Here is a 112233-nt window from a genome sequence, read left to right as displayed (position 1 = left end):
GAAAAAAATGAAAGACAAGAGAAGACAACAAATAAAAGAGCAAAAGAAAATAGAAAAACTCAAGGAAAAAAATAAGCCTGTCACGTTTAAATGTTTAGACTGTGGAATAGAAGAAGATATTCCAAAAGATGTAGTAGATATTTATGATATTTTTGATGAAGGAGATATAACAGTGCCTCCAAGATTCAGCTGTGAAGTCTGTGGAGGCACTATGGAACCAATTGAATATACTAGTGAGCAAGGAATAACCTATCGGTTAGAAAATTAAGCCTAGCGGCTTAGGTTTTAAAACGCGTCCTTAAGGACGCCTTTTTTATTTTTAAAATACTTTGTGATGTATATAGGTATGCTTCTAATAATTTTTCAAATAATATAGGTGGTATACATAATTTTTTTGTTCCATTACTAATGTTTTATACTCTCTTATTAAATACACTTGCACAGTGAATTTAATTGGATAATATCCTCATTATATCTGTATGAATAGGAATCCTTTGTTATAAATAACAAAAATGGTTGATTTAATCAACAAAATAATATATACTAAATATTAGTATCAGGTACTAATTTTAAGTACTAAAACGAGGTGATTTTATGCCCAGGGGCAAAATATCAAAAGGGGAAAGGCAAACTCAGCTGCTGAGCAAGCTTGAGGAGGACCCTTTTGTAACCGATGAGGAACTATGTGAACACTTTCATGTAAGTATCCAAACTATACGATTAGATAGGCTTGAGTTGGGAATACCTGAATTAAGAGAGCGGGTCAAAAAAGTAGCTGAGAAAAACTATCTAAAGGTTAAAAGCCTTGGAGAAGCAGAAATAATTGGTGAATTAATAGATCTCCACTTGAATCAGAGTGCAATTTCTATTTTAGAGACAACCAAGGACTTGGCTTTTCGCAAGACAAAGGTAGTTCGAGGCCATCACATTTTTGCTATGGCGGAATCCCTAGCCATGGCAGTAATCGATGCTGACGTAGCAGTTACTGGAGTGGCAAACATGAAATATAAAACGCCTGTATTTGCAGGAGAAAAATTGATTGCTAAAGCGGAGGTTGCCCGCATAAGAGGAAATAAATATTTCGTGCATGTTATGATAAGCATAAGACAAGAGCAGGTTTTTAGGGGAAAATTTATCCTGGTATCTATTGAAGAGAAATAGAGAGGTGGATATGATGAGAATTGCCGTGGATGCAATGGGAGGAGATCATGCTCCTTATGAGATCGTCAAAGGAGCTGTTGAAGCACAAAAGGAACTAGGTGTAGAAATCATTTTGGTAGGAGATCAAGGACAAATAGAAAGCGAGCTAAAAAAGCACGATGTGCATATAGAAAAAATTCGCATTCATCATACAACAGAGACCATTACTAACGATGATAAACCTGTATATGCAGTAAGACACAAAAAAGACTCCTCTATGGTTGTAGGATTGAATTTGGTTAAAGAAGGAAATGCAGATGCTTTTGTTTCCGCTGGAAATACCGGTGCATTATTGGCTGGAAGTTTGTTTCGGTTGGGAAGAATTAAAGGTATAGATCGCCCGGCTATCGGGGCACCTTATCCTACACAAAAGGGAATATCCTTATTGGTGGATGCGGGAGCCAATGCGGAATGTAAGCCTAGAAATCTTCTGGAATTTGGAATCATGGGGCAAATCTATGCAGAAAAGGTCTTACAGATTGAAAAACCTGGTATTGGGCTAGTGAATATTGGTGCAGAAGAAGGAAAAGGAACAGAGGTCATTAAGCAAGCTTATGAGCTTTATAAAAAAAACAGCCTAAATTTCGTAGGCAACGTAGAAGCTAGAGAGTTATCCAGAGGTGCAGCTGATGTGATTGTATGTGATGGATTTGTAGGAAATGTAGTTTTAAAGCTGACTGAAGGTGTAGCCATGGTAATCATGGATATGCTGAAGCAGCAGCTAAAGAAGAATTTTATCACAAAAATAGGAGCAGCAATTTTGATGCCTGCCCTGAAAAGCTTTAAAAAAGAATTAGATTACACAGAATATGGCGGCGCTTTGATGTTGGGAGTTAATGGAGCAGTGGTTAAGGCCCATGGAAGTTCCAATGCCAAGGCAGTAAAAAACGCAATACGCCAAGCTAAAAGCTTTGTAGAGCATGGGGTAATTCAGTCGATTGTCCAAGAGCTTGAAAGAATAGGAGATGACAAAAATGCTGATTAGTCTAAAGTCCGTTGGCATATTAGGCATAGGCAGTTGCTTGCCGGAAAAAGAAGTTACGAATTTCGATTTAGAGAAAATGGTAGATACTACAAATGAATGGATTATTGAGAGAACAGGAATTAAAGCCAGACGTGTTGCTGATGAGAATATAGCAACCTCTGATTTAGCTACTGAAGCAGCTATTAGGGCCTTAAAAGATGCTAATGTAAGTGCAGAAGAAATTGACTTAATTATTGTAGCTACAATCACTCCGGATATGGCTTTTCCTTCAACTGCATGTATGGTTCAGAAAAACATCGGTGCCATTAAGGCTGCTTCCTTTGATTTAGAGGCAGCATGCTCAGGATTCCTGTATGGAGTTGCCATAGGAAAACAATTTATTGCTACGGGTACTTATCATAAGGTCTTGGTAATAGGGGCAGAAACTATGTCTAGGATTGTAGATTGGAGCGACAGAAATACGAGCATTTTGTTTGGAGACGGAGCAGGAGCAGTAGTTCTGGGTGAAACGGAGGAAGGAAAAGGAGTACTATCAACTTATATGGGCTCCGACGGAGAAGGGGGCAAATTTTTATCTCTGCCGGCAGGAGGATCCAGAATGCCTTCGACTTTTGAAACTATCCGGGAAGGGTTAAATTATGTAAAAATGGATGGCAGTGAAGTCTTCAAATTTGCAGTGAGAATCATGGGTAAAGCTGCTGAAGAAGCCATAAAGCTAAGTGGCCATCAGCTGCAGGATATTGATTATGTAGTACCTCATCAGGCAAATATCCGAATTATTGAGGCTGCAGCAAAAAGGCTTAAAATGCCCTTAGATAAAGTTCATGTGAATCTAGAAAAATATGGAAATATGTCAGCGGCGTCCGTTCCAGTTGCATTAGATGAGGCAATTAAGGAAGGGAAAATTAAGAAGGATGATATGGTTGTTTTAGTAGGCTTCGGAGCCGGTCTTACTTGGGGGTCTTGTGTAATCAAGTGGAATAAGTAATCGATTTGAGAGGTGAAGCTATGATATCTTCTAGGATTAGTGATTTATTAAATATTCGTTATCCGATTTTGCAAGGTGGTATGGCATGGATTGCCACTGCGGAGCTAGCTGCTGCAGTTTCCAATGCCGGAGGTTTAGGAATTATTGCTGCTGGTAATGCACCGGTAGAATTTGTAGAGAAAGAAATCAGCAAAATTAAGAAACTTACAGATCAGCCCTATGGAGTTAACGTAATGCTGCTGTCTCCCTTTGCAGATGAAATTATGAAGCTAATAATAAAGGAGGGTGTTCCTGTAATAACCACAGGAGCAGGAAATCCTGGAAAATATATGCCACGTCTCAAAGAGCGGCAAATAAAAGTAATCCCTGTAGTGCCCTCGGTAGCGCTGGCCCAGCGGGTTGAAAAGATTGGTGCCGATGCAGTTATAGTTGAAGGTACAGAGGCTGGTGGACACATTGGTGAATTAACTACTATGGCTCTGGTACCCCAGGTAGTAGATGCTGTGGATATTCCGGTTATTGCTGCCGGCGGAATTGCTGATGGAAGAGGATTGCTGGCTGCATTGGCCTTAGGGGCAGAGGGCGTACAAGTGGGAACAAGGTTTGTGTGTGCAACAGAATGTACTGCCCATGACCGTTATAAAGAAGCCATATTGAAGGCTAAGGATCGGGATACGGTAGCAACTGGCAGAAGTACGGGACATCCCGTTAGAATCTTAAAAAATAAATTAGCTAAAGAATTTGACAGATTGGAGAAAAGTGGTGCATCCAGTGAGGAATTAGAGAATCTTGGAGTGGGCAGATTGAGAATGTCGGTAGTAGATGGCGATGTGGACAATGGATCTGTTATGGCAGGTCAAATTGCAGGGATGATTAAGGATATTAAATCCTGTAAGGAAATCATTGAAGAAATGATTGCAGAGGCAGTGAAATCTAGTGAACGAATTCAACATCTATTGAAATAAGGAGTGTATAGGATGCGGAGGATAGCGTTTATTTTTCCCGGACAGGGAGCCCAGTATGTGGGCATGGGAAAAGATATTGTAGAGAAATACGAAATTGCAGCAGATATTTTCACAAAAGCCAGTAATGCTGTAGGCTATGATATGAAGAAGCTATGTTTTGAGGGACCTGAAGAAGAGCTGATTAAGACGGAAAACACACAGCCGGCTATTCTTACTACCTGTATCGCTATAGCCAAAGTCTTGGAAGATAAGGGGATTAAGGCGGATGTTAGTGCAGGGTTGAGTCTGGGTGAGTACGCTGCCCTGGTAGTATCCGGTGCACTTTCCTTTGAAGATGCAGTCGCCTTGGTCAAGAAAAGAGGAAGATATATGCAGGAAGCAGTGCCTATTGGGAAGGGCGCAATGGCAGCTATTCTGGGAATGGAAAGAAATACGCTGCTTCAGGTTTTAAAGCAGGTTCAGTCTGAAGGCATCGTAGAGGCTGCCAACTTTAACAGTCCCGGACAGATTGTTATATCAGGTGAGGTTAAGGCAGTAGAAAAAGCCTGTGAAGCCGCAAAGGAAGCGGGAGCTCTAAAAGCAGTACTATTGCCTGTAAGTGCACCATTTCACTGTTCCATGCTGATCCCCGCAGGTGAAAAACTGGCAGGAGACTTGGATAGAATAACTATCAATGAATTACATATTCCTGTGATTGCTAATGTGAATGCAGATTATTATCAGAATAAATGTCAAGTAAATGAATTGTTGATAAAACAGGTAAGTCATTCAGTATTATGGGAGGATACCATGCTGCGTATGTTAGAAGATGGCGTCAATACCTTTATAGAAATGGGGCCTGGAAAGTCACTGAACCAATTCTTAAAGAAAATACTTAAGAAATCTAAGCACAACGCAGAGGTTTACAGCATAGAGGATGGAGAATCCTTAGAAACAGTTTTAAACAGCTTGTAGAAAGAGGAGGTAGAAAAATGGATTTTGCAGGAAAAACGGCTATTGTCACTGGAGGCTCTAGGGGAATTGGCAAAGCTATTGCATTAAAACTGGCTCAATTAGGTGCAAATATTGCGGTGAATTATACAAGTAAACCTGAGGAAGCTGAAAAAGTTGTGACAGCGATCAAGGAAATGGGAAGAGATGCCATTGCAATTAAGGCTGATGTTTCTAACGGGGAAGATGTGCAGCAGCTTATCGATGAAGTAGAACGTCACTTCCCAACCATAGATATATTGGTCAATAATGCGGGAATTACTAGAGATACGCTGTTAATGCGTATGAAAGAAGAGGATTGGGATCAAGTAATTGCCATCAATTTAAAGGGAACTTATAACTGTACAAAAGCAGTTACGCGAAAAATGATGAAGCAGAAGAGCGGAAAGATTGTGAATATCGCCTCAATCGTTGGTGTGATGGGTAATATCGGGCAATCCAACTATGCTGCTTCTAAGGCTGGCATTATTGGATTTACGAAATCTGTAGCAAAGGAATTGGCTACAAGAGGTATTAACGTTAACGCAGTTGCTCCAGGGTTTATTCAGACGGATATGACGGAAGTTTTATCAGAGGAAGTTAAAGAATCCTTAATGACCCATATTCCCATGAAACAGCTAGGGACCCCTGATGATGTGGCAAATGTAGTGGCTTTTCTATGTTCTGAGAATGCAAGATATATAACCGGGCAGGTGCTTAATGTAGACGGCGGAATGGTTATGTAATAGAACTATTTGAGGGGAGGTGAAATAAATGGTATTTGATAAGGTAGTAGAAATTATTGCTGAGCAGCTTGGCTTAGACAGCACAGAGGATATTACACCACAAACTTCTTTAATGAAGGACCTAGAAGCAGATTCTTTAGATGCTGTAGAAATCATCATGGCCCTTGAGGATGAATTCGGCGTTGAAATTCCTGATGAAGAAGCTGAAAAATTTAAGAATATCGGCGATATTGCAAGTTATATTGAGGAAAACAAATAATAAAAGTCCCGACTATAAAAGTCGGGACAAATAATATCATTCAATAAAATGGAATTATTCATTTAATATAGATCATCAATTGAAAATGTAGGAGGGTTATACTGTGAAAAAACGTGTAGTCGTAACAGGAATAGGTGCAATTACGCCTATTGGTATTGGAAAAGATGATTTTTTTAATGCATTAGAGAATGGTGTAAGTGGTTTAGGCCCTATAACAAAATTTGATGCTTCAGATTATGATACCAGAATTGCTGCAGAAGTAAAGGGCTTTGAGCCAACGGCATATATAGACAAAAAAGAAGCAAAGAGAATGGATCGTTTTACCCAATTTGCTGTGGCTGCTTCAAAGCTGGCCATAGAGGACGCGAAGCTGGACACAGACGGAATTGATCAAAACCGGTTTGGCGTTGTGCTGGGATCCGGAATAGGTGGGATTGAAACTTTAGAAAAAGAATATGAGAAATTGGCAACTAAGGGACCTGGTCGGGTAAGTCCGTTCTTTATTCCAATGATGATCTCCAATATTGGGGCTGGGCAGGTTTCTATGACATTTGGAGCTAAAGGACCCAATACAACCGTAGTAACTGCCTGTGCATCCTCTACAAATTCTGTTGGGGAAGCCTTCCGAATTATCCAAAACGGTGAAGCAGATGTGATGATTACCGGCGGAGCAGAAGCCTCTATTACACCCTTGGCTATAGCAGGGTTTTGTGCTATGAAAGCCATGTCTACCAGAAATGAAAATCCACAGAAGGCATGCAGCCCTTTTGATATCAACCGGGATGGATTTGTTATGGGTGAAGGGGCGGGAATACTGATCTTAGAAGAATTAGAGCATGCGGTCAAACGTGGTGCACCAATCTACGCAGAAATGGTTGGTTATGGAATGAGTGCCGATGCTTATCATATTACTGCACCGGCACCGGGTGGAGAAGGAGCCGCAAGATCAATGATGAATGCCCTTAAGGATGCAGGATTATCTCCTAATGATGTTGATTATATCAATGCCCATGGAACATCAACACCTTATAATGACAAATTTGAAACCTTGGCAATTAAATCCGTATTTGGGCAGCATGCTTATGAATTGGCTGTAAGTTCTACAAAATCTATGACAGGACATTTGTTAGGGGCAGCCGGCGGTATAGAGGCCATTGCATGTATTATGGCTATTACGAAGAGTATTGTACCACCAACGATCAATTTAGAAAATCCGGACCCTGAATGTGATTTGGACTATGTGGCCAATAAAGCAAAACAAAAAGAGGTAAGTGTAGCCCTATCAAATTCTCTGGGTTTTGGTGGGCACAATGCCACAATCGTTTTGAAAAAATATGTAAGATAAAAGAGAATCTGTTGGATTCTCTTTTCTGTCTTAGAGGACGCAGGTTGAAATGATGCTTTTAAAATGAGGGGAAAAAGTGTAAAATATATAGAGAATATGAATAATTTGTATAACACAGGTCGGGAGGCTTTACATGCTTAGCAAAAGTTGTACTACCAATGAAACCATGCGGGAACTTGAAGAAAAGATTGAGTATTATTTTCGGGATATTCATTTGCTGTCAGAATCCCTCACCCATAGCTCTTATGCTAATGAAAACAAGAAAAAAAATATAGCATATAACGAGAGGCTTGAATTCTTAGGAGATGCTGTTTTGAGTATTGTAATTAGTGAGTACCTGTATAATAAGCTCAATACATTTCAGGAAGGAGAGCTTACTAAAATTAGGGCAAGTATCGTATGTGAACCGTCCCTTGCCAATTGCTCAAAGAAGCTAAATATTGGAAAATATATTCGGCTAGGAAAAGGCGAAGAAGTAACAGGAGGAAGAGAAAGGGTGTCTATCTTGGCTGATGCCTTTGAAGCGGTCATCGGAGCTATTTATTTAGATGGTGGCCTTGGACAAGCTCAAAAATTTATTCTAAAAAGTTTAAAGGATACAATTGAGGATGCAATTAGCGGGAGAGTCTATCAAGACTATAAAACCCATCTTCAGGAATATATTCAAAGCGAGAATTCAGAGAAAATCGTATACGAAGTGATTTATGAAGAAGGACCTGATCATAATAAAACTTTCCATGTTCGCGTGAAGGTAGGCGACAAAATCCTGGGAACGGGAGTAGGGAGAAGCAAAAAAGAAGCAGAGCAAAGCGCTGCAAAAGAAGCCTTGAAAGAGGTACTATAAATGGGAAAAGGACATTATATTATACCTATTTTCGTACCTCATCACGGATGTCCCCATGACTGTGTATTTTGTAATCAGAAAAGAATAACAGGACACACAGAAGAAATAACTGGCGAAATGGTTGAGGATCAAATCCGGCAATTTTTGAAGACCATAGAGCCAAATCCTGAGAAAACTGTAGAGGTTGCCTTTTATGGCGGCAGCTTCACCGGGATTGATGCCCATCACCAAGAGCAGCTGCTAGCTGCTGCATTTCAGTGGAAGCAAAAAGGGATGATACAGGAAATCCGACTGTCTACCAGACCTGACTACATCGATGAATCGGTTTTACGCAGACTCACCTCCTTCGGAGTTAATATTGTTGAGTTAGGTGTACAATCCATGGTACCAGATGTCTTAAAGGCAAGCTGTCGAGGACATACCCCTAAAGATGTTATTAATGCCGTTAAGATGATAAAAGCTTGGGGGATCCGTATTGGACTGCAGATGATGATTGGACTGCCTGGAGATAGTTTTGATCAATGCATGTATACGGCAGATCAAATCATTGAGCTGTCTCCAGACTTTGTGAGGATTTATCCCACATTGGTGATAAAAGATACCGATTTGGAGGTATTATACCGAAAAGGATTTTATGAACCTTTGACCCTGGAGCAAGCCCTTCAGTATGCTGAAACGCTTGTGTTGAAATTTCTAAAATTTGATATTCCAATCATTCGGTTAGGACTTCAGCCTACGGAGGATGTAACCCTGGGCAAGGCTGTTATTGCGGGACCTATACATCCTGCTTTTAGACAATTGGTTGAGAGCCGAATCTACAGACATATGCTGGAGATAATCTTCCAAACCCGTGGCCAGATCATTCATCGGGCTCTCCTAGAGATACAGGGGAATGATCGAGATATTTCTCCATTAGTCGGCCACAAAAGGAGTAATCTCGTTGAGCTTCAGAAAACCTTTGAAATAAAAGGGATTAAGATCACAAGAAACAATGAATTATCTAAAGGGACCATTCGTATTATTGTCAATGAAAAAGAGCGTATCTTATACAGTATGAAAGATTATGCTTTCAATACAGTTTAAAGCCTATCCTTTGGATGGATAGGTTTTAAACTGTATTGTATTCCTATTTGAGCGTCATGGATAAATGAAAGAAGCGGGGGGCTTGGCTTGTATCTTAAAAAAGTAGAAATTCATGGATTTAAATCCTTTGCTGATAGAATAGAAGTAGAATTTGAGAAAGGGGTCACAGGTATAGTAGGACCCAATGGAAGCGGAAAGAGCAATATTTCAGACGCAGTACGCTGGGTATTGGGAGAACAGAGCGCAAAAACCCTTCGAGGCAGCAAGATGGAGGACATCATTTTTGCAGGCACCACTCAAAGAAAACCATTGGGAATGGCAGAGGTATCCTTGACACTGGATAACTCAGAGAATACCCTGCCCATTGACTATGCTGAGGTTACGGTAACCCGAAGAGTATATCGGTCAGGAGAAAGCGAGTATCTGATTAATAGGACTCCCTGCAGGTTAAAGGATATTCGGGAAATGCTGATGGATACGGGAATAGGGATAGATGGCTATTCTATTATTGGTCAAGGGCGAATCGATGAAATCCTCAGCAACAAATCAGAGGATCGCAGGCTTATTTTTGAAGAAGCAGCAGGTATCGTCAAGTATAAAACCAGAAAAGAAGAAGCGGAAAAGAAGCTGGAAAATACCAATCAGAACCTGACAAGAGTCGATGATATCATACAAGAGTTGGAAAATCGGATTGAGCCTTTACGCGTCCAAAGTGAAAAGGCTAAAAATTATATTGAGCTTAAGGAAGCATTAAAGAATATTGAGATAGGCTTATATGTTTATGAACTGGAAGATCTAAAAAATAAGATTGATACCCTGAAGGAACAGGAAACGGTTATCCTTGGACAATTGGAGAACTACATTCAGGATAAAAAACAAATTGACGAGCAGCATAAAGTGTTAAAAATAGAATTAGAGTCTTTAGAAAACAGAATACAGCAGCTGCAAAGCAATATATTTGAGACAGCCAATCACCTGGAAAAAAAAGACGGTGAAATTAGTCTATATAAAGAGAAAATTTCTAATGTTACTGAGTATGTCTCAAGACTGAATATTGAGATTAGTCAAATCGACAATGAAAAAAAATCAATTGAAGAACAGTTAAGTATAAAGTTGCAGGAATTAGAAGCCTATCGAAATCAACTAAGTCTTGGGAAACGGGAAGTCTATGAAAAGGAAAGAGAATTAGATCAGTTCACCCAACTATTAGTAAAGCATCAACAAGATATCGATCATTCTACAGGAAATATGATCGAACTGCTGAATCTCAGTGCAAATAAAAAAAGTGAAATGAATAGTCTCCTTTCACTGCAGGGGAATTTAGCCAAGCGATGCCAGCAACTTTATGCAGAAATAGAAGATATCAAAAAAAATCAACAAAATGTCGCAGTAAATATTGAAAAGGCCCTCGATTGTTTGGAAATGAAAGGCAAACAATTTGAAGCTCAGAAGAAAGGGTTAGGTGAAATAAAGGAAAAATTAAGCCAATTAAGACTTCAAACCATAGAAATAAAGAAAAAGTGGGATTTTTCCAAGCATAAAATGCAGGAAAAGCAAACGAAGCAAAGACTATTGACAGAGATGCAAAAAGATTATGAGGGTTTTCATAAGAGCGTAAAAACCACCCTTCAGGAAACCCGGAAAGATAAAACCTTGGGTGAAAATATCTATGGGGTTGTGGCGGAACTCATAGAAGTTCCAAAGGAGTTTGAGGTGGCTATTGAGGTAGCATTAGGAAGCTCTCTGCAAAATATCGTATGTCAAAGAGCTGAAGATGCAAATAGGGTGATTCGTCATTTGAAGAAAAATAATCTGGGACGGGTAACTTTTTTACCTATAGAGAGTATAAGGGCAAATAGCTTTCCAAGTACCATTGCAAGAGAAGATATAAAAAAAATGAAGGGTTTTATGAGGTATGCCAGTGAAGCCATTGGTTATGATTCCTATTATAAAGATATTTTTCAATACCTTCTGGGAAAAGTAATATTGGTTGATCATATCGAAAATGGTATCCTTATTGCTAAGGCTACAGGGCATAAATTTAAGATTGTATCGCTGGAAGGGGATATTATTAATCCTGGCGGGGCAATTACCGGGGGAAGCTATCACTCGAAAACTGTAAACTTTCTCAGCCGAAAAAGGGAAATTGATGAATTGGAACAGGAAATATCCCAGGAACGAATAAATTTTGAGAATTATGAACATCAGTATGTTCATAATGAGTCCCTCATTCGAAGCCTGGAGGACAAAATTCAAATAGAGGAACAGTTATTAAAAGATGTAGAGATACAAGTGATCCATGAAAAAAATACATTTGAACAATTAAGAAAAGAAGAAAAGATGTATGTTGATCAGATAGAGAAGAGTGAAAAAGAGATACAACAGCTTATGGGCGAACAGGAAAATATCACAAAGGCTCTGGCGCAAAAAGAATTGGAAATCGAGGAATTGCAACTAAATCAAGACAGGCTTCAACAATCGGTTTCTGCAGATAAGGACCAATTTGATATTAAAAAGAACAAGCGGGAAGAGATGTCTCAGCAGTTGACTGAGATAAAAATAAGAATGGCGTCACTAGAACAACAAACACAAAATTTGGAGCATCAAATTTTAGAGATTAAAAAACGAAGTACAGAAGCCATTGATATAAAGTCAAAAAAGAAGGTCGAAATTGAAGCTTTGCAGCAGAATAAGCTGTCTTATGAAAAAGAATTGGAAAAGTTGGATATCGAAAGCAAAGATCTCGATGTTTTGAAGCAACAGTATGAATTTAATCTTGCACAGCTAAGGGCAGAAAAAGCAGAAATAGGTAAAAAATTTGATATCGTCGCTGAACAATTAGAAAAAATCAGTGAAATCACCAGCGAGCTGCAAGACAGCCGCTATAAGATTGAAGTAAAGCGGACAAGGCTGGAGATTCAGCAGGAATCTTACTGCAATAAGCTTTGGGAAGATTATGAGATTACTTACCTTGAAGCTATGGAATATAAAAATACGGATATTCATCTAGGCGAAGCCACAAAGAAGATCAAAATTCTCAAAGAAAAGATTAAAGAGCTAGGCAGTATCAATATTGATGCCATCCAGGAATATCAAGAGGTAATGGAGCGGTATGGATTTTTGACGAATCAGCGATTTGATTTGATTCATGCAAAAGAATCACTTCATGGTGTTATTAAAGAAATGGAAACCACAATGAAAGAGCAGTTTACTGCCTATTTTGAGATGATTAGGGAGAACTTTGATTTCGTTTTCAAGAAGCTATTTGGCGGCGGAAAAGCTGAGCTGAAACTTGTGGATGAGAATGAAGTTTTAACCACGGGCATCGAAATTAATGCCCAGCCACCGGGGAAGAAGCTTCAGCATTTGTCTTTATTGTCAGGAGGGGAAAGGGCACTGACGGCGATTTCGCTGCTGTTTGCCATATTAAAGGTAAAACCTACGCCTTTTTGTATATTGGATGAAATTGAAGCAGCACTTGATGATGCCAATGTTTACCGTTATGCCGATTTCTTGAAAGAGTTTTCAAAGGACACACAATTTATTGTAGTTACTCACCGAAAAGGTACAATGGAGTGTGTAGATGCTTTGTATGGTGTTACAATGCAGGAATATGGTGTTTCAAAATTAGTATCTGTAAAGCTAACGGATAAAGCCAGCTAAATAGGAGGATAAAAAATGTTCAAGAAAATAATATCGCGGTTCAAAAAAGATGAAGATAAAAATCAAGAGGTGCGAATGGAAGAAAATCTACTGCAAGAAGAGGAAATCCAAGAGGGGGACTATGTGGAAGAAGATTTTGCTGAAGAGGACCTTATCGGGGAGGAATGGCAGGTGGAAGAGGCAGGGGAAGAACCCATTGAAGCTCAGCCGAAAGAAGAGAAGGTGCCGGAAAAATTAGGATTTTTTGCCCGTTTAAAAGAGGGATTAACCAAAACGAGACAGGGTATTGCCGATAAAGTAGATCAAGTATTAAAAACCTATAAAAAAGTAGATGATGAACTATTTGAGGAAATAGAGGAGATACTCATAACCTCCGATGTAGGTGTGAATACAACTATGAAAATCATCGAAAAGCTAAGGACTGAAGCAAAGGAGAGAAAAGTTACAGAGGCTTCTGACTTAAAAGGATTACTGAAGGAAATATTGGTAGAAATACTGGATTATGGTGATGCACATCAGTTGGGAATTCATCCTGCACCGGCAATATTACTTATAGTGGGAGTGAATGGAGTAGGAAAGACTACTTCTATTGGAAAAATAGCACACCGAATAAAAAGCCAGGGAAAAAAGGTATTGCTGGCAGCTGGAGATACTTTTAGAGCTGCAGCGATTGACCAGTTGGAGATTTGGGGTAACCGGGTAGGGGTAGATGTGATCAAGCACCAAGAGGGGGCCGATCCGGCTGCAGTTTTATTTGATGCCATACAGTCAGCAAAGGCTAGAAAAATTGATGTGCTGATTTGTGATACTGCAGGCAGGCTGCACAATAAGAAAAATCTTATGAATGAGCTGGGAAAGGTGAGCAAAGTTTTAGAGCGTGAATATGGCAATGCGACAAAGGATGTTTTGCTGGTTTTAGATGCTACTACTGGACAAAATGCGATACAGCAGGCCAAGACCTTTAAAGAGGTAGTAGATATCAATGGCATTATTCTGACAAAGCTGGATGGAACCGCTAAGGGAGGGGTAGTACTAGCTATTAGCTCCGAATTGAATGTACCTGTAAAATTGATCGGTGTAGGTGAAGGCGTGAACGACCTTCAGGTTTTTGAACCAAAGAGCTTTGTGAATGCTCTGTTTGGCGATGATATTTAAAAAACCGTTGACAAGAAAGTCAATGTAAGGTAGAATTACATGTGTAAAGTAGAAAGCCTTTACACTGGATGAACAAGGGAGTGTTCAGATGTTTGATAAAATGCTCCAAATTAGTCTTTTATACGATTTCTATGGACAATTGTTAACTGAAAAACAACAGGAAGTTGTACAGTTATATTACAACAATGATTATTCCTTGGGAGAAATATCGGAGCAGTTAAATGTAAGCCGTCAAGCTGTATACGATACGATAAAAAGAACTGAAAAAGTGCTGTTCGAATACGAAGAAAAGTTAGGTCTTGTCGAGAAATTTATCAATACACAAAAAGACATAGAGAGAATTCTTGAGATTGTAGAAAAAATAGAGCATCAAATTGGATCGGCAAAAGCTGATCTGAGTGATTTTCGGGAAGAAATAAAAAGAATTAGAACTATTTCTATGGATATATTGGAAAATAGCCCCTAGGGAGGTAAAAAAATGGTTTTTGAAGGGTTGGCGGATAAACTCCAAGGAGCATTGCAAAAGCTGAAGAGCAAGGGCAAACTTTCGGAAAAAGACGTTAAGGAGGCTATGCGCGAAGTTAAGCTGGCTCTTCTGGAAGCAGATGTAAACTTCAAGGTAGTAAAGGATTTTATAGATAAGGTTAAAGATAGAGCTGTGGGGAATGAAGTACTGGAAAGTCTGACTCCGGGGCAGCAGGTAATAAAAATCGTTAACGAAGAATTAACTGCATTGATGGGAACTACTCAAAGCAAAATCACCTTCTCATCAAAGCCTCCTACGGTTATTATGCTGGTAGGGTTGCAGGGTGCAGGAAAAACTACAACCGGTGGAAAACTAGGGGGCTACCTGAAAAAGTCAGGCAAAAGACCTTTGCTGGTAGCTGGAGATATCTATCGGCCTGCGGCTATAAAACAGCTTCAGGTTGTGGGAGGACAGCTGGATTTGCCGGTCTTCACTTTAGGAGATAAAGTAAGTCCTGTCCATATCGCTAAAGCTGGTGTTGAGCATGCAGTTAAACATGGAAATGATTTAGTAATCATAGATACAGCCGGAAGACTTCATATAGATGATCATCTAATGGAAGAGCTTCAAAACATTAAACAAGAGGTAAAGCCTCATGAAATCCTGCTGGTGTTAGATGCTATGACCGGTCAGGATGCAGTAAATGTGGCTGAGATTTTTAATGAAAAGCTGGGAATTGACGGTGTAATCCTTACCAAACTGGATGGGGATACCCGAGGTGGGGCTGCCCTATCCGTGAGGGCGGTTACCAATAAACCAATCAAGTTTATTGGTATGGGAGAAAAATTAAATGAACTAGAGCCTTTCTTCCCAGACCGGATGGCTTCAAGAATCTTAGGCATGGGAGATATCCTAAGTCTAATTGAAAAAGCGCAGGCAAACTTTGATGAGAAAAAGGCAAGAGAACTGGAAAAGAAAATTAAGACCCAGGAATTTACCTTTGATGACTTCTTGGATCAGCTTCAGCAGATGAAGAACATGGGTCCATTGAGCCAGCTTTTGGAAATGATCCCTGGAGCGAATTCGAAACAGTTAAAGAATTTAGAGGTGGATGAGAAAGAGCTTGTTCATATCGAAGCGATCATAAAGTCTATGACAAAGGCTGAAAGAAAGAATCCATCCATCATCAATGGCAGCAGAAGAAAAAGAATTGCCCTAGGCAGCGGTACTACTGTTCAGAAGGTGAATAATCTGCTGAAACAATTTGAACAGACAAAAAAGATGATGAAGCAGTTTACAGATATGGAAAAAGGTATGAAAAAGGGTGGAAAAATGAAATTTCCATTCCTTGGAAGATAAATGACTACCAACTATTTAAAGGAGGTGAAGAATGTGGCGGTAAAAATCAGATTAAAAAGAATGGGAGCTAAGAAGAAGCCTTTCTATAGACTTGTTGTTGCAGATTCTCGTTCACCTAGAGATGGAAGATTCATCGAAGAGCTAGGATATTACAATCCAGTTGCCCAGCCAGCTGAAGTAAGAATCGATGATGAAAAAGCAATTAAGTGGTTAAAGACAGGTGCGCAACCTACAGATACTGTAAAAGACTTGTTCAAAAAATACGGTGTTATCGAAAAGTTTGAGCAGTCTAAGAAAGCATAATCGCTTTCAGGGGGTGTAAAAATGGGTGAATTAGTAAAAGTAATTGCTAAAGCATTAGTAGACAACCCAGACGAAGTTTTTGTAAATGAAATTGAAGGTAAGCAGTCCCTAATTGTGGAATTAAAAGTTGCTGCTGAAGACATGGGAAAGGTAATCGGCAAGCAGGGCAGGATTGCAAAAGCAATCAGAACTGTTGTAAAGGCCGCCGCTACCAAGGATAACAAAAGAGTGGTTGTTGAGATCATTCAATAAAAACATAAAAGGATTAGGACCACCTAATCCTTTTATGCTATTATATCTATGAATACAAAAACAAAACCGTGGAAATACTGATAAAAGTAGATCCGCTCAGGATGTAACAAGAGGCAGGTGAGCTTATGAATAAGCTTCTTAGGATAGGGCAGATCGTGAATACACAAGGAATTCGCGGAGAATTAAGAGTATATCCTTTAACTGACTACAAGGAAAGATTTGAGGAAATCGATTGGGTTTACTTAGACGAGGATAGAAGCAAAAGATACACTATCGAGAAAGTAAGGTATAAGAATGAATTAGTGATTCTAAAACTAAAAGAAATCAACGATATAAATGAAGCTGAAAAATATAAAACCAAATATCTTACCATACCAAAAGGGTCCTCGAGAACATTACCTGAGGACACCTATTATATTGTAGATTTAATTGGGCTAGAGGTGTATACCCATGAAAATGAGTATATTGGAGTCCTTAAGGATGTAATTCAGGCAGCAGGCAATGATATCTATGAAATAACCTATCATAAAAATCCCAAAAAAACCGTTCTAATACCGGCTGTAGGGGAGTTTATCAAGGAAGTAAACATCAAAGAAAAAAGAATTACCGTTCAATTGATAGAGGGTTTTTTAGAATGAAAATCGATATTTTAACGCTGTTTCCCCATATGTTTGCCGCACCACTGGGTGAAAGCATCATTGGTAAAGCAAGAGAAAAGGAAATTTTAGATATTCAGGTACATAATATTCGAGATTATTCAGCGGATAAGCATAAACGAGTGGATGACTATCCCTATGGCGGAGGAGCTGGGATGGTGATGCAGCCACAGCCTATTTTTTGTGCCCTCGAATCCATTGGTTCTGAAAACGCGCGGGTGATTCACATGTCACCAAAAGGAAAAACCTTTCATCAGGATATGGCTATTACACTGTCAAAAGAAGAGCATCTAATCTTTCTTTGCGGTCATTACGAGGGAATTGATCAGAGAGTATTGGACTACTGGGTAACCGATGAGATTTCTATAGGAGATTATGTGTTAACTGGTGGCGAGCTTCCGGCTATGGTGGTAATAGATGCAGTAGCCAGAATGATTCCTGGTGTTTTAAGCCAGAGCGACTCCTTTATGGATGAATCTTTTTACTCGGGATTGCTGGAGTATCCGCATTATACGAGGCCTAGCGAATATCGGGGCCTGAAGGTGCCGGAAATCTTGTTGTCCGGTAACCATAAAAACATCGAAGTATGGCGTAAAATAGAAGCAATTAAACTTACGATTAAAAACCGTCCCGATCTATTGGAGAAATATTTACAGCGACCAGAACTATCAAAAAAGGAGAAGGCAATGATTCAAAAAATACTGGAAGAAATATTATAAAATTAGGCATTGTCTTCTTTTTAGCATTGTGATATAATGACTTGTGGCATTACGGACGGTCCTCTGCTAGTAGGGTGTAGTAAGAACGTCTAGGAAGGAAGGAGGGGCAATTATGGATATTATTCGTGCGATTGAGCAAGAAAATATGAAGACAAATATTCCTGATTTTGCAATTGGTGATACAGTAAAAGTTCACTTAAAAGTAAAAGAAGGCAATAGAGAGAGAATTCAGGTTTTCGAAGGTGTTATCTTAAAGAGACAAAACGGCGGAGCCAGTGAAACCTTTACAGTAAGAAGAATTTCTTATGGTGTAGGCGTTGAAAGAACATTACCTTTACATTCACCAAAGATTGAAAAAATCGAAATCGTGAAGAGAGGTAAAGTACGTAGAGCGAAGTTAAATTACCTTCGTGAAAGAACTGGTAAGGCAGCTAAAATTAAAGAGAAAAAGTTTTTCTAAAGGGACTGATTTTCAGTCCCTTTCTTAATATGGATATAGGTAGAATGAGGTGAAAATGCCCATGGATAAGTCCAAAAATGAAATGAGAGAATGGCTAGAAACCATCGCCATAGCGGTTGTTCTAGCGATTATCATTAAGACCTTCTTGTTTGATTTGATACTAGTGGACGGAAACTCCATGATGCCCACCTTAGCAGATGGTGAAAGATTGATTGTCTATAAGGCAGGGTATTTAATACATAAACCGCAGCCAGGGGACCTTGTTGTATTCCGGTATCCCCATGAACCAAAATATAATTTTATTAAAAGAGTGATTGCAGTTGAAGGAGACACTATTGAGATTAACAATGGTGAAGTTCTTGTCAATGAGCATCCTTTAGAAGAACCCTATATTATGGAAATCACTCTTGGTGATTTTCATAAAAGACTGGTTCCTGAAAATACAATTTTTGTTTTAGGGGATAATAGAAATAACAGTAAGGATAGCAGATCTGAAGATGTTGGCTTTGTTCCCGTCTCCCAGGTAAAGGGAGAGGCGCTATTGAAAATATGGCCTTTATCGAAAATAGAATAAATTTGAAAATTGTGTGGTGATTGTTATGCATATCAATTGGTATCCAGGGCACATGAAAAAAACAAAGGAGCTTATCCAGGAAAATCTTAAGTTAGTGGATGTAGTTATTGAACTGTTGGATGCAAGAATTCCTATGAGTAGTAGAAATCCTCAAATAGACGAATTAGTTGAGAGAAAACCCAGAGTGGTTGCTCTCAACAAAAGCGATCTGGCAGATCCTCAAATTACTAGAAAATGGGTAAACTATTTTGCGGCACAAGGTATCAATGCTGTCCCTGTGAATTCAATGACTGGAGAAGGCTTAGATAAAATGATTGCCTTAGTAGAAGAGGCGGCTAAAGAAAAAATGGATGCCCTAATCAATAAGGGTATGAGAAAAAGAGCGGTAAGATCAATGATTGTTGGTATTCCTAATGTTGGAAAGTCTTCGATTATTAACAGGCTAACCGGTAAGAAAAGTGCAAAAACCGGAGATAAACCAGGGGTTACTAAAGGAAAACAGTGGGTTCGATTAAGGGGCAATATTGAGCTTCTAGATACTCCCGGCATCTTATGGCCTAAATTTGAGAATCAGCAGGTAGGGTTAAAACTAGCCTTCACTGGAGCGATTAAAGATGAGATATTGGATATTGAGACCATTGCATTGCACCTTGTAGCTTATCTTGTCAGAGAATATACGAATCAGATTAAGGAGCGATATAAGCTGTCAGAAATATTTTTGGACAATTTGGAGAATCTGGAGAGAATTGCCAAAAATAGAGGCTGCATTTTTTCTGGAGGAAGAATCGATTATTCCAGAGCAGCAAACCTGATACTGGATGAATTTAGAAGTGGAAAAATAGGAAAAATTACACTGGAAAAACCGGAAGATTATATAAGCACTATTAAAGCATAGTGCTTTTTCATTGCCTAATGCAGCGTTATGGTATAATAATTAAAAGAAGATTGTAGGGAGGACAGCAGAGGTATGAATTTTAGAGCAATGACAGGAAAGCAAATAGAAGATTTCATTAAAACACAAGGGATGGAAAGCTACGGTCTATTTGTACCTCAGTTAATAGAGGATGAAAGAGCTGCAGTTCAAAAGTTGGGACAAAAACTTCAGAAAAAATTAGTCAAATATGAGGATGAAAGGAAACGGGTAGCAGGATTGTGGACCTATGAAATGGAACTGGCCAAAGAAGGTTATAGGATGATCGCTGGATTGGATGAAGCCGGCAGGGGACCACTTGCAGGCCCTGTAGTTGCTGCAGCGGTGATATTACCCTCTGATCTGTTCATAGAAGGAATCAATGATTCGAAAAAAATATCGGAAAAAAAGAGAGATGAGCTATTTGATATCATCTATGAACATGCTTTAGCGGTAGGCGTGGGCATTGTAAACCATGATGTCATTGATGAAATCAATATCTTACGGGCTACTGAAAGGGCTATGGTTGAGGCAGTTCAAAACTTAAAAATAAAACCGGATTCTCTACTTATTGATGCAGTAAAAGTAGCCGATATAAATATAAGACAGCAATCTATTATTAAGGGAGATCAAAAAAGTATCTCTATTGCTGCTGCATCTGTTATTGCAAAGGTGACAAGGGATCGAATCATGAACCAGTACCACGAAGCTTATCCACAATATGGATTTGCCTCCCATAAGGGCTATGGTACGAAGGAGCATTATGAGAGCATTCATAGGTATGGTATAATACCGATTCACAGAAGGTCTTTTTTATCAAATTTATAGGAGTCTTAATTATGAAAATTCATAACGAGGGGATGCAATTTAATATTTCATTTCATCAAAACAGGGAAGAATCCAGTGAACTGCTTTACGAGGGTCAGATTCTTCGCGGAAAGATTAGTAAGATTTTAGGGAATCTTATCTTTTTGGATTTGGGAAAGGGAGAAACTTTAGAGGCAAAATTAACTGCCCCATTGCCTTTGCAGCCCGGACAGCTTTGCGATTTTTTAGTAAAGGAAGTCAAAGATCATCAAGTACTTATGAAGCCTATTACTGAAGACACGGAACAGGCAAATGCTGCTGAAAAAAAGATTGTTTCCTTACTAGAGAAAATGGGACTAGCACCTGATAAAGAGAAAATAGAAATCGTCAAGGAAATGATTCGATTTCAACTGCCAATCCAGGGAAGCACCATCAAAGAAGCGGCTAGTGCAAAAACCGCTTATGAAAAAGTAGCTGAAGGCATACACCAATTACCTTTAGAGGATAAGCACGGGCTAATAGAGAAGCCCATCCAAGAAGTTTTTAAAAGAGTATTAAACACAGATAAAGAGCTGCAGCTTACTGTGAAAGATGGAGGCTGGGGACAAGAGGCAGCAGCAGAAATGAATCGATTTAGGGAAAAAATAATAGATGTTCCTCCGTCGCCTATAGAAGAAAAAACCTCCCATAATGCTTTAAAGAAGCATGAAAACATCATTGAGGTGTCACCGGAGAAATCATATAAGCAGGAAGCCGCAGTTGGGGAAAAAATCAACGCCGCAGCCAAAGAAGGGATATCGGCGAACCTCTTTAATCTTCAAAACATGAATTATGAAAAAATTCTATTTCTGCTTAAAAATAATTTTCAAATGAATATACAAAATGCAACCCAAGTCAATCAAATCTTGTTCCACGCAGCACCTGTAGGTAAGCAGCTGGAGGAAATCGTTGCAGCGCTTAAGGAGCATAAAGAGATGGAAGACTTCGTCAAGAATTTAGGGGATATAGGAAGTCGAATAAAGCCTTCTCTTTTACAAAACAAAGAGAGCGTCAAGGAGGTTGTGCGAGAACTTTATAACAATATTCAAAGCATTAAAGAGTTGATAGAAAATGGGACGGTAAAGGTAGGAAAAGAAGTAGTACAACAATTGGATTCATTAAAAAACGGAATAGATTTTATGAATAAAATTAATCATTATCAGGGGTTCTTGCAGTTACCCATTCAAATAGGAGGAGAACAGCGGAATCTGGAAATCGTATTGTGCAATAAGAGAAAAACACAGGCTGCATTAAATCCGTCAGATCTAAAAATATTTATTTCTTTGGATACCAAGTCTATGGATACAGTGCAGGCTTTTATTGAGATTAAGGAGAAAAATTTAACTGTAAATTTTCGGCTGATGAATGAACAAATTAAAAATTATATGCTCCAACACGAAAATAAATTGCAAAGTGGGCTAATGGACTTAGGATTCACAAAAATCGATATTCGTTATGGGACTTTTAAAGATAGGCTGAATCTCATTACAGTATTGGAACAGGAAGCATTGTTAAGTCAGAGAAAACATAATTTTGTTGACATGTGGGTGTAGCTATGAAAGAAAAGAAAGAGGTCGCAGCAGCGATACAATATAATGAAGACAAGGATTATGCGCCAAGGGTAGTAGCTAAAGGCAAAGGTGAGGTTGCACAAAAGATAAAAGAACTGGCTAAGGACAATGATATTCCTACCTATCAGGATGAAAAACTGGCAAGACAGCTCTATAACCTGTCCATAGGAGATGAAATTCCTCCAGAGCTGTATCACGTCGTTGCGGAGATCTTAGCCTTTATTATAACGCTTGATACAAAGGAGCAATAAGCTATGACGACAGATCGGAAAATACTAGGGGCGCTGGGTGAAAGATTAGCTGTTACCCATCTCAAGAAAATGGGATATAAAATACTAGAGGTCAATTACCGCTGTAAGTTAGGGGAAGTAGATATTATTGCCTATGGAGATAATACCTATATATTTATAGAAGTAAAAACCAGAACAGGTATCTTGTTTGGAAGGCCGATAGAGGCGATAAACCATAAAAAACAGGATCACATGGTACGAGTTGCCCTAAGCTATATAAAGGCTAAGGGATTGGCTCAATGCAATTATCGTTTTGACGCAGTAGAGGTTCTTTTTGAGGGGAGAAAACTGTCGGAAATTCAGCATATCAAAAATATTATTTAAAGGAATAGGCTGCTTTTTAGAAAGAAAAGAGACAGATGCCTGAGTTTGCTCTTTCCATCAGATAATACGAAGCACATACATATTAAATTAATCTCCAGGATTCGGGGATTTTTTCTTTTTTGAAAAAATTTGTACAATTAGAAGGGGAATATAGAAATTTATGGAAATATATATAAGATAATGCAGAATTGCTTTGGCAGGAGGCGTATATATGCTATCAAAAATCTATAGCTGTGTTTTAAGTGGATTGGATGGAAATATCATAGAGGTGGAAGTGGATATATCTAACGGACTCCCCGCTTTGACGACGGTAGGTTTGCCCGATACTACTGTAAAGGAATCTAGAGAGAGAATTCGTTCAGCAATAAAGAACTCTGGGTATGAGTTTCCTATAAAGAGAATAACAATTAATTTAGCCCCTGCAGATACTAAGAAAGAGGGAAGTCATCTGGATTTACCAATGGCTATTGGGATTCTTGAAGCTGCCGGACAGATTAGATGTGAGAATATCAGAGAATACGCCTTTATTGGAGAAATGTCCCTCAATGGAAAGCTAAACCGTATAAATGGAGCTCTGCCCCTGGTAATTGCTTTGAGAGATTGGGGTTTAAAGAAGATTATACTTCCTAAGTCCAACGCTGAGGAAGTGTCCATTATACCGGGCATAGATATACTGCCTTTTGAAAATTTGGCGGAAATCATTGACCATTTACAGGGAGTTAAAATACAGATGCCCCTTGATTGTAAACCCGATCTGGAAAAAAGATGCTTTAACTGCTATGAAGAAGATTTTGGCGACGTCGTAGGGCAGGAAATGGTAAAGCGTGCATTTCAGGTCGCTGCAGCCGGTGGTCATAACATGCTTATGATTGGCCCTCCAGGTTCCGGCAAAACGATGCTGGCCAGAAGATTTCCGACTATTTTGCCCGATATGACCTATGAGGAGGCCTTGGAGGTAACAAAAATATATAGTATTGCGGGTCTATTGAATGATACCACATCTCTGATTTATAATAGACCTTTCCGGGCACCTCATCATACCATATCTTCAGCTTCTCTAGTGGGCGGTGGTAGAATACCAAAACCGGGAGAGGTTTCTTTGGCTCACTACGGCGTTTTATTCTTGGATGAACTGCCGGAGTTTCATAGGAGTGTACTTGAGGTATTAAGACAGCCGATAGAGGATGAGGTTGTTACGATTTCTAGGGTGAATGCTTCTTTGACTTATCCTTCGAAATTCATGCTTATTGCCAGCATGAACCCTTGTCCCTGCGGATATTATGGTGATGAAAATCATAACTGCAACTGTACACCGCAGCAAATTAAAAGATACCTCTCGAAGATTTCTGGGCCTCTATTAGACCGAATTGATATGCATGTGGAAGTTTTTCCCGTTCAATATAAAGAACTGGAAAATGACAGTATAACGAAGAACTCTCTAGAAATAAAGAAGGCAGTAAATCTGGCAAAAGAAATACAAACAGAGAGATATAAAAATGAAAATATAGTTTTTAATTCGCAGCTGAAACCGGGACAGATCAGAAAGTACTGCAGACTCAGAGAGAATGAGAAAAAGTTAATGGAAGAGGCATTTCACAAACTGGGTCTCAGTGCAAGGGCCCATAACCGTATCATAAAGCTGAGCAGAACCATTGCAGATTTAGCTGGGAGTGAATATATCGAAACAGAGCATCTGGCAGAAGCCATCCAATATAGGAATTTAGATAGAAAGTTTTGGAATATGTGATGAGGAGTTAACGGAAGATGAATATCAGGGATGACAAAGTATATGTGCATTGGATCCACAGCATTCAGGGAGTCGGTCAGAAAAATATTGTGAAACTGATGGAGACATTTAATTTCGGGAAAAATATATTTGATGCTTCAGAAAGCCAACTTAAAAAGGTAGAAGGAATAAATGAAAAGATCGTTCATAACATATTAGAAAATAGATCACAGGAACAATTGCACCGCATAGCAGAAAAAATCGCTCGTTTAAAAATATCAACCCTATGTGTTAAAGCGGATAATTATCCTGAGAATTTAAGGAATATTTACGATCCTCCATTTTTATTGCATATGCGAGGATGCATACTTGAGCAGGATCAAAAAGCAGTTGCTATTGTTGGCGCAAGAAAAGCGACAGCCTATGGCAAGTGGGCTGCCTACAAGCTTGCAGGGGAGTTAGCTAGAAGAGGAATTACAATAGTCAGCGGCATGGCCTATGGTGTAGATACAGCTGCCCATAAGGGGGCACTGGATGCAGGGGGAAGAACGATTGCGGTACTAGGCTGCGGTGTAGATATTTGCTATCCGAAAACCAATGGGCAGCTAATGGAAGAGATTGCTGCAAAGGGTGCAGTCATTTCTGAGTATGCCCTCGGAACGGAACCAAATGCGGGACACTTTCCAGCTAGAAACCGGATTATTAGCGGACTGTCGAAAGGGGTCGTGGTGGTAGAAGCAGGATTAAAGAGCGGATCCTTGATTACTGCTGCGATGGCGTTGGAACAGGGACGTGAAGTATTTGCTGTTCCTGGTAATATTAATAATATGATGAGTGCAGGGTGTAATAAGTTGATTCAAGAGGGTGCGAAATTGGTAACAAATGTGGAGGACATACTTTGTGAATTAGATATTGTACCAGAGTCTGTCAATAAAAAGGTAAATATTGAACTAAGTGAGACCGAAACCAGGATTTATGAAAAAATAGTAGAAAAACAGCCTATCCACCTTGAGGCTTTGAGTAATGCTTTACAGATAGATATCCATAAAGTTAGCAGCCTCATTACAATTTTACAGATTAAGGGATTGATTGAACAATTACCGGGAAAAATACTCATTACAAAATAATTTTACATTAATATTTTGAAATTTACGATACATTCTGATATAATAACTATTGCTTTTAATAAATGGGGGTGAAATTGTGGCAAAATCTCTCGTTATTGTGGAATCTCCCGCAAAGGCCAAAACAATCGGTAAATTTTTAGGAAAAAATTATAAGGTGGTAGCCTCCGTTGGACATGTAAGAGATTTACCTAAGAGTAAAATGGGTATAGACATAGAAAATAGATTTGAACCACATTATATTACAATCCGAGGAAAAGGGTCTATCATACAGGAGTTAAAAAAAGAAGGTAAAAAAGCAAAGAAGATACTATTAGCAACGGACCCTGATCGAGAGGGCGAAGCAATCTCATGGCATTTAGCACATATTCTTTCAGTAGATGAATCAGAAAAGTGCAGAATTGAATTTCATGAGATTACGGAAACGGCCATTAAAAATGCGGTAAAAAAACCCAGAACCATCGATAAAAACCTGGTTGATGCCCAGCAAGCAAGGCGGGTGTTGGATCGGCTGGTAGGATACAGTATCAGTCCGCTCTTGTGGAGGAAAATACGAAAGGGATTAAGTGCTGGTAGAGTGCAGTCTGTTGCGACAAAACTGATCTGTGACCGCGAGAAAGAAATAGAAAGCTTTATACCTCAGGAGTATTGGAGCATTTTGGTCACATTATCAGATCAGGAGAATCCAGAGGCTTTCGACGCAAAATTTTATGGCAATGATGAAGGAAAACTAGAGCTGAATAATAAGGCTGAGGTAGATAAGGTTTTAGAGCAAATAAGTAATCAGCCCTATATTGTCAGCGATGTTAAGCAAAGGGAAAAGAAAAGAAATCCTTATCCGCCCTTTATCACAAGCAGCTTACAGCAAGAGGCTTCTAACCGTCTTGGCTTTTCAACCAAAAAAACTATGATGATTGCACAACAGCTTTATGAGGGGATCGATTTAGAAGAGGAAGGATCTGTTGGCTTAGTTACATATATAAGAACTGATTCTACCCGTATTTCTGAAGAGGCTAAAAAAGCTGCTCAAGGTTATATTCTAAAGCATTTTTCAGAAGAATATTTATCTAAAGAGGAGAAGGAATACAAATCAGCCAAAGATGCTCAGGATGCCCATGAGGCCATACGTCCGACTGCTATAGAACGGGAACCGGATAAAATCAAGAATTCTCTCAGCAATGAGCAGTATCAGCTGTACAAATTGATATGGGAACGCTATTTGGCTAGTCAAATGGCTCCAGCAGTATATGATACATACTCTGTAGAAATCAAAAATAGTGATTATATTTTTAAAGCAAATGGATCAAAGCTGATATTTGAAGGTTTTTTAAAAGTGTACACCTATGCTTCGGTTTCCGACAATAAGATTCCTGCAGTTGTAATTAATCAAGTGCTGCAGTTGCAAGAAATTGAGCCAAAGCAGCATTTTACCCAACCGCCTCCGCGATTTACCGAGGCAACACTGGTAAAAGAACTTGAAGATAAGGGTATTGGAAGACCGAGTACCTATGCTCCTATTATATCTACAATTTTGAGCAGAGGATATGTGGAAAAAGAAAGCAAGGCCTTTAAGCCCACAGAGTTGGGTGTAATTGTAAATGATCTATTAGAAGAGTATTTCCATGACATCGTAGATGAGTATTTTACCGCAGAGTTGGAAAAACAGCTGGATCAAATTGAAGAATCAAAGCTGAATTGGATTAAGGTAATCGATGATTTCTATCGCTCATTTGCACCTTCCTTACAGCATGCAGAGGAGGAAATTGAAAAAATCGAGCTGGTAGAAGAAGCAACCAACGAGATTTGTGAAGAATGCGGAAAAAATATGGTGATCAAGTATGGAAAGTTTGGAAAATTTCTAGCCTGCTCAGGTTATCCTGAATGTCAGCACACAAGACCTCTGGTGCATAAAATAGGGGTTGCTTGTCCTAAATGTGGTGGAGACTTATTGGAAAGACGTTCTAAGAAAGGAAGGCTTTTTTATGGTTGCGGCAGTTTTCCAAAGTGCAATTTTATGATATGGAATAAGCCCATTGATGAGAAATGCCCAGAATGTTCTTCTTTACTGGCAGAAAAAAATACAAAAAAAGGTAACTTTATTCAGTGTACAAATAAAGAATGCAAGTATAAAAGAGAAGTTGAAAAAGATGAGTAAAAATACCTATTATCATAATATTCAAAATGATTTCTTGAATAGTGATGTAAAATGTGATAATATTTTCTTGTTTGCCCGATTGAAAAGAAAGAGGTGAAGCCAATGTTCCACGGAACCACTATTGTGGCTGTGCGAAGAAGCCCTCAGGATATCGCCATAGGCGGTGATGGTCAAGTGACCTTCGGAGAAAAAACGATCATGAAGCATAGCGCAAAGAAAGTTAGAAAGCTACATAATGATCGTGTACTGGTAGGATTTGCAGGATCAGTAGCAGATGCTTTTACTTTAACAGAAAAATTTGAAGCAAAACTTGAACAGTACAGCGGGAATCTAAAACGTGCTGCAGTAGAGCTTGCTCAAGAATGGCGTCAGGATAAGATTCTAAGAAAGCTTGAAGCTCTGATGTTGGCAACAGATCATGAAACACTCCTGCTCATTTCCGGAAATGGGGAAATTATTGAGCCAGATGATGATTTTATTGCAATTGGTTCAGGTGGTGTCTATGCACTAGCTGCAGCAAAGGCATTATATCAACATACAAATCTTACTGCAAAAGAGATAGTTAAAGAATCCTTAGGCATAGCTGCTTCCATTTGCGTATATACCAACGACAATATAACGGTTGAAACCCTTTAGGAGTGTGATTGAGCGATGAAGGATTTAACACCTCAAGAGATTGTTGCAGAGTTGGATAAATATATTATTGGTCAACAGGATGCAAAGAAGTCAGTAGCTGTAGCATTAAGAAACCGATATCGAAGAAGCCTATTGCCGGATTATTTCAAGGAAGAAATAAAACCTAAAAATATTCTCATGATGGGTCCAACGGGAGTTGGAAAAACAGAGATTGCCAGGCGGTTGGCCAAATTGGTGGATGCCCCTTTTGTAAAAGTAGAGGCTACAAAGTTTACCGAGGTCGGTTATGTTGGCAGAGATGTAGAATCTATGATTCGTGACCTGATTGAGACTTCTATCAGAATGGTAAAGAACCATAGAATTGAGGAGAAATATGAAATCGCCAAGAAATTCATCGATGATAAAATCGTCGACATCCTATGCCCTATGCCGAAAAAAAATACAGCCTTCAGAAATCCGCTAGAAGCACTTTTTGGAGGAGGACAATCAGAAGAAGATGAAGGGATCTCCTATCAACAGGAAATAGCTACAGCAAAACTGCAGAGGGAACAGGTTCGCAAGCAGCTGGAAGATGGACTGCTGGAGAAGGAAATGATGGAAATAGAGGTTGAGGATACAGGAAGGTCAACGATAGAACTATTTTCAGGTGCAGGAAATGAAGAAATGAATATTAACGTAAACGATCTATTGGGTGGAATTCTTCCCAAAAAAACGAAAAAAAGAAAAGTGACTGTGAAGGAAGCCCGGAAAATATTATTGGATCAAGAAGCGCAAAAATTGATTGACATGGATGAAGTAATAACGGAAGCCATTGAAAATGCAGAACAGAATGGTATTATATTCTTGGATGAGATTGATAAGATTGCCAGCAGCAGCTATAAGGGTGGTCCTGATGTTTCTAGGGAAGGGGTACAGAGAGATATACTCCCTATTGTAGAGGGAAGTACTGTAATGACAAAGTACGGTCCAATAAAAACAGACCATATTCTCTTTATTGGTGCCGGTGCCTTTCATATTTCAAAAATAACGGATTTGATTCCAGAGTTGCAGGGAAGGTTTCCGATCCGTGTGAAGTTGGAAAACCTTTCGAGAGAAAACTTTCGAGAGATTCTGACGGCCCCTGAAAATGCGCTTGTCAAACAGTATAAATTGTTGTTAGAAACGGAAGGCATAAAAATTCATTTTGAAGACGAAGCTATAAATGAAATCGCAAATATTGCATACCTGATCAATGAACAAACTGAGAATATAGGTGCTAGACGATTACATACGGTATTAGAAAAGCTACTTGAGGATATTTCTTTTGAAATTACAGAAATAAAACAAGAAAGGCTTACCATTGATAAGGCTTATGTAGTAGAAAAGTTATCCAACAACGTTACCGGTCAAGACCTAAACAAATATATTATATAGTCTATAAACAAACGAAAAAAGTTATTAAGGAGGATTAGCAATGTATAATACATTACTAGAGAAAACAAGAAGGGTTAATAAAATATTGCAGCAGTCTGGAAATGGACCTGTTTCTTTTTCAGAGTTATGTAAAACATTGAGTGAAATTTTAGATGCCAATGTTTATGTAGCCAGTAAAAAGGGGAAAGTTTTAGGCGTCAGTCTTGCGGATGCATCGGATTGCCCGATTATTATTGATCCGGATACTGGAGATAATAAATTTCCGGAGGAATATAACGACGAATTATTAAAAATTGTTGAAACAAAGTATAATGTTACCGGGGATCAATTGTTAGAGATTTTCAAATATGACGTTGAAAGCTATAACAAGCTTGTTACTATTGTTCCAATCAACGGCAGCGGACAGAGATTGGGAACGATGATTCTGGCAAGACATGAAAATAAGTTTATTGATGAAGATCTTGTATTAGTTGAATATAGTGCAACTGTAGTAGGGATGGAAATATTGAGAGCAAAGACTGAGGAGATTGAGGAAGACGCTCGCAAAAAAGCTGTAGTTCAAATGGCAATTGGTACACTATCCTATTCTGAGCTAGAGGCTGTAGAGCATATCTTCGAAGAGTTGGAAGGTACCGAAGGATTGTTAGTAGCCAGCAAAATTGCAGATCGGGTAGGAATCACCAGATCCGTTATTGTAAATGCCTTGAGAAAATTTGAGAGTGCAGGGGTTATTGAATCCAGATCTTTAGGTATGAAGGGTACACATATAAAAATTCTGAATGACAAGCTGTTAGATGAACTAAAAAAATTAAAACGTTAATTGTTAAGAATATAGAGCAAATGTAATTTATCGGTTAAAAGCAATCAAATTCGATTGCTTTTTTTCTTTTTTGTCGATAAAGTAAGAAATATGACGATGTATTATCCCTTATACTATTTTTTAAGGAAAATTTAAAGCTTTCGCCACAGTAGATGGTAGTATATAATTAAATTATGTAAACATTTGAGGACTGTAGGACTATATATGTAAAAACGACAAAAAAAGACAACAAAATCCCTATAAATGTTATATGATTATAAAGGAAAATAGGAGGAAAATGAAATGTTTTGTTGAATAATAAGGGGATAAATAAATATACATAAAAATTTGATGTAAATATATGTCGAACAGATTAACAATAGAAATCGGGAGGGAAATAGAATATGCTGGACAAATCCTTCGGAAAAATGAGGTCTCTAGAAAAGTCAATGGACGCTCTTTGGCTTAGAAATGGTGCAATTTCAAATAATATCGCTAATGTGAATACCCCCGGATATAAACGCGATATCGTAGAGTTTGAATCACTGCTTAAGGAAAGCCTGTCGGGATATTCCATCAAAGGGAAAATGAGTCATGAACGCCATATACCTGTAGGTGCTATGACCATTGATAATATTGAACCAACCATAAAGAAAGACGTGAACAGCAAGGTTCGAAAAGATGGCAATAACGTAAATATCGATGCAGAGATGGCGAATTTAGCTAAAAATAACATCGCCTACAACATGGCTGCTCAGAGAATCAGTGGGAAAATGAATAAACTAAAGCTTGTCATAAAAGATGGGAGGTAACTAAATGAGCATGTTTAAAGCAATAGACATTAGTGCAACCGGGTTAACTGCAGAGAGATTAAGGATGGATATTATTTCTAAAAATATTGCAAATGCAAATACCACCAGAACAAGCAGTGGTACACCCTATCGCAGACAAGTGCCTGTATTTAAGGAAGCTTCATCACACTTAAGTTTTTCAGAGCAATTGGAAGTGGCAAAAGGAAAAAGACAAGGCGGAAATGGAGTAGAGGTTACTGCAATTAAGGAAGACAAAACACCCTTTAAAAAAATTTATGAACCGGGACATCCCGATGCAGATGAAAATGGCTATGTTCAAATGCCAAATGTAGACATTGTGTCAGAGATGATCAATATGATTTCCGCTACAAGAGCTTATGAAGCAAATGTAACCAGCTTAAATGCAAGTAAAAGTATGGCCATGAAGGCACTGGAAATCGGAAGATAAACATGGGAGGCGTAATTATTCATGAAAATTAATAGCATCATACAGCCATCAGTTACCCCATTTTCTATAGATAATACGAAATCAAAATCTGATTTCGGTACTTTCTTAAAAGAATCTATACATAAATTGAATGATTTAGAAGCTGCATCTCAAAATATGGACGAGCTGCTGGCAACGGGAGAGATTGAAAATATCCATGAGGTTATGATTGCCGCCCAGAAAGCTGAAATTGCCGTACAATTCACAGTAGAAGTAAAAAACAAAGTCTTAGATGCCTACAGAGAAATTATGAGGCTCCAGCTATAATATTCTGATACATGAAATGAGGTGGCTAAATGGGCAATGCCTTTGAAAATATGAAACAACAGCTCAATGAATTTTATCAATCCCTAAATACTTCTCAGAAAATAAAAATTGGGGTAAGTGGATTGTTGATTATAACAAGTATGGCATTATTAATCTTTTTTACAGCCCAACCTGAATATGTAACCCTTTACCGGGATCTACCCCTAAAAGACGCGGGCGAGATGACAAAAAATTTAGATGAAATGGGAATCCCGTGGAAAAATGGAGACAGCGAATCAACAATTTTAGTACCCAAAGAATATCTAAACAAGGCTAAGATGAATTTAGCTATCGCAGGCTTTCCCAAACAAAATTTTTCATATGAAGATATGCTGAATAACAGCAGTCTTACCATGACTAATGATGAAAGAAAGAAACGTTATTTGATTGCTCAAATGAATGCATTGGGAAGTACCATAGAAGAGATCGAAGGAGTAAATAAAGCAAGAGTAAACCTTACGGTAGCTGATGAAACAGGTTTTCTAATCAATGAGCAAAAGTCAAAGGCATCTGTCTTTGTAGAACTTAAGCCAGGTGTGAACCTTTTGGATGAACAGGTAAATGGAATTGTAATGATCGTATCCAATGCTGTTAAGGATTTAGATCCAGAGAATATTTCAGTAGTAGATAATAAAGGCAGAGTATTAAACAAGAAGAAAGAAGGAGATGCCTTTAGTGCATCCAATCAGTTAAATTTGCAGCATCAGGTACAAAATGACCTAAAAAACAGTATTGAGCAGTTTTTGGCTACTGTATATGGACCGGGAAATGTGGCGGCCCTGGTGAATGTGAAGCTTGACTTTGATAGTGAGGTTACGGAAAGTAAAGAATTTGCTCCGCCGATTCCCGGCGAAACTCAGGGTCTTGTTATCAGTATGAGTGAACTAAAGGAACAAGTAATAAACAGTCCTCAGGGCGGGGTGCCTGGAACAGATTCTAATTCTGAGGATATTACTCAGTATGTCGAAAATAGCGGTGATAATTCCCGGTATGATAAAGCGAATCAGACGATTAACTATGAATTGAATGAGATTCGAAAGCAAATCGTTAAGGCTCAAGGACAGGTAAAAGATATTACTGTTGCTGTTGTAGTAAATAAAAAGGCACTAGTAGATCAAGAAATGTCCGATGAACACAAGCAGGAAATCATTAATCTAGTCTCTGCAGCTGCGGGATTGGATACACGAGTTGTAGAAGTAATGGCGAGAGATTTTGACACTACATTGACAGACCAGCTGGCAAATATGCCAGGGGCAACAGAAAAAGGTATTTTTGATGTGGTTCCGCTGTGGGCAATGGCAATTCTGGCGGTAATGCTGTTAGGAGGATCTGGTTTTGCTATCTATCGAGTCAGACAGCGCAAGAAAGAAATGGATAGCCTGCTACAAACACCAATCATGCCAATTGCAAATGATATCAATGAAATTGAACTAGATGTCAATGAAAAGTCTAACTATAAGAAGCAAATCAATAATTTTGTCGACAAAAAGCCAGAGGCTGTAGCACAGTTATTAAAGACCTGGCTAAATGAAGATTAGGAGTGTAGATGCATGGCTCGAAAAGGTGGAATGAGTGGAAAAGAAAAGGCAGCAGTGTTATTAATCGCTTTAGGGCCTGACAAATCGGCAAAGATATTTAAACACCTTCAGGAGGAAGAAATTGAAGAGTTGACCTTAGAAATCGCAAATATGCGGAAAATACCTGCAGAAGAAAAAGAAAAGGTGCTAGAGGAGTTCTATCAAATTTGTCTGGCACAAGAGTATATTTCAGAGGGCGGCATCAATTATGCGAAGGAGATTCTAGAGAAAGCCCTCGGGTCTCAGAAGGCCTTTGATATCGTAAATAAATTAACTGCATCATTGCAGGTAAGACCCTTTGATTTTGTAAGAAAGGCGGATGCCAGTCAGTTGTTAAACTTTATACAGAACGAGCATCCCCAGACCATTGCGCTTATTCTAGCGTACTTAAATCCTTTGCAAGCGGGTCAAATATTATCAGCATTACCTCAAGCGAAACAGTCGGAAGTAGCCCAAAGGATCGCCACCATGGATCGCACATCTCCAGAGATCATTAAAGAGGTAGAGGCTGTTTTAGAAAGGAAACTTTCTTCAATGGTAACACAAGATTATACATCTGCGGGTGGAATCCAGTCTATTGTAGATATATTAAATGCAGTAGATCGAGGAACAGAGAAATTTATTCTTGAGACCCTTGAAGTACAGGATATTGAGCTGGCTGAAGAAATCAAAAAGCGCATGTTCGTATTCGAGGATATTGTTACTCTTGACAGTACGTCCATACAAAGATTTATTCGCGAAGTGGATAATAATGAACTGGCAATTGCCCTTAAAGGAGCTACAGAAGAAGTACAGGAAGTTATTTACAACAATATGTCTAAGCGTATGGCTGAGATGATCAAAGAAGATATGGAATTTATGGGTCCTGTGCGATTGAGGGATGTAGAAGAAGCACAGCAAAAGATTGTAAATATTATTCGAAAGCTAGAGGAAGCCGGAGAGATTATTATTTCCCGCGGAGGAGGGGACGAAATCGTTGTCTAGAATTTTCAAATCTCCTTATATCAGAGTTGGGGAAAAAAAAGAAATTGAAGCCAATATTCCTTTAGAGCCTGTTTTAGAATACGAAGAAAGTCATAAGGACGTGGAACAAAAACCATCCTTCGATGAAATTATGCAGGATAAACTGCAAGCTCTTGAGGACGAGATTCAGGATAGATTACGAAATGCAGCCACAGAAGCAGAAAAGATTATCCAAGAAGCCTATGAAAATGCAAAACAAATCTATCAGAATGCCAAGATAGAAGGCTATGAGGAAGGAAAAAAGGAAGGCTATGAAGATGGCAAATCTGAAGCTGATTATCTGATACAGGAAGCACTACAAATAAAAGAAGCATTGCAGCGTTCAAAACGGGAAGCTGCCAAGGATTTTGAAAAGGAACTGGTGGATTTAGTGATTGAAACTGTAGAAAAAATCCTTTATGAACGGGTAGAGGATTCCTACGAAACCATTATTGGACTAATTAAGCTAGGATTAGAAAAGTGCACCTATACAGATTCCCTGGTGATACGGGTTAGTCCGGAGGATTATGCATATGCCATATCTGCAAGACCGAAGATCCTATCCTTAGCAGAAAATATTGATGATATACAAATCAAGCAGGACGCCGCCTTTAAAAAAGGCAGTTGTGTTATCGATACTATTTCAGGGAGTATTGATTCAAGTATAGAAACCCAGTTAAACCAGATAAAGGAACTATTCAAAGAACTTTTGGAGAGCGAGTAGCCAATGAATACGATTAACTTAAAAAAATACCGTTTGGCAATGGATCATGTAAATCTAATTAAGTACAGCGGAAAAGTATCACAGGTGATTGGACTTACCATTGAGGCAATGGGCCCTGCGGTCAAATTAGGTGAATTATGCCACATCTATCCTTTAAAGGGAACTAAACCTATTAAAGCAGAGGTAGTGGGATTTAAAGATAAAAAGGTTCTATTAATGCCTCTTGGAGAAATGGACGGCATCGGCCCCGGAAGTAAAGTTGTAGCGACCGATGAAGCATTAACTGTAAATGTGGGAAATGAGTTGCTGGGACGTGTTCTAGACGGCCTGGGGAACCCTATCGATGGAAAAGGAAGTATTTTTTTAAACAAAAAGTATCCGGTAAACAATACTCCGCCAGATCCTCTGCGGCGGAATAAAATTGAAAGCGTATTATCTTTAGGGATAAAGGCCATTGACGGTCTTCTGACCTGTGGAAATGGCCAAAGAATTGGCATATTTGCAGGAAGTGGTGTAGGGAAAAGTACCTTGTTAGGCATGATCGCAAGAAACACGCAGGCTGATGTGAATGTCATTGCACTCATTGGGGAGCGGGGAAGAGAGGTACGGGAATTCCTTGAGAATGACTTGCAAGAAGAGGGCCTGCAGCGGTCGGTTCTAGTCGTGGCAACTTCAGATCAACCGGCTCTGGTAAGAATGAAAGGTGCAATGCTGGCTACTTCTATTGCAGAATATTTTAGGGATCAGGGACTAAATGTAATGTTGATGATGGATTCCCTCACCAGATTTAGTATGGCTCAGCGGGAGGTTGGGTTAGCCGTTGGGGAGCCACCGGTTACAAAAGGATATACACCTTCGGTATTTGCTGCCCTGCCTAAATTATTAGAACGGTCAGGAAATTCAGATAAAGGCTCCATTACCGGACTGTATACTGTACTTGTAGACGGAGATGACTTAAATGAACCGATAACCGACACAGTGAGAGGGATTTTGGATGGACATATTGTACTATCTAGAACTCTAGCCAATAAAAATCATTATCCTGCCATCGATATTCTTAGCAGTGTTAGCCGTCTTATGCCGCACTTGGTGGATGAAAGCCATCTGCAGCTGGCCAATTCATTCAAAAACCTGTTGGCGGTATATAAGGAAGCAGAAGACCTAATTAGTATAGGAGCATACGTAAAAGGAAGCAACAAACAGATTGATTATTCAATCTCCATGATAGATCAGCTAAATAGCTACCTGAAGCAAGGTATCTACGAATCTTATGACTATGAGAATTCAGTTGAAGAAATTAGAAAACTTTTCCAATAGAGGTGTTGTAAATGAACAAATTCCACTTTAAGTACGATAACCTATTAAATATCAAGGAAAAGCACGAGGAGATAGCTAAAGGAAAATTACATAAGGCTGTTGAGCGGCTAGACTTGGAAAAGGATAAGCTGAATGGCCTTAATAAGGATAAGTTTAATTGTCGGCAGCAGCTAAGGTGTCAAATGGAACAGGGCGTTCACGCTTCACAATTAAAAGTTTATGAGACCTATATGCATAATTTAAATCAAAAAATCCATCATCAGAAGGAATCCATAGAACAATGTAGCAATAGCGTAAGCTATTTGCGTACTGCATTAATCAAAGCTTCTACTGAGCGGCGCACCTTTGAAAAGCTAAAAGAAAAAGAAAAGGAGCTCTTCAACTATCAGGAAAAAAAGGAAGAAGAAAAGTTTATCGATCAACTGGTAACCTTTAATAATTACAAGAGCAATTAGGGGGCAAAAATGGCTACTTCAAATACAGTTGAAAAAGAAACCTCATCTTTGAATATTGGGAAAATTATCATCATTGTATTGGCTGTATTTACAATGATACCTGCCACCATTCTTGGAATCGTGTATTATACGAATGAAAATTTCAGATACATTGCAAATAATCATCTTAGTCAGTCGCCGGGATTTATTGGTACATATTTTCAGAGCTTTCCTACCCGTGAAGAAAAGGAGGCTCGTAAAAAGCAGGTCGCAGATTTTCTTCTTAATACCGAAGTCTCCAGAGCTGCTGATAAGCTGACGATTATAAGACAGGAAGATGAAGCCCTTTATCATGATATTATTCGAATCATGGGACAGGGGAATTCGAAACAAACTGAGAAGGTGTTAGAACTGCTTAGAGACAATTCTTTAAAAAAGGACATTTTAACCCTTACTTTAGAGCAGATTGAGGCAGACCAAAAAAACACTTTAGTGGATAAGGCTAAGTTTTATGAAACCTTATCTATGGTAAACTTAATCAATGAAATCGATCAGAGCCTAATGCGTGAATTTGTGTCCTTTCGGGAAATGGGTTTGATTATGGAACAAATGAAGGATGCCACAACCATTAGAGTTCTAAAGCATCTGGATGGAGATGTAGCCGCCAGAATCCTTTCAAATTTTGAATCTCAGGAAAAGCAGAGAAAAATCCAGCAGAGCCTACAGCAATTAAAGGATAAGGAGCTTTCATTAGTCAATGCAGCACAGATTTATAACGCGGACCGGCCAGAAATTCTGGCAAAGGAACTGGGGAATGAAAAAAAGTATAAGTTAGAGGACTTAACGATAATTTTTAGAAATATGGATTTGATCCAAACTGCTAAGACCTTCAACAAGATGGAAGATTTACAATTCCAGTTGAAGTTATTAAGCAAGATGAAGGAAGCGGAAGCATTAGAACCGGGTGGCGGATTGACAACCGATGATGTATTGCAAGCTATGAGACTCTATAGACAGCACGATGAAAGAGTAAATGATCTGATAAAGGTTTATGGCAAAATGACACCGCAGCAAATTGCAGATCTAATCGGAAAGCTGTATAAAGGCAGTGGAAATGTTATTAGAGAAACCTTCTCCAATAACGAAACAATTACAATAACCGATAAGGATTTGGCTTTAGGCGTATTGAGAAATCTTAAGGAAAAAACTCAGGCAGAAGTCATTGCAGCTTTAGAAGGAAATCTAGGGCCAGAAATCTCTAAAAGATTGGCTATGCCTGACTAGATAATAAAACATTGAAAGGAGGTGAAAAGAATGAAAAACTACTTTGCACAAGTGAATATGCAGCCTGTTGTTAAGGCCAGTGGGGGGGTAATAGGAAGTACTATAAGGAATCAAAAAAACAGTTTTAACCAGCTCCTTAGAGATAACTTGGAGAGCAAACAGATTTCTGACAGACAAGAGATGAATCAAAACAAATATTCCGTATTGCTACAGAACAAGAAGGACATATCCATTAGCAGCAATCAGAAGCAGACGGCAAGCAGGAATTCTGACATGGAAGTTGTCGTGCAGGAGAAAGACGGGTCAAATGCTGCAAAGGAGAGAGTAAGTGAATTATTGGCAATGCTATTAAACCTTAAAGAGGCCCTTGTAACAGTCCCTGAAGAGAATATAGAACTGCCTGTTGCCTTATCATCTCTAGAAATCCTGAAAACTTCGCTGGAACAGCTTCAGAAACCTGCATCAGAGGCTGGAGTGTCTTTAGAGGACATTATAAAAGATATGGAGCAGGTTTTAAACAGTCTGTCCAAGGAGACGACCTCAAGCATTGGACAAAATGATATGAACATAACGCAAGAGGAAGAAATCAACATCGACGCAAATGCAAAAAAGCTTTTAAAGGAGCTGCAGCATATCATTAATAGGCTCTCTGAGCGGCTTCAAGATCAGCCCGAAGAAGTTAAGACGGTTGATATGGCTCCCCTAGAGAAAAAAGAAATGATAAAAGCGTCAGTTAAAAAACTGGAGATAAAAAATGTAGAATTGGATCAGGAAACTATAGAACCTGTTAAAGACAAGGTTCTGGTAAATCAAAGGGAAGTGGTGGAAACCAAGAAAGAGGACAAGGGTAGAAATGAGCATCAGCGTCCAACACAATTAGAGGATGTCCACATTACAAAGATCAATCCACAGCATAAAGACTTGAATGTGATGATTGGCTCTTCCGTTGAAAAGCTTGCAGAAGTTTCTCAGGAACCGACAAATGCAATGCCGTCTGCTCTTCCAAAACCAAGTTTCCCTAACATTATGGAGCAAATCTTGCCAAAAGCTGAAGTGTTTATCGATGATGAACGTTCAGAAATGCTTATCCAGTTAAAACCAGATCATCTAGGAAAATTGGTAATGAAATTAGAAGTAGAGAAAGGAATAGTGGTTGCAAAATTCTTAGCTGAGAGTCATATAGTTAAGGAGATATTGGAATCAAACATGAATACCTTAAAGGACTCGCTGCAGCAAAAAGGGCTAAACGTTCAGGAACTGAGCGTATTCGTAGGAAATGACGGAAATTTCCAGAAACAGCAGCACTTTATGGCTTTTCAGAAACGCCAGAACAACTCTAAGATCAAGGGACTAGGCTCGTTTCATGGCGCTGCTGCAGTTCAGGCTGAGGCACAAACCGTAAAATCATTACATAGTGAAAATATTGATTTTCTCGCATAGGAGGTGTAAATATGTCATCAGCTTCAGTGAATCATGTAAGTAATACTGGCGGCGTAAACAATAGGAATAACAATGATCCCAACCAAAAACTGGATAAAGATGCTTTTTTAAAGCTGCTGGTAACCCAGTTGAGACATCAGGATCCGCTTAATCCGGTGGAGGATAAAGAATTTATAGCACAGATGGCACAGTTTAGCACTTTAGAGCAGGTGCAAAACCTTAACAAGACCATGACAGAAACCCAGGAATTGATTGAGGAATTAGGAGTTTCGCTGTCCTATCAAATGCATGTAAATAATTCAGATTTATTAAGCACCAATAAAGAGATTCTAAAGGAGCTAGTAAATCTGAACAAGGCAATTAAGGAATATGGATTGCCTGCTAGCACACAGATTCCTACCGCCAATCAGGATGTTGATAGTCAAGATGATGCAAATGTGGAAGCTTAGAGGGTAAGACCATGAATAAAGTAATCATTCAATCGGGAAAACCGATACAACTGCAAAATAATAAAACAATAGGGAATCCATCTAGCGGCAGTAAGCCTTTTGCTCAGCTTTTGGAGCAAATTGTACAAAATCAAGAGGTGAAATTCTCAAAGCATGCACTGCAGAGGCTGGAGGCTAGAAATATTCATTTGGATGTGACGGCAATCGATAAAATAAACGAGGCACTAAACAAAGCAAAGCAAAAAGGGATTAAGGAAACCTTGATTCTTATGGATAACAAGGCCTTTGTTGCCAGCGTTAAGAATAAAACCATTATCACTGCTGCTACGGATGATCAGCTAAAAGAAAGCGTATTTACAAATATAGATGGAGCCGTAATCATATAGCTGGACCTTACAGGAAGCTATCTGCCTTGGAGTGAAGGAAGAGGCAAAAACGGCAAAAAAGAGGAGGTCAAAAGAAAATGATGCGATCAATGTACTCCGGAGTTTCAGGACTTCGAGTTCACCAGACGAAAATGGATGTAATCGGTAACAACATTGCCAATGTTAATACCGTTGGATTTAAAGGAAGCAAGGTTACCTTCCAAGAAGTTTTCAGTCAGACAATCCGAGGAGCAGGATCTCCGCAAGGGGGACGAGGCGGTACCAATCCACAGCAAATAGGACTTGGCGTAAATGTAGCGAGCATTAATGTTATACATACTAAGGGTGCTACAATGACTACAAATGTACCTACGGATGTCATGATCGATGGCAGCGGTTTCTTTGTGGTAACCAATGATGTAAACTTCCAAAATAAGTTTTATACCAGAGCCGGCAGTTTCGTTGAGGATAAATTAGGATTTATCGTAGACCCAAATGGTTTCAAGGTATTAGGCTATAATGAAAATAACGAAGTTCGGCCGGTACAGATCAACAGATCAGCAACGGTAGTAGGAACGGCAACCGGTGATAGAGAGATAAATGCAGATACTCCGCCAAATCCAGCATTAAATAAATCTGGAATTCAGATTAAAGGCAATATCAATTTTGGTGATGATACTTATGATGCTACAAAAGATAATTATAGTACAACAGTTGACGTCTTCGACAGTCTTGGCAGAGTACATACCATTAGAGTGGACTTTAAAGATCGTATAGACGGGGCAGGAGTATCCTATAGAAAACTTACATTTAACGGAGCAGATGCAGACCCGGCTGACGTCTATGTAAAATTTGATGCCAGCGGAAATTATATTGGACTTTTTGAAGGTTCTGTGGCAGCTGATGGAACTTTTTCAGAAACGGGATCAGTGGTAGGTAAATTAACTATTGCAAATATTCCTGGGGCTAATGATATTTCTTTTACGATTAACGATAGTGTATTTATGGACGACAACGGTAAACCATTATTAACACATTTCTCTGGAGCTTCTGATGCTAAAGGAGTATCCTTAACTGGAAACAGTGCAGGGGTATTGGACAACTGGAGCATCTCTTCAAAAGGTGAGGTAATCGGTAACTTTACCAATGGTGAACGAAAAATACTGGCCACACTGATGTTGGCAGACTTTGATAACCCCTCTGGGATGCAGAAAATCGGAAACAATCTGTTTATTGAAACACCAAACTCGGGAACTGCCAAATATGGGACACCGGCATCTGGAAGTTTAGGAGCATTAAATCCTGGCGCTTTGGAAATGTCGAATGTAGACTTATCTCAAGAATTTACGGACATGATTACAACCCAAAGAGGTTTCCAGGCCAATTCCAGGATTATTACAACGACCGATGAGATGCTGCAGGAACTGGTTAATTTAAAACGATAATAATTTGAATTTGTTCTATTCCGGGCGATAAGCCCGGAATAGATTAAAGGGTGGATGATATGATCCGGGTTACAAGATTAGGTGGAGAGCAATATGTGATCAACAGTGAACTGATAGAAACATTGGAGGCCACTCCAGATACAGTAATTCGATTGACAACAGGTAAAAACGTAGTTGTTAAAGAGAGTATTGACGAAATTATCGACAAAATCATACAATATAAGCAAAAAGTTTTTTCACAATCAATTATTTTAAACAAGGATTCTGGAAATGGGGTGTAGCGATTGGATTTAGCAACAATCATAGGTATCGTAGTTGGTTTGGGATTTATAATTGGTGGAATTATGCTAAATGGAAGTATATCTTCTTTTTGGGACACTCCTTCTATTGTTATTGTTTTAGGAGGAACGATTGCTGCTACTTTGGTAGCTTTCCCGCTAAAAAAAGTTACTCAAGCTTTCACTGTAGCCCGAAAGGCATTTTCATCAAAGGAAATGGCACCTGGTGATACCATAAGCAAAATTATTGAGCTTGCAAATACTGCTAGACGAGAAGGCTTACTGGCACTTGAAGAAGCTTGTGAAAATATTGATGACGAATTTCTTCAGAAGGGCTCTATGTTGATTGTGGATGGTACGGACCCAGAGCTGGTTAGAAACATCCTGGAAACTGAATTGGCATTTCTTGAGGAAAGACATTCGGAAGGAAAAAATATATTTGAAACCATGGGTTCTTTATCGCCTGCTTTTGGTATGATCGGAACACTAATCGGACTGGTGAACATGCTTCAAAAACTAGATGATCCTAAATCGATCGGACCTAGTATGGCTGTTGCGCTGATTACAACTTTTTACGGATCCGTTTTAGCTAACCTCATATTTATCCCAATGGCTGCGAAGTTAAAAACTAGAAGCAAAGAAGAAATACTAATTAAAGAAATTATGGTAGAAGGCCTTTTATCGATTCAAGCTGGTGAAAATCCAAGGATAATCGAAGAAAAACTAAAAGCTTTCTTGCCGCCAAAGGTTAGAAAAGGGCTTCAAAATGGAAAAGGAGAGGGTGTTGAAGCATAGATGAAAAGAAAAAGAGCAGGAGATGAAGCAAAGTCAGGTGCACCGGAGTGGATGACCACATACGGCGACTTAGTAACCTTATTGCTGTGTTTCTTTGTTTTACTTTTTGCCTTCTCCTCCATCGATGCACAGAAATTTAGTGCCATTATGCAGTCTTTTCAAGGTTCTTTAGGGGTCTTACAGGGTGGAAAAAACATTGAAGTAGATCCTTTGCCAGAACAAGAAACGTCTATAAATCAACTGGAGGAACAGGAAGATTTTAGAAAGCTTAAGGAAATGTTAGAAGCATATTTAGAAGCAAATAACATGGCCAATGAAATCATGGTGGATTTGGAAGCTAGAGGATTACTCCTTCGATTTAAAGATAATGTACTTTTTGACTCGGGAAAAGCGGATATTAAACCGGATGCAAAGACAACACTGAGGTTTCTTGCCGATTTACTGAAGCAAGAGGAGTTCAATCAGAAATATATTCGGGTTGAGGGTCATACAGATTCAGATCCTATCGTACATATTCAGAGATATCCTACCAACTGGGAGCTATCTGTATCAAGAGCATCTAATGTTGTTAGGGTTCTAATTGAAGAAGCTGGTTTAAAACCTGACAGGCTTTCTGCATCGGGATATAGTCAATATCATCCCGTTGCACCGAACGACACTGCTGAAAATAAATCTAAGAATAGAAGAGTGGATATCGTAATTCTCCGTTCGGAGTTTGTTCAATCTGAACCATATCACTAGAATTTTTAAAGGGGCGAAAAAGAATGACTGTGAAAAAAGTTATTTTGTTTAGCATCATCGGTTTTGTCGTCACCGCAGCTGTATTTGGGAGTGTCTTTTATCTAACAACCAAGAAGAATCCTGAGCAAGCGGCTAAGGAAGTAAAAACCTATAATTATTCTGTTGGAGAGCTTTACGCGAATATAAAGGATAGCAGAAGGATACTGAAGGCCAATATTAATTTTGAAATTACAGATGAAAAGTTAACAGAAAAACTGGAAGCTAAAAAGCCTAAAATACGAAATGATATTTTAGAACTCATAAGAAGTACGGAAGAGAATCAATTAACCGGTGATAAGGGACAACAAATGCTGAGAACTGAGATTCTAAAGTCTGTAAAACAAATGATGGCTACGGAGAAAATTACAAATGTATATTTTGTTGAATTTATTATCCAATAGGAGGAGGTGACGTAATTGTCCGATGTATTATCGCAAAATGAAATAGACGCCCTACTGCAGGCACTCAGTACTGGAGAAGTAGACGTACGGGAAATTGAAGAAGAAAACAAGGAAAAGAAAATAAAAAAATATGATTTTCGCCGGCCCGATAAATTCGCAAAGGATCAATTACGAACCCTTCAGGTAATCCATGAGAATTTTTCCAGATTGCTAAATACGTATCTTTCAGGATACCTGCGAAGCTTAGTGCAAATCGATGTTTTTACGGTGGAACAATTGACATATTATGAGTTTAGCAATTCCATTTCAAACCCGGCAGTTTTAGGTATTGTAGATTTTTCTCCACTGCCAGGCCAAATCATTATTGATATTACTCCGGATATTGCCTATACGCTAATTGACAGAATTCTTGGAGGAAATGGCAAGCCCATTGAAGAAGCAAGGAATTTTACTGAAATAGAGATAACGCTATTAAAGAAGCTTATCAAACAAATGATTCGATTGCTTCGGGAACCTTGGGAAAATGTACTGGATATCGAACCAAAACTGGAGAAGATTGAAACAAATTCACAATTTGCTCAGATTATATCACCAAATGAAACCATTGCACTCATAACACTAAATATTAAAATAGGAGAGGTAGAGGGAATGATCAATCTATGCATTCCTCATCTCGTTATCGAATCCATATTGCCACAACTAAGTACAAAGTTCTGGTTTACCAGTGTTAAAAGAGAAGTATCTGATGAGGACCAGATGGTTGTCAAAAGCAGATTAGAAAAGAGTTATGTGCCGATTCGTGCTGTTATCGGGTCTACACACATTACTGTGAGCGACTTTATTGATTTAAGAATTGGAGATGTTATTCAACTGGATACATTAGTAAATAGTGACGTGAAAATATACGTAAACCAACAGCTAAAATACTACGGCAAGCCGGGTATTAGAAAGAAAAAGGTTGCAGTGAAAATTTCCAGCATTGAACGGAAAGGGGATGAATAAAATGGGAGACATGTTATCACAAGAAGAAATAGATGCTCTACTTAAAGGCACCGCAAGTACTTCCAGCGCAGGCAGCAATCAAGCAATAACAAAAGAGGATCTAGATGAAAATGAAAAAGATGCCCTTGGAGAAATTGGAAATATCAGCATGGGAACTTCAGCTACAACTCTTTTTACATTACTTGGCCAAAAAGTAACCATTACCACACCACGGGTTTCAGTAATGACCATCGGAGAATTGAAAGAGGAGTATCCCATTCCTTTTGTAGCTGTTGAAGTTTCATATAAAGAAGGGCTGGAAGGCGTCAATCTTTTGATCCTAAAAGAAGATGATGTAAAAATAATTACAGACCTAATGATGGGCGGCGATGGCAGGAACTTCACTGGTGAGCTGACAGAATTGCATTTAAGTGCCATTAGTGAAGCGATGAATCAAATGGTAGGTTCTGCCTCCACTTCACTATCAGAGATGTTCCATACAAAAATTGATATTAACCCACCAGCAGCCTTTGCCATGAATTTTTCTGCCAATTCAATTGACATAGAATCACTTATGCCTGATGATAGAGTAGTAAAGATAGCTTTTAAAATGGTGATTGGAGACATTATTGACAGTGAAATTATGCAGCTGTTACCTGTCCCATTTGCAAAGAATATGGTTAGGCACCTTTTCCAGAGCAGTCATACAACCTATACTAACAGTTATGAGGATGTGGTTGATGCGAAATCTGTGATAGAATCAAAGGGAATGATGGAAGATAGAAGAGAACGGGTACAACCGCAATCTCAGGCACCAGCACCAGGCTATGGAGAGCATGTTGCCTATAGTGAGCCTGCTTACCGGAGAGAGCCTGTAAATGTTCAGCCTGTTCAATTCCAGTCTTTTGATGAGCATGAACTGCGCAGTGAAAGAGAAAACATCAGCCTTATCAAGGATGTTCCACTGGAAGTAACCGTCGAGTTAGGCAGAACCTCTAAAAAAATCAGTGAAATATTAGAGTTTGCTCCAGGTACAGTAATAGAATTGGACAAACTGGTAGGAGAGCCCTTAGATCTGTTGGTAAATGGCCAATATGTGGCGAAGGGTGAGGTTGTAGTAATTGATGAAAACTATGGAATTCGGGTAACTGATATCATTAATCCAGCTAAGAAAATAAACAAGGTAAAGTAAAGGGAGGAACAACAATGTCAAAAAGAATCTTAATAGTTGATGATGCTGCTTTCATGAGAATGATGATTAAGGATGTACTAACAAAAAATGGTTTTGAGGTAATTGGAGAGGCAGAAAATGGATTAAAAGCCATAGAGAAATATAAGGAACTTGGACCGAATCTAGTGATTATGGATATAACAATGCCGGAAGTAGACGGGATTCAAGCAGTGAAAGAAATTAAAAAAATGGATCCGAATGCAAAAATTGTAATGTGCTCTGCCATGGGGCAACAGGCTATGGTTATTGAAGCAATACAAGCAGGAGCAAGAGACTTCATTGTAAAGCCTTTTCAAGCCGATCGTGTAATTGAAGCAGTACGAAAAGTGCTGGGTTAACGGAAGGAGAAAAAAACTGAATGATTCTTTCATATCTTGTCCCTGCTGCGACGATGATGCAGGAGGGAACAGGCAACACAGCTTTTTTATTTATCAAATTAATATCCTACAGCTTCATTTTTTTAATCATTCTTGCAGCAGCATATCTTACGACACGCTATGTAGGAAAAAAAAGTGCGACTGTTATAGGTGGCAGAAACATTCAGATTATTGAAAAGGTCGTTTTAGGCTTAGATAAATCATTATTTATTGTAAAAGTAGGGAATCATTATTATTTACTTGCTGCAGGAAAGCAAAACATTGAACTGTTGACTGAGGTTAGCAAAGAAGAAATAAAACTGTCTCAAAGAGAAGCACAAGGAACGAACATTTTCCCTAACTTTGACAGTTACTTAAAGAAATTTGCCAAAAAGCAACCGGAAGATTTTCAGGATCATGAAATTTTGCCATATAATGCACAGGATAACTTGCAAAAAATATTTTCAGAATTTAAAATGAGAAACCAGGATGCAAATATGTTTTCAGATAAGGATGAACAAGAATGATGACAGGAAAACGCAGATTATGGCTAATAATGATTGGAACTCTTCTTCTATTTTTTGCTTTTTCCGCTACAATATCTTATGCAGAGCCTCCATTGCCAATTCCAAGGATAGGCCTGAATTTAGAAGAGGCCCAGAGTCCTCGAGAAGTAGCCAGCAGCATAGAGATACTGTTTATTCTTACAATTTTAGCTTTAGCCCCTTCTATTTTAATGATGATGACATGCTTTACCAGAATCATCATTGTTTTATCCTTCATCAGGAAAGCTATATCAACTCAAACAACCCCACCCAATCAGGTCTTAATTGGGCTTGCGTTGTTTTTAACTTTTTTTATCATGGCGCCTATAGGTGCAGAAATTAACAATACGGCAGTACAGCCATATCTACAGGAGCAGATTTCACAGGAAATTGCTTTAGAAAACGCAATGAAACCTGTAAGGAATTTTATGTTCAGGCAGACCCGTGAAAAAGATTTAGCCCTGTTTATTGACATATCAGGCAGTGAGAAACCTAAACAGCTGGAAGAAATACCATCGAAGGCACTCATTCCCGCTTTCATTATTAGTGAATTAAAGACTGGGTTTCAAATTGGCTTCGTATTGTTCATACCCTTTATTGTTATCGATATGGTGGTAGCCAGTACGCTGATGTCTATGGGTATGATGATGCTGCCGCCAGTAATGATCTCTTTACCTTTCAAAATTTTGCTTTTCATTATGGTAGATGGATGGAATTTGATTATTAAATCCTTGATAGAAGGATTTCGTTAGGGGTGTAACCTATGGCTGAAGGATTAGTTATTGAACTATTTCAACAGGCTATGCTAAATGTAATCATTTTATCAGCACCTATGCTTCTACTGGGGTTGATTGTGGGACTGGCAGTCAGTATTTTTCAAGCTACGACACAGATCCAAGAAGCAACCCTTGCCTTTGTGCCGAAAATATTAGCGGTTTTACTGGCATTTATTGTATTTGGGCCTTGGTTGCTTGCCACAGCTATTGATTATACTGAGGCCTTATTTTCAAATCTAAATCGCTTTATCCAATAGACAAAGATAGGACAGGGTAAACATGGAAGTAGTGAATTATTTACTTGATTATATTGGAATATTTTTGTTAGTTTTTGCAAGAGTTTTAGGAATTTTCGTTACAGCGCCTTTTTTTAACTATAATAGTATTCCTTTATATGTGAAAATGGGGCTTTCATTATTTTTAGCAGCTATCCTGCTGCCAACAGTTAACATTCCGGAAGCAATAGATCTGAGTCATTTTTATATGCTGTTATACATTTGCGCCAAAGAACTAATCACAGGTATGATAATAGGTTTTATTTGTTATCTTTTTCTGAGCTGTGTATATTTAGCGGGACATATCATTGATATGGAAATTGGATTTTCTATAGCCAGTGTAATTAACCCTCAGGATGATACAGAAATTCCAGTAATGGCTAATATGCTTTATTTTGTGGCGATGTTGGTGTTGTTATTGACAAACGGACATCATATTCTCATAAGGGGACTGGTGCAAAGCTTTGAAATGATCCCTTTAAATAGCCTAAATGTAAATATATTTATGATTGAGAAACTCATTGGTATATTGATTACTACCTTTGTTATTTCCTTTAAGATTGCTGCACCGATCCTTGCAGCTATCTTTATCACCAATGTATTGTTAGGTATTCTGGCTAGAACTATGCCGCAAATGAATGTTTTTGTAGTAGGGATGCCACTGAAAATATTTGTAGGACTCATCGTTATGGTGATGATTATACCCTTATATGTGGGCTTCTTTGAGTACGTATTTGATAATATGTACGAAAATCTTAAGGATTTTCTAAGCTTGGTTAACAGAGGATGATGGAATGACTCTTTTTCATATAGACCTGCAGCTTTTTACAGGAGAAAAAACAGAAAAAGCAACACCAAAACGTAAAAAAGAGGCTAGGGAAAAGGGACAGGTAATGCAGAGCAAAGAGATTAACTCGGCGCTCATCCTCTTATTTACCTTTCTGGCACTATTTTTACTTGGAAATTATACTTATCAGAATTTGCTGCTCTTTACCCATAATATGTTTTTAAATACTGTCAATACAGAAGATCTGTTTACAGTAAACGGTATTCATAAAATGTTTATGCTATTGGTAACGGTAACTGCAAAATTAGTCGTCCCTATCATGGGTGTAGCATTTTTAGTAGGTCTGATCTGTAGCTATATGCAGGTAGGTTTTTTATTCACAACAAAAACTTTGGGAATTAAGTTTGATAGAATCAATCCCATCAATGGATTCAAAAAGATTTTTTCCAAAAAATCCCTAGTAGAGTTTGTAAAGTCTCTGCTAAAAATTATCCTGGTTGGCTATGTTACCTTCAGCTATGCATTAAAACAGTCAAAAACAGTAATGAACATATTGGATATGAGCCTTGAAAGCATTATTGGATTTATTGGCTCTATAACAATCCAGGTAGCTTTTCGAGCTGCGATTGTGTTGATATTATTGGCCGTAATGGATTATTTCTTTCAAAAGTGGGAATATGAAAATGAACTAAAAATGTCAAAGCAGGAAGTAAAAGAAGAGTACAAGCAAATGGAAGGAGATCCTCAGGTAAAATCAAAAATTAAGGAAAAGCAGAGGCAGATCTCCATGCGTAGAATGATGCAGGATGTGCCAAAGGCAGATGTGATTATTACCAATCCAACCCACTATGCTGTTGCGTTGCGTTATGACAGCAATCTTGAAGCGGCACCTGTGCTTTTAGCCAAAGGCGTAGACTTGGTTGCCCAGAATATAAAGAAGGCAGCAAATGAACATGAAATACCTATTGTAGAGAATAAGTTGCTGGCGAGGACAATCTTTTATCAAGTAGATATAGGGGCAAGTATTCCTCCCGATCTTTATCAGGCAGTAGCCGAGGTTTTAGCCTATGTATATCAATTAAAAAACTCATATTAGGGGGAACATCCATGAAGTTTGGTGATATTGTTGTATCACTGGCAATCATTGCAGTCATAATGATTATTATCATACCGGTACCATTACCGGCTTTAGATATATTGCTAAGCTTAAATATATCTTTATCCTTGTTAATCCTTTTGATTTCCATATACAATAAGGAGCCGCTGCAGTTTGCGGTATTTCCTTCTATGCTCCTTTTGACCACACTTTATCGACTTTCCCTAAATATATCGACTACAAGATATATTTTATCTAAAGGGAATGCAGGAAACGTGATTCAGGCATTTGGTGATTTTGTAATTGGAGGCAATGCAGTAGTCGGTTTCATTGTCTTTTTAATTATCATCATTATTCAGTTCATGGTTATTACCAAGGGCGCGGAAAGAGTTTCAGAGGTTGCTGCACGATTTACACTGGATGCAATGCCCGGAAAGCAGATGGCCATCGACGCGGATTTGAATTCAGGCTTGATTAGTGAAAGCGATGCAAGGGAAAGAAGACTGCGTATTCAAAGGGAAGCAGATTTTTACGGATCTATGGATGGAGCCAGTAAGTTTGTTAAAGGAGATGCCATAGCGGGTATCATTATAACCATAATCAACATAACAGCAGGTTTTATTATAGGAATGACCGGCGGAGGATTAACACTTGCAGAAGCAATGAAAAAATATACACTTCTGACGGTAGGTGACGGTCTAGTCAGTCAAATTCCAGCATTATTAATCTCTACGGCTACGGGTATTGTTGTTACCCGTGCTGCCTCCGACTCCGATTTAGGTAATGATGTGATTCGTCAGCTGTTCAATCAACCTAAAATTATGTTTATTATCGCAGGGGTATTATTCTTATTAGGATTAACGCCACTGCCGAATACACCATATTTCTTGCTTTGCGCAATGTTTCTCGGGTTAGGGTTTGTGCTGCGCAAATCCTTAAAGGAGAATGAAATGCAAGAGAAAGAGATTGCTCAAGACGTGGAAGTCGAAGAAATTAGAAAGCCTGAGAATGTGATTCCACTGCTGCAGGTGGATCCTATTGAACTGGAGTTTGGTTACGGAATTATTCCCCTAGCGGATCCAAATCAGGGAGGAGATTTATTCGACCGACTGGTCATGATCCGAAGGCAGTGTGCGCTTGAACTGGGTGTGATCGTACCAATGATTAGATTACGGGATAACATTCAATTAGAGCCGAACCAATATATTATCAAGATCAAAGGCATTGAAGTTTCTGAGGGCAGTATTGTATTTGACCATTATTTAGCTATGAATCCCGGTAATGCTGAAGGAAATATTATCGGTATTGATACGGTAGAACCGGCCTTTGGACTGGCAGCCAAATGGATTACTGAGGAGGAACGGGAAAAGGCTGAGATTTTTGGCTATACAGTGGTGGATGCATCCTCAATTATCTCAACCCATTTGACAGAGATTATTAAAAAGCATGCTCATGAACTGCTGGGCAGACAAGAAGTCAAATCTCTTATTGATAACGTAAAAGAACATCATGGTGCACTTGTTGATGAATTGGTGCCTAAAATACTAGGCTTAGGTGATATTCAAAAAGTGCTTGCAAATTTATTGCGTGAAGGCATTTCTATACGGGATATGATTACAATATTGGAAACACTGGCAGACTATGGACCTATTACCCGTGATACTGATTTGTTGACGGAATATGTGAGGCAAGCACTGGCTAGAGCCATCACCAAACAGTTTATAAACAGCAAAAAAGCAAAAGTGATTACCCTGGACGGGGAGCTGGAACAAATGATTATGGAATCTATTCAACAATCAGAACATGGTTCCTATTTAAGTATTGATCCAGTGACCACTCAATCTATTTTGAATAATTTAGCCCAGCAAGTACAGAAGCTGATGTCTATTGGAGAACAACCAATTATTCTTACTTCTCCAATTGTAAGATTCTACTTCAAGAGATTAACTGAGCAGTTGAGTTCAGAATTGATTGTACTGTCTTATAATGAAATTGATTCAAAGGTAGAGGTTCAATCCATAGGAACGGTGGGAGCATAGAATGAAGGTAAAAAGATATATCGGTAATGATCCTCAAGAAACAATGCTTAAGATTAAATCTGAGCTTGGTTCAAATGCTGTCATATTGCACTCCCGCAAAATAAAAAAGCCTGGTTTTTTTGGGTTTATGAAGAAGCCCCTTATTGAGATGGTAGCTGCCATCGAGGAAAACAAGGAAAAACCTGAAAGAGATATCCAAAAAGGGAAGCTGACAGCAATCGTATCTAATCCTCCTCATCAGGAGGGTAGTAAAATTGATTTATTGCAAAACCAGATAGGAAATATTGAAAACCTGCTCAATAACGTGTTGGATAAGATTGGCTATAATCAGGATGACAAAGGCAATCATCAAGAAGCACTATATAAAAAATACCATGATCTTTTGGTTGTCAATGATGTTGATCCGCAAATCGCAGATAAACTATTGACGATTGTAAGAAAACAGGTGAGTTTTACTGAGGACAATGAGGAAGCTATTCTGAGAACCATAAGGATTGCTGTACGCGAGTATTTAGAATCCCCAGAGACGATTGGTGATAACTTTGAAAAGAAAAGAATTATTGTATTTGTAGGTCCTACTGGTGTTGGCAAGACAACAACTCTGGCGAAACTGGCTGCTAAGCTTTCAATTACGAAGGGAAAACGGGTAGGGGTTATAACTTCGGATACTTATAGAATTGCAGCAGTAGAGCAGCTGAAAATTTACAGTGAGATTTTGAGCATTCCAATCCGAATTGTTTACGAACCTAATGAGATTAATGAAGCTATCGAGGCTTTTTCAGATCGAGATGTTATTCTAATTGATACCGCAGGCAGAAATCATAAAAATGAGGAACAGTTAGAAGAAATTAAAACATTGATAAAGCATATCATTGATCCAGAAATATATCTGGTTATGAGTGCAACTACAGGTAACCGTGATATCACAAACATCATTAAATCTTATCAGTTTATAGAAAACTATAGAATTATTTTTACAAAGCTGGACGAGGCGGTTACTATAGGTAATGTTCTAAATGCAAAAATTAAAACAGGGAAAAAGCTATCCTATGTAACAACAGGACAAAGTGTTCCAGATGATCTAGAAATTGCCCAGCCAGATAAACTAGCCAATATGATTGTAGGTGAATTCCATGAATGACCAGGCGCAGCGCTTAAGAGATATGATCAATACTATGAAAAAGCAAAGAATTTATGAAAGTAATAAGGATGAGAAAATAGAAGCGGAAACAATGGAAGAAGGACATGCGAGAGTAATCACCATTACCAGCGGAAAAGGCGGTGTTGGGAAGACCAATTTTACAATTAATTTAGGACTTGCATTGAGAAAGCTTGGATATCGTGTAACTATCTTAGATGCAGATTTGGGATTGGCAAATATTGATGTAATAGTAGGAATGATTCCTAAATATACATTAGCTCATGTTATACGGAATGAAAAAAGTATCGAAGAAGTAATTGTAGAGGGGCCAGAAGGAATAAAAATTGTTTCCGGAGGCTCTGGGCTCAGCGAACTTGTTAATTTATCAGAAGAGCAGTTATCAAACCTGGTGTATAGCCTTAAGGTATTAGGAAAATCAGCAGATTTTTTGTTGATAGATACAGGAGCAGGGATTAATCACTCCGTAATGTCCTTTGTACATGCTACTAATGAAATTGTATTAGTAACAACACCAGAGCCTACTTCTATTACAGATGCTTATGCCATGATTAAAAACATTGTTTCCCACGATAAGGACAAGAAGATTCGATTACTGATTAATCGCATTGAGAACAATCAAGAGGGTGCAGCTATATTTGAAAAGCTTAATACTGCATCACAGCGGTTTTTGAATGTATCTTTGGAAAAACTGGGGTATCTGTATGATGATATCATCGTATCAAAAAGTGTTAAATCACAAGTCCCCTTTATTTGCAATTATCCCAATAGTTTGGTGAGTCAAGGTGTGCTCGCTATAGCTTCAAGGATAACAAATGAATCTAGCAATGAGATCTATCAGGTAGGCAGCTTTAAAAGATTTATGAACAAGCTGTTTCATGGATATAGATAAGCTGAAAGGACCTAAACAGTAATTCATCATGAAAAGGGGAGGAGGGAAATGAGTACCCATGAGCAGCAACACAGAATTACCTAGCATTGGTGATAAAATTGAAATAGAAGTAAAGGGTGAAAGACTTAATCAAAGAGATAAGCCTTTGATCAGCCAGGTATTAGACGTTATCGATACAAAGCATCTATTTATAGCTACACCTATTATTAATAACCATATTGTAGCTATTCCTGAGCATTCAATGATAAGGATCATTTATCACAAAAAAAGTTCCGGGGTGTACTCTTATCCTGCAAGAGTTATCGGCAGAAAGACTGTAAATAACATTTCATACCTAAAAATTGAAAGAGCAGGTGATATCGTAAAGACCCAAAGAAGAAATTTTTTCAGATTAGATGTGGTTTTAGACGCGAAGATCAAAGTTAAGGATTCTCACGATAATAAAGATCTAACTATAGATGTACTGACAAAGGATATCAGCGGGGGTGGTACTAAGATCATCAGCAAAGTAAAACTAGCCCCTGGCACTAATGTACTGTTAACAATAGAAGCCGAGGGGTCCAGTATTATTACGGAGGGAAAAATCATTCGTTGTATTCCGTGCATTGAATCAGATTACCCCTACGAGCTGGGAATACTTTTCGAAGATATAGACGAAAAGATTAGAACGCAAATAGTTTCCTTTATTTTTGAATATCAAAGAAAAATGAGAAAAAAGGGATTGATTTAAAATGAAAAAGATATCTGTATTGGTAGTAGACGATTCTGCTTTTATGCGTAGAGTCATTACAGACATTATTGAATCAGAACCTCAGCTAAAAGTGGTAGATACAGCAAAAAATGGAAAAGAAGCTATAGAAAAGATCAGAACCATTGGGCCTGACGTAGTAACTATGGACGTAGAGATGCCTGTGATGGATGGCATTACAGCACTCAAAGAAATTATGAAGGAAAAACCTGTTCCGGTTCTTATGCTTAGTAGTTTGACCCAAGAGGGTGCAGATGCCACAGTAAAGGCATTAGAGTTGGGAGCAGTTGATTTTATTACAAAACCCACAAGCATTTTTAAGATGAATACAGAGGATATGAAAACGCACTTAGTTGATAAGATCAGAATCGCTGCGAAGGCTAAGCTGCAATCTCCAGCTATATCCGCATCTGTACGACAAAAATCAACCCTTGTACAAACTATGTCTCAGGGAGGTTTTGGGCTCAAAAAAATTGTAGCCATTGGTACTTCTACCGGCGGACCGCGAGCGTTACAAGAAGTCCTTCCCTATTTGCCTCAAAATTTACCCGCCAGTATTTTAGTTGTTCAGCATATGCCGCCTGGATTTACAAAATCTTTAGCGGATCGATTAAACAATATTTCTCAGATTCATGTGAAGGAAGCGGAAGAGGATGATGTGTTACTGCCGGGGCATGCTTATATAGCTCCAGGAGATTATCATCTAAAGGTTGTAAAAATTGGGAGCAATTATCGGATACGTTTAACCAAAGAGGATCCTGTATCAGGGCATAGGCCCTCTGTTGATATGATGATGGATTCCTTAGCCCAGCTTCAGGTTAGTAATGTCATGGGTGTGATTATGACTGGAATGGGCTCTGATGGAGCGAGAGGCATGAAAAACCTAAAAAATCAAAATGCTTACAACATTGCTCAAAATGAAGAAACCTGCGTTGTTTACGGTATGCCAAAGTCAGCAGTAAATTTAGGGTGTATCGATGAAATAATACCATTACAAGAGATTGCGGATAAGATTACAAAAGTGGTGGGGGTGTAAAATATGATGGATATGGGTCAGTATTTAGAAATATTTATTGAAGAGTCAAAAGAGAATTTACAAAATATGAATCAAAGTTTACTGGATCTAGAAAACAATTATGGAGACAAGAGTATATTAAATGATATCTTCCGGGTAGCCCATACATTAAAGGGTATGTCAAGCACTATGGGATTTAGTAAAGTGGCTAGTTTAACCCATGAGATGGAAAATGTGCTGCAAGCCTTAAGAAATAATGAAATACCTACTTCAGAGAAAATCATTGATCTCCTTTTTGAATGCCTAGACATATTGGAAGAATATATAAATGAAATATCTAATACGGGTGATGAAGGGGATTTAGAGTCTAACCACTTAATTAAAAAGTTAAATAATGTTATGTCAACTAACATTGAATTATCCATTACGGAAAGCAGCGATGAAGAAATTCCTGCTATCAGTAGTGAGATTCTCATCGAAGCAGAAGAATTCTCAAAAAGCATTGTAGAAAAGGCAGCATTAGAAGGATATAATGGATATCGTATCAAAATAGAGCTAAATCCAAACTGTATGCTAAAATCTGCAAGAGCTTTTATTATCTTTAACACGATTGAAAGAGACTGCGAAATTTTAAAATCAAATCCGCCGGTTGAAGATATTGAGGATGAGAAATTTGACACTTCCTTTGAGTTGATAATTCTCACAAGGATGGCTCAAGAGGAACTGAAAAGGGAATTATGCGGCATATCAGAAGTAGAAAACGTACTGATTGAGAAAATTATACTGAAGGAATATAGTACGCGAACGGATCAGCAGGAGGTTGAAAATAAGCTGTCTTTAGAGATTGAAGAAAGCATGGACGAGGACGAAGACAAAAGGCAGTCTAAAACAAAAAAACCAAAGGTGGGCAAAACTGTTCGTGTTGACATTGACCGTTTGGATAATCTAATGAATCTAGTCAGTGAATTAATTATTATTAAAACAAGATTAGAGGATATTGATGATGACGGCCGGAAGCAGAATATGAATGAGGCTATTGAATACCTAGAAAGAATTACTACAAGTCTTCATGATGCTGTTATGAAGGTAAGAATGGTACCGATTGAGAGAGTATTCAACAGATTCCCGCGAATGATTAGAGATCTTTCAAAGGAACTGGGAAAAGAGATTTCTCTATTTATGTCAGGAGAAGAGACTGAAGTTGATAGAACCGTAATTGACGAAATCGGAGACCCATTGATCCATTTAATTCGAAATTCTATTGACCATGGTATTGAAGATCCGGAAACACGAAAGCGATTTGGCAAGCCTGATGCTGGTACGGTAAAACTCATTGCCTATCCCGACGGCAACAGCGTAGTCATCGAAGTTGAAGATGATGGGCAGGGCATTAATATTGATAGAGTGAAGGCTAAGGCTTTGGAAAAAGGTATTATTACTAAGGAACAGTCAGATACCATGGATGAAAAGGAAGCTATTCATCTATTGTTCCACGCTGGATTTAGCACAGCTGATAAAATCTCAGATATATCGGGCAGAGGCGTTGGTCTGGATGTTGTAAAAACAAAAATTGAATCCCTGGGCGGGATTGTAGAGGTACAGACTATAAAAAACAAGGGGAGTAAGTTTATCATCCGCTTGCCGCTGACTTTAGCGATTATACAGGCACTTCTAGTAAATATCGGCACTGAAAAGTATGCTATTCCGCTTAATTCAATAAAGGAAATCATTACTATTAAGACAGCATCAATCCGTAAAGTACAAAATCAGGAAGTAGTTTTATACAGAAATCATACCTTACCGATTCTACGAATGAATAAGATACTACATGTGGATCGAGAGGAACCTGCTAAAGAGGACCTAACAGTGGTAGTAGTAAAAAAAGGAGATAAAACCGCAGGATTTGTAGTGGATAGTCTAATTGGACAACAAGAAATTGTAATTAAATCCTTAGGCAAGTTCCTTTCTGGCATAAAAGTAATCGCTGGTGCAACGATTTTAGGAAATGGGCAAGTAGCATTAATCGTAGATACGAATTCTCTTTTTTAAAGAAATAACGGATTAAGGAGGGTGATTTCATGAACCATCAAAAAAGTACATTAGAACAGCAATATGTGTTATTTAAATTAGATAATGAGTTTTATGGCATTGATATTCTTCAGGTTGAAACCATAGAAAAAGTAATGGACATTACACGGGTTCCCCATGCTTTACCCTATGTACAGGGCGTAATCAATTTAAGGGGAGAAGTTGTTCCTGTGATCAATTTAAGAAAGCGCTTCAATCTTCCAGAAGCAGCTTTCGATGAGGAATCAAGGATTATCATTATATCCATTGAAGACATGATTGTAGGATTATTGGTGGATTCATCTTCAGAAGTTATTCAGCTAGAGGATGGAGATATCGATGAGGCACCGGAGTTAGGAGATCAAAAAGATAAAGGATATATAAAAGGAATTGGAAAAAAAGAAGATCGAATTATTATTCTATTGGATTTAAAAAAGATATTGGGAATAACTGATAGTAACGAATGAGTGTAAAAAGGAGGGGGACAAAGTGGGAATTACTCTGGATGAATTAAATGGTATACAGTTAGATGTACTAAAGGAGATCGGAAACATTGGCGCTGGAAATGCAGCAACAGCCCTAGCAAAAATGATCGACAAAAAGATTGATATGAATGTGCCAAAGGTTCAAATTCTTGAATTTAGGGAAGTCCCCGAATTAATAGGCGGGGAGGAAACGCCGGTTTGTGGTATTTATTTCCGTGTTGAAGGAGATATCACAGGTCATATCATGTTCTTATTAGAACTGAAATCCTCCAAGTCCCTGACCAATATGCTGATGGCAAGGAACGATGAAACAGAAAGTATGGATGAGATTGAGCAATCGGCTATTCAAGAGATTGGAAACATTCTATCAGGTTCTTATGTCTCTTCTCTATCTGCATTAACAGGCCTAAACATAAAGATATCTATACCTTCACTGGCGATCGATATGGCGGGCGCAATTCTAAGTGTTCCTGTGATTCAATATGGGCAAATGGGTGATAAAGTGTTATTAATTGAAACAGAGCTCATCGAGGGTGGACATGAAGTCAAGGGTTTCTTTTTCCTGATTCCAGACATGGAGTCCTTTGAAACATTATTAAGCAGTTTGGGAGTATTAAAATAATGAGTGAAATAAAAAAAATTGGTATGGCGGATTTAAATGTTACAAAGCAATCCGGTATTTTGACAACCCTTGGTTTAGGTTCTTGTGTAGGAATTACATTATATGATCCTATTACAAAAGTTGCAGGAATGGCCCATATTATGCTGCCCTCAAGTAAAGCAATACGAAACAATAGCAATGCTGCAAAATTTGCAGATACAGGAACCCAGCTGCTGCTGGAAGAAGTTTTGAAGCTGGGAGCCAGTCGGGGAAGATTGGTTAGCAAATTGGCCGGCGGTTCTCAAATGTTTAGTTTTGCAAATAAAAACGATATTATGAAAATCGGCGAAAGAAATGTGATTGCTGTAAAAGAAGTACTTCAAGAATTAAGAATCCCCATTGTCGCAGCAGATACAGGCGGAAATTTTGGAAGAACCATTGAGCTATACGCTGATTCAGGCATTTTATTAGTTAAGACCATTGGTCATGGAACGAAGCAAATATGATAGGAGTCCCTGTATGAAATCTTTGAAATCAGTACCCTACTTTCTGTTAGCATTTTCTATATTTATCAGTACGATCATCGGAGCTATTCAAAATATTAGTTTTGTTAACTATGTTAAGAGATCTCTTTTTTTCGTGATCCTGATCTTTGTTGCCAGTACCGTTATTTCCAGAACTTTAGAAAAAAGAAGACCTATAGAAAGTACAAAGTCAAACATAGAATTGACAGTACCGGCTGAGCAAATTACCTTGCAATATGGGAAAGATCAATCTGGCGGAGCTATTGATGTAGAAGAGGATGAAGATGGTGATTTTGCACCCATGGATTTTCGAGAATACAAGGACGAAGATCAAGAATAGCCACCTCTTGAAAGTAGAATTGTATCCTAGGGGGTAAGCAAATGCATAAAGAAGCAATGTGGGAAAAATACGGAAAAACAAGAGATAAGGCTTTAAAGGATCAATTAATTGTGGAGTACGTTGATTTGGTTAAAATCATTGCAGGCAGATTATATACAAGCTATGGAAAAACGGTAGAATTTGACGACTTGGTCAGTTATGGAATTTTTGGTCTTATTGATGCCATTGAAAAATTTGATCCTACAAAAAACGTTAAATTCGAAACCTATGCTTATATTAGGATAAGGGGAGCCATTATTGATCAACTTCGAAATCTGGACTGGATTCCCAGGTCAGTACGACAAAAGCATAAGAAGCTTGAGGATATTTATAAAACCATTGAGAATGAGTTTGGTCGTAGCGCCAGTGACGAAGAAGTTGCAGAGCGTTTAGGGGTAACCATGGATGCTTTTAACGGCATCCTATCAGAAGTTCATTCCTTTACCGTTGTATCGCTGGAAGAAAAAATTTTAAATAATGCTAACTTTTCCATCATTGATGACGATATAAATAGTGAACCACAAATTTACTTTGAACAAGAGGAACTAAAAAATACATTAATTAATTTGGTACAAAATCTGCCTGAGAGGGAACGGAAGATCATTACTTTATATTACTATTCAGAATTGACCTATAAAGAGATTTCTGCAATATTAGGTGTATCAGAATCTAGGATTTCCCAATTACATACAAAGGCTGTTATGAAATTGCGGGGTAAGCTGGGAAAATACATTGAATAGCAGATGGGGGTGGGATTATGGAGAACAATTTTATCATTGTAGAAGGGAAAACATACGATGAAGCAGTTGAAGCAGGGCTGAATACATTGGGATGTAGTCGGGAAAGTGTAACTATTGAAGTGATAGAAGAAGGAAAATCAGTTCTGAATGTAATCCTAAAAAAATACAAGATAAAAATGTCTGCATTACGTCAAACGGCTTCTATAACAGATCAAGAGAGTTTACAGGTTCAAAATGAAAATGGACGTTTTGAATTTAAGACTAATGACCAAGAAACTTTTTTGTATATCTATCCACCTAAAGGAAATGGGAGTCCTGTTACCTCCGATGAAATTGCCTTAGCACTACAGCGAAAAGGCATTGAAAATTTTGATATAGAAAAATTAAAATCGATTACAAATAAGTGGGATTTACACATTATAAATATCAAAGCCTTATTTAGTACAGAACCAATAGATGCCCAGGTAATCGTGGAGATTTCAAAGGATGCAATGAGCGGATTTATCATATTGCTGCCACCCCATGGCGGCAGAATGATTACAAAAGACGAGGTTATTGAGAGCTTAAACCGAAATCACGTTGTTTTCGGGATAGATGAAGATAAGATACAAGAAGTGCTGTCACAAGAGAAATTTTATCAGCGCAGTATGGTAGCTGTGGGTACAGCACCTATACAAGGCAATGACGGTAAGGTGGAATATTTATTTAAACTAGACACAAAAATTAAACCGGAAATGCTTGAGGATGGGAAAGTAGATTTTAAAGAATTAAACCTGATTCAAAATGTAAAACGGGGAGACATTGTTGCGAGAAGGGTCATGCATACGGAGGGTATAGATGGCATGACAGTAATTGGAAGACCTATAAAAGCAAAGTCTGGAAAACCTGTAAATTTTAAAAAAGGAAAAAATGTTATAGAAAGTCCAGACGGATTAGAATTGATTGCTGATGAAAGCGGACAAGTAAAACTAGTAGACGATAAAGTAACTGTATTACAGGTTTTTGAAGTTGCTGGCAATGTAGATAATGCTACTGGGAACATTTCATTTAAAGGAAGAGTTGTTGTAAAAGGGAATGTTGCAACCGGTTTCAAAATAGAGTGTGATGGAGATATAGAAGTATTTGGGGTAGTGGAAGGTGCTACCCTCATATCTGATGGTAATATTATATTACACAAGGGAATACAAGGGAATCATAGCGGTAAATTAATCAGCAAGCAGGATATTGTTGCACGATATATGGAAAACTGCTATGCTAAGGCCGCGGGCAATATTATGGCTGATGCGGTGATGCACTGTAGTTTAGAGTCTAAGAATAAGATTGTTGTCACAGGTAAAAGAGGATTAATTGTAGGTGGAGTGGTGAGGGCCAACAGTGAGATTACTGCCAAATATATCGGTTCGACCATGGCTACGAGTACGAAGATTGAAGTAGGTATCGACCCAGAGTTAAAAGAACGGTATGATCAAATAAAAAGTGAGATAGAACTACTGCATAAGAACAAAGCCAACGTTATGAAGGCAGTAGATCTGCTTACAAAGATGTCAAAGGCAGGACCCCTTCCGCCGGACAAAGAGGAAATACTGACGAAATCCATTTCAACCAATGCTTATTTAGAAGAGAAATTAGAAGAACTAGAGGCAGAACAGCTGGACTTAAGGTATATATTACAAACGCTCTCCGGAGGGAAGATTAATGTCTCTTCTACCATCTATCCCGGCGTTAAGCTGTTTATCGGAAACTCCATGTACTTTGTCAGGGATCAAATCCAATGCTCTACTTTTATTCGGGAAAACGGAGAAATTAGAATAGCTCCTTATATGGGTTAGGGATTGGAGGGTCTTTATGTCAATAAGACCAATCGATTTTCAGATCTTAGTCCCCAAAACGCAGCAGACATCACAAGATTATCAACATCAACAAAATAAGCTCCGTTTGGAGCAGCAGCACCTAGTACAATCTAGTCAAAAAGAAGCTTCCCACCATCTAAATAAAGTAAACGCCTTTTCTAATAAAGATGAATCTAGAATTAAGGATTACAGGGAGAAAAATGAAAGTAACAGCAATCATTCCAATGGCAAAGGCCGACGGAAAAAAAAGGATGGGGCAGACCAGGAAGCCTCTGTCTTGCCAGGTATCGGTGGAAATATTGATATTAAGATATAGTTGGGGGTTCAGATGATAAACTATGGTATTTTTGCAATCGGCATTATGATGATAATCGTTGCCCTGTTTGTTATAAAAAAGGATACAGCCCAGGGCCCGTCTGTTGACCTGGAAAAGGTAAAGGAAGAGCAACGGAGACTCATGGAGTGTATTGAAATTGGAGAAGAGATCATTCAGGAAGTCAATCAAGTAGGCATTCATGTGATCGAAAAGATTGATAAAAAGACACAGGAGCTTAGGAATTTGATGAATAAATACGAAGTACGATCCTTAGAAATACAACAGGAGGCACAAATATCCAAGGTGTTTGAAGAAGAAAAAAAAGATATAGAAAAAGAAATAGAAGAAGAGATAAAGAAGCAAAAAAACGAAGCCCACAGGATGGAGAAATCAGATAATCCTCCAGAAAAGTTGATTGTGGAAGAGGATTTGTCAGAAAAAATATTGAAATTAAAAGCATCAGGATATACCCTATCTCAAATTGCCAGGGAACTAGATAAGGGAATAGGAGAAGTTCAATTGATCCTACAGTTGAAGAAGAGGTGACATATTGAATAATAAAAGCATAAGATTATTACTAATCGGTATAGGTATCGGGTTAATACTATCCTCCAGTTTAAACCTTATTTTCCAGAGCAATCATCAGAAAAAGCTTACACCCGAAGATATACGCTCTGAAGCCCGTAGACTAGGCATGATAGATCCGAAAGAATACTTTGATAAATCTCTACCTGAGCAGAATAAAACTGTAAATCAGCCAGAGCTGAAAAAAGACGACAAACAGCCAGAACTTAGAGAAGAAGAGATAATTATTACAATAAAAAAAGGCAGTACAAGTGAGGATGTAGCTAGGCTTCTTAAAGAACATAACTTGATAGCCTCCGAAAATACTTTTCTAAGTAGAATTTATGCAAGGAATGCATCCTATAAACTGCAGGCAGGAACTTATAGCTTTTATAAAACCATGACAATTGATGAAATGATCGATGCAATGCTTGTTGCAAATAAAGCAACTAAAAATTAGGAAAATGCCTTCCTATAATTATCAGGACTGTATAGAAAATATATAACTGGTAACAATAATCTTTAGAGTCATGGGAAGTATAAATTTTTGGTTGCAAAAAACCTAATGATTATGTTATACTACTTAAGGTGATTAAACACACACACTTTGGAATTTTCAACAGGGTCCTACGGGTGGTTGGAAAGATGAACAAGGTGGAGGAAAAAACCAAGGAGGTGAAAAAATGTCAGTTATTTCAATGAAGCAATTATTGGAGGCAGGTGTACACTTCGGTCATCAGACAAGAAGATGGAACCCTAAGATGGCTGAATACATTTTTACAGAAAGGAACGGTATATATATTATCGACCTTCAGAAAACTGTAAAAAAAGTAGAAGAAGCCTATAGCTTTGTAAAAGAAGTTGCAGAAAGCAACAAGACGATTCTGTTTGTAGGTACTAAGAAGCAAGCACAGGAATCTATTGAGCAGGAAGCAAAGAGAAGCGGAATGTATTTTGTAAATCAAAGATGGCTTGGTGGTATGCTTACAAACTTTAAGACCATTCGAAAGAGAATTGATCGTTTGAATGAGTTGGTGAAAATGGAAGAGCAAGGTTTATTCGAAGTGTTGCCTAAGAAAGAAGTAATCAAGCTGAAAAATGAGCAAGAGAAGCTTGAGAAATTCCTAGGTGGAATCAAGGAGATGAACGATCTTCCAGGTGCACTATTTGTTGTTGATCCAAGAAAAGAAAGAATTGCGGTAAAAGAAGCACAAATTCTTGGAATTCCTGTAGTTGGAATCGTAGATACCAACTGTGATCCAGAAGAAGTAGATTATGTAATTCCAGGAAATGACGATGCGATCCGTGCAGTAAAACTGATCACAGCAAAAATTGCAGATGCAATCATAGAAGGCAGACAAGGCGAACAAATGGAAGAGTAATCACTGATGGTAAGGGTTAAGGAGGGATTTTTTCCCTTATTGCTCTTACCTTTTATAATATTTGATACTTGAGGAGGCGTTTTTATGGCTGTTTCAGCAGCAATGGTGAAAGAACTAAGAGAAAAAACCGGTGCAGGAATGATGGATTGTAAGGTTGCACTTGAGGAATCAAACGGAAATATGGATAAAGCAGTAGAAGTACTAAGAGAAAAAGGACTGGCAAAAGCAGCAAAGAAATCTGGAAGAATCGCAGCTGAGGGGATCGTCGAGTCTTATATTCATGGAGGAAGAATTGGCGTACTAGTTGAAGTAAATAGTGAAACAGATTTCGTTGCTAAAAATGAAGAATTTAAGAAGTTTGTAAAAGATGTGGCAATGCAAATCGCTGCTTCTAATCCACAATACATAAGAAGAGAAGAGGTTTCTGAAGAAGTAATTAACAAAGAAAGAGAAATTCTAAGAGTACAGGCTCTGAACGAGGGAAAACCTGAAAAAATCGTGGACAAAATGGTAGATGGAAGAATTGAGAAATTCTTTAAGGAAGTATGCCTATTAGAACAACCTTTTATCAGAGACCCAGAAATAACAGTCCAAGATCTACTAAATGAAAAAATAGCAAAAATTGGAGAAAACCTGTCTATTCGAAGATTTGTGCGTTTTGAAGTAGGAGAAGGAATAGAAAAGAAAGAAGAAAATTTTGCAGAAGAAGTTGCAAAACAAATTAATAATTAATTCATACAATTAAACATAGAGAACACGAAGTGTGTTCTCTTTTTTAAGATAGACTTCCAATAAAGGTGAAGGTTTTTTGCTGGTTATGTAGAATAATAGAACGGAGGTTGTACAGTGGGGCCAAAATATAAGCGGGTCATTTTAAAATTAAGTGGCGAAGCACTGGCAGGAAGCAAAGGATTTGGACTAGACGAAGAAACACTTGACTCAATTGCGATGCAGGTAAAGGAAATTATATCGCTAGGCGTAGAAGTATCTATTGTTGTTGGTGGCGGCAATTTTTGGAGAGGTAGAAGCGGTAAAGGCATGGATCGCACAACTGCAGATTATATGGGAATGTTAGCTACTGTAATCAATGCACTGGCCTTACAGGATGCATTAGAAAGCATGGATATTTTAACTCGCGTTCAAACTGCAATTGAAATGAGACAGATTGCAGAGCCGTATATTCGAAGACGAGCTGTAAGACACCTTGAAAAAGGAAGAGTAGTAATTTTTGCAGCTGGAACAGGAAATCCATATTTTTCAACAGATACTACCGCTGCATTGAGAGCCGCAGAAATCGAAGCAGAGGTTATCCTGTTGGCAAAAAAAGTAGACGGTGTTTATGATTCAGATCCAAATATTAATCCGGATGCAAAAAAATTCGATACCTTAACATATATAGATGTATTAAACAAAGGGCTGGGTGTAATGGATTCTACAGCAACATCACTTTGTATGGACAACAATATACCGATTATTGTTTTTGGTTTAGATAAACCACAAAACATATACCGGGTGATAACCGGGGAAAATATTGGAACAATTGTAAGGGAGGAATAAATTATGAGTTTGCAGGTACATAAAGAGCTAGAAGAAAAAATGCAAAAAACGATTAAAGTCTTAAAAGAAGAGCTGCATAGTATCCGTGCAGGCAGGGCCAATCCTGCGTTGCTCGACAGAATCGTAGTAGAGTATTATGGATCTCCAACACCATTAAAACAAATTGCCAGTGTCTCAGCCCCTGAACCAAGGCTCTTGGTTATTCAGCCCTATGATAAAGGAGCAATCCAACCGATTGAAAAAGCAATTACTCAATCAGATTTGGGCATTAATCCGTCTAATGATGGAAAGACGATTCGCTTGGGAATACCTCAGCTAACGGAAGAGCGTAGAAAGGATCTATTAAAGATCGTGAAAAAAACCGGCGAAGAAGCTAAGGTAGCAATCCGAAATGAGAGAAGAGATGCAAATGACAAGCTGAAGAAAATGCAAAAATCAGGAGAATTAACTGAAGACGATCTTAAAAAAGCAGAAGATGAAGTACAAAAAGCAACAAATAAGTATGTAGAAATCATTGATGAACTGGTAGTAAAGAAAGAAAAGGAAATAATGGAGGTATAGAATTGTCACTTGTACCGGATCTAGTGGGTTATAGCTGTGAGGAATCAAAGAAAGTAATGAAACAGGCAGGATTGCAGTTTACGATTCATGAAGCAGTGGCACCCAAGCAGGATAATAAGGATGGAGAATGTAGAGTAATCCGACAGATACAGTCGGATCAACAGATAGAAATTGTTGTTAGTTATTTTTAAGCCCCCACCTTTACGGGGGTTTAAAAATATTTTTCATTATTGTTTATGGAGGAATCCTTATGGATTTTTTAAAGAGGCTGTTTACAAAAGAGGATATTCGAAAAAACTTAGAAAGAATAGATCCCGAAAAAATACCAAAGCATATTGCCATTATTATGGATGGAAACGGAAGATGGGCTACGAAGAGAAGTTTGCCCAGAACAGCAGGGCATAAAGCTGGTATTGAAGCACTAAGAGACGTAATTAAAACCTGTTCAAATCTTAGGGTTCAGTATCTGACGCTTTATGCTTTCTCAACAGAGAATTGGAAAAGACCTGAAGAAGAAGTATCTGCACTAATGAATCTATTAGTTTACTATCTGCGCAATGAAATTCAAGAACTAAATGAAAATAATGTACGTATCAACACGATTGGAGATATTAGTAAGCTGCCTCAGGCTGCCTTAGTTGAGATCGAAGCTGCTCAAAAACTTACACGTGAAAATGACGGACTCACAGTAAGTATTGCCTTGAACTATGGTGGCAGACTTGAGATTGTCAATGCTATTAAAGAAATATGCAGGAAAGTTAAAAACCAAGAAATTGAAATAGAAGAAATTGATGAGAGGCTTTTTTCAGATCATTTATATACAAGGGGTATCCCAGACCCTGATCTTGTAATTCGACCCAGTGGGGAATTAAGGATTAGCAACTTCCTACTGTGGCAAATTGCTTATAGTGAATTCTGGTTTTCAAAAATATTCTGGCCTGATTTCAATGGAAAATATTTAGTTGATGCGATCCTGGACTATCAGGAACGTGATAGAAGATATGGTGGTACAAAATAAAGGCGGTGAAGTATAGTGCTCGTAAGAATTGTTTCTGCAATCATCGGAATCCCATTGCTGCTTTTTATAGTAACCACAGGTGGAATCCTACTAAAGCTGTCGGTTGTTGTAATAGCGTATATTGGACTTAATGAATTTTATAATGCCTTTAAGAGTATTGGCATACAGCCTTCAAAACCAGTAGGGCTTATTAGTATCGCTTTATTAACTGTTTTGACAATTCTTTGGATGTCAGCAGAAATAATGATGTTTTGGGTATTTATAGTTATGTTGATAGCTTTGGTAACCCATCTTTTTGATCCCAAAATGAATACCAATGACTTAGCTGTTACAGTACTGGGCTTGTTTTATGTTGTATTTTTTATGTTTCATATTGTTCTCGTTTCAGAGATTCCCGTTTATAACGGTTTAATTTGGATGATTTTTTTATCCGCCTTTACAACAGATACCTTTGCTTATTTTTCTGGGTTTTTCTTTGGTTCGAAAAAGCTGTGCCCCACTATTAGTCCAAAAAAAACAGTTGAGGGGTCTATTGGCGGCGTGCTGGGAAGTATTTTATCAAGTGCTGTATTTGCCTACTTTTTTAATATGGATTTAATTTACCACTGCATGATTATAGGTTTTATAGGAAGTATTTTAGCCCAGATTGGAGACCTTACCGCTTCTCGATTTAAGCGCTATGTAGGAATAAAAGATTATGGAAAAATCATGCCTGGCCATGGAGGCGTTTTAGATAGATTTGATAGTATACTTTTTACTGCACCAACAGTATATTATTATATAGTTTTCTTTTTGATTGGACTAAGGTAAACAAAATAGGCAATAGTGCCTTTTTGTTTTTTAGCAATCATCATTGAAACTTTGGAAGGGACGATATTACATAATGAAGAAGATTAGTATTTTAGGGTCCACAGGATCTATAGGCAGGCAAACCCTAGATGTAGTACGCAGTAACCGGAAAGATTTTAGTATAATAGGATTAAGCGGCAACCACAATATTGATTTGTTAGAAATACAAATTAGAGAATTTAAACCTGAGGCAGCTGCAGTTATGGATGTAGAGAAGGCTTTAGAGCTTTCGCGGAGGCTTGGAAAATTTCCAACGGAGATTCTGTCGGGAATGGAGGGACTTATATCCATTGCTACGATGGAAGATGCAGAACTAGTGGTGACCTCTGTAGTGGGAATGGTAGGTTTGTTACCAACCATAGAGGCGATACGGTCAAAAAAAAATATCGCACTAGCCAATAAAGAAACACTGGTAACTGCTGGAGAACTGGTTATGAAAGAGGCTTGTAACAATCAGGTTAAAATTATTCCTGTTGATAGTGAACACAGTGCAATATTTCAATGTCTGAAAGGGTATAATTTAAAGGAAGTAGATCGAATTATACTGACTGCGTCAGGAGGACCTTTTCGAGGATTTAATAAAAAACAATTAGAATCCGTTTCCCTTGAGGATGCACTGAGACATCCAAAATGGAATATGGGAAAAAAAATTTCAATAGATTCAGCCACACTGATGAATAAAGGTTTAGAGGTTATAGAGGCAAAATGGTTGTTTGATTTAAGAATGGATCAGATTGAGGTAATTGTTCATCCACAGAGCATTATTCACTCTATGGTTGAATTTGTAGACAGTTCTATATTAGCTCAGCTAGGGTGTCCTGATATGCGAGTGCCTATACAATTTGCATTGACCTATCCTGATCGAACAGAAAACCAACTCCAAAGATTAGATTTTTCTGTTCTCAAGGAATTAACTTTTGAGAAACCCGATATGGAGAGTTTTCCGTGTTTAAAGCTGGCCATTGAGGCAATGCATCAAGGTGGAAGCTATCCTACTGTTTTAAATGCAGCCAATGAAGTGTTAGTTGAACAATTCTTACAGCGAAAGATAGGATTCATGGATATACCGAGCCAAATCGCAATTGCACTTGAAAGCAATCCATTTACAAAGGTAAAAGACATTGGTGAGATTATAGCCATTGATCAGTGGACACGGGACTTTGTTAATAATAGATTATCATAAGGTGGTGTAAGCATGGGAACAATTCTCGTAGCTTTTATTGTATTTGGTCTTTTGGTTGTTTTTCATGAGCTAGGTCATTTTACAGTGGCTAAATTTGTTGGGATAAAAGTACATGAATTTGCAATAGGTATGGGACCAAGGTTTTTGAAAGTAAAAAAGGGAGAAACAGAATATTCCCTTAGAATCTTACCTATTGGGGGATATGTTAAAATGGAAGGGGAAGATGAAGCTTCCACAGATGCCGGTAGTTTCAATAACAAACCGATATGGGCAAGAATGGCTGTTTTGATTGCAGGACCTTTTATGAATTTTGTTCTTGCGGTTTTATTGTTTACCATGATCTTCTACTCGCTGGGATTTCCTACTACGATTATTGACCGGGTAACCCCCGGATTTCCCGCAGAGCAAGTAGGATTAAGACCCGGTGATCAAATTACAAGCATCAATGGGGAGAACATTACAAATTGGGATCAGATTGTTAGGATGATAAATGGAAGTCGGGAACAAGAACTTAGTATTATACTTTTGCGGGAAGGTGCTGAAAAACAGTTCAGGGTTACTCCTGTAATCAATCGGGAAACCGATCAAGCAATTATTGGAATAACCCCTGCAGCTGAAAAATCCCTGGTAAAATCCATTACAACCAGCATAGACAGAATGTTTTTTATTATGGGTGGCATGATGGAGTTTTTAGGCAATCTTTTCGGAGGTAAAGCGTCGACGGAGGATGTAGTCGGTCCGGTAGGGATTATACATCTTGTAGGAGAAGCTGCTAAAACGAGTATTTATAATGTGATGTCTTTAGCAGCGCTTATCAGCATCAACCTAGGGATCGTAAATCTAATTCCAATACCTGCTCTAGATGGAGGACGGCTTTTGTTTTTATTGTTTGAAGGAATTAGTGGAAGGCCTATTGATCCGGAAAAGGAAGGATTTATCCATTTAGTAGGGTTTGTGCTGCTAATGGTATTAATGTTGTTTATAGCCTATAAGGATATTATTCGATTTGATTTGTTTTAATAGCAGGAGGATATATGGGATCTTACCTTAGAAAAAAAACAAGGAAAGTTTATTGTGGAGATTTTGCCATTGGTGGAGATGCACCGATCTCTATACAGTCTATGACAAATACGAAGACAGCAGATGTCCAATCTACTGTTAGGCAGATTAAAAAATTGGAGGAAGCGGGCTGTGAGATTGTTAGGGTTGCGGTTCCTGACATGGAATCTGCTGAGGCTATTCAAAAAATAAGGAGAAATATTCAAATTCCCTTAGTTGCAGATATTCATTTTGATTACCGCTTGGCACTTACCTGCATTGAAAATGGGGTAGACAAGCTGCGCATAAATCCTGGAAATATTGGAGACATTGACCGGGTAAAGGCTGTTGTTAAAAAGGCCAAAGAAAGAAATATACCTATGCGGATTGGTGTAAATGCAGGATCCATCGAGAAAAAAATACTGGATAAGTATGGAGGAGTTACGGCCGAGGCAATGGTAGAGAGTGCCCTAGAACATGTCAGCATACTAGAGCATCTGGACTATTATGATACCATTATATCGCTTAAGGCATCAGATATACCCTTGACGCTGGCTGCTTATCAATTGATGTCCGAAAAGGTAGATTATCCTTTGCATATAGGGATTACAGAAGCTGGAACGCTATGGAGCGGTACGATCAAATCCTCTGTGGGCATAGGTGCTTTGCTGTTAAATGGGATTGGTGACACCATACGGGTATCTTTGACAGGGGATCCAGTGGAAGAAATAAAAGTAGCGAAAGAAATATTACAATCTGCGGGAATTAGAAGCTTTGGCGTTGAGATTATTTCTTGCCCAACCTGTGGAAGATGTCAAATTGATTTGATTTCATTAACCAATAAGATTGAAAAAAAAATAAAGAATATCAATAAACCAATAAAAGTAGCAATTATGGGCTGTGCTGTTAACGGTCCTGGAGAAGCAAGAGAAGCCGATATCGGTATAGCCGGTGGAAAATCATCTGCTTTGCTTTTTAAAAAGGGGGAAATTATTAGAAAGATTGAGGAAGAGCAAATTGAAAAGGTTCTTCTGGAGGAGATTTCTAAAATTTAACCTTTTTAGGAGGATGCTTATGAAAGTCACAGCGATTATACCTGCATATAATGAGGAAAAGAGAATCGCAAAAGTCTTGGATACTGTAACTCAGTTAAATATAGTGGATCAAATCATTGTTGTTAGCGATGGTTCAACCGATGACACAGCAGAAATTGCCAGATATTACACAGAAGATGTCATCGAACTGAAAGAAAACATAGGCAAAGGTGGTGCAATTATTACCGGTCTTTCTTACAGTAACGCAGATATTGTGTTATTATTAGATGCTGACCTTATTGGATTAACGAAAGACCATGTACTTGCCTTACTGGAACCTGTGATCTGGGGGGATGCTGAGACTACGGTAGGAATTTTTACTTCGGGAAGATTATTTACTGATTGGGCTCAGAAAATCGCTCCTTTTTTATCAGGTCAGAGAGCCATAAGAAGTTCATTAATCAAAAAGATAGAGGGATTGGATATTACATCCTACGGATTTGAAATAGCCTTAACAAAGTATTTGCATTCAAATAAAATTCCGGTTAAAAAGGTAGTGCTCTGTGGTATTACTCATACTATGAAAGAAGAAAAGCTGGGTTTATATCGAGGATTTTTATGGCGCATCAAAATGTATTGGCAAATCTTAAAAGCAATAAATGTAGACATAAGATAATTGATATAAGATAATTGATATTCGAGTTTACATTAATCATATTATGTAATCTGATAAAAACGGGGGGCATCAGATGAATGCTTTATTAAAGGATGTAATAGGTGATGTTTTTTCTGGAAAGCCTGTTCATTTCGATGCTGTCATAGAAAAGGTGACATATCATCGAAACGATAAGATATTAAGTGTAATAGTAGTACCTAAAGAAATTATACATAAACGTTATTTTGAAGAGGCTAAAGAGCATTTAAAAAAACATATCCCTTTTATACGGGATATCTATTTTTTGCCTAGATATGATAATTTGAAAGACCAAGATAAAGTATTGGAAAATTACTGGGATAACATTCTTTACGAATTAAATAGAAAGATGCCTTCTTCAGCGGCTTGGATAACAGAGGCGGAAATAAGCTTCGAAGCCTCTAGGCTGATCATAAAGGTTAAAGACAGTATAGGAAAATACAACTTGCTGGAGAGAAGAATCGATAATTTTATAAAAGAGATATTCAAAAATGAATTTAACAAAGAAATACAGGTTTCTATAGAATCTCCAGAAGTGCCTGATAGTGCAGCGCAGATTCAGTATCATCTTGAAAAAGAAAAAGAGACCCAGGACCTCCTAAAAGAAATATTAACGGTTGCAGAAACTCAAACCTCAAAGAAAAAAAATGCACCTTCAGATTTTGAGAAAAACATCATTTTGGGAAAGAAATTTCAAGACATTTCTGTACCTATTGGTTCCGTGACGGAAGAGTCAGGTATTGTTGCAATTGAGGGTGAAATTTTTGATCTGGAAACAAGAGAATTAAAAAATGGGAAAATCCTATATACGATGAGTATAACTGATTATGACAATTCTATCGGATTAAAGTTTTTTGCCAAGAAAGAGCAGAAGGATTCTTTGAATGAAGCTCTTTATATTGGTAAGTATCTACGGGTAAAAGGAGATGTACGGTACGATACATTTTCTAAAGAAGTAGTAGTAATGGCAAACGATATAATGGAAGGAATACCAACTATTCGTGAGGATCATGCCAATGTAAAAAGGATAGAACTCCATACCCATACACAGATGAGTGCAATGGATGGTGTCGTTTCAGCATCTGCACTGATTAAGAGAGCTGCAAAATGGGGCCATCCTGCGATTGCCATCACAGATCACGGTGTTGTGCAGGCTTTTCCTGAGGCCATGGAAGCGGGCAAAAAGAATGGCATTAAGGTAATTTACGGAATTGAAGGCTATTTGATCAATGACGGGGAAACCATAGTCACTGGCTGTAAGCAGGAATCTATTCACCAAACCTATGTAGTATTTGATATCGAGACAACGGGCTTATCCAGTAAACATGATAAGATTACTGAAATTGGGGCTGTGAAAATTGAAAACGGGCAAATTATTGATCGTTTTCAATCCTTTGTGAATCCACTTATACCTATACCTACAAATATTACAGAACTTACGGGAATTACTGATGAGATGGTGAAAAACCAACCTACCATAGATAAAATTCTGCCGGAGTTTCTGTCCTTTATTGAGGGGGCCGTGATCGTAGCCCATAATGCAGTCTTTGATACCTCTTTTATAAAAGAAAATTGTCAGTTGCATGGACTATCCTTTGATGTGCCTGTAGTAGACACCTTACCCCTTGCAAAAGTACTATTACCTAAGCTAAAAAAATACCGTTTGAATGTGATCGCTGAGGCTTTAGATGTATCGCTGAAGAATCACCATAGGGCAGTAGATGACGCAGAAGCTACAGCTCATATATTTTTGAAATTTCTTGATATGGTGATGGAGAGAGACATAAATCAGCTAAAGGATTTAAATGATTTATTTCAAGATCGGATTGATGTAAAAAAATTGGATACCTATCACATAATTATCCTGGTTAAAAATGCAGTGGGCTTGAAAAACCTATATAAGATTGTATCTGCATCTCATCTAGAATATTTTTATAAGAAGCCTCGAATCCCCAAGTCTTTACTGAGCAGCTATAGGGAGGGTCTCATAATTGGAACCGCCTGTGAGAGCGGTGAGCTCTATAGGGCTATATTAGCAAACCGTTCCCAAAGAGAAATTGATAGTATTGTAAAGTATTATGATTATCTAGAAATCCAGCCTCTTTCTAATAATCAGTTTTTAATAGATAAGGGATTGGTTAAAGATGAAAAAGAGCTAATGGCTATAAATCAAAAAATTGTAAGCTTGGGGGAAAAATTTAATAAGCCGGTTGTAGCTACAGGGGATGTGCACTTCCTTGATCCAAAGGATGAGGTATACAGAAGAATTCTGATGAGCGGACAAGGATTCGATGACGCAGACGAACAAACTCCTTTATATCTGCGGACCACGGAAGAAATGCTTAGAGAATTTGCTTATCTAGGAAAAGAGAAGGCTATGGAAGTAGTGGTAGACTACCCGAATAAAATTGCTGAGGAAATTGATTCTCTCATTCCTATACCTGATGAAACCTTCCCGCCGATTATTGAAGGTTCAGAAGAAGATTTAAGAAAGATGTGTTATGAAAAGGCTACAAGGATTTATGGTGATCCTATGCCAGAAGTTGTACAAAAAAGATTAGACAGAGAGTTGAATTCTATTATTAACAATGGCTATGCTGTGATGTATATTATTGCCCACAAACTGGTTACAAAATCCTTAAGGGATGGTTATCTTGTTGGATCCAGAGGATCTGTAGGATCTTCATTTGTAGCGACCATGAGTGATATTACAGAAGTTAATCCACTGCCGCCTCATTATGTATGTGGCAATTGTAAGCATTCGGAATTTATTTTGGATGGAAGCATTGGAAGTGGAGCTGATTTGCCAGACAAGAAATGTCCTCAATGCGGTGAAGACTATATTAAAGATGGTCACGATATCCCTTTCGAAGTTTTTTTAGGGTTTGAGGGAGACAAGGAGCCAGATATTGATTTGAACTTTGCTGGTGAGTATCAGGCAAATGCACATAAATATACAGAAGAACTATTTGGAACCGGGTATGTTTTCAGAGCAGGTACAATCGGTACCATTGCTGAAAAAACGGCATACGGATTTGTAAAGAAATACTTTGATGAAAAAGGAGTATTCGTAAATAATCGGGAAATTACCCGATTGGTAAAAGGTTGTACAGGTGTTAAACGAACCACAGGTCAGCATCCCGGTGGAGTTATGGTCGTCCCAAATTATAAAGAAATCTACGACTTCTGTCCGATTCAGTATCCTGCCAATGATGATTCTTCAGGGGTTATCACTACGCATTTTGATTATCATTCCATCAGTGGAAGGCTGCTAAAGCTTGATATACTGGGGCACGACGTACCAACTATTATTCGTATGCTTCAGGATTTAACGGGGTTAGATCCCACGCAGATTCCCTTAGATGATCAAGAAACCGTAAAAATATTCACCAGCCTAAATCCTTTGAAAATTGTACATGATGATTTTGAATGTGAAACGGGAAGTCTGGGAATCCCAGAGTTTGGAACAAAATTTGTTCGTCAGATGCTTGTGGATACAAAGCCTACTACCTTTGCTGAGCTGGTCCGGATTAGTGGACTCTCTCATGGAACTGATGTGTGGTTGAATAATGCACAGGATTTAGTAAGGCAAGGAATTGCAGAGCTAAAAGATGTGATTTCTACCAGAGATGATATTATGAATTACCTCATCTATAAGGGTTTGCCGCCGAAAACAGCTTTTAAAATCATGGAAAATGTAAGAAAAGGAAAAGGGTTAAATAGTGCAGATGAGGAAATAATGAGACAGAACAATGTACCGGAATGGTATATCAATTCCTGTAATAAAATAAAATATATGTTTCCGAAAGCCCACGCAGCAGCCTATGTGATGATGTCCTTTCGAATTGCATATTTTAAAGTACATTATCCTCTTGCTTTCTATGCTACTTACTTTACTACAAAGGCTTCTGATTTTGATGCTGATCTTGTAGTAAAAGGCAGAGAACATGTGGCAAATAAAATTAAAGAGATTGAGAGCCTGGGAAATAACGCTTCTCAGAAAGAGAAGGATTTTTTAACGGTACTTGAGGTGGTTCATGAAATGTACTCCAGAGGATTCGGATTCTTAAAAGTAGACCTTTACGAATCCGATGCGGAACGTTTTAAAATATCTGGGACTAATCTATTGCCTCCACTACGCGCATTACAGGGAGTTGGAGAAAATGCAGCCAAAAGCATTTGTGAAAGCAGAAAGGAAGGTCAGTTTATTTCCCTACAGCATTTACGAGAGAATGCGCGGCTGACGAAAACAGTTATTGAAACCCTTCAAGCCCATGGATGTTTAGAAGGGTTGCCAGATACCAATCAACTGTCATTATTTTAGGCTTGCATAGGTTTTTATAGTATGCTATAATTTTAGTTGCAGAAAACTATTTTGTGTACAAAGAGTGGGCTATATCCCACTCTTTGCTGTTATTTACTTACTTTTATTAACAGAATAAAGTTTATCCTTTTACGGAAAAATATGTATGTATAAGCTGAGTTTATTAAAATTTCATAGGAGGGGTATAAATTGGGAAAGAAAAGAACGGTAGATATTGTTGAAGCACTGGCATTGCCTATAACAGAAGAAAATGGAGTTGAACTGGTAGACGTTGAATATGTAAAGGAAGGACAGGATTGGTTTCTAAGAATTTACATAGATAAGGAAGAAGGTATCACCTTAGATGACTGTCAAGCAGTTAGTGAGACACTAAGTAAAAAGCTTGATGAAACAGATCCTATTGAGGAGAGTTACTATTTAGAGGTATCCTCGCCAGGCTTAGATCGAGAATTAAAAAAGGATAAGGACTATGAAAAATTTAAAGGAAGACTTGTACAGATTTCTTTATATGAACCCCTAGATGGGAAAAAAACGATAGAAGGGGAACTAATAGGACTTGAAAATGGCTTTGTAAGCATAAAAGCGGATGGGAAGAAGAAAATAGAAATTCCCAGGGAAAAGATTGGCAAGGTTAAGCTTGCTGTAATAATTGAATAGGGAGGGTGTAAAAATGAATGGAGAGTTTATTGAGGCTCTTGACCAAATAGAAAAGGAAAAAGGGATCTCAAAAGACATTTTAATTGATGCAATAGAGGCTGCTTTAATATCTGGATACAAACGCAATTATGGTTCAGCACAGAATGTAAAAGTTTATATTAATAGAGACAGTGGTGAAGTAAAGGTCTACTCACTAAAGGATGTAGTTGAAAAGGCTGAAAATGAATTACTCGAGATTAGCCTAGATGAGGCTAAGGAGATAGACCGAAATTATGAAATTGGAGATGTAGTTGAGAAGGAAGTAACACCGAAAAACTTTGGAAGAATAGCTGCCCAAACGGCAAAGCAAGTTGTTGTACAGAGAATACGTGAGGCGGAACGGGGAATTATTTACGACCAATTCATCAACCGGGAAAGCGAAATTGTAACAGGCATCGTACAAAGAATCAGCAAGGGTAATGTTTTTATAAATTTAGGTAAAACTGAAGCTATTTTGGCACCAGGGGAACAGATGCCCGAGGAAGAGTATAAACATAATGACAGAATAAAAACTTATATCATCGAAGTAAAAAAGACTACAAAAGGACCTCAAATACTTGTGTCTAGAACTCATCCCGGCTTAGTAAAAAGACTCTTTGAATTAGAAGTGCCGGAAATTCACGATGGTGTGGTTGAAATTAGAAGTATTTCAAGGGAAGCAGGCTCAAGAACAAAGATTGCAGTCTATTCAAAGGATCCCAATGTAGATCCTGTAGGGGCCTGTGTGGGACATAAGGGAACGAGAGTACAGGCTATCGTAGATGAACTGAGGGGCGAGAAGATAGATATTATTAAATGGAGTGAGAATCCTGAGGAATTCATCGCCAGTGCCTTGAGTCCTTCAAAGGTTGTGCGGGTAGAAGTAAAAGAGGATGAGAAATCTGCTTTAGTAGTAGTGCCAGATTATCAATTATCCTTAGCAATTGGTAAAGAAGGACAAAATGCAAGATTAGCTGCTAAGCTAACAAGCTGGAAAATTGATATCAAGAGTGAAACACAGTATAAAGAAGCTGTTGCCCACGGGAAGTCAAATGAGTAGGGGAGGTACTGTGCATGAAAGTGAAAAAGATACCTCTAAGACAGTGCATCGGTTGTATGGAAGGAAAACCTAAAAAAGAACTAATCCGAATTGTAAAAAGCAAAGAGGGCGATATCAAGATAGATTTTACAGGTAAGGCTGCTGGCAGAGGTGCATATATCTGCAATAATGTAGAATGTTTAACTAAGGCACAAAAAAAGAAGGCCTTAAACAGAGCTTTTGAACAAGAGATCGATCAAAGCATCTACCAGCAACTACAAGAGGAGCTGGGAAAAAATGCCAAGTAAATTTTTTTCCTTATTGGGACTTGCACAGCGTTCTGGCAACCTGGTTACCGGGGAAGATACTTGTGAGGCATATATTAAAAAAGGGAATATAAAGCTATTAATTGTAGCAGAAGATGCTTCGGCAAATACAAAAAAAAAATTTCACGATTTATGTTCCTATAGAAATATCAAAATGATAACCTACGGTGATCGGGACCAGATGTCTCATGCAATAGGAAAGAGCAACCGAGCTGTGTATGGAATTAAGGATGTAGCCTTTTCCCAAACATTGTTAAAGCTAATAAACGAGGAAGGTCATGGTGTAAAAAATTCGGGGGGTGAATAATATGTCAAAGATACGTGTTTATCAGATAGCTAAGGATTTGGGAGTATCTAGCAAAGAACTGATCAGTAAACTAGCTGAATTTGGAGTTCAAGTGGCCAATCATATGAGTACTCTGGAAGATGAAGAAGTTGATATTATTATGGAAATGTATAATGGTGAGGATAACAAGAGCAGCAGTGAGCCACCTAAGGTGGAGAAGTCTATCGAGGAGCCGAAAAAGGCTTCAAAAAACAAACATCATAAAGAAAATATGGAGAAACCGTCTGTGCAAAATATGATAGAAGAGAAAACAATAAAGATTGAAGGTTCGATTACAGTAAAAGACTTTGCAGATTTGTTAGGCAAAGGTGTATCAGAAGTAATGACTAAACTTATTGCTTTAGGGGTATTCGCTACAATCAATCAGGAAATTGATTTTGATACGGCGAGCGTAGTTGCCTCTGATTATGGCATATCTGTTGAAAAAACAGAGGAAAAAGAAGAAGTAGAAGTTGGATTAGAGCAAGAAGAAGACAGACCAGAGGATTTAAAGGAAAGACCTCCGGTAATTACGGTTATGGGCCATGTTGACCACGGAAAGACTTCTCTATTGGACGCAATCCGAAAAACCCATGTTACTGCTAAAGAAGCCGGTGGCATTACACAGCATATTGGGGCTTCGGAGGTTGAGGTAAGAGGAAAGAAAATTGTGTTTTTAGATACACCGGGTCATGAGGCATTTACTTCTATGAGAGCAAGAGGTGCGAAGGTTACAGATATAGCTATTCTAGTTGTAGCTGCAGATGACGGGGTTATGCCGCAGACCATAGAAGCATTGAGTCACGCTAAAGCCGCTAACGTACCTATTATTGTTGCGATGAATAAGATTGATAAACCGGGAATAAATCCAGATCGGGTAAAACAGGAATTAGCTGATCAAGGATTATTGGTTGAAGAGTGGGGAGGCGATACCATACTGGTGCCTGTCTCTGCCCATACCCGTGAAGGTTTAGATACTCTCTTAGAAATGATTCTTTTGGTCGCAGAAATGCAAGAGTTAAAGGCGAATCCTAATCGCTTGGCTTCAGGTACCGTTATTGAAGCAAAGCTTGATAAAGGACGTGGTCCGGTCGCTACGATTTTAGTTCAAAATGGAACTTTAAAGGTTGGCGACGCAGTGGTGGCTGGCTCAGCCTATGGAAGAGTTAGAGCGATGGTCAGCGATAAAGGAAAGAATATCAAAAAAGCTGGTCCTTCAACTGCAGTAGAGATTTTGGGACTATCGGATGCTCCTGAAGCAGGAGATCTTTTTAATGCTGTTAAAGAAGATAAAATTGCAAGACAAATTGGTGAAAAGAGAAAAGCCAAGTTTAGAGAAGAGAACCTCCATGTAACTGCAAAGGTGACTTTAGAAGACTTGTTTAAACAGATTAAAGAAGGAAGCGTAAAAGAATTAAATATTATCGTAAAGGCTGATGTACAAGGGTCTGTAGAAGCAGTGAAGCAGTCAATGGTTAAGCTTAGCAATGAAGAGGTAAAGGTTAAGGTTATTCATGGCGGTGTTGGAACAATTACTGAATCTGATATTTTATTGGCATCAGCTTCCAACGCCATTATCATCGGCTTTAATGTAAGACCTTCTTCAGCAGTATCCAGTCTTGCTGAGCGTGAGAATGTGGATTTAAGAACCTATCGAATCATATACGAAGCCATTTCAGATGTAGAAGCTGCGATGAAAGGTATGCTGGAGCCTGAATACAAAGAGGTTGTTTTGGGCAAGGTAGAAATTCGAGCTACCTTCAAGGTTCCCGGTATCGGAACAATTGGCGGAGCCTATGTAATGGAAGGAAAGGTATCCAGAAACGCTAAGGCAAGGTTAATTCGAGATGGAATTGTCATTCATGAAGGATCTATTTCATCACTAAAAAGATTCAAGGATGACGCAAAAGAAGTAAATGCCGGATATGAATGTGGTATAGGCTTAGAAAACTATAATGATATAAAAGAAGGGGATATTGTTGAACCTTATATTATTGAAGAAGTAAAAAGAGGATAGCTGGTACGAAAGAAAGGTGAAAAAAATGGCATATCCCAGAACAAATAGAATTGGAGAAGAAATAAAAAAATTAGTAAGTCATCTTATAAGAAATGAATTAAAGGATCCAAGGATTTCCAATCTTACCAGTGTAGTTGACGTGGACGTGACCAGGGATTTAAGGTATGCAAATATCTTTATTAGCGTTTACGGAACACAGGAGGAAAAAGAAAGTACCATAGATGGTTTGACGAAAGCAGCTGGATTCGTGAGAAAAGAGATAGGAAAAAGCTTAAAGTTAAGATATACACCAGAGCCCATATTTAAAATGGATACCTCTATAGAAAAAGGGCTGTATATTTCTTCTCTTATCAATAAGGTAAACGCAAAGGAAACAAGAAATGAAAACGATGACAACACTAACTAATATTGCAGATGTGTTGAACGGGGGGAAATGTATTCTTATCCTCCCACACATTCATCCTGACGGTGATACAATTGGTTCATCACTAGCCCTTTTACTGGCTCTAAAAAAGATCGGTAAAAAGGCTACTATTTTAGTGGAGGATGAGGTTCCATCCAGCTTAGATTTTCTTCCTCTAGAATATATTTATCATGAGCTTCCTCAGGATGTTTGTCCCGACGTAATTGTAGCGGTTGATTCCAGCGACCTAGATAGATTAGGAACGCGTGCAGATTATTTAAAGCATGCTGCCAGGACGATTAATATAGATCATCATATTACCAATGTTCAATTTGCTGAGTATAATCATATAGATGTCAAGGCAGCTGCTACAGGTGAAATTATCTATGAGCTGCTTCAAAAAATGAATATAGCGATAGACAAAGAAATAGCCACCTGTATATATTGCGCTCTTTCAACAGATACAGGCAGCTTCAAATATGATAACACTACTGCAAAAACCCATCGGGTTACTGCGGACTTGCTGGAATATGGGTTGGATCTAAATGAAATCACTGTTAGGCTATACCAGAACAAGCCTTATGAAAAATTAAAACTGCTGGGAGAAGTCTTAAATACCCTAGAGTTGCATTATGCTGGAAAACTATCTATATTGTCCGTTACTCAGGACATGATAGAGAAAGTTAAAGCGGATCCGACGGATGCAGATGGATTAGTTGAATTTGCAAGAGATATTGAGGGTGTTGAGGCAGCTGTATTGTTGAAGGAGCTTTCTCCTGCTGAGATCAAGGTCGGGCTGCGTTCGAAATATAAAGTAGATGTCAGTAAAGTTGCCGCAGACTTCGGAGGCGGGGGCCACAGAAAAGCTTCCGGGTGTACGCTGCAAGGCAGTATACAGGAAGCTGGCAAACAGATTATTAAAGCATTTAAATTTTTAGAACGATAGGTGATCGGATGGACGGTATTATTAATCTGTTAAAGCCTCCACATATGACTTCCCATGATGCGGTAGGATATCTTAGAAGACTGTTGAAAACTAAAAAAGTAGGACATACAGGCACCTTAGATCCGATGGCTGCCGGCGTTTTGCCAATATGCATCGGTAATGCTACTAAAGTAAGCCAGTTTCTTCTGAATGATGCCAAAGCTTATCGATGCGAGTTGACCTTAGGGTGTAATACAGATACCCAAGACCGATGGGGAACTGTCACTAAAGTAGGGAAACGTGAGGTATCGCAAGAAGAAATCATTCGCGTGTTTAATACCTTTAAAGGGGAAATTCTGCAATATCCGCCTATGTACTCTGCATTAAAGCATCGGGGAAAAAAATTGTATGAATTGGCCAGGGCAGGAAAAACTATTGAGCGGGAAGCACGTAAAGTCACCATTTATGAATTGAATATACTCGACATAAGAGGACATAAGGTACTATTCGATGTTTGCTGTTCAAAGGGAACCTATGTCAGAACACTATGCGAGGATATTGGAAATAAACTGAATACAGGGGGCCATATGTCCTTTCTGCTCAGAACAGCCAGCGGTAGATTTAAGCTGGGAGAAACTGTTACTCTGGAGGACCTTCAAGAAACAGCTGTTGAAGATATTGAGAGGAATTATCTTTTTCCTATAGACTATCCTTTGTACAATTTGCCAAATGTTTATATCAGATCTAGCTCCATAAAATATTTATTAAATGGCAATGACATGCTGCAGAAAAATATTCTACGACATGATCCATTAAAGGAAAATGAATATGTAAAAATCTATGCAGAAGAAAAATTTATGGCTATTGGTATTGTCAAAACAGAAAATCAGTTTTATATTGATATACAGAGAGTTTTTAATTAAAGGGGCAGCCGTATGAAAATAATTACTTCTTTAGATAATGTAGATTTTCAGTCTAATGCCACAGGGATTGCGCTTGGTAACTTTGATGGCATTCACATGGGACATAAAACACTTATTATAAAACTTGTAGAAATCTGTAAGAAGCACAACATTCCCAGTGTGATTTATACCTTTCGAAATCATCCTAAAAGCTTAACTTCGAATAACAGAGGGCCACTGAAGATTGCATCGGACAGGCAAAAACTTCAACTGCTTCGTGAACTGGGTGTGGATTATACTTTGTTTATAGAGTTTGACGAAAAGCAGAGAATGTTAGCTCCCGAGAAATTTATAGAAGAAATACTTATCCGCCGGTTAAACATGCAACATGCAGTGGTAGGCTATGATTATCGTTTTGGGTACAAGGCAAAGGGTGATATCCATCTGCTAGAACATATGAAAGATCAGCATGATTACCAATTGCAAGTCATTCAACCGGTTGCAATTGAAAATGAAATCATCAGCAGTACGGTGATAAGACAGCTAATCCAGGGGGGGCAAATCAGCAAGGCAAATCTTTATTTAGGCAAACCTTTTTCTATTACTGGAACCGTTATTCATGGAAGGGGAATGGGTAAGCAGCTAGGCTTTCCAACGGCGAACATAGAATTAGACGACTCTTTTGTTTTGCCAAGCCCCGGTGTGTACTATACAAAGACTATATTGGATCAAAAGATTTATTATAGTGCAACGAATGTAGGTCATAATCCTACTTTTGGGGAGCATCCCATAAGCATTGAAACTCATTTAGTAGATTTTGATGATATGATCTATGGAAAGAAAATAGAAGTATTGTTCTTATATCGGGCTAGACGGGAAATAAGGTTTTCTTCGAAGGTTGAATTGATTGGGCAAATGGCTAGAGATTTAGAAGGGACAAGGGAGTATTTTTTTGGAGAAATATTATAACTATTTTTTTGTGCCTGCCCTTTACAGGCTTTGTTATTTATGATAGAATTAGGCGTTGTATGGAACCATGAGCTATGTAATACGAAACTCCGACGTACTACTTGGCCTATGGCGATTATAAAATAAGGAGGTGAATGTAGCATGACGATGAATAAGGAAAAGAAAGTAACGATCATTAACGAGCATAAAGTACATGAGAGTGATACTGGATCTCCGGAAGTTCAGATCGCATTATTGACTACAAGAATTAATGAGTTAAATGAACATCTTAAGGTTCATAAGAAAGATCACCACTCAAGACGGGGCTTATTAAAAATGGTTGGTAAGAGAAGAAATCTGTTGAACTACCTGAAGGGAAAAGATATCGAAAGATACAGAAGTGTTATTGAAAAACTAGGATTAAGAAAATAGTACCTTTTGAGCGGGAAGATCCCGCTCTTTATTTTATGATTGTTTAAGTGATTTTTTCGAAAATGTAGGAAATACTAGATTTAGTATAGAATATATATTAGATTTGAAAATTAAATGTGAGGAGGTTTAAAATGGAAAAGACTTATAAAATTGAACTAGCTGGAAGACCCTTTGAAATTCAATTGGGAAAATTCGCCCAGCTGGCGAGCGGCTCCGCATTGGTCAGATATGGAGATACCGTAGTTCTTGTGACTGCAACATCATCTGCTGAACCAAAGCAAGGTATTGACTTCTTTCCTTTAAGCTGTGACTATGAAGAGCGTCTTTACTCTGTAGGAAAAATACCAGGCGGCTTTATAAAAAGGGAAGGACGTCCAACAGAAAAGGCGATTTTGACATCAAGGCTGATTGACAGACCCATACGACCACTTTTTCCAAAAGGATATCGTAATGATGTACAGGTTATAGCTACTGTCCTTTCTGTAGATCAAGACTGTACACCTGATGTTGTAGCAATGATTGGGTCATCTGTTGCGCTGTCTATTTCTGATATTCCCTTTAATGGCCCTACAGGTTCTGTAATCATAGGATTAATTGATGGACAGTTTATCGTTAATCCTACCGCCGCTGAAAGAGAGAAGAGCGAAATGCATCTAGTTGTTTCAGGTACTAAGGATGCAATTATGATGGTTGAAGCAGGGTGTAATGAAATAAGCGAAAGTGTAATGTTAGAAGCTATTTTATTTGCTCATGAAGAGATCAAAAAAATAGTAGCATTTATTGAAGGTATTGCTCAAGAGGTAGGTAAATCCAAGCAGGAAGTTAAATTGTTTAAGGTAGATGAAACTATCGAAAAGGAAGTAAGAGAATTTGCTACAGAAAAAATGATACAAGCTATCAAAACCGTAGATAAGATGGAAAGAAATGAGAATATGGAAGCAGTCAAAGCAGAGACCCTAGCCGCTTTACTGGAAAAGTACCCGGAAAGCCAGAAGGATATCGATGAGACCCTATATCAACTCATTAAAGAACAAGTAAGAAATATGATTTTAGATGAAGAAGTGCGGCCAGATAACAGAAAGCCAAAGGAAATCAGACCGATAAGCTGTGAAGTATCCGTTTTGCCACGGGTTCATGGAACAGGGCTATTTACAAGGGGACAGACCCAAGCACTTACGGTTGCAACCCTTGGAGCTATTGGAGATGCCCAGATTCTAGATGGTTTAGGAGAAGAAGAGTCAAAGAGATATATGCATCACTACAACTTCCCGCCTTATAGTGTTGGAGAAGCTAGATTTTTAAGGGGACCTGGACGTAGAGAAATTGGACATGGTGCTTTAGCTGAGAGGGCACTAGAACCGGTAATTCCTTCAGAGGAAGAGTTCCCTTATACAATACGTCTCGTTTCTGAAATTCTTAGCTCTAATGGAAGTACTTCCCAAGCCGCTGTATGCGGAAGCACGCTGGCACTCATGGATGCAGGGGTACCTATTAAGGCTCCGGTTGCAGGAATTGCCATGGGCCTGATTAAAGAAAATGACAAGGTTTCTATTTTAAGTGATATTCAAGGTATGGAAGACTTCTTAGGCGATATGGACTTTAAGGTTGCAGGTACTGAAAAAGGAATTACGGCTATACAAATGGATATTAAAATTGACGGCATCAACAAAGAAATTCTAGAACGTGCGTTGGCACAGGCCCAAGAGGGAAGAATGTACATATTAGGAAAAATGAAGGAAGCAATCACTGAACCAAGAGCAGAAATGTCCCCTTATGCACCAAGAATCATCCGAACCACCATTCATCCGGATAAAATAAGGGAACTTATTGGTCCTGGCGGAAAGACAATAAATAAAATCATTGATGAAACAGGCGTTAAAATTGATATTGAAGATGACGGAAGTGTTTTCATTACAGCATCGGATATGGAAAGTGGTAACAAAGCCCTTAAGCTGATTGAGGGAATTGTCAAGGAACCACAGCCTGGAGAACTTTACATGGGAAAAGTAGCAAGAATTACCACTTTTGGTGCATTTGTGGAGATTTTGCCGGGTAAAGAAGGTTTGGTTCATATTTCGCATATCGCAAAAGAGCGAATCTCCAAGGTAGAGGATGTTTTGGCTGTTGGTGACGAAATTCTTGTTAAAGTATTAGAGATTGACAAGCAAGGAAGATTGAACCTATCAAGAAAAGCTGCACTCCAAGATCAAGAACAAGAAAAAAAGGCTGAAGAATAAAAAGCATAAACCAAGTGGTTTATGTTTTTTATTTTTGTTATGACCAATTCATGACTCCTTCTGTAAGATAAAGTTTTTCTTTGAACCTTGTCCTGCCGAATAAATCATAAATCTATGAATATTCATGATAGGGAGAGAGGGGGATTCCTATGAGAATAATTATTTTAAAACGCAAGTACATTTTAGTGGCTGCTGGGGCAATACTACTCATTTTGCTGGGTTTTATAAGCTTTTTGAGGGATGACATTACAGTGCTGCAGCGCTATCTACTGCATGAACCCATTCGCAGCGGAGATCCTTCTTTAAATAAAGCTGCCATTACCTGTAACGTAGATTGGGGGAATGAGATCATACCGGAGATTTTAGACGTACTTGATGATAAAAATATCAAAATAACCTTTTTTGTAACAGGAAGGTGGGCCTCCAAGTATCCGGAGCTGCTTCAGGAAATGTTCAATCGGGGGCATGAGATAGGAAATCATGGTTATAGCCATAAGACTCACAGCAAAATGAATAAAAAAGACAATTTTTTAGAAATCAAAAAAGCTGAAGAAGCGATAGAAAAAGTATTAGGGGTGAAACCTAAGTATTTTGCTCCACCCTCAGGTGATTATAGTGAGGCTACACTGGAAGCGGCAGAAAAGCTAGGATATCAGACCATCTTGTGGAGCATTGATACAATTGACTGGCAGGAAGGCTCTACTGCAGATGTAATCATTAGCAGAGTAATGAAGAAGTCCCACAATGGGGCAATACTTCTGATGCATCCAAAGCGTGAAACAGCAAAAGCTCTTCCCATTATTATTGATAGAATCATTGAAGAAGGTATTCAACTAGGCACCGTTTCAAATTTGTTAGAGTAAGGTTTTTTTCTTGATTATTGAGTTATACTAAATTATAATAGTCTATGTATTTATGAATACCAAATCGGGAGGCTAAAATGTTTCAAAAATATACTTTAAGCAATGGGGTAAGACTGGTAGTAGAGAAAATTCCCTATGTGAAATCAGTTACTTTGGGCTTTTGGATCGAAGCTGGGTCTATCCATGAGGATGCAGATAGCAATGGAATTACTCATTTTGTTGAGCATATGCTATTTAAGGGTACAGATACGAGAAGTGCGAGAGAAATTGCAGAAAGCTTTGACAGTATTGGCGGACAATTAAATGCTTTTACCAGCAAGGAGTGTACCTGTTTTTACGGGAAGGTATTAGATACTCATTTGTCAATCGCTATAGACGTGCTGACGGATATGTTATTTCACTCCAGCTTTAACCCTAGAGAAATAGAAAAGGAAAAAGGTGTTATTATAGAAGAAATAAACATGTACGAAGACTCTCCAGAAGATTTGGTCCATGAGCTGTTGTCCAATACCGTATTTAAGCACCACAATCTAGGAATGCCTGTATTAGGGACGGCTAAGACTGTAACCAGCTTTGATCGTCAAAAGCTTTTATCTTTTGTAGAGAATTATTATACTATGGAAAACATGGTCATCTCAGTAGCAGGAAACTTTGATGAGAACAGTCTCATAGAACAGTTGGAGGAGAAGCTCAATGCCATTTCCAGCAAAAAACGTACTCAGAAGCCGGAAAGCAGACCTTCTTTTAGTCCCGATGGAGTCATTCGATATAAGGATATTGAACAGTTGCACATATGTTTAGGTTTAGAGGGAGCTTCCCTAAAGAGTCAGGATTTATATCCACTACTTATCGTGAATAATGTATTTGGCGGAAGCATGAGCTCCAGACTGTTTCAAAATATTAGAGAAGACAAAGGTTTGGCCTACTCTGTATTCTCCTATCCTTCCTCATACAAAGAGATCGGCCTCTTAACAATATACGCAGGCATTAATCCAAATCAGCTTGATGAAGTGCTGAAGCTTATCAACCAAGAAATTCATGTCCTAAAAAAGGATGGTTTGACAAAGGATGAATTGCATAAATCTAAGGAACAGTTAAAAGGCAGTTATATGTTGGGGCTTGAAAGTACCAGCAGTCGTATGAGTGCTATAGGCAAGTCGGAACTGCTCCTAAATCGCACTTATTCTCCGAAAGAAATCATAGAAAAAATCGATCAAGTTACGATTCAAGATGTTCGACGGGTAATTGACAGGGTTTTTATATCAGATAATAGCGCATTGGCGATTGTGGGCAAGGTTGAGAAAGATAAGAATTTATCCGGTTTTCTAGATTATTAAAGATATTAGCTCCTGCTAATGTCTTTTTAATTTTCCAATATCAGTCAAAAAATGAAGGGAGAAGAAGAATGAGTAAGATAAAGATTGTGTGTAAGGATCAGACGCTGCTTCCAGCCTATGAGACAGCAGGAGCAGCAGGCATGGATTTAAAGGCAGGTATAGAGACTTCAGTAACGATTAAACCCGGGCAAAGAGTCTTAATACCTACAGGAATACATATTGAAATACCGGAAGGCATGGAAGGCCAGGTTCGGGGTAGAAGCGGACTGGCTGTGAAGCATGGGATAGGCCTAGTCAATGGGGTGGGGACAATCGATAGCGACTATCGGGGAGAAATCAAAGTTCCATTAATTAATTGGGGACAAGAGGATTTCACAATAAACCGAGGAGATCGAATTGCTCAGTTAATATTTTGCAGATATGAGAAGATCGCTTGGGAAAGTGTCGACCTATTGAACCAGTCCTTTCGAGGCACTGGAGGTTTTGGACATACGGGAAAATAAAAAGCATATTGTTATCCTTCTGAAAATAGAATAATAAAAAGTCTGTTTGGACGACTGATGTTATGGACTTTTTACATTTATAAAACATATAGGAAAAAGTAAGGAGGATGGCATAGATGAGGTTGAGTAAACTAGGTGGAAAAGAAATCGTAAATCTAAACGATGGAGGAAGGCTCGGTGTCCTAGCAGAGTCTGATCTCTTGGTGGACGAAAGAAATGGAAAAATAAGAGCACTGCTGGTCCCGGACTTTCGAAATCAATTTTCAATTTTTTCGGATAAGAGCTTTGTTGAAATTCCCTGGGAATATGTACGAAAGATTGGTAACGATATGATCATCATAGAAATGGAAGATGAGAAATCTTCCCGTCGAAGCTTTTCTTTGTAAAATATTATAGCATTAATAAGTAAAGGCCACAGTCTGCATTGAACTGGCGAAAACAATGGTTCCATAGAATCCTTCTTAACATATTATAATAATAAGGTTAGTTATTGCTGAAGATTTGTAGAAAAAATTATAAATATGTGCTAACATTAAGATATGTATTTGGTAAGGAGGAGAAAAATGAATATCATTGTTCAAAAATTTGGAGGTACCTCTGTTGCAAGCAAAGAATTAAGAGATAAGGCAGTAGAAAAAGTTATCCAATGTATTCAAGAGGGCAATCAACCCGTTGTTGTAGTTTCTGCTATGGGACGGAAGGGTGACCCTTATGCTACAGATACTTTATTGCAGATAGGGCGTGAACCTTACTCAGAGTGTTCAAGCCGGGAATTAGATCTCATGATGGCATGCGGCGAAACCATATCGTCTGTAGTTTTTGCAAATACAATCAAAGCAAAGGGTTATCATGCTGCTGCACTGATGGGTTTCCAGGCGGGTATCATAACCGATGAAAAATATGGAGATGCAGATGTAATAAAAGTGGAACCTCAGAATATTCAGCAATTGCTTGATAAGGGCATTATTCCTGTAGTTACAGGATTTCAAGGAATATCTGAAAATGGAAATATCACGACATTAGGGAGAGGAGGCAGCGACACTTCGGCGGCAGTAATTGGAGAAGCATTAAAAGCAGAGGTTGTAGAAATCTATACGGATGTAGATGGTATCATGACGGCTGACCCTAGACTGGTGACCAATGCAAAGGTAATTGAACAAATAGATTATGATGATATTTATCAAATGGCAGAGGACGGTGCAAAGGTTATTCACCCAAGGGCTGTTGAGGTTGCCCGTCGGGGCAGCATTATTCTTAAAATAAAAAATACCTTTACTGATGCGCCTGGAACCATTATAAGCAGTTTTGAGCAATATGAAAATAAATATAGCAAGTATCCATCAGCAGGAGAATGTATTACTGCTATTGCACACAGGAATAATGTTGCTCAAATTGTTGTGCAATATGAAGATACTGCAGAAATAAATGAGGTTTTCATGAATGCATTGGCTGAAAATGATATTAGTATTGATATGATTAATTTTTTTATAGATAAAAAGATATTTACCGTTGAAGAACAACATCTCGTAAAGCTTGAAAGTATTATAAAAAGTATTGGACTGAAATATGACATTCATAGAAACTGCAGCAAAATAACAGCCATAGGACATAAAATGCGAGGTGTTCCTGGAGTAATGGCTAGAATTGTAAAAGCTCTAGCCAAAGAAAATATTAGAATTCTTCAAACCTCTGATTCTCACACAACAATTTCCTGTCTAGTAAATTCCGACAGTATGGAAAAGGCTGTTAACATACTGCATCAGGAGTTTCATCTGGCATAAAATAAATAAAAACTGCTATTCTCTACCCTGGAGTATAGTAGTTTTTTTATTGGAAAAAATAAAATATGAATCTTAGAAGATATAACATCGAAAAATTTGGGGAGAAATCGCTTGAAAAGCCAAAATAAGGAAGTGAGAACATGAGTGAAAGAGAAGAAAAACCAAAGGTATCAGAACCTGAGATCAATCCACAAACAAAGCTTGAACCAGCCTTAATACCAAAAGTAAATGCAAAGTTAAGCAATATCCAGAGCCTTGGAACACAAAACATTCCAGAGATGCCTACAAATATCCATTATCTTACAATCATCGGACATATTGAGGGACATATGATTTCCCCACCCCAAAACAAATCAACAAAATATGAGCATATTATACCCCAATTAATAGCCGTTGAAGAAAATCCAAAGATTGAAGGAATGTTAACGATTTTGAATACCGTTGGCGGTGATGTGGAAGCAGGATTAGCTATTGCAGAAATGATAACCAGTCTATCAAAGCCTACAGTGTCCCTTGTACTGGGAGGAGGACATAGTATTGGAGTGCCTCTAGCTACAGCCAGTGATTATTCCTTTATTGCCGAAACTGCAACAATGACAATTCATCCTATTCGGATGAACGGTTTGGTAATTGGCGTTCCTCAAACCTTCAAGTATTTTCAAAAAATGCAGGAGCGCATCATTCAATTTGTAACCAGAACCTCTAATATTTCGAGAGACCAATTGATTCAACTCATGAATGAAACCGATGAGATTGCCAATGACATAGGAACCATCCTAATTGGGAAAGAAGCTGTTAACCTTGGATTGATCAATGAGATTGGGGGAATCAAGCAGGCAATGGATCAATTAAGGAAAATGATTGAAGCAAAAAAGGATAAAAATATGACTATGGAATTAGAAATACCAAGGAATTTGCAATAGAATAATTGAAAAGCATATGTTATAATAACAATGTTAAAGTGTTAATAGAAATATTAACACTTTTTATTATGGATTTTCCAGTGAATTAAATTATTCAACATATGAGAATGGATTTAATTTTTTAGATAGGGCACAGAAAATCTGTGCCTTTCACTAACCAATCGAGGTGGTTATTCATGTCTAGAAGAAAAAATAAAACAAAGCAGCAGTCCCCATTAAAGCAGGAAATATTGTCCATATTTATCATAGCTATAGGAATACTTATTTTAATCAGTCTTCAGACGGCATCCACAGGAGAGTTGGGAAAGTTTATTAAATTCTCGCTGATGGGTCTGCTTGCTATTCCCTCTTATGTGTTGCCATATTTTATTATTTTATTTGGGTTATTATCCTTCTCAGGGAAAACGAAAAATATAGATTACAAATGGAGGCTTTCATTATTAATATTATATTTGGGATATATTATGCTTTATACAATTTATCATTTAGAGGACATGCCTAAGGGTGATTATTATCTGCAGACATTGATGCTTTCCTACGAACAAGGGGTAGAAGGTCTAGGTGGTGGGTTAATCGGTACAGTGCTAACCTCTTTTAGCATAAAGCTTTTGGGGATTAACGGAAGCTATGTAATTATTATTACACTTATGCTTACTGCGATGATCTTATTAACGGGGACTTCACTGAAAGGACTACTCAAGGCATTAAAGCAATCACTCTTTGACATGACCAAATCCATTATGGCTGCCGTAGCCGACTTCGTACAAGTATCTGAGGAGCAAATGGAACGAAAAAAAGACAAGCCTAAAAAAGTTAAACTATTGAGCTTTGATGAACCAGAGGCAGCCATAGCCGTACAGGGAGAGACTATTGATGAAAAGATAAGAATCCTGGATTTTACAAGGGATACAGATAAGATAGAAACGGTTGAAATCCAAGAGAAGCCGGAAAGAATGCCTGCTTCTGCAGTGCAGGAGGATGTTCAAAGGGACTCTAATGAAATAAAGCTGCAAATCAATGGGTCTAACAAAAGTAATGTACCCTTAAGCTACACAATGCCTGATTTATCATTGTTGGACGACTATACTGCTGCTAGCTCTAAAAATGATAAAAAGGAGATTATGCAGAAAGTAAAAATACTTGAAGAAACGATGCAAAATTTTGGGGTTGATGCGAAAGTAATGCAAGTTAGCAAAGGACCTACCATAACGAGATATGAAATACAACCTAGCCCAGGCGTTAAAGTGAGTAAAATTGTCAGTCTTTCTGATGATATTGCGTTAAATCTGGCTGCTTCTAATATACGCATAGAAGCACCTATCCCAGGAAAAGCGGCTGTAGGTATTGAAATACCCAATGATTCTACCACTACCGTCAGTGTTAAGGAAGTTTTAGAGAGTGACAAATATATTAGCAGTGATTCTAAATTGACCTTTGTGCTAGGCAAGGATATCGCAGGAAACCCAGTAGTAGCAGACTTAGCCAAGATGCCACATATGCTGATTGCCGGCGCCACCGGCTCAGGGAAAAGTGTGTGCATTAACACGCTTATTACCAGTATTCTATACAAGGCAACACCGGAAGAAGTCCGTTTGGTTCTGATTGACCCCAAAGTAGTAGAGTTAAATAATTATAATGGTATTCCCCACCTACTAATCCCTGTGGTTACGGATCCTAAAAAAGCAGCAACAGCGCTGAACTGGGCTGTTGTAGAGATGACAAATCGGTATAAGCTCTTTGCTCAAAGTGGCGTCCGAGATATTAATAGCTATAATGAAAAACAACAGCGGGAAGAAAAAGAGACCCTGCCAAAGATTGTGGTGATCATAGATGAGTTGGCAGATTTAATGATGGTAGCTCCTGGACAAGTTGAGGATTCCATATGCAGATTAGCGCAAATGGCTAGAGCAGCAGGCATTCATTTGATCGTGGCGACCCAAAGACCTTCTGTAGATGTCATAACCGGTGTAATTAAGGCCAATATTCCTTCACGGATTGCTTTTGCTGTATCCTCACAAGCAGATTCAAGGACCATTCTTGATATGGGCGGGGCTGAGAAGCTTTTGGGAAAAGGAGATTTACTCTTCTATCCTGTAGGGGCTTCTAAGCCTAAGCGATTACAAGGAGCTTTTATATCCGATGCAGAAGTAGAGCGTGTAGTATCCTTCATTAAGCAGCAAGTAGAGGAAGCGGTTTACGAAGAAGATATTTTGGAAAAAATGGAAACAGATCTGCCGGCAGATGAAGGTACAGTTGATGAACTGCTTCAGGATGCCATAGAATTTGTAGTACAAACAGGGCAAGCCTCCATATCAATGCTTCAGAGAAGGTTTAGAATTGGATACAATCGGGCTGCCCGCTTGATTGACGCTATGGAGGAACGTGGAATTGTTGGGGAGCACGAAGGTAGTAAGCCAAGACAAGTGCGTATCTCTAAGGAAGAATTTGAGGAGATCAAGAGTAGAGTTTAATATTCTACTCTTGAAAATTGTTTTGCAAGGGTTTTTTTTGTGAATACTAGCTTTAGATATTTATTATTGAGAGGGATTTTTATGACGTCTTTAATTACAATAGAAGAAGCATTAAAATTGAAAAAAGCTATTTTTATAGATGTACGCTCCCCTGCAGAATATGCTGAATCTACAATCGTTGATGCAGTTAATTTCCCGATTTTAAACGATGAGGAAAGAGCAGAAATAGGAACCGTATATCGAAGAGACAGCCATCAAAAGGCGATCCGTCTTGGTGTTAAATATGCTTCATATAAGCTTCCAAGCTTATATGATCAAATCGTAGACTATCAGAAGGAATATGAACATATTATTTTTTTCTGCTGGCGCGGTGGAATGAGGAGTAAATCCGTATGCAATTTTTTAAGTATGTTTAATGTTCCCCAGGTATATCAGCTAGCCGGCGGCTATAAAGCCTATAGAAAGTTTATTATGGATTATTTCGAGAATCATTTGGACCCGTATCACTTTATTATGGTTCATGGACTCACTGGAGTAGGGAAAACCCATATTTTAGAGGGCTTGTCTGAAAAGGGGCTGAAGGTATTAAATTTAGAAAAGCTTGCTCAAAATAGCGGTTCTGTATTTGGTGACATTGTTTTTAAAGGGAGTCCTCCTTCTCAAAAAATGTTTGAATCCATGATTTTTCACATATTGTACGGGGCTGCAGAAAAGAACATCTTTGTCGAAAGTGAAAGCAAACGAATTGGAAATGTTCAGATACCAGATAAAATATATCAACGGATGGTAGCAGGAAGTCATGTGTTGGTAAATACCAGCTTAGAAAATCGTGTAAATATTATCTTAAAGGATTATATTAACCATGTAGAAGAGAAGGAAGAGAAAATAAGAAAAGCCATCGAACATCTTCGGAAGCGGTTGGGTAATGAAGCCGTGGATCATCTGTTGCAAAAACAGTCAGAAAAGGCTTACCCTTATATTATCAGGTATTTGATTGAATATTATTATGATCCCTTATATCAATACTCTATTGAGAAATACAAAAACTATGATCTGGAGATTTTTTATGATAATATTGAAAATGCTATAAAGGAACTACGGGACTTTGAAATGAGTCTGAAACCGCAAAAATAAGGAAGGAGCAACACCCCAATGAACTTAAAGGTATATGTTGAAACATTAGGATGCGCAAAGAATATGGTAGATTCGGAAATCATGATGGGTCTTTTAACGAACTATGATTACGTATTGACAAAAGATAAGCATACAGCAGATATTGTAATAGTAAATACCTGTGGATTTATCGAGGCTGCAAAGCAGGAATCCATCGATACAATCATTGCTTTAGGGCAATTAAAAAACGAGGGCAATTGCAGATTATTAGTAGTTGCAGGCTGCCTTGGTGAAAGGTACTCGGAGGATTTGATGAAGGAGCTGCCGGAAGTAGACGCTATTATCGGAACCGGTAATTTTCCAGAAATCATTCAAATTCTAGATGATACATTACAGGGAAAGAAGATTATTAAATCTGGAAATATCAATATTCAAATTGCAGAGGATCTGCCAAGAATCATAAGTACTCCTAAACATACGGCCTATCTAAAAATTGCTGACGGATGTGACAATGGATGTACCTATTGTATCATTCCAAAGCTAAGAGGGTCCTATAGAAGCAGAGCTATAGAGCAAATCTTAAAGGAAGCTCAAGCATTAGCTGACAACGGGGTAAAGGAGATTATTCTGATTGCCCAGGATACCACCCGTTATGGTATAGATCTATATGGTAAATATAAATTAGCAGACCTATTAAAAGAGTTATGCAAAATAGAAGCCTTAAGCTGGATTAGAGTGTTATATTGCTACCCTGATGAAATAACAGAGGATGTAATAGAAGTTATCGCTAGTGAAAAGAAAATATGCAAATACTTAGATATGCCAATTCAACATTGCAACAATCAAGTACTAAAAAGAATGAATAGAAGAACTAATAAAGAGCATATTTTGAAAGTAATAGATAAACTAAGAAGAAACTGTCCGGAGATTGCTCTCCGCACCTCTTTAATCGTTGGTTTCCCCGGAGAGACTGAGGAGCAATTCAAAGAATTGAAACAATTTGTTTCTGATGTTCAATTTGATCGCCTTGGTGTATTCACTTACTCACAGGAGGAAGATACTCCTGCTGCAAGTTTACCAGACCAGATTCCGGAGGAAATCAAGGAAAAGAGAAGAGATGAAATTATGATCATTCAACAGCAAATATCCTACAAAAAAAATATGGAGAAAATAGGTAATATTTATGATATACTTGTAGAAGAAAAAGTTGAAGGAGAGAGTGTGTATATAGGGAGAACTGCATATGATGCACCTGAAATTGACGGTATTGTTTATGTGCACTCAGAAAGGACTCTAGGCCCGGGAGTTTTTGTACGGGTATTAATTAAAGATGCTCTCGAATACGATTTAATGGGAGAGATGCTGAATGAACCTTGCCAATAAGTTAACCATTGCCAGAATCTTTTTAGTTCCAGTGTTTATGATTGTTTTATTAAATAAGATTCCTTATGGAATCCATTTAGCTGCAGGGATTTTTACGATTGCAGCGATTACAGATACTTTAGATGGCTATATTGCCCGCAGCAGAAATCAAATTACCAAGTTCGGAAAATTTATGGACCCTTTAGCGGATAAACTTTTAGTTACAGCTGCTCTGGTATCGCTTGTACAGATGGGAAGACTGTCTGCATGGGTTGTGGTTGTGATCATCTCTAGGGAATATATTATCAGTATTCTTAGAGCTATTGCTGCTTCTGAGGGAATTGTTATTGCTGCAAGCTGGTGGGGGAAGTCTAAGACTCTAGCGCAAATTATTGCGATCATTGCAATTCTAGTTGATAATTATCCCTTTAGCTTGATTAATTTTCCTTTCAGTACAATTGCACTATGGGTGGCAGTTGCTTTAACCATTATATCCGGTGTAGATTATGTTTATTTGAATAAGCATGTATTTAAACAATAAAGCAGCCATGCTGCTTTTTGCTGTTTAGTAAGAATAGGAGGGAGCCCTTTGATGAACTGTGCGTTAATATCCGTTGGTACTGAGCTGCTTTTTGGTCAAATAACAAACACCAATACAGTATACCTGTCGAAAAGACTTAACGAATTAGGAATTAATGTGTATTATCATTTTACTGTAGGAGACAATTGTCGACGATTAGAAGAAATATTAAACTATGCAATGAAAAATACAGATTTGATCATTACTACCGGGGGACTTGGACCTACGCAGGATGATTTAACCCGTGAGACGGTTGCTAAGGCAATGGGAAAAAATTTGGTTTTGCACAGGCCATCTATGGAACGGTTAGAATCTTTTTTTAAAGATCTTAATCGGTCTATGTGTGAGAATAATAAAAAACAGGCCTATTTGCCTGAAGATAGTATTGTATTGCAGAATAATAAGGGTACAGCTCCGGGCTTTATTATAGAGAACATGGGAAAAGTTATTATCAGCTTGCCGGGACCGCCCAAAGAAATGATCGGGATGTTTGAAGATTGTGTAGGGGGGTATCTAAGAGAAAAATCAAAGTCTACCATTTATTCTAGCGTGCTGAGGTTTTTTGGAATTGGTGAATCCTCCCTAGAAACAGAATTGTTGGATCTAATCACTAAGCAAGAAAATCCAACCATTGCACCCTATGCTAAGGAAGGAGAGGTCAGTTTAAGGGTAACTGCAAAAGCGGAAAATGAGAATGCAGCGATGAAACTTATTGAGCCGATTGTTCGAGAAATTCGGTCAAAAGTAGGCACATACTTATATAGTGATCAGGATGAGGAATTGGTTGAGGTTGTAGCAAAGGCCTTAATGGAAAAGGAAATAAGTATATCCATTGCTGAATCCTGTACAGGTGGTCTTTTAGCAGGAAGGCTTACAGCTGTTCCAGGTATTTCAAAATGCTTCCATGCCGGGTATATAACCTATAGTAATGAGGCCAAGATGAAGATGTTAGGGGTTGGGCAAGACACTTTGGACCTGTGGGGAGCCGTTAGTGAAGAAACAGCTAAAGAAATGGTATTAAGACTAAGAGAAAAAACAAACAGCGATTTATGTGTTTCCATTACTGGTATTGCAGGACCTGATGGGGGAACGGAAGACAAGCCGGTAGGTCTGGTGTATATTGGTCTATTATATAAGGAACACCTAACAGTACAGAGGATAAAAGCTTTCGGAGATCGCGATCGAATCAGAAATTACTCCGTTCTTTCAGCACTGAATATGATTAGAAATGTTATAAAATGATAGACTTTTCAGTTGACCGGGTGTAGGAAATCATGTATAATTTTATTAGAACATTTGTTCGCTAATGCGGAGAAAGGCAGGTGAAGACCAGATTTTTATCTGGGATAAAATGCAGGAGAAATTAAAAGCATTGGAAATTGCAATGGGTCAAATAGAAAAGCAATTTGGTAAGGGTTCGATTATGCGTTTAGGAGAGGACACTTCTAAGCTGAATATCGAGTGTATTTCTACGGGTGCTTTAGAATTAGACATTGCCATTGGTATTGGTGGTGTGCCGAGAGGAAGAATTGTTGAAATATATGGGCCAGAGTCTTCTGGTAAAACAACAGTAGCCCTTCATGTCATTGCCCAGGCGCAAAAAAACGGTGGGGTAGCAGCATTTATAGATGCAGAGCATGCTCTGGATCCGGTATATGCAAAAAATCTAGGTGTTAATATAGATGATTTGATTGTATCTCAACCAGATACCGGTGAGCAGGCTCTGGAGATTTGTGAGGCACTGGTGCGAAGTGGGGCAATTGATGTAATTGTAATTGACTCCGTAGCTGCATTGGTACCAAAGGCTGAGATTGAAGGAGACATGGGAGACAGTCATGTAGGGCTTCAAGCTCGTTTAATGTCGCAAGCACTGCGTAAACTGGCAGGAGTTATCAATAAATCAAAGACCACGGCTATCTTTATCAACCAGCTAAGAGAAAAGGTAGGTGTCATGTTTGGAAGTCCGGAAACGACAACAGGTGGACGTGCATTAAAGTTTTATGCTTCTGTAAGATTAGATGTTAGGAGAATTGAATCTATCAAACAGGGTGAGGATGTAGTCGGAAGCAGGACTCGTATAAAGGTTGTAAAGAATAAGGTTGCTCCTCCTTTTAAACAAGCGGAATTTGACATTATGTATGGAACCGGAATTTCAAGAGAAGGCAGTGTTTTAGACTGTGCAGTTAATGCTGAGATCGTAAAAAAATCCGGCTCGTGGTACAGTTACGGAGAGCAGCGTCTAGGACAAGGGAGAGAAAACGCAAAGCAGTTCCTAATAGATAATAAAGAGCTTTCCTTAGAAATAGAAAACAAGGTAAGAGGAGTTAATAATCTTCCCTTAGTAAAACAATCGGATTTAGCTGTGGAGGCTGAAGCAAACTAAAAACCCTGTAAAGGGTTTTTTTGTCATTATAAGAAATCAGAGGTGTTTTAAACATGGAAGGGTTTCAAGAAGCATATGCAAAAGCACTGAACTATCTATCTTACAGACCAAGAACAATAAAAGAGATGCAGCAGTATTTAAGGGGAAAGGAGTACAGTGAAGAAATCATTGGAAATGTGATTGACAAGCTGGCAGCAATAGGCTATCTCAATGATTACGATTATGCCAGCAGATATATAGAAATTACTGCTGAAAACAAAGCGATGTCTCAAGAAATGATTACACTTCAACTGAAACACAAAGGGGTTCCTCCGGAAGTGATAAAGGAGGCCCTAAATACAGCAGAGATAGATGAATTTGATCATTGCATAAAAATTTTGAAAAAAAAAGTAAAAGACAAAGAGTATTTAACAGATAATCAACAAAGAATAAAGCTAAAAGCTTATCTATTTCGTAAAGGTTTTCATACAGAGATTATTCACAAAGCAATAGGTTTTTTGAATAAGGAATTAAATGACCGTTAGTCTTGTGAGACCCTTGAAAGTAGGATGTTGACTAAGCTCAGTGAATATCAACTTGACAGTATAATAAAAAAGATATACAATTATATCAAATCATGGTGTATCATTGAATAATTCAAGAGACCTGCCAAGTTTTTTAAATTTTTACTCTATAATAACATAGTAAAAGATTTAAAAACCGAGGCATCTCGGTTTTCTTCTTTTTATTAGACTTTTTACAGGGGAGGTGTTGCCTATTAATTACTTGAATATTTTCATTTTTGTTGTTGTCGGAGCTGGTATTGGCTTTGGAATAGGTTATCTTTTTAGAAGAAGTATCGCTGAAGGTAAGATTAACAATGCAGAGCAAAAGGCAAAAGAAATCATAAGCGAAGCTGAGAAAGACGCTGAAACTGCAAAAAAAGAAATTCTTCTTGAGGCGAAAGAAGAAGTACATCGCTTAAGAAGCGAGTTTGAAAGAGATAGCAGGGAAAGAAGAAACGAAATCCAAAGATTAGAAAGAAGATTGGTTCAAAAAGAAGAAACATTAGACAGAAAATCAGAAAACCTTGAGAAAAAAGATGAAATTTTAAACAAAAAAATAAAAGAAGTCGGGGAAAAAGAAGAACAAATTGAGCTGCTTTATCAAAAAGAACTAGAGGAACTTGAAAGAATATCAGGATTAACACAAGACGAAGCGAAAGAACTGCTTCTAAATGACATTCAAAAAGAAGTAAAACATGAAGCTGCCATCATGATTAAGGAAATTGAGCAAAAAACAAAAGAAGAATCTGAGAAGAAAGCAAAGGAAATTATTTCCTATGCTATTCAAAAATGTGCTGCTGACCATGTAGCAGAAACGACTGTATCCGTTGTAGCCTTACCTAACGATGAAATGAAAGGTAGAATTATTGGTAGAGAAGGCCGGAATATTAGAGCTTTAGAAACCTTGACAGGAATAGATCTCATCATTGATGATACGCCAGAGGCCGTAATTTTATCAGGATTCGATCCGATTCGGAGAGAGGTTGCAAGAATTGCTCTTGAAAAGCTAATCGTAGACGGAAGAATACATCCGGCACGTATAGAAGAAATGGTAGAAAAAGCAAAAAAAGAAGTTAATAATATTATCAAAGAAGAGGGTGAACAAGCAACTTTTGAAACAGGAGTTCACAGTCTTCATCCAGAATTGATTAAATTGTTAGGAAGATTAAAATTTAGAACAAGCTATGGGCAAAATGTTTTGAAACATTCCATAGAGGTGTCCCATTTGGCAGGCTTAATGGCTGCAGAACTGGGTGCCGATGTGAAATTGGCAAAAAGGGCCGGACTACTTCATGATATTGGAAAAGCAGTAGATCACGAGGTGGAAGGAACCCATGTAGATATCGGAATGGATCTTTTGAAGAAGTACAAAGAGTCTAGTGAAGTGATTCATGCTATGTCTACCCACCATGGGGATTATGAACCACAAACTGTCGAAGCCGTACTAGTAACTGCAGCTGATGCTGTTTCTGCGGCAAGACCTGGAGCGAGAAGAGAAACTCTGGAAACATATATTAAACGTCTTCAAAAGCTGGAAGAGATTGCAAATGACTACGAAGGTGTTGAAAAGTCTTTCGCAATCCAAGCAGGTAGAGAAATTCGTATTATGGTAAAACCTGAGGAGATGAATGATGACAACATTGTTCATCTGGCTAGAGATATTACAAAGCGTATAGAAAATGAGTTGGAATATCCTGGACAGATTAAGGTTAACGTTATTAGAGAAACAAGAGCTATAGAGTATGCAAAGTAAAAGAGCACTTCAAAAGTGCTCTTTTTTATATAAGATAGGAAAGTTCTGCTTTCCTATCTTATATAAAAAAGGGGTTGTAGGGGATGAAATCCCCTGCCCGCCTTCAGGAAGGTGCTCAGGCTGCAGAGCAGCCGTCGAAGGAAACCTAGGGTTTCCTAGCGAAAGCATCGAAGATGCTTTTTTACTATATTTTAAATTTGTTGAAATTTTCTTATTTCTCTGTTAGAAAAAAAGGATTTCCAATAAAAATGTAGAATATACTAATCGAAGAATATATTACTAGTTTTTGTATTGTGATTCTAATATTAAAGGGGGCTTTATTCATGGAAGTATTAAAGGTATCAGCAAAATCAAATCCAAATTCTGTTGCAGGAGCATTAGCTGGCGTTTTAAGAGAACGCGGGGGTGCCGAAATTCAAGCAATTGGTGCAGGCGCCCTAAATCAAGCAGTTAAGGCAGTAGCGATTGCAAGAGGGTTCGTTGCTCCTAGTGGTGTTGATTTAATTTGTATCCCTGCTTTTACTGATATTCAAATTGATGGTGAAGAAAGAACAGCAATTAAATTAATTGTTGAACCAAGATAGTATACGACGAACAAAAAACCTGCCAGTGCAGGTTTTTTTATCGTCTAATAGAATATAAATAATTACGTAAGAGTTTATGTAAGAGTTTATTATAAATATAAATTTTGTTTGATGACTTAAATTGTCAGTGGATGAAAAGATAAAAAAATGGGGAAATATAACTTGATAATAAAGAAAAGATAATTGTAGATCTATGAAAGGGAGACACCCTATGGGTAAAATTGATATGCATGTCCATACCAAAGCCTCCGATGGTATATTGAGTCCTAAAGAGGTTGTTGAGTGGGCTTTTCGCAATGGATTGGCAGGAGTTGCCATTACAGACCATGATACCGTGAACGGGATTGAGGAAGCCTGTCTAACTGCCGCAGGTTATGATAATTTCCAAGTTATACCTGGTATCGAATTAAGCACGATATATTACACAGAAGAAGTTCATATCCTGGGATACCATATTGATTATTATCATAGTGAATTAGTTGAGTTGACAAAAACAATAAGAGATGAACGGTTGAATCGGGGAAAAAAAATAATCCAACGGCTTAAGCAGTTAAACTATGACATTTCAATAGAAGAAGTACTGGTTTATACAGAGGGCGGTGTTATAGGAAGGCCGCATATAGCAAGAGCTCTAGCTAATAAAGGTTATGTGAGTACGATGCAGGAAGCTTTTGAAAAATTGTTGGGCAAAGGGAAGCCTGCCTTTATTGAGCGATTTAAGCTTCCTCCCAATGAGGCAATTGATATCATCGAGAGAGCCGGCGGGATACCAGTATTAGCACATCCAGGGTTGTTAAAGAAAAATATTAATATTATGGATATATTGAATTTGGGGATAAGAGGAATCGAAGTATACCATACAAAGCATACATCTGCCGATAACAAAATCTATTTAAAGCTTGCTGAAAAGTTACGGTTATTTATTACAGGAGGCTCCGATTATCATGATGCATTTATGCATGGAATTCCGGCCATTGGCAGTATTTCTGTTTCAAATCCCTTTAAGGATAGATAAGGAATGGAAAAAACATATTATTTTTGAAGGAATTATAGTATAACTATAGAATAATGTAAAGGATGATTATTTAAGATACAGGAGGCTTTGAAAATGAGTAAAGAACTGTCTATTAAAAACAGAAAGATTACTGATTCTGTCACACTGGCAATCACAGCAAAGGCAAAAAAAATGAAGGCAGAGGGGATAGATGTGGTGAGCTTTGGCGCAGGTGAGCCAGATTTCAACACACCTAAACATATTCGCGATGCTGCTATTGCAGCGATTGAGAAGGGTTCTAATGGCTATACGGCTTCTTCTGGGATGCCTGAATTAAGACAAGCCATTTGTGATAAGCTAAGGGAAGACAATCATCTAGACTATAAACCAGAAAATATTGTGGTTTCCAATGGTGCAAAGCATTCATTACACAACGTTCTTTTGGCCCTCTGTAATCCGGGAGATGAGGTAATCGTACCTGTTCCATACTGGGTGAGTTATCCGGAACTGGTTAAGCTTGCTGATGCTGTTCCGGTTTATGTGGAGACCCCAGAGGAAAATGGTTTTAAGTATGATAAAGCAAGCTTGGAAAAGGCAATTACAGAAAAAACAAAGGCAATTATCTTAAACAGCCCTAATAATCCTACAGGGACAGTGTATACAGAAGCAGAGCTAAAGAGCATTGCCGATATAGCGGTAAAGTACGGAATTTATGTAATTTCCGATGAAATCTATGAAAAGCTTACCTATGATGGACACCATGTTAGCATAGCGTCCTTTAGCGAAGAAATTAAGAATCTGACAATTGTGGTAAACGGTATGTCTAAAGCCTATGCTATGACTGGTTGGAGGATCGGTTACACGGCATCTAATAAGGAAATTGCTAATATTATGACGAATATTCAGAGTCACGCAACATCCAATCCTAATACAGTTGCCCAGTATGCCAGTATAGAAGCCCTAAAAGGAGATCAAGAACCTATTCATCAAATGGTAAAGGCTTTTGTTGAAAGAAGAAACTATATGGTGGAAAAAATTAATGCAATTGAAGGGCTGTCCTGTAGAAAGCCTGAAGGAGCATTCTATGTTATGGTAAATATTTCTAAAATTATGGGTAGGACCCTAGGCGGAAAGGTCATTAACAGTTCTATGGATTTTGCAGAGTATCTACTAGATAACGCAAAGGTAGCGGTAGTTCCCGGATCTGGCTTCGGAACAGATAATTATGTTCGCCTATCCTATGCTACTTCTTTAGAAAACATTAAAGAGGGTCTAAGCCGAATTGAGGAAGCTTTAAAATAATCGCAAAAAGATATGGAGCAATCCGTATCTTTTTCTTTGATCTAAAAAACTTTGACCTTTAGTTTAAATCGTGGTTTTTGTTTGTTATTTTTAACCAACTATTGTATAATACTAATATATATGCCTTAGAAAGGAGCGAAGTCCTTGACTCAAATTTATGAAAATCCGCTCATCACAAGATATGCTAGTAAAGAAATGGCACAACTGTTTTCATCAGATACAAAGTTTACAACCTGGAGACAGCTGTGGATCGCTTTAGCAGAAGCACAAAAAGAACTTGGATTAGATATTACCGATGAACAGATAGAGGAGCTGAAAAAGTATAGGGATCAAATTAACTACGAAGTTGCCAGAGAAAGGGAAAGGGAAACGAGACATGATGTAATGTCCCATGTTTATGCTTATGGTGTTCAATGTCCAAAGGCAAAGCCTATTATACACTTGGGTGCTACCAGCGCCTATGTAGGGGACAATACAGATATCATTGTTATGCATAGAGGATTACAGCTGATTCAGACTAAAATAGTTAACTGTATGGACAAGCTTTCAAAGTTTGCCCGCAAATATCGGGATATTCCTACTTTAGGATTCACCCACTTTCAGCCAGCCCAGCTTACTACGGTAGGAAAGAGAGCGACCCTCTGGCTGATGGATTTTTTGATGGATTATGAAGATGTAGAAGTATTATTATCCAGCATCATGCTAAGAGGTGTTAAAGGAACAACAGGAACCCAGGCAAGCTTTCTAAGCCTATTTGATGGAGACCATGAGAAGGTAAAAGCCTTAGATGCACTGGTTGCAAAAAAAGTGGGCTTTGAGAAAACATTCCCGGTGACTGGACAAACATACAGCCGCAAACTGGACTATAAAGTACTCTCTGTATTAAGCGGCATCGCTCAGACCATACATAAAATGACCAATGATATACGTTTGCTTCAGCACTTAAAGGAAGTTGAAGAACCATTCGAATCTACACAGATAGGATCTTCTGCTATGGCCTATAAGCGAAATCCAATGCGTAGTGAAAGAGCTGCTTCTCTTGCCAGATATGTTATGTCGGGGACGATGAATATGGCTATGACCACATCAACCCAATGGTTTGAGAGAACCCTTGATGATTCTGCAATCAGGAGAATCAGCATTCCGGAAGCTTTCATGGCTGTAGATGCAATTTTAGAAATTTCTATGAATATCACGGACGGACTGGTGGTCTACGAAAAAGTAATTCGTCAGCATGTCATGAATGAGTTACCTTTTATGGCTACTGAAAACATACTCATGGAAGCCGTTAAAAAGGGCGGTGATCGCCAGGAACTTCATGAACAAATACGCATTCATTCTATGGAGGCTGCCAGACAGGTGAAGATGGAAGGGAAAGAAAACGATTTATTCCAGAGAATCATTGATGATGATATGTTCCAGCTAACTGCAGAGGATATGCACCAGCTCTTATCCCCTGAGTTATTTGTCGGTAGAGCGCCAGAACAGGTGGATGAATTTATACAAAATTATATTGAGCCAATTTTAGAAAATCATAAGGATAAACTAGGAATTCAGGTAGATTTAAAAGTTTAAAATATGAATAATTTGGAGGTGCGTGTATGGCAGTTGTTACTACAATTGAAAGAATTAGCAAATATGTTGATCAAGATGTTACGATTAAAGGTTGGTTGTTCAACAAGCGTTCCAGTGGAAAAATACAATTCCTGCAAATTCGTGATGGTTCTGGGTTTATCCAGGGTGTTGTTGTAAAAAATGATGTAGACCCAGAGATTTTCGAAAGATGTAAAACCATTACCCAGGAATCTTCTATCGTGGTAACGGGATGTGTTCGGGCAGATGACCGTGCTCCTTCAGGATTTGAACTAACTGTAAAAGATGTTGAAGTTGTTGCAATCGCACAAGAGTATCCGATCTCATTAAAAGAGCATGGGACAGATTTTCTAATGGATCATCGTCATTTATGGATTCGTACGCCTAAACAGCATGCAGTATTAAGAATAAGGGACGAAATCAATAGAGCGATAAGAGATTTCTTCCACGAGAGAGATTTTGTATTGGTAGAACCTCCGATTATCACTCCAGCTTCCTGTGAGGGAACTACAGAGTTGTTTGAAATTGATTATTTTGGTCAGAATGCTTATCTTTCCCAGACTGGACAACTTTATGCGGAAGCTGCAGCTATGGCCTTCGGAAAAGTATATAGCTTTGGACCAACCTTCCGGGCTGAAAAATCTAAAACAAGAAAACACTTGAATGAGTTCTGGATGGTAGAACCTGAAATGGCCTATGTAGATTTTGAAGGAAATTTAAAAATACAAGAAGACATGGTAGAGTATATCGTACAAAGAGTTCTAGAAAATCGAAAAATGGAACTGAAAACCTTAGAAAGAAATACTGAAAGCTTAGAAAAGGTTAAGGCACCCTTCCCAAGGATTACATATACCGATGCAGTTAAATTACTGCAAGACAATGGTTTTCAATTTGAATGGGGCGATGATTTTGGTGCACCACATGAGACATTTATAGCAGAACAATATGAAAAACCTGTATTTATTACCCATTTCCCAACAAAAATGAAAGCCTTCTATATGCAGCCTGACCCGGATAATCCAGAAGTGATTCTAGGGGCAGACCTGATTGCTCCAGAAGGCTATGGAGAGATTATTGGAGGCAGTCAGCGTATCCATGATCTTGACCTCATACTGCATAAGCTAGAAGAAGAAAAACTGCCAAAAGAAATTTACGAATGGTACATCGATTTAAGAAGATATGGCAGCGTTCCTCATTCAGGCTACGGATTAGGATTGGAGAGAACCGTGGCATGGCTGTGCGGAATAGATCATATTCGGCAAACAATACCCTTTGCAAGAACCTTAAATCGTGTATATCCTTAAATCAAAGAAACCAACTAGTGATGCTAGTTGGTTTCTTTTAATTAAAGAAGTGAGAATAGAGGATTCCATTCATATTTGTAGAATATAAGGAATACTTATAATTAATTTTTGAGGACCATGAAGCTATCGAGGGGAGTGGATTAGGATGCTGGAAAATAATTTGCTGCACTATCGAATACGGGAAATATTATCTACGAATATCTTAAAAGTTCATCCCCATACCCATATTTCAGAGGCTATTGAAAAAATGCTCTATGAAAATGTTCCAGAAGTACTTGTCATGGATAACTTCTCTGAAAAAGGAAGTTTAAAAGGTATTTTGACGTTAACGGATATATCAAGAATAAAAAAAGAAAATATACCATTAGAACGGCCTGTAGGAGATTTTTTGCAGGAAAGTGTCTTGAGCATAGACATTGATGAACTGGTCAGCCGCGCTAGAGAAATGCTTATAGAAAATCGCATTGGAAGACTACCAGTCACAGAAGAGGGAAAAATTGTGGGCATTATCCGCAGTGATAACTTAAGAGACAATTATTATATGAAGCTAGAATCCATTAATCGGCAATACAAACAAATCATTCATCATATGCATGAAGCAGTAACTGTAACCGATGCACAGGGTTATATACTTGTATGGAATAAGAACGCTGAAAAACTATATGATATGAAATCTGAGGATTTGCTTTATCAGAAATTGGAAGATTTTTTTCCAAACGCATTAACACTTTCTGTATTAAAAGAAAAAAAGCCTATAGAGAATGTCTATCATTCTCCTAAGCCTAACTATTATGTTATTATTAGTGCGCTGCCAGTCTTCATTGACGGAGAATTCTTAGGGGTTGTGGCCACAGAAAGAGATGTGACGGAATATACGAATTTATCTTTAAAGCTGGAAAACGCCAATTCAGAGATTAATCTTCTCCGGGAAGAAGTGAAAAAAATTACTACAGGAGTTTTTTCACTTGGGCACATTCAAGGCAGAAATCCTAAAATGCAGGAGAAAATCCAGTTGGCAAAGCATGTATCTCACACGGATACCAGTGTACTAATAACTGGAGAAAGCGGCACCGGAAAAGAAGTACTCTCTATTGCCATACATGAAAACAGCGGAAGAACCGGACTCTTTGTACCGGTAAACTGCAGTGCAATTCCCTATGCTTTATTTGAAAGTGAATTTTTCGGTTATGTAGGAGGAGCATTTACAGGAGCTTTAAAGGGTGGAAAACCAGGTTTGGTTGAACTGGCCAATAACGGTACTCTATTCCTTGATGAAATTGGAGATCTTCCTATTGAAGCACAGGCAAAATTATTGCGGGTACTTCAAGAAAAAAAGGTGGTTCGTGTAGGTTCCAGCAAACCTATCGATGTGGATATTCGTATTATTTCAGCGACGAACAGAAATCTCAAAGAACTGGTACAAAAAGGATGTTTTCGTGAAGACCTTTACTACCGGCTGAATGTGGTGGAGATTGAACTTCCGCCGCTGAGGGAAAGAAAAGAAGATATTATCCTATTATTTAACCACTTCTTAAAAGAAGTTTGCAGAAAGAATAAGATTTCCATCTCTCACGTGGAAAAAGATGTATTTAATATCATGCTGAAGTATAGTTGGAAAGGGAATATAAGGGAATTAAAAAACACAGTAGAGTATATGGTTGTAGTCAGTCAAAAGGGGATTCTAAACGTGGACCTGATTCCTCAATATATTCTGGATAGCATTACGGAAGAAAAAACAGTAAACAAAACGCAAATGAATCTAGAGGAAACGATGAAGCGGTCTGAAGCAGACCTGATAAAAAAGGCTATGGCAGATGCCAAAGGAAATAAGGCAAAAGCGGCCAAACTGCTTAATATCCCAAGAAGTACCCTTTATTATAAATTAAAGTTGTATAGTATGGATAAAAGTGTCCAATAATTGACACGTGTCAATTATTGGACACTTTTGTTTTTTTTTGAAAAAAATGAAGAAAATACATGATGGCACTACATAGTTCAGAAAATTTTAAACCAAAGGGGCTTAGAAAGCGACGAAAAACTGACACATTTAATAATTATATTCCTCATATAGATTCATTAGAATGAATGAAATTATTACAATCTAGAGATTGAGAAATAAAGTGGTTTATAACAGGTTTTGGCACAGGATTTGCGTTAAGTATCAATATTGTGATTTGTGCGTTGTCTATTTCCTGCAATGGTCGAAAAATTGATATGAGGAGGGTAGAGGGCTAAAAAAAATCAATCGAAGGAGGGTTTTTATGAGTCAACAAAAAGAGCAATGGGGAAGCCGATGGGGCTTTATTGCAGCTTCTATCGGTATGGCAATCGGTACGGGGAATGTTTGGAGATTCCCGAGGGTAGCTGCAGCCAATGGAGGAGGACCCTTTATCATCGCATGGACGATTGCCCTATTTGTTTGGGTACTGCCACTTCTGATGGGCGAGATGGTAATGGGGCGCCGTACAGGATTGGGTACCATCGGTGCATTCAGAGACTACATGGGTAAGAAATATACCTGGATGGGTACCTGGATCGCAGCAGTCTGCTTATTGATTATGTTCTACTACTCCGTAATTATGGGCTGGTGTGTGAAGTACTTTACATTAGCGTTGTCTGGTGCCTTCCAGCCGGGAATGGGAACAGAAGCAACCCAGGCGATTTGGAACACCTTCACTACAACACCGTCACAGACCATATTCTTTCATTTTATCTCAATGGGTATCGCTGGAATTATCATTTATAAAGGAGTTACAAACGGGATAGAAAAAGCAAGCAAAGTCATGATCCCTACCCTATTTGCATTATTACTCATCGCATTACTAAGAGCAATTACACTGCCGGGAGCAGCAAAGGGATTAGAATT

116 protein-coding genes are annotated in these 112233 nt (G+C 38.3%); all 116 read left to right on the top strand.

Features of this window, described 5'->3' with window-relative positions; translation table 11 throughout:
• Positions 1 to 268 (top strand): hypothetical protein (locus BUB56_RS03350; protein WP_242946205.1); only part of this gene is annotated, 268 nt, incomplete at its 5' end.
• 326 nt (positions 269 to 594) lie between these two features.
• Positions 595 to 1161 (top strand): transcription factor FapR, encoded by a 567-nt coding sequence (gene fapR / locus BUB56_RS03345; protein WP_110939967.1) that lies wholly within the window; start codon positions 595 to 597, stop codon positions 1159 to 1161.
• A gap of 13 nt (positions 1162 to 1174) precedes the next feature.
• Positions 1175 to 2185, top strand: coding sequence for a phosphate acyltransferase PlsX (gene plsX / locus BUB56_RS03340; protein WP_110939966.1), 1011 nt, complete (start codon positions 1175 to 1177; stop codon positions 2183 to 2185).
• Positions 2175 to 3173 (top strand): beta-ketoacyl-ACP synthase III, encoded by a 999-nt coding sequence (locus BUB56_RS03335; RefSeq protein ID WP_242946204.1) that lies wholly within the window; start codon positions 2175 to 2177, stop codon positions 3171 to 3173. The genes plsX and BUB56_RS03335 overlap by 11 nt, the downstream gene beginning before the upstream one ends.
• Before the next feature lie 20 nt (positions 3174 to 3193).
• Positions 3194 to 4138 (top strand): enoyl-[acyl-carrier-protein] reductase FabK, encoded by a 945-nt coding sequence (gene fabK, locus BUB56_RS03330; protein WP_110939964.1) that lies wholly within the window; start codon positions 3194 to 3196, stop codon positions 4136 to 4138.
• 12 nt (positions 4139 to 4150) lie between these two features.
• Positions 4151 to 5092: an ACP S-malonyltransferase gene (gene fabD / locus BUB56_RS03325; RefSeq protein WP_110939963.1), complete on the top strand. Its 942-nt coding sequence runs from the start codon at positions 4151 to 4153 to the stop codon at positions 5090 to 5092.
• 17 nt (positions 5093 to 5109) lie between these two features.
• Positions 5110 to 5853, top strand: a complete 744-nt coding sequence (gene fabG, locus BUB56_RS03320; RefSeq protein ID WP_110939962.1) for a 3-oxoacyl-[acyl-carrier-protein] reductase — start codon at positions 5110 to 5112, stop codon at positions 5851 to 5853.
• Between the two features lie 28 nt (positions 5854 to 5881).
• Entirely contained in the window at positions 5882 to 6112 is a 231-nt protein-coding gene (acpP, locus tag BUB56_RS03315; RefSeq protein WP_110939961.1) for an acyl carrier protein, read from the top strand.
• Between the two features lie 103 nt (positions 6113 to 6215).
• A complete protein-coding gene (fabF, locus tag BUB56_RS03310) occupies positions 6216 to 7457 on the top strand; it encodes a beta-ketoacyl-ACP synthase II (protein WP_110939960.1) in 1242 nt (413 codons plus the stop codon).
• 133 nt (positions 7458 to 7590) lie between these two features.
• Positions 7591 to 8301 (top strand): ribonuclease III, encoded by a 711-nt coding sequence (rnc, locus tag BUB56_RS03305; RefSeq protein WP_110939959.1) that lies wholly within the window; start codon positions 7591 to 7593, stop codon positions 8299 to 8301.
• Positions 8302 to 9384, top strand: coding sequence for an elongator complex protein 3 (locus tag BUB56_RS03300; RefSeq protein WP_110939958.1), 1083 nt, complete (start codon positions 8302 to 8304; stop codon positions 9382 to 9384).
• Positions 9385 to 9471: 87 nt separating this feature from the next.
• Positions 9472 to 13047 (top strand): chromosome segregation protein SMC, encoded by a 3576-nt coding sequence (smc, locus tag BUB56_RS03295; RefSeq protein WP_190014128.1) that lies wholly within the window; start codon positions 9472 to 9474, stop codon positions 13045 to 13047.
• 15 nt (positions 13048 to 13062) lie between these two features.
• Positions 13063 to 14202: a signal recognition particle-docking protein FtsY gene (gene ftsY, locus BUB56_RS03290; protein WP_110939956.1), complete on the top strand. Its 1140-nt coding sequence runs from the start codon at positions 13063 to 13065 to the stop codon at positions 14200 to 14202.
• Between the two features lie 88 nt (positions 14203 to 14290).
• Positions 14291 to 14668: a putative DNA-binding protein gene (locus BUB56_RS03285; protein WP_110939955.1), complete on the top strand. Its 378-nt coding sequence runs from the start codon at positions 14291 to 14293 to the stop codon at positions 14666 to 14668.
• A 12-nt stretch (positions 14669 to 14680) separates the two neighbouring features.
• A complete protein-coding gene (ffh, locus tag BUB56_RS03280) occupies positions 14681 to 16027 on the top strand; it encodes a signal recognition particle protein (protein ID WP_110939954.1) in 1347 nt (448 codons plus the stop codon).
• A gap of 33 nt (positions 16028 to 16060) precedes the next feature.
• On the top strand, positions 16061 to 16330 hold the full coding sequence (rpsP, locus tag BUB56_RS03275) for a 30S ribosomal protein S16 (protein ID WP_110939953.1): 270 nt from the start codon (positions 16061 to 16063) through the stop codon (positions 16328 to 16330).
• A 21-nt stretch (positions 16331 to 16351) separates the two neighbouring features.
• Positions 16352 to 16582, top strand: a complete 231-nt coding sequence (locus BUB56_RS03270) for a KH domain-containing protein (RefSeq protein WP_069973938.1) — start codon at positions 16352 to 16354, stop codon at positions 16580 to 16582.
• Positions 16583 to 16707: 125 nt separating this feature from the next.
• Positions 16708 to 17220, top strand: a complete 513-nt coding sequence (gene rimM / locus BUB56_RS03265; protein WP_110939952.1) for a ribosome maturation factor RimM — start codon at positions 16708 to 16710, stop codon at positions 17218 to 17220.
• The gene (gene trmD / locus BUB56_RS03260; RefSeq protein WP_110939951.1) at positions 17217 to 17957 is read left to right on the top strand and encodes a tRNA (guanosine(37)-N1)-methyltransferase TrmD; all 741 of its coding nucleotides are present in this window, start codon (positions 17217 to 17219) and stop codon (positions 17955 to 17957) included. Before rimM ends, trmD begins: the two co-directional genes overlap by 4 nt.
• Positions 17958 to 18069: 112 nt before the next feature.
• On the top strand, positions 18070 to 18417 hold the full coding sequence (gene rplS, locus BUB56_RS03255) for a 50S ribosomal protein L19 (protein WP_110939950.1): 348 nt from the start codon (positions 18070 to 18072) through the stop codon (positions 18415 to 18417).
• Between the two features lie 61 nt (positions 18418 to 18478).
• Entirely contained in the window at positions 18479 to 18991 is a 513-nt protein-coding gene (gene lepB / locus BUB56_RS03250) for a signal peptidase I (protein ID WP_110939974.1), read from the top strand.
• 25 nt (positions 18992 to 19016) lie between these two features.
• Positions 19017 to 19886 carry a ribosome biogenesis GTPase YlqF gene (ylqF, locus tag BUB56_RS03245; protein WP_110939949.1) on the top strand — a complete coding sequence of 290 codons (870 nt, stop codon included), beginning with the start codon at positions 19017 to 19019 and terminating at the stop codon, positions 19884 to 19886.
• A gap of 72 nt (positions 19887 to 19958) precedes the next feature.
• Positions 19959 to 20729 carry a ribonuclease HII gene (locus BUB56_RS03240; RefSeq protein ID WP_110939948.1) on the top strand — a complete coding sequence of 257 codons (771 nt, stop codon included), beginning with the start codon at positions 19959 to 19961 and terminating at the stop codon, positions 20727 to 20729.
• Between the two features lie 11 nt (positions 20730 to 20740).
• Positions 20741 to 22300, top strand: a complete 1560-nt coding sequence (locus tag BUB56_RS03235) for a hypothetical protein (protein WP_110939947.1) — start codon at positions 20741 to 20743, stop codon at positions 22298 to 22300.
• A 2-nt stretch (positions 22301 to 22302) separates the two neighbouring features.
• A complete protein-coding gene (locus tag BUB56_RS03230) occupies positions 22303 to 22569 on the top strand; it encodes an EscU/YscU/HrcU family type III secretion system export apparatus switch protein (protein WP_110939946.1) in 267 nt (88 codons plus the stop codon).
• 3 nt (positions 22570 to 22572) lie between these two features.
• Positions 22573 to 22932 carry a YraN family protein gene (locus BUB56_RS03225; protein WP_110939945.1) on the top strand — a complete coding sequence of 120 codons (360 nt, stop codon included), beginning with the start codon at positions 22573 to 22575 and terminating at the stop codon, positions 22930 to 22932.
• A gap of 211 nt (positions 22933 to 23143) precedes the next feature.
• The gene (locus BUB56_RS03220) at positions 23144 to 24679 is read left to right on the top strand and encodes a YifB family Mg chelatase-like AAA ATPase (protein WP_110939944.1); all 1536 of its coding nucleotides are present in this window, start codon (positions 23144 to 23146) and stop codon (positions 24677 to 24679) included.
• Between the two features lie 17 nt (positions 24680 to 24696).
• Entirely contained in the window at positions 24697 to 25785 is a 1089-nt protein-coding gene (dprA, locus tag BUB56_RS03215) for a DNA-processing protein DprA (protein ID WP_110939943.1), read from the top strand.
• Between the two features lie 76 nt (positions 25786 to 25861).
• Positions 25862 to 27937: a type I DNA topoisomerase gene (gene topA / locus BUB56_RS03210; protein ID WP_110939942.1), complete on the top strand. Its 2076-nt coding sequence runs from the start codon at positions 25862 to 25864 to the stop codon at positions 27935 to 27937.
• A 102-nt stretch (positions 27938 to 28039) separates the two neighbouring features.
• Positions 28040 to 28573: an ATP-dependent protease subunit HslV gene (gene hslV / locus BUB56_RS03205; RefSeq protein ID WP_110939941.1), complete on the top strand. Its 534-nt coding sequence runs from the start codon at positions 28040 to 28042 to the stop codon at positions 28571 to 28573.
• A 15-nt stretch (positions 28574 to 28588) separates the two neighbouring features.
• Positions 28589 to 29986: an ATP-dependent protease ATPase subunit HslU gene (hslU, locus tag BUB56_RS03200; RefSeq protein WP_110939940.1), complete on the top strand. Its 1398-nt coding sequence runs from the start codon at positions 28589 to 28591 to the stop codon at positions 29984 to 29986.
• Positions 29987 to 30026: 40 nt separating this feature from the next.
• Complete coding sequence (gene codY, locus BUB56_RS03195) at positions 30027 to 30806, top strand: GTP-sensing pleiotropic transcriptional regulator CodY (RefSeq protein WP_110939939.1); 780 nt, start codon at positions 30027 to 30029, stop codon at positions 30804 to 30806.
• Between the two features lie 383 nt (positions 30807 to 31189).
• Positions 31190 to 31597 carry a flagellar basal body rod protein FlgB gene (flgB, locus tag BUB56_RS03190; protein ID WP_110939938.1) on the top strand — a complete coding sequence of 136 codons (408 nt, stop codon included), beginning with the start codon at positions 31190 to 31192 and terminating at the stop codon, positions 31595 to 31597.
• 4 nt (positions 31598 to 31601) lie between these two features.
• Positions 31602 to 32045 (top strand): flagellar basal body rod protein FlgC, encoded by a 444-nt coding sequence (gene flgC, locus BUB56_RS03185; RefSeq protein WP_110939937.1) that lies wholly within the window; start codon positions 31602 to 31604, stop codon positions 32043 to 32045.
• A 21-nt stretch (positions 32046 to 32066) separates the two neighbouring features.
• Positions 32067 to 32351, top strand: coding sequence for a flagellar hook-basal body complex protein FliE (gene fliE, locus BUB56_RS03180; protein WP_110939936.1), 285 nt, complete (start codon positions 32067 to 32069; stop codon positions 32349 to 32351).
• A 29-nt stretch (positions 32352 to 32380) separates the two neighbouring features.
• Positions 32381 to 33928 carry a flagellar basal-body MS-ring/collar protein FliF gene (gene fliF, locus BUB56_RS03175; RefSeq protein ID WP_110939935.1) on the top strand — a complete coding sequence of 516 codons (1548 nt, stop codon included), beginning with the start codon at positions 32381 to 32383 and terminating at the stop codon, positions 33926 to 33928.
• 12 nt (positions 33929 to 33940) lie between these two features.
• Positions 33941 to 34951, top strand: a complete 1011-nt coding sequence (gene fliG, locus BUB56_RS03170; RefSeq protein WP_110939934.1) for a flagellar motor switch protein FliG — start codon at positions 33941 to 33943, stop codon at positions 34949 to 34951.
• On the top strand, positions 34944 to 35693 hold the full coding sequence (locus BUB56_RS03165) for a FliH/SctL family protein (RefSeq protein ID WP_110939933.1): 750 nt from the start codon (positions 34944 to 34946) through the stop codon (positions 35691 to 35693). The genes fliG and BUB56_RS03165 overlap by 8 nt, the downstream gene beginning before the upstream one ends.
• Positions 35694 to 35696: 3 nt before the next feature.
• Positions 35697 to 37010: a flagellar protein export ATPase FliI gene (gene fliI / locus BUB56_RS03160; protein WP_110939932.1), complete on the top strand. Its 1314-nt coding sequence runs from the start codon at positions 35697 to 35699 to the stop codon at positions 37008 to 37010.
• 11 nt (positions 37011 to 37021) lie between these two features.
• Positions 37022 to 37465, top strand: a complete 444-nt coding sequence (gene fliJ, locus BUB56_RS03155) for a flagellar export protein FliJ (RefSeq protein WP_110939931.1) — start codon at positions 37022 to 37024, stop codon at positions 37463 to 37465.
• Positions 37466 to 37474: 9 nt separating this feature from the next.
• Positions 37475 to 38728 carry a MotE family protein gene (locus tag BUB56_RS03150; protein ID WP_110939930.1) on the top strand — a complete coding sequence of 418 codons (1254 nt, stop codon included), beginning with the start codon at positions 37475 to 37477 and terminating at the stop codon, positions 38726 to 38728.
• Between the two features lie 30 nt (positions 38729 to 38758).
• Positions 38759 to 40168 (top strand): flagellar hook-length control protein FliK, encoded by a 1410-nt coding sequence (locus BUB56_RS03145; RefSeq protein WP_110939929.1) that lies wholly within the window; start codon positions 38759 to 38761, stop codon positions 40166 to 40168.
• Positions 40169 to 40179: 11 nt separating this feature from the next.
• Positions 40180 to 40617, top strand: coding sequence for a flagellar hook capping FlgD N-terminal domain-containing protein (locus BUB56_RS03140; protein ID WP_110939928.1), 438 nt, complete (start codon positions 40180 to 40182; stop codon positions 40615 to 40617).
• Between the two features lie 11 nt (positions 40618 to 40628).
• Complete coding sequence (locus BUB56_RS03135; RefSeq protein WP_110939927.1) at positions 40629 to 41003, top strand: TIGR02530 family flagellar biosynthesis protein; 375 nt, start codon at positions 40629 to 40631, stop codon at positions 41001 to 41003.
• A 77-nt stretch (positions 41004 to 41080) separates the two neighbouring features.
• Positions 41081 to 42427, top strand: a complete 1347-nt coding sequence (locus tag BUB56_RS03130; RefSeq protein ID WP_110939926.1) for a flagellar hook protein FlgE — start codon at positions 41081 to 41083, stop codon at positions 42425 to 42427.
• Positions 42428 to 42486: 59 nt separating this feature from the next.
• A complete protein-coding gene (locus BUB56_RS03125; RefSeq protein WP_110939925.1) occupies positions 42487 to 42708 on the top strand; it encodes a flagellar FlbD family protein in 222 nt (73 codons plus the stop codon).
• Between the two features lie 3 nt (positions 42709 to 42711).
• Positions 42712 to 43500 carry a flagellar motor protein gene (locus BUB56_RS03120; protein ID WP_110939924.1) on the top strand — a complete coding sequence of 263 codons (789 nt, stop codon included), beginning with the start codon at positions 42712 to 42714 and terminating at the stop codon, positions 43498 to 43500.
• On the top strand, positions 43501 to 44241 hold the full coding sequence (locus BUB56_RS03115) for a flagellar motor protein MotB (RefSeq protein WP_110939923.1): 741 nt from the start codon (positions 43501 to 43503) through the stop codon (positions 44239 to 44241).
• A gap of 23 nt (positions 44242 to 44264) precedes the next feature.
• Complete coding sequence (locus BUB56_RS03110; protein ID WP_110939922.1) at positions 44265 to 44681, top strand: flagellar basal body-associated FliL family protein; 417 nt, start codon at positions 44265 to 44267, stop codon at positions 44679 to 44681.
• 15 nt (positions 44682 to 44696) lie between these two features.
• Complete coding sequence (gene fliM / locus BUB56_RS03105) at positions 44697 to 45683, top strand: flagellar motor switch protein FliM (protein ID WP_110939921.1); 987 nt, start codon at positions 44697 to 44699, stop codon at positions 45681 to 45683.
• Between the two features lies 1 nt (position 45684).
• The gene (fliY, locus tag BUB56_RS03100; RefSeq protein ID WP_110939920.1) at positions 45685 to 46854 is read left to right on the top strand and encodes a flagellar motor switch phosphatase FliY; all 1170 of its coding nucleotides are present in this window, start codon (positions 45685 to 45687) and stop codon (positions 46852 to 46854) included.
• 14 nt (positions 46855 to 46868) lie between these two features.
• A complete protein-coding gene (locus tag BUB56_RS03095; protein WP_110939919.1) occupies positions 46869 to 47231 on the top strand; it encodes a response regulator in 363 nt (120 codons plus the stop codon).
• A 20-nt stretch (positions 47232 to 47251) separates the two neighbouring features.
• The gene (locus tag BUB56_RS03090) at positions 47252 to 47776 is read left to right on the top strand and encodes a flagellar biosynthetic protein FliO (protein ID WP_110939918.1); all 525 of its coding nucleotides are present in this window, start codon (positions 47252 to 47254) and stop codon (positions 47774 to 47776) included.
• Positions 47776 to 48546, top strand: a complete 771-nt coding sequence (gene fliP / locus BUB56_RS03085) for a flagellar type III secretion system pore protein FliP (protein WP_207650386.1) — start codon at positions 47776 to 47778, stop codon at positions 48544 to 48546. Before BUB56_RS03090 ends, fliP begins: the two co-directional genes overlap by 1 nt.
• Positions 48547 to 48557: 11 nt before the next feature.
• Positions 48558 to 48827 carry a flagellar biosynthesis protein FliQ gene (gene fliQ, locus BUB56_RS03080; protein WP_110939916.1) on the top strand — a complete coding sequence of 90 codons (270 nt, stop codon included), beginning with the start codon at positions 48558 to 48560 and terminating at the stop codon, positions 48825 to 48827.
• A 22-nt stretch (positions 48828 to 48849) separates the two neighbouring features.
• The gene (gene fliR, locus BUB56_RS03075) at positions 48850 to 49635 is read left to right on the top strand and encodes a flagellar biosynthetic protein FliR (protein WP_110939915.1); all 786 of its coding nucleotides are present in this window, start codon (positions 48850 to 48852) and stop codon (positions 49633 to 49635) included.
• A 4-nt stretch (positions 49636 to 49639) separates the two neighbouring features.
• Positions 49640 to 50728: a flagellar biosynthesis protein FlhB gene (flhB, locus tag BUB56_RS03070; RefSeq protein ID WP_110939914.1), complete on the top strand. Its 1089-nt coding sequence runs from the start codon at positions 49640 to 49642 to the stop codon at positions 50726 to 50728.
• 11 nt (positions 50729 to 50739) lie between these two features.
• Complete coding sequence (gene flhA / locus BUB56_RS03065) at positions 50740 to 52767, top strand: flagellar biosynthesis protein FlhA (RefSeq protein ID WP_110939913.1); 2028 nt, start codon at positions 50740 to 50742, stop codon at positions 52765 to 52767.
• 1 nt (position 52768) lies between these two features.
• Positions 52769 to 53908 (top strand): flagellar biosynthesis protein FlhF, encoded by a 1140-nt coding sequence (gene flhF, locus BUB56_RS03060; RefSeq protein WP_110939912.1) that lies wholly within the window; start codon positions 52769 to 52771, stop codon positions 53906 to 53908.
• Positions 53901 to 54818, top strand: coding sequence for a MinD/ParA family protein (locus BUB56_RS03055; RefSeq protein ID WP_110939911.1), 918 nt, complete (start codon positions 53901 to 53903; stop codon positions 54816 to 54818). Before flhF ends, BUB56_RS03055 begins: the two co-directional genes overlap by 8 nt.
• Positions 54819 to 54876: 58 nt before the next feature.
• Complete coding sequence (locus BUB56_RS03050; protein ID WP_110939910.1) at positions 54877 to 55548, top strand: flagellar brake protein; 672 nt, start codon at positions 54877 to 54879, stop codon at positions 55546 to 55548.
• Between the two features lies 1 nt (position 55549).
• A complete protein-coding gene (locus BUB56_RS03045; RefSeq protein ID WP_110939909.1) occupies positions 55550 to 56602 on the top strand; it encodes a protein-glutamate methylesterase/protein-glutamine glutaminase in 1053 nt (350 codons plus the stop codon).
• Positions 56603 to 56605: 3 nt separating this feature from the next.
• A complete protein-coding gene (locus BUB56_RS03040) occupies positions 56606 to 58630 on the top strand; it encodes a chemotaxis protein CheA (protein WP_330392539.1) in 2025 nt (674 codons plus the stop codon).
• A 29-nt stretch (positions 58631 to 58659) separates the two neighbouring features.
• Positions 58660 to 59115 carry a chemotaxis protein CheW gene (locus tag BUB56_RS03035; protein WP_110939908.1) on the top strand — a complete coding sequence of 152 codons (456 nt, stop codon included), beginning with the start codon at positions 58660 to 58662 and terminating at the stop codon, positions 59113 to 59115.
• Positions 59116 to 59137: 22 nt separating this feature from the next.
• On the top strand, positions 59138 to 59755 hold the full coding sequence (locus BUB56_RS03030) for a chemotaxis protein CheC (RefSeq protein ID WP_207650385.1): 618 nt from the start codon (positions 59138 to 59140) through the stop codon (positions 59753 to 59755).
• Complete coding sequence (locus BUB56_RS03025) at positions 59755 to 60240, top strand: chemotaxis protein CheD (RefSeq protein WP_207650384.1); 486 nt, start codon at positions 59755 to 59757, stop codon at positions 60238 to 60240. The genes BUB56_RS03030 and BUB56_RS03025 overlap by 1 nt, the downstream gene beginning before the upstream one ends.
• Before the next feature lie 13 nt (positions 60241 to 60253).
• Positions 60254 to 60598 carry a hypothetical protein gene (locus BUB56_RS03020; protein WP_110939906.1) on the top strand — a complete coding sequence of 115 codons (345 nt, stop codon included), beginning with the start codon at positions 60254 to 60256 and terminating at the stop codon, positions 60596 to 60598.
• 41 nt (positions 60599 to 60639) lie between these two features.
• Positions 60640 to 61377 (top strand): FliA/WhiG family RNA polymerase sigma factor, encoded by a 738-nt coding sequence (locus BUB56_RS03015; RefSeq protein WP_110939905.1) that lies wholly within the window; start codon positions 60640 to 60642, stop codon positions 61375 to 61377.
• A 17-nt stretch (positions 61378 to 61394) separates the two neighbouring features.
• The gene (locus BUB56_RS03010) at positions 61395 to 63206 is read left to right on the top strand and encodes a FapA family protein (protein WP_110939904.1); all 1812 of its coding nucleotides are present in this window, start codon (positions 61395 to 61397) and stop codon (positions 63204 to 63206) included.
• A gap of 16 nt (positions 63207 to 63222) precedes the next feature.
• The gene (locus BUB56_RS03005) at positions 63223 to 63543 is read left to right on the top strand and encodes a hypothetical protein (RefSeq protein WP_110939903.1); all 321 of its coding nucleotides are present in this window, start codon (positions 63223 to 63225) and stop codon (positions 63541 to 63543) included.
• A 12-nt stretch (positions 63544 to 63555) separates the two neighbouring features.
• Positions 63556 to 64089 (top strand): DUF6115 domain-containing protein, encoded by a 534-nt coding sequence (locus BUB56_RS19295; protein ID WP_190014126.1) that lies wholly within the window; start codon positions 63556 to 63558, stop codon positions 64087 to 64089.
• A 4-nt stretch (positions 64090 to 64093) separates the two neighbouring features.
• Positions 64094 to 64567 (top strand): endolytic transglycosylase MltG, encoded by a 474-nt coding sequence (locus BUB56_RS03000; RefSeq protein ID WP_110939902.1) that lies wholly within the window; start codon positions 64094 to 64096, stop codon positions 64565 to 64567.
• 223 nt (positions 64568 to 64790) lie between these two features.
• On the top strand, positions 64791 to 65489 hold the full coding sequence (rpsB, locus tag BUB56_RS02995) for a 30S ribosomal protein S2 (RefSeq protein ID WP_110939901.1): 699 nt from the start codon (positions 64791 to 64793) through the stop codon (positions 65487 to 65489).
• Positions 65490 to 65573: 84 nt separating this feature from the next.
• Complete coding sequence (gene tsf / locus BUB56_RS02990) at positions 65574 to 66221, top strand: translation elongation factor Ts (RefSeq protein WP_110939900.1); 648 nt, start codon at positions 65574 to 65576, stop codon at positions 66219 to 66221.
• A gap of 114 nt (positions 66222 to 66335) precedes the next feature.
• Positions 66336 to 67046 (top strand): UMP kinase, encoded by a 711-nt coding sequence (gene pyrH / locus BUB56_RS02985; protein ID WP_110939899.1) that lies wholly within the window; start codon positions 66336 to 66338, stop codon positions 67044 to 67046.
• A 3-nt stretch (positions 67047 to 67049) separates the two neighbouring features.
• Entirely contained in the window at positions 67050 to 67607 is a 558-nt protein-coding gene (frr, locus tag BUB56_RS02980) for a ribosome recycling factor (protein ID WP_110939898.1), read from the top strand.
• Between the two features lie 2 nt (positions 67608 to 67609).
• Entirely contained in the window at positions 67610 to 67798 is a 189-nt protein-coding gene (locus BUB56_RS02975) for a PASTA domain-containing protein (RefSeq protein ID WP_110939897.1), read from the top strand.
• A 59-nt stretch (positions 67799 to 67857) separates the two neighbouring features.
• The gene (locus BUB56_RS02970) at positions 67858 to 68625 is read left to right on the top strand and encodes an isoprenyl transferase (protein ID WP_110939896.1); all 768 of its coding nucleotides are present in this window, start codon (positions 67858 to 67860) and stop codon (positions 68623 to 68625) included.
• 15 nt (positions 68626 to 68640) lie between these two features.
• Positions 68641 to 69435 carry a phosphatidate cytidylyltransferase gene (locus BUB56_RS02965; protein ID WP_110939895.1) on the top strand — a complete coding sequence of 265 codons (795 nt, stop codon included), beginning with the start codon at positions 68641 to 68643 and terminating at the stop codon, positions 69433 to 69435.
• A gap of 73 nt (positions 69436 to 69508) precedes the next feature.
• Complete coding sequence (locus BUB56_RS02960; RefSeq protein WP_110939894.1) at positions 69509 to 70657, top strand: 1-deoxy-D-xylulose-5-phosphate reductoisomerase; 1149 nt, start codon at positions 69509 to 69511, stop codon at positions 70655 to 70657.
• Between the two features lie 12 nt (positions 70658 to 70669).
• On the top strand, positions 70670 to 71677 hold the full coding sequence (rseP, locus tag BUB56_RS02955; protein ID WP_110939893.1) for an RIP metalloprotease RseP: 1008 nt from the start codon (positions 70670 to 70672) through the stop codon (positions 71675 to 71677).
• 14 nt (positions 71678 to 71691) lie between these two features.
• On the top strand, positions 71692 to 72750 hold the full coding sequence (ispG, locus tag BUB56_RS02950; RefSeq protein WP_110939892.1) for a flavodoxin-dependent (E)-4-hydroxy-3-methylbut-2-enyl-diphosphate synthase: 1059 nt from the start codon (positions 71692 to 71694) through the stop codon (positions 72748 to 72750).
• A gap of 19 nt (positions 72751 to 72769) precedes the next feature.
• Positions 72770 to 73405, top strand: a complete 636-nt coding sequence (locus BUB56_RS02945) for a glycosyltransferase family 2 protein (protein WP_110939891.1) — start codon at positions 72770 to 72772, stop codon at positions 73403 to 73405.
• A 73-nt stretch (positions 73406 to 73478) separates the two neighbouring features.
• On the top strand, positions 73479 to 77747 hold the full coding sequence (locus BUB56_RS02940; protein WP_110939890.1) for a PolC-type DNA polymerase III: 4269 nt from the start codon (positions 73479 to 73481) through the stop codon (positions 77745 to 77747).
• A gap of 189 nt (positions 77748 to 77936) precedes the next feature.
• Positions 77937 to 78404, top strand: coding sequence for a ribosome maturation factor RimP (rimP, locus tag BUB56_RS02935; RefSeq protein ID WP_190014124.1), 468 nt, complete (start codon positions 77937 to 77939; stop codon positions 78402 to 78404).
• A 13-nt stretch (positions 78405 to 78417) separates the two neighbouring features.
• Positions 78418 to 79482, top strand: coding sequence for a transcription termination factor NusA (gene nusA / locus BUB56_RS02930; RefSeq protein WP_110939889.1), 1065 nt, complete (start codon positions 78418 to 78420; stop codon positions 79480 to 79482).
• Between the two features lie 14 nt (positions 79483 to 79496).
• Entirely contained in the window at positions 79497 to 79769 is a 273-nt protein-coding gene (gene rnpM, locus BUB56_RS02925) for an RNase P modulator RnpM (protein WP_110939888.1), read from the top strand.
• Positions 79759 to 80094, top strand: coding sequence for a L7Ae/L30e/S12e/Gadd45 family ribosomal protein (locus tag BUB56_RS02920; RefSeq protein ID WP_110939887.1), 336 nt, complete (start codon positions 79759 to 79761; stop codon positions 80092 to 80094). Before rnpM ends, BUB56_RS02920 begins: the two co-directional genes overlap by 11 nt.
• 1 nt (position 80095) lies before the next feature.
• Positions 80096 to 82129: a translation initiation factor IF-2 gene (infB, locus tag BUB56_RS02915; RefSeq protein WP_110939886.1), complete on the top strand. Its 2034-nt coding sequence runs from the start codon at positions 80096 to 80098 to the stop codon at positions 82127 to 82129.
• A 25-nt stretch (positions 82130 to 82154) separates the two neighbouring features.
• Positions 82155 to 82535, top strand: a complete 381-nt coding sequence (gene rbfA, locus BUB56_RS02910; protein ID WP_110939885.1) for a 30S ribosome-binding factor RbfA — start codon at positions 82155 to 82157, stop codon at positions 82533 to 82535.
• Complete coding sequence (locus BUB56_RS02905; protein WP_110939884.1) at positions 82510 to 83478, top strand: DHH family phosphoesterase; 969 nt, start codon at positions 82510 to 82512, stop codon at positions 83476 to 83478. Before rbfA ends, BUB56_RS02905 begins: the two co-directional genes overlap by 26 nt.
• An 8-nt stretch (positions 83479 to 83486) precedes the next feature.
• Positions 83487 to 84380, top strand: coding sequence for a tRNA pseudouridine(55) synthase TruB (truB, locus tag BUB56_RS02900; RefSeq protein ID WP_110939883.1), 894 nt, complete (start codon positions 83487 to 83489; stop codon positions 84378 to 84380).
• Positions 84381 to 84392: 12 nt separating this feature from the next.
• The gene (locus BUB56_RS02895) at positions 84393 to 85328 is read left to right on the top strand and encodes a bifunctional riboflavin kinase/FAD synthetase (RefSeq protein WP_110939882.1); all 936 of its coding nucleotides are present in this window, start codon (positions 84393 to 84395) and stop codon (positions 85326 to 85328) included.
• A gap of 147 nt (positions 85329 to 85475) precedes the next feature.
• Positions 85476 to 85739: a 30S ribosomal protein S15 gene (rpsO, locus tag BUB56_RS02890; protein WP_278319445.1), complete on the top strand. Its 264-nt coding sequence runs from the start codon at positions 85476 to 85478 to the stop codon at positions 85737 to 85739.
• Positions 85740 to 85870: 131 nt separating this feature from the next.
• Complete coding sequence (locus tag BUB56_RS02885) at positions 85871 to 87976, top strand: polyribonucleotide nucleotidyltransferase (protein WP_110939880.1); 2106 nt, start codon at positions 85871 to 85873, stop codon at positions 87974 to 87976.
• A gap of 149 nt (positions 87977 to 88125) precedes the next feature.
• Positions 88126 to 88839: a polysaccharide deacetylase family protein gene (locus BUB56_RS02880; protein ID WP_110939879.1), complete on the top strand. Its 714-nt coding sequence runs from the start codon at positions 88126 to 88128 to the stop codon at positions 88837 to 88839.
• A 77-nt stretch (positions 88840 to 88916) separates the two neighbouring features.
• Positions 88917 to 90176 (top strand): M16 family metallopeptidase, encoded by a 1260-nt coding sequence (locus BUB56_RS02875; protein ID WP_110939878.1) that lies wholly within the window; start codon positions 88917 to 88919, stop codon positions 90174 to 90176.
• Between the two features lie 68 nt (positions 90177 to 90244).
• Complete coding sequence (gene dut / locus BUB56_RS02870) at positions 90245 to 90679, top strand: dUTP diphosphatase (protein WP_110939877.1); 435 nt, start codon at positions 90245 to 90247, stop codon at positions 90677 to 90679.
• A gap of 116 nt (positions 90680 to 90795) precedes the next feature.
• On the top strand, positions 90796 to 91065 hold the full coding sequence (locus BUB56_RS02865) for a YlmC/YmxH family sporulation protein (protein WP_110939876.1): 270 nt from the start codon (positions 90796 to 90798) through the stop codon (positions 91063 to 91065).
• 177 nt (positions 91066 to 91242) lie between these two features.
• Complete coding sequence (dapG, locus tag BUB56_RS02860) at positions 91243 to 92460, top strand: aspartate kinase (protein ID WP_110939875.1); 1218 nt, start codon at positions 91243 to 91245, stop codon at positions 92458 to 92460.
• 140 nt (positions 92461 to 92600) lie between these two features.
• Entirely contained in the window at positions 92601 to 93383 is a 783-nt protein-coding gene (locus tag BUB56_RS02855) for a ClpP family protease (RefSeq protein ID WP_110939874.1), read from the top strand.
• 176 nt (positions 93384 to 93559) lie between these two features.
• The gene (locus BUB56_RS02850) at positions 93560 to 95854 is read left to right on the top strand and encodes an FtsK/SpoIIIE family DNA translocase (protein ID WP_110939873.1); all 2295 of its coding nucleotides are present in this window, start codon (positions 93560 to 93562) and stop codon (positions 95852 to 95854) included.
• An 81-nt stretch (positions 95855 to 95935) separates the two neighbouring features.
• Positions 95936 to 96988, top strand: coding sequence for a tRNA 2-selenouridine(34) synthase MnmH (gene mnmH / locus BUB56_RS02845; RefSeq protein WP_110939872.1), 1053 nt, complete (start codon positions 95936 to 95938; stop codon positions 96986 to 96988).
• Between the two features lie 18 nt (positions 96989 to 97006).
• Positions 97007 to 98350, top strand: coding sequence for a 30S ribosomal protein S12 methylthiotransferase RimO (gene rimO / locus BUB56_RS02840; RefSeq protein WP_110939871.1), 1344 nt, complete (start codon positions 97007 to 97009; stop codon positions 98348 to 98350).
• Positions 98334 to 98870, top strand: a complete 537-nt coding sequence (gene pgsA / locus BUB56_RS02835; RefSeq protein ID WP_110939870.1) for a CDP-diacylglycerol--glycerol-3-phosphate 3-phosphatidyltransferase — start codon at positions 98334 to 98336, stop codon at positions 98868 to 98870. Before rimO ends, pgsA begins: the two co-directional genes overlap by 17 nt.
• A 51-nt stretch (positions 98871 to 98921) precedes the next feature.
• Positions 98922 to 100151 (top strand): competence/damage-inducible protein A, encoded by a 1230-nt coding sequence (locus BUB56_RS02830; protein ID WP_110939869.1) that lies wholly within the window; start codon positions 98922 to 98924, stop codon positions 100149 to 100151.
• A 64-nt stretch (positions 100152 to 100215) separates the two neighbouring features.
• Complete coding sequence (gene recA / locus BUB56_RS02825; RefSeq protein WP_330392538.1) at positions 100216 to 101292, top strand: recombinase RecA; 1077 nt, start codon at positions 100216 to 100218, stop codon at positions 101290 to 101292.
• A gap of 53 nt (positions 101293 to 101345) precedes the next feature.
• Positions 101346 to 101816, top strand: coding sequence for a regulatory protein RecX (locus tag BUB56_RS02820; protein WP_110939868.1), 471 nt, complete (start codon positions 101346 to 101348; stop codon positions 101814 to 101816).
• Positions 101817 to 102048: 232 nt separating this feature from the next.
• On the top strand, positions 102049 to 103590 hold the full coding sequence (rny, locus tag BUB56_RS02815) for a ribonuclease Y (protein ID WP_110939969.1): 1542 nt from the start codon (positions 102049 to 102051) through the stop codon (positions 103588 to 103590).
• Between the two features lie 323 nt (positions 103591 to 103913).
• Positions 103914 to 104174 carry a stage V sporulation protein SpoVS gene (gene spoVS / locus BUB56_RS02805; protein ID WP_068556162.1) on the top strand — a complete coding sequence of 87 codons (261 nt, stop codon included), beginning with the start codon at positions 103914 to 103916 and terminating at the stop codon, positions 104172 to 104174.
• Positions 104175 to 104385: 211 nt separating this feature from the next.
• The gene (locus BUB56_RS02800; RefSeq protein WP_190014121.1) at positions 104386 to 105189 is read left to right on the top strand and encodes a PHP domain-containing protein; all 804 of its coding nucleotides are present in this window, start codon (positions 104386 to 104388) and stop codon (positions 105187 to 105189) included.
• 93 nt (positions 105190 to 105282) lie between these two features.
• Entirely contained in the window at positions 105283 to 106470 is a 1188-nt protein-coding gene (locus tag BUB56_RS02795) for a pyridoxal phosphate-dependent aminotransferase (RefSeq protein WP_110939865.1), read from the top strand.
• Between the two features lie 144 nt (positions 106471 to 106614).
• Positions 106615 to 108045 carry an adenylosuccinate lyase gene (purB, locus tag BUB56_RS02790; RefSeq protein WP_110939864.1) on the top strand — a complete coding sequence of 477 codons (1431 nt, stop codon included), beginning with the start codon at positions 106615 to 106617 and terminating at the stop codon, positions 108043 to 108045.
• A gap of 26 nt (positions 108046 to 108071) precedes the next feature.
• Positions 108072 to 109367, top strand: a complete 1296-nt coding sequence (gene asnS / locus BUB56_RS02785) for an asparagine--tRNA ligase (RefSeq protein ID WP_110939863.1) — start codon at positions 108072 to 108074, stop codon at positions 109365 to 109367.
• 145 nt (positions 109368 to 109512) lie between these two features.
• The gene (prdR, locus tag BUB56_RS02780) at positions 109513 to 111285 is read left to right on the top strand and encodes a sigma-54 dependent transcriptional regulator PrdR (protein ID WP_110939862.1); all 1773 of its coding nucleotides are present in this window, start codon (positions 109513 to 109515) and stop codon (positions 111283 to 111285) included.
• Positions 111286 to 111628: 343 nt separating this feature from the next.
• Positions 111629 to 112233 (top strand): sodium-dependent transporter (locus tag BUB56_RS02775; protein WP_190014117.1); only part of this gene is annotated, 605 nt, incomplete at its 3' end.

The organism is Geosporobacter subterraneus DSM 17957 (assembly GCF_900142145.1).
In the GTDB taxonomy this organism is placed as follows: Bacteria; Bacillota; Clostridia; order Peptostreptococcales; family Thermotaleaceae; genus Geosporobacter; species Geosporobacter subterraneus.
The sequence above is the reverse complement of the archived record's forward strand: the minus strand, read 5'-3'. Positions and strand labels throughout refer to the sequence as shown.

Bases quoted from the DNA above. Each gene is read 5' to 3' on its own strand.
- fapR (WP_110939967.1), top strand. From the start codon at position 595: ATGCCCAGGGGCAAAATATCAAAAGGGGAAAGGCAAACTCAGCTGCTG.
- plsX (WP_110939966.1), top strand. From the start codon at position 1,175: ATGAGAATTGCCGTGGATGCAATGGGAGGAGATCATGCTCCTTATGAG.
- BUB56_RS03335 (WP_242946204.1), top strand. From the start codon at position 2,175: ATGCTGATTAGTCTAAAGTCCGTTGGCATATTAGGCATAGGCAGTTGC.
- fabK (WP_110939964.1), top strand. From the start codon at position 3,194: ATGATATCTTCTAGGATTAGTGATTTATTAAATATTCGTTATCCGATT.
- fabD (WP_110939963.1), top strand. From the start codon at position 4,151: ATGCGGAGGATAGCGTTTATTTTTCCCGGACAGGGAGCCCAGTATGTG.
- fabG (WP_110939962.1), top strand. From the start codon at position 5,110: ATGGATTTTGCAGGAAAAACGGCTATTGTCACTGGAGGCTCTAGGGGA.
- acpP (WP_110939961.1), top strand. From the start codon at position 5,882: ATGGTATTTGATAAGGTAGTAGAAATTATTGCTGAGCAGCTTGGCTTA.
- rnc (WP_110939959.1), top strand. From the start codon at position 7,591: ATGCTTAGCAAAAGTTGTACTACCAATGAAACCATGCGGGAACTTGAA.
- BUB56_RS03300 (WP_110939958.1), top strand. From the start codon at position 8,302: ATGGGAAAAGGACATTATATTATACCTATTTTCGTACCTCATCACGGA.
- ftsY (WP_110939956.1), top strand. From the start codon at position 13,063: ATGTTCAAGAAAATAATATCGCGGTTCAAAAAAGATGAAGATAAAAAT.
- BUB56_RS03285 (WP_110939955.1), top strand. From the start codon at position 14,291: ATGTTTGATAAAATGCTCCAAATTAGTCTTTTATACGATTTCTATGGA.
- ffh (WP_110939954.1), top strand. From the start codon at position 14,681: ATGGTTTTTGAAGGGTTGGCGGATAAACTCCAAGGAGCATTGCAAAAG.
- BUB56_RS03270 (WP_069973938.1), top strand. From the start codon at position 16,352: ATGGGTGAATTAGTAAAAGTAATTGCTAAAGCATTAGTAGACAACCCA.
- rimM (WP_110939952.1), top strand. From the start codon at position 16,708: ATGAATAAGCTTCTTAGGATAGGGCAGATCGTGAATACACAAGGAATT.
- trmD (WP_110939951.1), top strand. From the start codon at position 17,217: ATGAAAATCGATATTTTAACGCTGTTTCCCCATATGTTTGCCGCACCA.
- rplS (WP_110939950.1), top strand. From the start codon at position 18,070: ATGGATATTATTCGTGCGATTGAGCAAGAAAATATGAAGACAAATATT.
- lepB (WP_110939974.1), top strand. From the start codon at position 18,479: ATGGATAAGTCCAAAAATGAAATGAGAGAATGGCTAGAAACCATCGCC.
- ylqF (WP_110939949.1), top strand. From the start codon at position 19,017: ATGCATATCAATTGGTATCCAGGGCACATGAAAAAAACAAAGGAGCTT.
- BUB56_RS03240 (WP_110939948.1), top strand. From the start codon at position 19,959: ATGAATTTTAGAGCAATGACAGGAAAGCAAATAGAAGATTTCATTAAA.
- BUB56_RS03235 (WP_110939947.1), top strand. From the start codon at position 20,741: ATGAAAATTCATAACGAGGGGATGCAATTTAATATTTCATTTCATCAA.
- BUB56_RS03230 (WP_110939946.1), top strand. From the start codon at position 22,303: ATGAAAGAAAAGAAAGAGGTCGCAGCAGCGATACAATATAATGAAGAC.
- BUB56_RS03225 (WP_110939945.1), top strand. From the start codon at position 22,573: ATGACGACAGATCGGAAAATACTAGGGGCGCTGGGTGAAAGATTAGCT.
- BUB56_RS03220 (WP_110939944.1), top strand. From the start codon at position 23,144: ATGCTATCAAAAATCTATAGCTGTGTTTTAAGTGGATTGGATGGAAAT.
- dprA (WP_110939943.1), top strand. From the start codon at position 24,697: ATGAATATCAGGGATGACAAAGTATATGTGCATTGGATCCACAGCATT.
- hslV (WP_110939941.1), top strand. From the start codon at position 28,040: ATGTTCCACGGAACCACTATTGTGGCTGTGCGAAGAAGCCCTCAGGAT.
- hslU (WP_110939940.1), top strand. From the start codon at position 28,589: ATGAAGGATTTAACACCTCAAGAGATTGTTGCAGAGTTGGATAAATAT.
- codY (WP_110939939.1), top strand. From the start codon at position 30,027: ATGTATAATACATTACTAGAGAAAACAAGAAGGGTTAATAAAATATTG.
- flgB (WP_110939938.1), top strand. From the start codon at position 31,190: ATGCTGGACAAATCCTTCGGAAAAATGAGGTCTCTAGAAAAGTCAATG.
- flgC (WP_110939937.1), top strand. From the start codon at position 31,602: ATGAGCATGTTTAAAGCAATAGACATTAGTGCAACCGGGTTAACTGCA.
- fliE (WP_110939936.1), top strand. From the start codon at position 32,067: ATGAAAATTAATAGCATCATACAGCCATCAGTTACCCCATTTTCTATA.
- fliF (WP_110939935.1), top strand. From the start codon at position 32,381: ATGGGCAATGCCTTTGAAAATATGAAACAACAGCTCAATGAATTTTAT.
- fliG (WP_110939934.1), top strand. From the start codon at position 33,941: ATGGCTCGAAAAGGTGGAATGAGTGGAAAAGAAAAGGCAGCAGTGTTA.
- fliI (WP_110939932.1), top strand. From the start codon at position 35,697: ATGAATACGATTAACTTAAAAAAATACCGTTTGGCAATGGATCATGTA.
- fliJ (WP_110939931.1), top strand. From the start codon at position 37,022: ATGAACAAATTCCACTTTAAGTACGATAACCTATTAAATATCAAGGAA.
- BUB56_RS03150 (WP_110939930.1), top strand. From the start codon at position 37,475: ATGGCTACTTCAAATACAGTTGAAAAAGAAACCTCATCTTTGAATATT.
- BUB56_RS03145 (WP_110939929.1), top strand. From the start codon at position 38,759: ATGAAAAACTACTTTGCACAAGTGAATATGCAGCCTGTTGTTAAGGCC.
- BUB56_RS03140 (WP_110939928.1), top strand. From the start codon at position 40,180: ATGTCATCAGCTTCAGTGAATCATGTAAGTAATACTGGCGGCGTAAAC.
- BUB56_RS03135 (WP_110939927.1), top strand. From the start codon at position 40,629: ATGAATAAAGTAATCATTCAATCGGGAAAACCGATACAACTGCAAAAT.
- BUB56_RS03130 (WP_110939926.1), top strand. From the start codon at position 41,081: ATGATGCGATCAATGTACTCCGGAGTTTCAGGACTTCGAGTTCACCAG.
- BUB56_RS03125 (WP_110939925.1), top strand. From the start codon at position 42,487: ATGATCCGGGTTACAAGATTAGGTGGAGAGCAATATGTGATCAACAGT.
- BUB56_RS03115 (WP_110939923.1), top strand. From the start codon at position 43,501: ATGAAAAGAAAAAGAGCAGGAGATGAAGCAAAGTCAGGTGCACCGGAG.
- BUB56_RS03110 (WP_110939922.1), top strand. From the start codon at position 44,265: ATGACTGTGAAAAAAGTTATTTTGTTTAGCATCATCGGTTTTGTCGTC.
- fliY (WP_110939920.1), top strand. From the start codon at position 45,685: ATGGGAGACATGTTATCACAAGAAGAAATAGATGCTCTACTTAAAGGC.
- BUB56_RS03095 (WP_110939919.1), top strand. From the start codon at position 46,869: ATGTCAAAAAGAATCTTAATAGTTGATGATGCTGCTTTCATGAGAATG.
- BUB56_RS03090 (WP_110939918.1), top strand. From the start codon at position 47,252: ATGATTCTTTCATATCTTGTCCCTGCTGCGACGATGATGCAGGAGGGA.
- fliP (WP_207650386.1), top strand. From the start codon at position 47,776: ATGACAGGAAAACGCAGATTATGGCTAATAATGATTGGAACTCTTCTT.
- fliQ (WP_110939916.1), top strand. From the start codon at position 48,558: ATGGCTGAAGGATTAGTTATTGAACTATTTCAACAGGCTATGCTAAAT.
- fliR (WP_110939915.1), top strand. From the start codon at position 48,850: ATGGAAGTAGTGAATTATTTACTTGATTATATTGGAATATTTTTGTTA.
- flhB (WP_110939914.1), top strand. From the start codon at position 49,640: ATGACTCTTTTTCATATAGACCTGCAGCTTTTTACAGGAGAAAAAACA.
- flhA (WP_110939913.1), top strand. From the start codon at position 50,740: ATGAAGTTTGGTGATATTGTTGTATCACTGGCAATCATTGCAGTCATA.
- flhF (WP_110939912.1), top strand. From the start codon at position 52,769: ATGAAGGTAAAAAGATATATCGGTAATGATCCTCAAGAAACAATGCTT.
- BUB56_RS03055 (WP_110939911.1), top strand. From the start codon at position 53,901: ATGAATGACCAGGCGCAGCGCTTAAGAGATATGATCAATACTATGAAA.
- BUB56_RS03050 (WP_110939910.1), top strand. From the start codon at position 54,877: ATGAGCAGCAACACAGAATTACCTAGCATTGGTGATAAAATTGAAATA.
- BUB56_RS03045 (WP_110939909.1), top strand. From the start codon at position 55,550: ATGAAAAAGATATCTGTATTGGTAGTAGACGATTCTGCTTTTATGCGT.
- BUB56_RS03040 (WP_330392539.1), top strand. From the start codon at position 56,606: ATGATGGATATGGGTCAGTATTTAGAAATATTTATTGAAGAGTCAAAA.
- BUB56_RS03035 (WP_110939908.1), top strand. From the start codon at position 58,660: ATGAACCATCAAAAAAGTACATTAGAACAGCAATATGTGTTATTTAAA.
- BUB56_RS03025 (WP_207650384.1), top strand. From the start codon at position 59,755: ATGAGTGAAATAAAAAAAATTGGTATGGCGGATTTAAATGTTACAAAG.
- BUB56_RS03020 (WP_110939906.1), top strand. From the start codon at position 60,254: ATGAAATCTTTGAAATCAGTACCCTACTTTCTGTTAGCATTTTCTATA.
- BUB56_RS03015 (WP_110939905.1), top strand. From the start codon at position 60,640: ATGCATAAAGAAGCAATGTGGGAAAAATACGGAAAAACAAGAGATAAG.
- BUB56_RS03010 (WP_110939904.1), top strand. From the start codon at position 61,395: ATGGAGAACAATTTTATCATTGTAGAAGGGAAAACATACGATGAAGCA.
- BUB56_RS03005 (WP_110939903.1), top strand. From the start codon at position 63,223: ATGTCAATAAGACCAATCGATTTTCAGATCTTAGTCCCCAAAACGCAG.
- BUB56_RS19295 (WP_190014126.1), top strand. From the start codon at position 63,556: ATGATAAACTATGGTATTTTTGCAATCGGCATTATGATGATAATCGTT.
- rpsB (WP_110939901.1), top strand. From the start codon at position 64,791: ATGTCAGTTATTTCAATGAAGCAATTATTGGAGGCAGGTGTACACTTC.
- tsf (WP_110939900.1), top strand. From the start codon at position 65,574: ATGGCTGTTTCAGCAGCAATGGTGAAAGAACTAAGAGAAAAAACCGGT.
- frr (WP_110939898.1), top strand. From the start codon at position 67,050: ATGAGTTTGCAGGTACATAAAGAGCTAGAAGAAAAAATGCAAAAAACG.
- BUB56_RS02970 (WP_110939896.1), top strand. From the start codon at position 67,858: ATGGATTTTTTAAAGAGGCTGTTTACAAAAGAGGATATTCGAAAAAAC.
- BUB56_RS02960 (WP_110939894.1), top strand. From the start codon at position 69,509: ATGAAGAAGATTAGTATTTTAGGGTCCACAGGATCTATAGGCAGGCAA.
- rseP (WP_110939893.1), top strand. From the start codon at position 70,670: ATGGGAACAATTCTCGTAGCTTTTATTGTATTTGGTCTTTTGGTTGTT.
- ispG (WP_110939892.1), top strand. From the start codon at position 71,692: ATGGGATCTTACCTTAGAAAAAAAACAAGGAAAGTTTATTGTGGAGAT.
- BUB56_RS02945 (WP_110939891.1), top strand. From the start codon at position 72,770: ATGAAAGTCACAGCGATTATACCTGCATATAATGAGGAAAAGAGAATC.
- BUB56_RS02940 (WP_110939890.1), top strand. From the start codon at position 73,479: ATGAATGCTTTATTAAAGGATGTAATAGGTGATGTTTTTTCTGGAAAG.
- nusA (WP_110939889.1), top strand. From the start codon at position 78,418: ATGAATGGAGAGTTTATTGAGGCTCTTGACCAAATAGAAAAGGAAAAA.
- rnpM (WP_110939888.1), top strand. From the start codon at position 79,497: ATGAAAGTGAAAAAGATACCTCTAAGACAGTGCATCGGTTGTATGGAA.
- BUB56_RS02920 (WP_110939887.1), top strand. From the start codon at position 79,759: ATGCCAAGTAAATTTTTTTCCTTATTGGGACTTGCACAGCGTTCTGGC.
- infB (WP_110939886.1), top strand. From the start codon at position 80,096: ATGTCAAAGATACGTGTTTATCAGATAGCTAAGGATTTGGGAGTATCT.
- rbfA (WP_110939885.1), top strand. From the start codon at position 82,155: ATGGCATATCCCAGAACAAATAGAATTGGAGAAGAAATAAAAAAATTA.
- BUB56_RS02905 (WP_110939884.1), top strand. From the start codon at position 82,510: ATGAAAACGATGACAACACTAACTAATATTGCAGATGTGTTGAACGGG.
- truB (WP_110939883.1), top strand. From the start codon at position 83,487: ATGGACGGTATTATTAATCTGTTAAAGCCTCCACATATGACTTCCCAT.
- BUB56_RS02895 (WP_110939882.1), top strand. From the start codon at position 84,393: ATGAAAATAATTACTTCTTTAGATAATGTAGATTTTCAGTCTAATGCC.
- rpsO (WP_278319445.1), top strand. From the start codon at position 85,476: ATGAATAAGGAAAAGAAAGTAACGATCATTAACGAGCATAAAGTACAT.
- BUB56_RS02885 (WP_110939880.1), top strand. From the start codon at position 85,871: ATGGAAAAGACTTATAAAATTGAACTAGCTGGAAGACCCTTTGAAATT.
- BUB56_RS02880 (WP_110939879.1), top strand. From the start codon at position 88,126: ATGAGAATAATTATTTTAAAACGCAAGTACATTTTAGTGGCTGCTGGG.
- BUB56_RS02875 (WP_110939878.1), top strand. From the start codon at position 88,917: ATGTTTCAAAAATATACTTTAAGCAATGGGGTAAGACTGGTAGTAGAG.
- dut (WP_110939877.1), top strand. From the start codon at position 90,245: ATGAGTAAGATAAAGATTGTGTGTAAGGATCAGACGCTGCTTCCAGCC.
- BUB56_RS02865 (WP_110939876.1), top strand. From the start codon at position 90,796: ATGAGGTTGAGTAAACTAGGTGGAAAAGAAATCGTAAATCTAAACGAT.
- dapG (WP_110939875.1), top strand. From the start codon at position 91,243: ATGAATATCATTGTTCAAAAATTTGGAGGTACCTCTGTTGCAAGCAAA.
- BUB56_RS02855 (WP_110939874.1), top strand. From the start codon at position 92,601: ATGAGTGAAAGAGAAGAAAAACCAAAGGTATCAGAACCTGAGATCAAT.
- BUB56_RS02850 (WP_110939873.1), top strand. From the start codon at position 93,560: ATGTCTAGAAGAAAAAATAAAACAAAGCAGCAGTCCCCATTAAAGCAG.
- mnmH (WP_110939872.1), top strand. From the start codon at position 95,936: ATGACGTCTTTAATTACAATAGAAGAAGCATTAAAATTGAAAAAAGCT.
- rimO (WP_110939871.1), top strand. From the start codon at position 97,007: ATGAACTTAAAGGTATATGTTGAAACATTAGGATGCGCAAAGAATATG.
- pgsA (WP_110939870.1), top strand. From the start codon at position 98,334: ATGAACCTTGCCAATAAGTTAACCATTGCCAGAATCTTTTTAGTTCCA.
- BUB56_RS02830 (WP_110939869.1), top strand. From the start codon at position 98,922: ATGAACTGTGCGTTAATATCCGTTGGTACTGAGCTGCTTTTTGGTCAA.
- recA (WP_330392538.1), top strand. From the start codon at position 100,216: ATGCGGAGAAAGGCAGGTGAAGACCAGATTTTTATCTGGGATAAAATG.
- BUB56_RS02820 (WP_110939868.1), top strand. From the start codon at position 101,346: ATGGAAGGGTTTCAAGAAGCATATGCAAAAGCACTGAACTATCTATCT.
- spoVS (WP_068556162.1), top strand. From the start codon at position 103,914: ATGGAAGTATTAAAGGTATCAGCAAAATCAAATCCAAATTCTGTTGCA.
- BUB56_RS02800 (WP_190014121.1), top strand. From the start codon at position 104,386: ATGGGTAAAATTGATATGCATGTCCATACCAAAGCCTCCGATGGTATA.
- BUB56_RS02795 (WP_110939865.1), top strand. From the start codon at position 105,283: ATGAGTAAAGAACTGTCTATTAAAAACAGAAAGATTACTGATTCTGTC.
- asnS (WP_110939863.1), top strand. From the start codon at position 108,072: ATGGCAGTTGTTACTACAATTGAAAGAATTAGCAAATATGTTGATCAA.
- prdR (WP_110939862.1), top strand. From the start codon at position 109,513: ATGCTGGAAAATAATTTGCTGCACTATCGAATACGGGAAATATTATCT.